Source organism: Streptomyces scabichelini (assembly GCF_011045015.1).
Classification (GTDB): Bacteria; Actinomycetota; Actinomycetes; order Streptomycetales; family Streptomycetaceae; genus Streptomyces; species Streptomyces scabichelini.
In genome coordinates this window covers 1-113199 of record NZ_JAAKZY010000006.1, presented here as the reverse complement: position 1 = coordinate 113199, position 113199 = coordinate 1, and the positions used below count along the sequence as shown (strand labels likewise).

Here is a 113199-nt window from a genome sequence, read left to right as displayed (position 1 = left end):
GCGCGGCCTCCACGAGCTGGATCGCCGAGATCACCACCGGTGGCAGGCCCCGCAGCCCGACCGCGTTGCCCACCGACGCCACCCCCACCGACACCAGGCCCGCACCCAGCCGGACGGCCGCCCCGACGGCGGCGCCCGAAGCGCTGGGAAACCCGATCGGGCTCCGTGCCCGCTGGCCCTCCCCCGCCCGCCGGGCATCCTCACCCCTCGCCTCGTCGGCGGCGGTGTCCGCCGCGGCGACGAGGCCGGTGACGCGCTCCAGGTCGGTCTCGGGCCCGCAGCCGACGTACACGCAGCCCAGCGTGCCGTTCACCTCGGCACGGCTCACCCCCGGCACCCGGCGCAGCGCGGCCTCCGCCTCGCGTGCCGCGCGTGCCGTCCCGGGCCGCCCCAGGCGCCGGACCTCGATCTGCACGCCTCCGTGGGTCTGCCAGAGCCGGGGCGTCGAGGGACGCAGCAGGGGCCCGACTGCCGGCAGCGCGGCCGGTACCGCGGTCAGCGCCTCCGCGGCCGAGCGGATCGTGGAGGACACCGCCGAGGGCAGTACGGCCGCGGATTGTACGGATCTGGAGAGCGCGGAGGAGAGCACTGGCAGGATCACGCGGTCTCCACATCGGCCGGCGGCGGGCGTGGGCGGCGCCCCGGAGGACGACACGGATTCCGTCAGTATGGGCACGCCCCGGTACCTCTCGCCCAGCGCAGGCCCGCCGGACGAGTGGATGGCCGGGGCGGGGAGTCAAAGGAGTGAGAGAAGTGAGAGGAATGAGAGGAGTCAGGCGGGATCATCGTCGGCGCCCGGGCCGCGCAGCCTCACCGTCGGCCTTGCGGTCCGCCTCGTACAGTGCCGTGGCCTCCAGTGCCATGGCCTTGGGCTCCGGCGTCGATGTTCGCGGGATGATGACGCGCAGGTTGGGCGCCCGACCCTAAGGCATGTCGGTCCGGGTGGATGCGGAGAGTCAGGGTGGTCCTGTCCTCGGCGACGCGATCGGTGGCGAAGGCGGCACTGAGTACGGCGGCCACGCGGTCGACGGCGTCGACGTCACCGAGGATCGTGATCGTGGCCGGGCCGGAGCCGGAGGGCGCGAGCGGTGCTGCGCCGGTGGGGAAACGCCTGCCCGCTGTTTCGACGCTGAACGACCGGTCGGCCGGAGCGGGGCCTGCCGCCTCGGCGGCGTCGGGGGTCTCGAGCGTTTCGAGCGTTTCGAATGTGCGGGTGATCGCGGTCTTCACCGTGTCCCTGGCCGGCGCACTCCCGTCGACAATGCGGACCTGGACGACGGTGGACCAGGACGACGTGCTCATCACGAGCCACTCCTCCCAGGCGGGCGGAGCAGGCCAAAGGCTCGCGCCCGCCCGCCGTACCGGCCTGCCTTCGAGGCGCGGTGTCAGCCGAGCCGCGTGCGCATCAGCTGCTTGCCCATCTCGGCGCCCTTTCGGCTGTCGGCCTGGGCCTTGCGGAACAGCTCCACGAGTTCGGTGTCGTTGTCGCGTTCCGCGTCGCGGATGTAGGTCTCCAGCCGCAGAGCGTTGTCCAGGCACGACTCGACGTACCAGATCAGGTTGTAATTCTTGTCCTTCGTACCGGTGACTCCGCCGGTCTCGACGTTGGTGGTCATGAAGTTTCCTCCTTGGTGCGGTGCCGTGTATGTACGGACAGCCGACTCGGACGACCATCTCGGAGGGCGGTAACCCACTGCCGAGTAAAGGCGTTTGGGGTTGTACCGGAATCCGAGTTCCCCAAGGACGCTCCCGTACTCCGCCGACATGCAGTTGTTCCAGAGGTGAGCGGCGGCCAGGCAGGAGGCGGGACGAGCGCGGGGTCGGGGCGTGTGCCACCGCGGTCCTGGGAGGAGGCGACACGTAATCGCGGGTGACGGTCTGTCTCTACTTCGTGTCCTTGCTCTTGCCTGTGCCGAGGAAACAGGAAGTTCTCGAATGCCTCCAGCGCGAGCATCAGCACCATCATGAACACCGGTACGAGCAGGGCTATCAAGATCACGGAGCCTCCCGAAGGAAGTGCGACCGGGCTCTTCGACTGGATGGATCCCGCTCGATGCACTCGCGGGAAGTCAGCCGCTCAGGGTGCGCGTCTGCTGGTCACCTCGCAGCTACCTCCTGCGGGACCAGCTGGTCACCCTCAGTGTGGGGCCGAACGGAGTAACGCGCATGCCGAGGCTCCGCGCGACGGGGGCAGCCGGGACGGCGTGGGCTGCGCCCGAGGATGTGCTGCCCTTGCCATGGGCGGGAAATGCCGCAGTTTCGTGCCGAGTTGGACATGTGGCGGCATCGTGTCGGGGATGGGCCGGTGGTCCCGGTGGCGGCGGCGTACGAACGGCAGGGTTTCCGGGGAGCCGGTAGCGCTGCTGCACGGGCTGGGCTGCCACCGGCAGACATGGGATCCGGTCGTGCCGCTACTGAACGGGCAGCGGGAGATCATCGCGACGGACCTGCGGTGGCCCACTCGCTGGGCGGGCTGATCGCGCCGCGCCCGGGGCAGGCGGGGCGGCGGGCCAAGCGGGGCTGGCGCGCAGCGTGACCGGCCTGGCGCCGGCCGGCTTCCGGACCGGCGCCGAGCCGCGCTGTAAACCGCCCTGGGAACAGTGAGGTTCAGGCCCCAGGGCGGCTTGTCAGACATGTCCGGCTCCGCACGACTGTCATCACGCCGGGCGGGCCATCGGCCATCGGTTTCTCGGTTTCTCGGTTTCTCGGTCACGGGGCTCAGCACCCCGGGTCGGGATTACATGGGGACGCGTTGCTCGGCTGCGGAGATGACCGACTCCCGCTGTCGGTGACGCCGCTCGTACTCCATCACCTCACGTGCCAGACTGGCCGGTTCGCTCCGCAAGCGGCCCCCGATCTGCCCGGGCTCCATGGCGTCGTAGCCGGGCCAGGGTTCGCTGCTGCGCAGGCGCTCGATGGCGTCAAGGACGCCCTTGCGGTTGGCGTGAGCGCGCTCGTAGCCCTCCATCACCGTCAGATCCGACTGGGACAGCGGGCGCAACTGCCGCTGGATCTCGTCAATGGTGAGCTGGCTGAAACGGGCGATCGGCAGGTCTTCCTCACGTGTCACGGCGCCCTGGACTTCCTCGGCGATGCGGGTCGCCCGGGGCATCTCCCGCATCGTCCCCTCTGCCGCATCCTTGGCCTGCCGTCCCCCCGTCCGGGCGACGTCCCGCAGCCGGTCGGCGGCGGTCCGCATGGTGCGGGTGGCGGTGTCGACCAGGCCGCCCTCACTCCGGTCCGGATGGAACCCGTTGCTCGCGGCCGCCACGGACCGGGCCTGTGCGGCGACGTTGTCCTCCAGCGTGGCCAGCAGCTCCTGGTCCTGACGACGCAGCGCGGCGAGGAGGTCGGCGGTGGCCTGGTCCTGGAACTGCTCGGCGAGGACCTCGCCCGCCCGGGAGGTCGCCAGCGCACGGGCCGCCGTCGCGTACTCGTCCTCGGTGTTTCTCAGCAGCCGCCGCTCATCGGCCGGTCCCGGGCCGCGCAGCATCCCCGTCACGATCCTCTGCCCGATGGTCAGCGGCAGCATGGCCACCCGGACGGTGGTGCGGGCGGCGAAACCCGCCATGCCGACCGTGCCGCCGAGAAGGCCGCGGGGCCGCCGATCGCGTACGTGACGCTCGATGCGCTGAACGCTGTCCTGTACGTCGTCGAGTTGGCGCTCCAGCATCTGCCGGTACGGGCCGGGCGGCGTGACGGCCGCATCCGCCCGGAGCCGGTCGAGGACCGCGGTATGGGCCTGGCGGGCATCCTCCAGCGCCGGTGCCAACGTCTTGGTCATCACTGCCATGGGCTTGCTCCCTGAGTGGGGGATCGGGGGCGGCAGATCGCCGCGCAGGAGAAACGGCTGCCCGCGTGCCATCCCGGTGGCCGGGCAACCGGCACCATCCTGCGGGACCCGTATCAAGATCGCCCGCTGGAAAGACACTGAACAGACACCGGAAAGACCTCGTGCACGGCCTGCCGTGATGATGTGGGACCAAGGCTCAAGCCGACCCACGCATGGCGGCAGCACACGCGGTTCCTCCGTCCGGGTGAACCCCCGGCCCTTTCCGGCCGCCCACGCCTCATCCGTCCACCCCGGCCGAACGGATGAGGCGCCGCCCCGTGCGATGGACGAGACCGCCCCCGCCGTCGTCACCGACGCACTCGGAACGTGATTCGGGGGGGCTCACGCCTTGTCGTGCAGCGTGATGGCCGCGGCCGGGCACACGGCCGCCGCCTCCCGCACGGTGACGTCCAGCTCCTCGGCGGGCTCGGTGTCGAGGAGGACGACGATGCCGTCCTCGTCCCGCTGGTCGAACACCTCGGGTGCGATCAGTACGCATTGGCCGGCGCCGCAGCACTTGTTCTGGTCCACGCTGACCTTCACGGTCGTTCCTTTCCTTTCCGGAAGCGTGGCTCACCACCGCACAGGCACGGTGCGCAGCCCGCCGACGAGCAGACCTTCGATGCGCTGGAGTTCCTCGACGGGGACGGCCAGGTGAAGGGCGGGCAGTTTGCGGAGCAGGACTTCGAGGGCGACCTGGAGTTCGGTGCGGGCGAGGGCCTGCCCCAGGCAGGAGTGCGGTCCGGCGCCGAAGGTCAGGTGCGGGTTCGGAGACCGGGTGAGCACCATCTCGTCCGCGTCGGCGAAGGCCCGCTCGTCGCGGTTGGCGGCGGCCATGCCGCACACGACGGTGGTGCCGCCCGGCAGTACCTCGTCACCGACCTCGATGGCCTCGGTGAGGTAGCGCCGCAGTCCGAAGCCGAGGTTGGCGTCGAGACGCAGGGCCTCCTCGACCGTGGTCCGCACCAGGGAAGGGTCGTCCAGCAGCCGCTCCCACCGGCTGCGGTCGGCCAGGAGCATGGCGGCCATCTTGCCGATCATGTTGGCGGTGGTCTCGTGTCCGGCGACCAGCAGCCCCATGGCAGTGCTGAGCAGCAAGGCGTCGGACATCCCCTCGTCCTCCGCCTCGCTCTCCCTGATCAGCATGCTGATCAGGTCCTCGCCAGGTTCGGCGCGCGTCGCCGCGATGTGCGCGGACATGTACTCGACGAACTCGGCCTGCGACGCCGCGCTCTGCTCACCCGAGAAGCGGCTCACGTTCAAAAACGCGTCCGACCAGTGCGAGAAGCGGTCTCGGTCGGCGGCGGGGACGCCCAGGATGTCGCAGATGACGTACACGGGCAGAGGGAAGCCGAGGGACGCCTTGAGGTCACCGGGCTGTCCCTGCGCGACCATGTCGTCGACGAGGCCTTCCGCGGTCCTCACCATGCCCGGTCGCAGCTGCGCCATCCGTTTGGCGGTGAAGTACTTGCCCACCTGGCGCCGCCAACGACGGTGCGGTTCACCGTTGTCGGGGATGGCCAGTGCGCTGTCGCCGTCGGCGGCCGGGCCGCCCGCACCCTCGGGGGCGATGCGGGCGGCGTCCTCGTCGGCCGCGGTCGGGCGGGCGAATCGGGGGTCGGCGAGGATCGCCTTGACGTCGTCGTAGCGCGACAGGAACTTCGCCTTGTCCCCGCTGGGAAGTGCGACGTCGGCCACCGGGCACCGCCGACGCAGCTGTTCCCATTCGGCGGGCGGCTCCAGGGGGTTGGCAGTGGGAAGCGGCAGTTGGAGGACCTGATCGTTGTCAGCCATCCGGCATCTCCTTGTGGGGGGAATCGACGGCGCTCTCTCCCCGGGAGTGCACGCGGCAGGGCCGAACACCGACGGTCGGCGGGCACGCGCACGACGGTTGCGGCCGTATCGCGGCCCGGTGCCACCGGAATCCGAGCCGGCAGACCGGTCTGCCCGAGCGCGGGAGCGTCACGGCTCTGCACGCTATAGGCGTCGTGCATCGTGCATCAAGAGTGCATGATGCACGAGTCCTGCATGGCGCATTCCGGCCCTAGGGTGGGCGACATCGTCGTACGGAGATGAAGGAGACCGGCGTGGACGCCCGAGACGCGGGGCAGCGCATCGAGCAGGAGTTGCTGATCCTGACGCGGCACCGGGAGATGACGGCGCCCCGTGGCGCCCGCGGCGGCGACGCCCTGGACCGCAGCGCGTACGTACTGCTCAGCAGGCTCGAGGCGCAGGGCCCGATGTCCATCCCGGACTTCGTCGAGGCGTTCGGGCTCGCCCCGTCCACGTTCACCCGGCAGACCTCCGCCCTGTTCCGGAAGGGCTTGGTGGAGCGGACGCTCGACCCGGAGGGCGGGGTGGCTCGCAAGTACCGCATCACCGAGGAGGGCTCGAAGCGCCTCAGCGAGCAGCGTGAGCACATCGTCGCCGGCGTGGCCGACGTCGTCGCCGGCTGGCCGCCCGAGCGCCTGCAGCGCTTCATCGACGACCTGAAGCAGTTCAACACCGACATCGAACGCCTCACCGGCCGCCCCTGGCCCCGCCCGTAGCCACGCAGCTCCCACGGTGCGACCGGTTCGGAGGCTCTCGGCACCTGGGTCAGAGGTCGGTCACCAACAGCCGGTAACCGACGTCGATCGTTTTGAGCGCAAGCAGCTCGGCGTGACGGGTGTGCCACCGCCCGGTCGTCAGATCGTCCGCGAGCCGGGTCAGTCCGGGCGCGATGACGTCTTCGCCGGTCTGGGCGAGCATGGAGATCCCCGCGCGCACCTGCGGGTCGAGGTAGGCGTGGGGGCGGCGCCAGTATGCGGCGCCGAATCCGTCCGTACAGTCGTGGGGAATCAGGACCGGCTCCTGGCGCGCCCCGCCAAGCAGGTCGGCCAGCCGGTCGCTGGGGAGGGCGCGGCTGTCGTCGAACGCGGCTGCCTCCGGGAGGTACTCCCGTACGAGCCAGAACCGCTCGCGGAAGATGTGCTGGTCCCACGTCAGGATGATGATGCTGCGGCGGGCGACCCGGCGCAGTTCTCCGATTCCGGCCGCCAGGTCGGCCCAGTGGTGGACGGTCAGCAGGGCCATGACGGCGTCGGCGGCGTTGTCACGCAGCGGGAGGTGTTCCGCGCCCGCTTGCACGGCGGGCGCGGATCCTGGTGGGCGCTGCGCAAGCATGACCTGACTGGGTTCGACCGCGAGGACCGTTTGCGGGGGTTCGTACGAACCGGTGCCGGCCCCGACATTGATCACGTCCGCGACGTCTCCGAGCGCGGCGTGGATCTGCGCGGCGATCCGCGGGTCGGGCTGCCGGGTCCGGGCATACGTCGCGCCCAGCGTGTCGTAGGTGGCCATGCACGTCAGTTTGCCCAGCGGGCCGGGTACATAAGAAGCCGTCTGCGGCCGACCGTCTCGCAGGGCTGCATTAGTCTCTCAGGGCTGCATCAGGCCGAGTCGCGCACAACGCCCGTGCTGTCCCCGCGCAGCACCTCATCGCCGTCCTGGTTGACGATCACGATGCCGAACTCGATCCCCGTCCCGGACCGCTTCCGCTCCAGTGCCCGCACTGTCACGCGCGCGGTGATGGTCTCCCCCTCCCAGACGGGCCTGAGGAACTCCCAGCTCATCCGACGGGCGATGTAGTCCAGTCGGCCGCCGATCTGCGTCGCCAACGAGGCTGTCAGCAGACCGTGCGCCATGACCTGCCGGTCAGCCGAGACGTGGTGGCGCCCCTCGTCGCCCACAAGAGATGCGAACGCTGCGATGTCCTCGGCCAGAATGGTGCGCTGCGCCGTGAGTACCTGCCCCACCGAGAGCGCGGACGCCTTGTTCACTCCGGCGACTTCAACGTCACCGATATCACCACTGTCACCACTGTCACCGCAGTCATCGCTGTCACCGCTCTGGGACACGTTCTCCCCTTCGCTTTCGGCCCGGGCCGGTCCTTCCATCCGTCCCGGGGCAAGCTACTCCGTCACTCGCCTTCCTGACTCAAGGGGGCAACGGACTCGGCGGACTCGGCGGACTGGGCAGGGACGCGGGGGACGGAGCCGTAGCGGCGGGTGCGTCGTGCGTACTCCTCCATGGCGTGCCACAGGTCGCGGCGGTCCACATCCGGCCAGGGAGTGTCGAGGAACAAAAGCTCGGCGTAAGTCGCCTGCCAGGGCAGGAAGTTGGAAGTGCGCTGGTCGCCGCCGGTGCGCAGGAGCAGGTCGACGTCGGGCAGTTCGGGAACGTGCAGATAGCGGGCGAAGGCGTGTTCGGAGACCGAGGTGGGTTCGGTCTTCCCGGCGGCCGCCGCCTGGGCCAGTTTCGCCGCGGCAGCGGTGATCTCGGCGCGTCCGCCGTAGTTCACGCATGCCGTCACGGTCAGGCCGGTGCAGTCACGGGTGGCCTGTTCGGCTTCGCCGAGTGCCTCGATGACATCGGCCGGCAGGCGGGAGCGTAGTCCGGCCCAGCGTACGCGGGCGTTCATCGACTGGCAGTCGTCCACGAGGCGTCGTAGCTGCCGCGGGATTTCGTACATCAGCGCGTGGAGTTCGTCGGCGGGGCGTTTCCAGTTCTCGGTGGAGAACGCGTACACAGTCAGATATTCAAGGCCGATCTCCAGGGCGCCGTGGACCACGTCGATCAGCGCGTCGGCGCCCGCCCGGTGACCGTCGGTGCGGGGCAGGCCGCGGGCGCCGGCCCAGCGGCCGTTGCCGTCCATCACGATCGCGACATGGCGCGGCGTCGCCTCGGCGGGCAACTGCGGCGGGCGGGCTCCGGACGGGTGAGGGGTCGGCTGTGCGACAGGCCGGCGCTGAGCGGCGAGCCGGCGTGCCTCCTCGACTGGACTGACGGCTCCGCCCGCACCACCGACGGACGGCTCGGGCGTGGGCAGCGGGCAGGGCCGGACGGGGAACGGGAACAGGCTCCAGGCCAGCGCGGCCCGGGCCCGGGCGGGCAGCAGCAGGCGCAGGCGGGCACGTCGCGGCAGTGCCGGGCGACGGTGCAGCAGCGCGGCGGGGGCATCGGCCGCAGCCTTGAGCCGCAGCCGGTACAGGTCGGTGTACGTGTTGAGTGCGATGCCGATGGCCGGGTGCAGCACCGGCGGCAGTGGTGTCCGGTCGAACCATGTGCCGGCCCGGTCCACCAGGCGGCGCACCAGGTCTTCGAACGCAGGGGTACTACGCCGGGCCAGCAGGTCCGTGCGCTGCACCCCGGCTTCGTCCAGGGCCTCCTGCGGCAGCGGCACATGGCCGCGGCCGAGGTCGTCGGAGAGGTCGACGAGTGCGTCGGTGAGATAGACGGCATCGACTGCGGTCTGCCAGGCGGCCGCCGCGTCGGGCACACCGGCGGCAAGGTCCTCCGGTTCTGCGGACAGGCCCGCCACCCGCAGCAGCAGCGAGCCCATGCGCAGGACGAGCGGGGTATTGATCAGACTGTTGTAGTGCCGCCACTCATGCCAGGTGGCGAACTGCCGTCCGTGGACGTCCCGGCGCAGCTCTTCGAACAGGGTGTGCAGGAACCCCGGCGGAAGGTTCCAGACCAGCATGGTGTGGATCAGCGCCTGCCGCACCGGGTCGGTGCTGCGGCCGTCTCGCAGGTCCGCGTCGAACGCCGAGATCCATGCTTCAAGGCGCCCGGCCCGCTCCGCCGCGGCCCGCTCAGGGGTTTCGGCTGCTCTGTCAGGGTTCTGGGCCGCATCAGCCAGGTCGTCCACTGCCCGTACGGCGCCGTACAGCGCCCAAGTGGCGAAGCGGAGCGGCGGCGGCAGCAGCTGTGAGACGGCGTACTCGATCTCCCCCGTGGCACGGGTGGCGTGCCGGCACACCTCGTAGCCGCGGCGCAGCACCGGATCATGGATGCCGCTGCGGCGCCAGACCGGGACTGCCGCCGACACGGCGAAGCTCTTCACCTCAGCCTTCCTTCGGGCTGCTGGGGCCGGTTGGGGGATCCACGCCAGGGCCAGGGCGCTGCCGACGGCGGTCAGCAGAAACCCGAGCAGCAGGCCGCCGAGGTTGGCGGCGACCAGACTGACCAGCGACATGACGGCGGCCAGGACGCCGGAGAAGTAGCGCAGGGCCGGGGTCCGCCACGTCGTCACCCCCGCAACGACGAACATGGCGCCCAGGGCCCAGGAGGCGGCGCCCGCGGTGCCGGCGAACCGCAGGAATCCCAGTCCTGCCCAGGAGATTCCGATCAGTTCAAGGCCGCCGAGCACCAGCAGCAGTCCCGCCGCGAACGGGCGGCTCCGACGCCACTCCCGCCAGCGGGATCTCCAGTCGGACGGCGGCGTCCCGCTCATCGGGCGTCTCCCCGCTCGCAACCGCCCGCTCCCCGGCGCAGATCGATGGCAACCCCGTGGGACGTGATCGTCCCGGCCGTGAAGGCATGCGGCTGCGTGGTGACCCCGGTGCCGCTCACCTTGTCCGCGCCGACGGTGAACAAGCCCGTGGGCCGGCTCAAAGACACTTGCGGGGTGCCGAGCTTCGCACCGGAGACCTTCACGGAGCGGGCCGTGGCCTGACCCGCCTCCACGGTCAGCCCGTTGGCGGAGGCCCGCTCAATACGCACCACGACCGTCACCGCACCGACGAGCGGCAGCTGAGCGGTGGAGGTGACGCAGGCGTCCTCCACGCTCGCCTTCTCCATCCGCGTGGCCAGGGCGGGCAGCAGGCTCCCGCGGCCCGAGGCGGCCGGTGAGGCCGACAGATCCGACCCGGACACCCGCGCGGCATGCACGGTGACGGGTACCTCTCCCGCGAAGGCCACGGAAACCGCGCCTGCCGCGCTTCCCGCCAGCAGGGCGGAGGCACCCGCAAGCAAAGGCGTCAGAGCCAGGGCGAAACGCCACCGGCTCGTGCGTCCGGCATGCGTCATCACGGGGACGTCGTTTTTGATCACGCCCGTCCCAACGACCACCTGCGGCGGAAGGATCGGACTATCCATCCATCGGCTGATGACATTGCTGACGATTGACCGGCCACGGGGAAATCCCAGGTGACATCCGCGCACTGGCGTCATTCAAGGTGCGTGCGAGTACGCGGAGACGGTGTCAACAACGGCGGTGCGCTGCATGCGCTCGTGCGCTGGGTGCGCTTCCGAGGCCGCGGACCGAGAACGCAGCGGATGCCGGGAACGAGCCTGTCGCGGAACGGGCACTGCGTGCCTGGGCGTCCTGGTGCGCGGCCCGGCATCACCACGGCAGCCCGGCTGCCGCCATCATCTGCAGCGACCGCGCAGCACCGCGACCCCGACGTCTACTGGCGTGACATCCAGCGCAGCCAGGACCGCCACGTCGGCGGTCCGGGCCGGCCGGTGCAGGGGCGCGCGGTCCCGCCACAGCTCGTGCGCCTGCGCCCACGTCCTTCGTCATCGGCGTGTCCACCAGCCCCGGAGCCCCCGCGTCGACCCGCACCTCGGGCCCGAGCACGGCCGCGAGCAGCCGGATACGTGGTTCAGTGCGGCCTTGCTCGCCGCGTACGGCACGGAAGAGGCCTTGGGACGCACCCCGGCGTGGCTGGTGACGTTCACGATGTTGCCGCCCGAGGGAGATTGGCGCATCGCCGCGACGTAGGGGCCGACCGCCGCACCACGCCATGCCGGGGCGACGCCGCTCTCGCCCTCCTCCGCGACCGGGTGCCGTGACCGGGCGGTTCCCGTCCGGTCCCCTTCCTCTGCTGGGGCTGGCACGAGCACCGAGCGCATGACCCGACCCCACAGCTGACGTCTGCAGGCCAATCGCGTCACACCGATGGAACCTAAAAGAAACACACGAGGTCCTGCCCCACCACGCGGAACAGTCTTAACATCGTCTTTTCTACGCGCATTGGTACCGGGGTGAGGGGTGAGGAGTGGGGGGCTGTGCGTTGCGGAAGCCGAGCCGTGAGGGCGGTCGTGTCCGCGCTCGGGCTCGTCATCCCTGGAGCGGACACCTGCGGCCCGGAGTCCGGCTTCGACTCGGACCGTCACCCTCACCGTCAGCTCGACCAACTACGGCGACCGCGTCCACAAGGACTCCCAGGCGAACGGGGCCCGGGTCGGCCCGCTGTTCCAGTCCGAGCATCCCGGCATCCGCCTGGAGGCCACGGCCTACCCCGCGGGCACTGTCCACGCGCAGGTCGCCGAACTGGCCGACCTGGCCGAGTGGGCCAAGGCAACCGGCATCGTTCAGACCGTCGTCGGCACTGCGGAGCAGGTCCCGACTAGGGCGCAGGAGGCGAAACGAGGTGCTGACCGCGCCGACGTCGCCACATCGCTGACCATCCGTCGCACGCCATGGCCAGAGCGACGGCCAGGGTCTCTCCAGGTCGTACTTCGCCGTACACACCGCCGGACCACGAGCGTAGGCCGGTGCGCACCGAACCCGCCGCCCAGCAGGCGGCGACTTCCTCACCACCATGATCCGCTGAGAGGCACCCGTGATCCGCAAGAGATTCCGCAGGTCTACCGTCAACGCTGCGGATGCCGCGCAAGCAGGTGTTCCCAAGCTGATCCACGTCATCTGGATCGGCAAGAAGGCCTTCCCCTACCGGGACAACTTCCACACCTGGAAGCAGCACAACCCCGACTACAAGGTCCAGCTCTGGACCGACAAGAACCTCCCCGTGCTGCACAACCAGTGGATCTACGACGCCCTCGCCGACCAGCCGCTTGCCATACGGGCCGACCTTCTCCGCCTCGAAATCCTCGCGCAGTACGGCGGCATCTACACCGACGCCGACTCCTGGTGCACGAAACCCCTCGCCCCCCTGGTCGACGACCTGACCCTGTTCGGCATGACCGGCAACAAGGGCAACGTCCAGAACGCCACCCTCGGCACCGTCCGGAACCACCCCGCCTACCGCGTGCTCGTCGAAGGCGCCGGAGCACACTACGTCCGCCTGGCCTACCAAAAGCGCAACACGACGGAGAGGTACGAGGTCTTCGACATCTTCGGCACCCGCTACGTCACCCCGATACTGCGTTCCTTCCCCGACTTCACCCAGATCGACAACGGTGCGGCCAAGGGAAGCCGCCGCCTGATATGCGTCGAGGGCCTGGAGGACATCAGCGAGGCCTACATCGTCCACGCCAACGCCACCACGTGGAAGAAAGTTGGCAGCGACAACAGGCTCACGCTCACACCGGCCCATCCCGAAATGGCATCTCCCGTGCAAGCTCACGGCGGGCCGGACATGCGCGGGCCGATCTCTTCAGGGCGGACAGCTTCTTGATCCAAAAGTAAGCATCGAGTCGCTCACATCGAGTCACTCACGATGCCGCTGGCTCGTCGAGGACGTCGACCGCCCACGCGGTTGCTTGAGGCATGAACCGGTGCTCGGCGGCGTGTGCCGCCATGCGGGCGTTGCGCAGCCGGGCCTCGGGCCCGTCCGGCAGGTGGAAGTCCTCGCCCGCCCGCGCGGAGCGGGCCTGCATGCTCGTGGCGGCCGCAAGCCGTCGGTGTACGTACCGGTCCAGCGCATCGGGTACCTCGGCCGGCGTCGCGTCCGCGAGGACGTCGCCGAGGACGGCCGCGTCCAAGATCGCCTGCGCCGCGCCCTGGGCCTGGAACGGCACCATCGCATGGGCACTGTCGCCCAGCAGGGTCACCCGCCCGATGTTCCATCGCGTCAGCGGGGCACGCGTGTAGATGCCGTAGCGGAAGACCTGCCCCGCGCGTTCGAGGACGCTGAGCACCCGGGGGTCCCAGCCGTCGAACTCGCGCAGTTGCTCTCCGGGCTCCGCCTGGGCGGTCCACGACTCCTGCGCCGCCTCCGCCCCGAACACGGCCACGACGTTGAGCAGTTCGCCACGACGCACCCAGTAGTGGACGAAGTGCCGGCCCGGTCCGAGCCAGACAGCGAGCTCCGGCAGGTCCAGATCGGCCACCTTGTCGGCTGGAAGCAGAGCCCGGTAGGCGGCGGTTTTCGAGAAGACCGCCTCATCCGCGCCGAAGAGCCACTGGCGGGCCGCGGAGCGCACCCCGTCCGCGGCGACGACCAGGTCCGCCTCCAGGCGCTCGCCGCTCGCCGTCGTCACACAGGCGGACTCGTCGTCCTGGTCGATGCCCACGACGACGGTGTCGAGGCGCACTGACTGGGGCGGCACCGCAGCGGTCAGGGCATGGTGCAGATCGGCCCGGTGGACCAGGAGGTACGGTGCCCCGAACTCGTCCTCGGCCTCGCGCCCCAGCGCATAGCGGCAGATCTCCGCCCCGTCGGACCAGGTGCGGAAGCTCACGTGGGAGGGGTGGTGTGCCCGTGCGGCGACCGTCTCGAACAGGCCCAGTCGGCGCAGCACTCGCGTGGCGTTGGGAGCGAGCTGGAGGCCGGCACCGACCTCGGCGAAGCGCGGCGTCTGCTCGACGAGCGTGACCTCATGGCCGGCGCGGCGCAGGCTCAGCGTCGCGGCCAGTCCCCCGATGCCCGCCCCCACGACGATCGCCCTCATGCCACGACCTCACTGCGACCCACTCGCGCTCCCCCGTCCTTGCCCCCACCGACCTGCCGCCACCATTCCCCCGACCGCACGCTCACGTCCCTCATCCGTATCCGCTCCCGTGCCGCCTGCTGACGCGGCCCGAGACCTCCCCCTTGCACATACCGCACAGACATAGACACGGCATACCGCCGACACAGGTCGACGTCACCCCGAAAACACCCGCAAAGGCGGTAACAGGCCAATTGGAGCGCGAAATGGCCTGTAGCACCAACCTGCCTTATCCATCCGGGAGTTGGACCAGCCGGAGGTTGAACCGACCGGGTGCCGACGCATTGACCCTCGGCGGGCTCCGCGCTTTTATCGCGTGAGTCCTCTGCGCAGGGCTGGGGACATGAGGGGCGGCTGTAGCCGTCCCGTGGCCGAAGGGGGAGCCATCCGATGAGACTGAGACCTTCCTTACGCACTTCCATGACCGCCGTCCTGGCGGCCGCCCTCACCTGTCTCGCCTGGCCCGCGGGGGCGGCGAGCAACGAGGACCAGGCCCCGCGCACCGAACGGATCAGCGTGGCCCCCGACGGCACCGGCGGCAACAGGCACTCGGGGGAACCGGTGGTCAGCGCGGACGGACGCGTCGTCGCCTTCATGTCCTCGGCGACCAACCTGGTGCCCGGCACGGACGTGAACAACAGCGTCTTCTACCGGACGGCTCCCGGCGCGCCGCTGCAGCGTGTGGTGGTGCCGGGCGAGACGACGTCGGCGCCCCAACTGTCCGAGTCGGGGCGTCACTTGACCTTCAACTCGTACTCGGCCACGACCGGGAAGTCCTCCGTGCACGTCATGGACCTGCGCACCAGGCGCATCGAACGCCTGGCACCCGCGATGGACGAGGGCTACCAGGTCTCGTACGGCACCGCCCCGATCAGCACGAGCGGACGGTACGTCGCCTTCGTCGCCCGGCCCACCGTCGACGAGAACGGCGCGTTCGCCTGCCGGGTCATGCTCCTGGACCGCCGGACGCAGCAGGTGCAGCGGGTCAGCCGGCCCTCGGACGGCTCGAAGAACTTCCACCAGTGCCAGCAGATCTCGATGAGCGCCGACGGCCGCAAGGTCGCCTATCTGGAGGGCTATTCGGGGCCGAGCGACAACGACCAGGGCGACATCCTGGTGTATGACCGGGTGACGGGACAGACCGTGCAGGCCGATGCCACCCACGACGGCGCGCCGGCCGACAAGTCGGCGATCGCTCCGGTACTGAGCGCTGACGGCTCCAAGGTCGGCTTCAACTCAGTAGCCACCAACCTGGTCCCGGGCGCCGATCCGAACGGGAACACCGGCACGGCCTGGAACGCCTTCGTCCGTGATCTGCGCACCGGCACGCTCCAGCGGTACGACGGCCACTCCCCCACCGATCTCACCCTGGTGTCGGATCTGTCGGTGAACGGCTCGAAGCTGCTCCTGAACACGGCCGACGCGGAGCGCAGGACTCTGGGGCTGATCCTGCGCGATGTGCGCAACGGTCACGAGGAACTGCTGTCACCGGGCCAGGACGGCAAGCCCGTCACCGTGGGACGAGCGGCCCTCAGCGCGGATGAATCGACGGCCGTCTTCGACTCGTACTACCCCGGCCTGGTGCCCGACGACTCGAACCTGATCGGGGATGTCTTCGTCCGCACCTTGCGCTGAGCCGCCGGCGAGGTCTTCGCAGCACGCTTCCGGTGCCGGGTCAGAGCCTGCGGGCGAACAGGTCCAGCAGGGCCGTCCAGTGACGTTCGGCGGCCTCCTCGCTGTACGAGGCGGTATCGGCCTGGGTGTAACCGTGCTGGGCGTCGGCGTAGATTTCGCCCCGGTGGCGGACGCCCGCCGCGCTGAGGGCCTTGTCGAGACGGTCGATCTGCTCGGCGGGGTTGGCGGCATCCTGGTCGGCGTGGCCGAAGTACAACTCCGCGGTGATGCGGTCGGCGAGCAGGTGCGGGCTGTCCGGCGCGTCGGTGGCGAGGCGGGCGCCGTGGAACCCGGCCGCGGCGGCGACGCGGTCCGGGTGGGCACCCGCGGTACGCAGGGCGAGCCCGGCGCCCATGCAGTAGCCGGTGAGCCCGACGGGGCCGTCGGTGGTCAGCGGGGAGGCGGCCAGCCAGTCGAGGTAGACGGCGGCGTCCCTCATCGCCCGCTCGGGCGTCAGCGTCTGCGCGGCCGGCCGCAGGCTCTGGACGATCTCCGGACGCTCGGCGAGGTCGATGTACTCGGGCAGCTCTGCCACCGGCGCCTTGCCGTAGCGGTAGAACACGTTGGGCACGAGGACGACGTATCCGGCCGCCGCGAGCCGGTCGGCCATGGACTTCAGGTGCGGTCGCAGTCCGAAGGCGTCCATGTAGAGGAGGACGGCCGGGTGCGGGCCGCCGCCGACGGGGTGGGTCAGGTAGGCGTCGGCGGTTCCGTCGGGAGTGGGGATGTCGACAGATGATCCGTGCACGGCAGTGCTCATGGCGGTCCTCAGTCCTCAGTCCTGGGTAAGGGTTGCGGCGGCGGCGCCCGCAGGAAGCCGTACGGCCTGGCCGACCAGTTCCTCGACCCGGGTGGCGGGCACCGGGACACCGGGCGTCTCGAAGAACCAGCGTCCCGCCTCTTCCTGGCTCAGTCCCTTGGGCCGCTCGGCCAGGTACGGCTGGACGTAGACGGGCGTGCCGGGCTCACTGCGCCAACTGTCGGCCAGGGTACCGATGTCCACGGCGTCGTAACCGAGGACGTCCAGCAGCCTGGCCACCTCCTCCTTGGCCGCCGGGTCGTCGCCCGCGATCGGCAGGGCGCTGCGGTCGGGGGCGCCGGCGGGGCGGGCGCTGACGGACAGGCGCCGGAAGTCGATGTTGTTGAACGCCTTCACCACCCGGGAGCCGGTCAGGTGCCGCTGCACCAGCTCGCAGGAGGTCGACCCGCCCGTGTCGAGGTCGGCGAGGCGGCCGTCGCGCTCCGGGTAGTAGTTCATCGTGTCGATCACGGTCTTGCCCGCGAGTGCCCCGGCCGGCAGCTGCGCGTAGTGCTTGAGCGGGATGGTCGCCACCACCAGGTCGCCCACCCGAGCCGCCTCCTCCGGCGTGGCGGCACGAGCGCGGTCGCCGAGCCTGGCGACGAGGTCGGCGAGGGTCCCCGGCCCGCGGGAGTTGCTGACGACGACGTCCAGCCCGGCCGCCACGCCGAGACCGGCCAGCGCGCTGCCGATCATGCCGCTGCCGATGAGTCCGAGAGTGCGAGTGGTCACGAGGTGCCTTGTCCTGAGTTCCGAAACTGAAGTCATCAATTGAAACTGAGTGTCAGGTTAGCCACCGAGCTGCATTACTGCAAGCGGGGATCTGGCGGCGCGGTACCATCGCCGGGTGGCAGCAGCAGGACGTACGAAGACGAGGGACATCGCTCGGGCCGCCGTACGGGCCGAACTGGGCCAGGTGGCTTTCGAGTTGTTCCTCCGCGAGGGCTTCGAGAAGGTGACCGTCGATGACCTCGCCAAGGCCGCGGGCGTCTCCCGCAGCACCTTCCTGCGCTACTTCGACACCAAGGAGGACGCCGTCCTCGGCGCCTTCGAGGACAAGGGCGAGCGGGTCGCCGAAGCGCTACGGGGCCGCCCTGCCGACGAGGACGACTGGACCGCGCTGCGCAATGCCCTGGACACGGCCATCGAGCGCTACCGCCAGGACCCGGACGCCTCCCTGGCCATGACCCGCCTGGTCCGCGGCACCCCCGCCCTGTGCGCACGACAGCTGGAGAAGCAGCACGGCTGGCGCCCGGCCCTGGCCCGCGCCCTCGCCGAGCGAAGCGAGAGGGGCGTGCCCCCGGGCGAAGGCCGGGGAAGCGACGGCTCGCCCGAGTCCCCGGCCATCGGTCACTGGGTCCGCGCGTCCGCTGCCTTGGACTGCCTCAACGTCGCCGTCGACCACTGGTCCGACTCCGACGGCCGCCTCGACCTCGTCACCCTCCTCGACGAAGCCTTCGCCGCGCTCGCACCGCGCTGATGTCTGTCGTGCGGAGTCGACCGGTGGGGCCCCCAACAGAGCGCTGGTGAGACTGACGTTACGGTGGATCATCTCCCGGACAGTCACTGCCCTTCACAAGGAGAGAGACGCGCTGCCTTGCCCCACGAAAAGGATCACCAGAGGGAGTTCCTCAGAAAGCAGTCCCGTGTACGGGGGATGATGCTCGGCCTGGCGCTCGGGGACACGCTGGGAGGAGCCCGGGGCAGGCTGCCCGCCGGCGGTCCGCTGCGGGCCGGTGTCAGCACCCAACTGGCCTGCTTCACCGCCGAGGGCATCATCCGCGCGCAGGTGCGCGGAAACCACAAGGGAATCTGTTATGCGCCGGGGGTGGTCCTGCACGCCTACTGCCGGTGGGCCGTCCTGCAGGGCATCGAGGTGGAGAAAATGCGGCGCCGCTGGAAGCCTTTCGGCGACGACGCGTGGCCGGACGGCTGGCTCGCGGGTGTGCCCGCGCTGGCCGAGCGGCGCGGCAGCGCACCGGCGACGGTGACGGCCCTGTCCCGGATCGACGAAGGCCAGGAGCGGATGGCCACCACGAGCCGGGGCTGTCACGCACTGACCCGGGGCCTGCCGGTCGCGGTCACCGGAATCCAAGGGATCAGCCAGGCCGGCGCGGTGGCCGCGCTCACGCATGGCGACACGGCTGCGCAAGACGCCACCGTCCATGCTGCCGTACTGACCCACCACTGCCTGACGAACTCCGCTCCGGAACAGGGCCCGTATCCGTACATCGGCAGATCTGCCCGGGAAGTGCTGCACGCGGGTGTCACCGCTCTCCCGTCCGAAGGTCAGCGCATCACCGACGACGAGCACAGCCGTCTCGTCGCGGCATTCCAGCACGCTGTCGAGGAGCCGGCGGACGCGGGACGGCTGGCACGACTCGCGCCGGATGCCACCGCCCCCTCGGCGCTGCTCGGTGGCCTCTACGCAGCGGCCTCCTTCCCCGACCGCGCCCAGTTCCGCACCGCGCTGGAGTTCGCGGCGGGCGCACCGGACGGTGACTCTGTCGCCTGTGTGACGGGCGCGCTGCTCGGAGCCGTACACGGAGTCGAGGCCCTGCCTTTGGACCTGGTCAGCCGTCACGAACTGGCGTGGGTCCTCGACACCCTGGCCCGCGACCTGCTGTTGGAACTCGACGATTCGCCCAGCGGCAGCGAGTACATCAAGGGGTGGGACCCGCACTGGTGGCACCGCTATCCCGGCTGGTGACTCTCGTATCCCGGCTGGTGACTCTCGTCGTCTCACGACTGCGGCTCCAGGGCGGGCGCGAAGCGGGACAGCAGGGAACCAACTCAACCTACTGTCAACTCCTTTGGATGTGAGTGAGGTTGTCCCGGTGCGGTTCCATGCTTCCCGGTCGTACCGGAGGCGGATGCGCCTGCCGCGCGGGCATGCGGCAGCCCACCGTCGTATCGCAGAATGAGGCGTGAGCGAACAAACCCAGCCCTTCAGACCGTGGCTCCGCACGATAACGGCGCGCGATCCCGCTGAGCCGCACCGCGCGGCCACCCCGCTCGAGCTGCTGTTCGACCTGTGCTTCGTCGTCGCTGTGGCGCAGGTCGCCGCGCAACTGCACCACGCGGTGAGCGAGGACCATGCCTCGACGGGGATCCTCAGCTATTTCGCCGTGTTCTTCGCCATCTGGTGGGCGTGAACCAACGGAACAACAGGTTACCGCGAAGCCCTGACCAGGGGCTACGGCCAGGCAGCACGAAGCCCCGCCCATGCGCCACGGGGGAGGACGCACAGACGGGGCAGTCAGGGGCCTTGCTGGTCAGCGCTGAGCGTGCACAGGGGCACTTTGGGCGCGAAGCTCAGCTAGCCGCCGCTGGTACAGGGGGCCGACAGCGTGAGCGCCCCGGGCTTCGCTGGGGGTGGATTGCTCGATCAGGTGATGGGCCACGGCCTTGAGGTGAGCGGCCCACGCCAACACATGCTGTTGAGCGGGACGCCCGCATTCCTGGGGTTCACCAGGCAAGCACAGCGGAAGTTGGGGACCCAGCTTGTTTGCTGCGTGCCGAATGTATCCAGCGATGCGCGCCCATTCTTCTTCGGTCCGCTGTATGGCGTTGCTTTCGTTCTCCCACCCCCACGGGCTGAAGTCGTCCCCGTGATCGTCCATGTGTGCGCTCCCTGGTGATCTCAGCGGGTTAAACCGGTGAGCCGATCGTAGCCCCGCTGTCTACCTCCCTGGGGTCACAGTGCCCCAGGGACGGCACGCACGGACCACACGGACCGCACATGGGCAGGAATTGAGGCGGAGTACAGGACTGTGCGCCCTCTCCGTGTACCGCCGTGATATCGGCCAGTACTTCCGTCATTCGCGCCCCGCCCCAGATTTCGCACAGCGGAGCGTCATTCACGTTCCCGATGTTGAGGAACCTGCCGAGAACGCACGGCGACACGTCGCCGGTAGGGCCGATGGCACATTTCTCATGGGCGCAGTGCCCGCACAGGTCGCTGATGGTTGGCGCAGCGCCCTTGCTTGCCCGTCCGAATGCGCGGGTCCGGTCCCCGCCTACCGTGCCCACACCGAGCGCCGTAAGGTCCCTTGCTGCCTCTTGCACGCGCTGACCTTCCCGGACCGCCACGACTCCACCACGCAGCGGGATATCCAGGCTCAGAGCCTTTTCCACGTTGGCGCGCGTGCGCTTGTGAGAACCCCGGAGCCTGGTCACTGCGTCGTGTTCCTCCGCTGTGTCGGAGTAGTACGACGTTGCGAGCCTGACACCGCAGGCCGTGAAGGTTTCCCACAGCTCATCCCGGATGTGGGTCATGTTCGAGAACACTTCGACGGACAGCCCCGCCCCGTGCGTGTGCCGAATCAGCGCCGGAAGGCTCGGGTACAGGGTCGGTTCCCCGCCGATGAACTGAACGTCGAGCGCGCTGATGTCCGCGAGTTCGTCAATGACGCGTAACCAGTCCTGAACGGTCATGGTGCCGTGCGTTCCCTTGGGCGACGAGTCCGCGTAGCAGTGATCACAGAATTCATTGCAAAAGCCCGTCACCTCAAGCCATGCGAAATTGAGCAAGTTTTGGGCAGCACTCACCACAGCACTCCTTACGGTTGTTGGTTGCGCGGGCAGGAGCGGGAATTTCTACTCGTCCCGCATCACGCGCGTAGGGGAGAGCATCACGAACGGGGCCACTGGGGGTGCCAGCTATCGCTATCCTGCCAATCGGGGGGCAGGCTATCGATTCCGGGGGGCCACCTGACTATCTCGAACTCCCATACATCCCATTCGGCCGTTAGAGGGTTGTCGTATTCGCACCACTTGGTAATGTGCGGCCACCCCTTGCCCTCTGAACGCATGCGCCAGGCTTGTTCCTGCCGCTCGTCCTTGGTCAAGCCGAATCCTCCTGCCCCCTCGTGTCCTGCGGGCCCAGGAGGCAGTCAGGGCAGTTGACTTTCCGACACCACTCGACTACCTCTCCGTGCTCCCCACACTTGGCCTCTCCGTCGCGCACCCTGTGCACGGTCAGCAGGTCGTCCCCGACCGTGCCGGGGGTCCAGGTCTGCGATTCCTTCGGGGCTGTCGTCGGCGTGCTCATGCGGACGCCTCAGAGGGGCTATCGCTGTCGCTGTCGTCCAGACGCATTCCGCGCGACTCAGCGACCCTCAGAGCGTCGCTCAGGCACTCAGCGAGCCGAATCGCCGCGTACCTCACCTCAGCGTTAGGCGAAGTGGGGTCGTCCAACAGCTTGCGGGCATGCGCGAGCACGTCATTACCCATGGCAAGCTGAACAGCTTCCAGGCCGTCAGCGAGCTGGGACAAATACCCGCCCCCGCCCTCGTCCGCGCTCAACAAGCACGGCTTGCCCTCGTGCGTCCACGGCAATAGCCGGGGTGGGTGCCCTGACGCTACGTCTGCAAGGTCCTGCCGTCGCCGCTGCTCGCTTTCCGTTCTCTGCATCGCTTCGGCCCCTCTGGCGGTTGTCGATAGAGGGAGACCGTATGAGCACACAGAGCATCAATCCACGTGCGTAGAGCGGTAGTTCAGCAGCTGAGCACGACGAACTACCACGCTCCGCAGTAGTTACCCAGCGATGCCAAGATGGACCGCCATGCTGCGCATTTCTTCCGTCAGCGTCCGCTTGCGAGTCTTGAGAATGTCGAACATCACGCGTCGGGCCATGGGCTGGTGAGTCATCCACTCGCCGGACGTATGGCGAATCTGAATCAGCTCGTCCATGGCGTCCTGGTGGGACCCGAGAACGACGTGAGCGCGGGCAACGTCCAGCCTGTGACGGCCCCAGTTGTTCGGGCTCAACTTGCCGTAGTTCTTCACGGCTTTGGAGCTGAGCGGCCCCTCATCAGAGTGACGGAGTACCCCCAGCGCATCCCCCACAAGCGACAGGTCCTCGACTGCCTTTGCCTCAGCGGTTACCGGCCCGAAGGCGCCCCAGTGTGACGGGAAGTCGATGTGTTCACCGACCATCGAGCCCCCGGCAGTACGTGCCATGCGGCGGGCTTCCTGTGCCACATCCGGCCGGTTGTTCCGCATCGAGGCAGCCGAGATCCTGAGCCACAGCTCACCCCAGACAGCGAGACGTGCGGGTGTCGCTTCGGACATGCGCGGTTCAATGTCCGCTGCCGTCAGCGTTGCAAGCTGTTCGCTCTCGTTGAATCGGTCCTGCCGCAGCAAGAGCCAGCACAGCCCCACAACCCCCGTTGTTGCCAACTGAGTTTGGCCAGTCTCGCGGGCAAGCCGGATCGCCTCAGCGAGCGCGTAATACGCCATGTCGTACTGCCGGACCTGAGTGAGGAACTTGCCCGTAAGCAGCAGCGCATGAGCACGCGCGATCATGGCGTGTTGCTGCTCTTCGCCTTCCAGGGTGGCCACAGCGGCTTCGGAGGAACGCAGCAAGCCGGGAAGCTTCCGAGCAACGGACGTGTACCGGTCCGCCTGGTAAAGCGCGTGGCCGTCCTGTACGCCCTGCCGGATTGCGGAGACTTCCCCGGCTTCACCAGGCTCCGACAGGGGCGCAGCGAGCCCGATAGGGGGCATGAGGGCACGTCGCAGCTCAGCCAGGTAGCGCCGGTTCGCCTCATCCTCCGTGCCAACAACGGACTTCGGTGTTTCGGTCGCGAACAGGTCAGAAGTTGAGACCCCCAGCCCGCGAGCTAGGGCGGCAAGGCTGTCCATGCTCACGTGCCCGCCCTGCTCTGCCTTACGAACCGTGCTCAGCGAGAGGTCAGCCGCTTCCGCCAACCCCTCTTGGCTCAGTCCGGCCGTGCGCCGGTACTTCTTGACGTTGTCTGCCAACCCTGTTGTGGACATCGGCAATCACCTCACGGACAAGGGTATGCCCGCGCGTTAGCTGCACAACGCGACTTCGTCAAGACGAATGCAAACCAAGATCGTCTGACATACCGTCAAGTACTGCTTACTGAATCGTCAGTCAGTAGGCTCCCCGGAAACGCAGACAACCCCCGACAGCCGGGCAGGCCATCGGGGGTCATGGTCACTCTCAGGGCGTAGGAAAGCCCCGGCCAGCGAGCGACCAGGGCTTCAAATAGGGGTGATTCTCTCCGCGCAAATTGCTTAACCTGCGGCACGAGAGAGTTGCCTCCCTGCCGGTCATTTCCAAGGGAGGGTGGAGGTCAACCCCCAGGGGGTAGGGCTCAGCGGAGATCAGAACGGCGGAACGTCATTGGGATTCCGCGGCTTTGGCTTCGCCTTCTCGGCTGCCCAACCACCAGGCTGGTTCTTCGCGGTCTCGCTGTCGTGGCAAGCCTTGCATAATGGCCGAAGGTGTTTAGGTGCATCAGGGTTCGGCTCATGCCTTGCCTTCAATTGCTTTCGGCTCAGTGGCCAATGGTCGGCGATAGTCGCATGCCGACCGCACAGCACACACCATGCATGGGCGTACAGATAAGCCTCGCGCTTGCGCTGCCAGCCAACGTCATAGCCACGCTCACTCGCACTGCCACGTTGTTCCTCGCGCTGCCTCTTATGCTCAGGGCATGGACCACCATTCGTCAGCTCGCTGCATCCCGGCTGACTGCATGGCGTTCTAGATTTCCTTGGCATATTCGTGCTCCCGGCAGGGTGGGCACCTACGGATTTTCGGAGGTGGGGGCTCAGTGATGGCGCTGAACAGCTGGGCATCTGTAAGCCCCCGCATTGCTTCGGCAGCGTCGATTACCTGTTGTGTGTCGTCCAGCGCATCAAGGTCATCAGCGGCAGAAAGCAACATGTTCCGAATCCCCTGCACCAGGTGCGCGGCTTTTCTGGGTCGGCAAGGGAATGCCGTAGAGACTCGGCATAATTGCGGGCGAAGTTCAGGGATTGGACCAGTGACTCAGCGTGCGAAGGTGCGCAGTCATCGGCGAGCACGGGCTTACTCCTTCACGCCAGCACACACGCCAGCGAAGTAGCTACGCAACAAAGGCGCAGGTCAGAAAATGTGTGGGTTTTGGCCGGCTCGGGGTGCCTGGTTGCGTCAGCACAGCCCGGGGCGGGGGCTCTTGACCACCAGCCAGGGAGGCCGGAAGGGTTGGCGCCATGGACGCAGGAACAGCCGCCGTACTAGGCGCACTTGCAGGTTCGGCAGCCACAATCGGGGCGGCACTGGCGACGGGTTGGGCGCAGCGGGAAGGCGCGCGAATCACTGCCCGTTCGGAACACAGAAGGCAGCGACTAGAACCAAGACACGATGTCTACAAGGAGTTCATTTCAAGGGCTTCACAGGTACGTGACCGAGTCACTCTGTATCCGAGGTTCGCGAGGTTCGACATGTTCCCGCCTCAAATGATCACTGACGAAAGCGTTCAAGAATTACTGGACGCCGCGAAGGCAGTACGGGAAGCTTGGGTTGAAGTGGCGCTTGCTGGCCCAAAGCAGGTCGCTGATCTCGCTGGCAAGATTGATCGGTTAAGCAATGGATTCCCTCTTTCGGCGAAGCTCTATCAGAGGCAAGCCAATGCATCATCGCCGGAGTTCACCATACAATTGCGAGAGCAACTACAGGGGGACTCGCTAAAACTCAGGGAATCCCTGGAAGAATTCGTCCTCATCGCACAGGCCGCGTTGGACGACGACGGCAGCCTGAGATAGGCGCCCTGTGCGGGTGGAGCACAGGGCGCTTGCCGCTACTGAGGCAGAATGACCGGAGGGGCAACAATGGCAACACCACGCTCAAGCGGGTAAGCCTTGTTTCCTTCGATCCGGAACAGCTCACCGGTAACGCCGTGGGCGTACTTTGCGGAAGGTGTCAGCGGCTCACCAGTCTCAGAGTCCCGGGGCCAGTTCGGATAGTCCCACCTCGGACCCGGCTGCAACAGAGTCTCGTCAATGGGGTGCGTACTGTCGAAGTTCATTCGGTGTGACCTTTCCATGCCCGGTAGCAAGCCAGACACATTGCCTTCCGATATCCAGGTGAATCCGGCCGGTGAACGCCCCGGGCAATGCGCTGAGCGCGTGTCAGCGGATAGAACGCCACCACATCAGCCGGGGTCTCTGGCCCATTAGCCGCCCGGGGCCACAACTCACAGAACGGGCTTTCACCTCTCACGGGCTAACCGGCGGATTGATCGGGTTGCCGTCAGCGTCGCGCGGAGTTTGATCGATGACATATCGCTGACCATTGCGCACGATGCTGGTCATTCCCCGTGGCATGCGCGCTCCCTGGTAATCCGCCGGGCAGAGATCTGACCAGGCAGGCGATCCATCCGGCAGCCGGGGAAACCAGGGATACGAACCATCGGGGCCGGGGTCTAGCGCGTCACTCGCCATTGATGTACGCCTCACGCTCAGCTTCAAGCGCGTCCATGTAGTCAGCGGCCATATTCTTAGCCAGCTGCTCACCTTCGCGCAGGATGACATCAAGGAACGGTGAATCGTGATAGCCGGGATGGATACCCGACCCTCCATCTGGCAGGCGCTCACCTGTGGCTCTGTAATGAGCGCCAGTTCCATAACTGGAGTAGTGAATGTGCTTCCAGCGTGCCGCACGGGCTTCGAGGAATGCGGCGAACCAGGGCTCTTCGGCAAGTAGCTCCGTGAAGCGTCGCATTGCGTGCCGGTGCTCAGTGTGAAGCCGCTGAGCCTCTGCCTGCCAGGTATTGGCAGTGCGCTGCTCGAATTCCTGTGCCCGCTCTTCTCGCTGCCGGGCTAGCTGCGTCTCAGCTTCGGCTAGGGCAGCCTCAGCCTGAGCAAGTGGGTTCGCCTTCTTCTCGGCCTCAGCGCGCAGCTTCTCAACCTTCGCGCGGAGCGCCTTTGCGTCAGTCATCAGAGGTAGTCCTTTCCGGAAACGTCACGGCCTAGTTCCTGAGCGGCGGCACGTGCAGCCTTGTAGTACCCAAGCTGAATCTTTTCGTCAGCGGGCATAGCGTCGAACTGGTCCGGCCGGTCCTGCTGTAGCCGCTCAACGGCTTCCATCTGCGGGTTGTACTGGAAGGTGTCGGCAATGCTGTGAGTGCGGGTATGCCGCTCTGAGGTCTCGTACATGGTTGGTTCCTTTCAGGATAGTGTGACCACTTCCGAAATTTCGGAGGTGGCTACCGGCGTAGCTGGATGTTTCGGAAATGGTGCTGATGTCGCGGGTAGCCAGCGCGCCGCATAATGCGATTAAGGGCACCCTTCGGCACAACTGGCCGGTTTCGCTGAATGAGCCAGCGGCAAACGGCTTCGCCTAGCTTGTCTCGGTGCAGGTGCGCACCCGGTTCGTCGACAGTCAGCGCGCGAATTGCGTCATAGACATGCGGGATGTACTGGCGCTCATGCTCGGGTATGCCGTCCATGTCAGCCAGATTCGGCATGGTCACCACCCAGCGCGAGGAGGCGAAGCATGGAAAGAGCGGCGAAAAGCGCGGTGCGCGTGCGTTCATCCTTCGGCACGATTGCGTGTTCTTCGAGAATTTCTATGGCATGTGATGCGCCGATAGCATCCATTGGAATTACTCCGAATTTCGTAGGTGAGGGGGTCATCAGCGGTCTCCTTCCGACCAGCGAACCCAAGAAGCCCTTATCTCCTCCGGTGAAATCCCAGAAGGTCCGTGGGCGTAGGCGCAGCTCATCAATTCCTGTGCGGCTTTCGCTGCGGCGACCTCAGCCGTGGAACGGCGCTCCTTGCGTCCAGCCAGCGTGCTTTCACGGGCACGCCAACTTGCCTCTGCCGCGGCCTCAACAATCTGCCGCCGCTCTTCGTAATGGTCCCGTGCGGTTTCACGTAGCGCCTCAGCGACAGCGGGAAGAGCAGATGCGCCATGCTTCCGGAACGCCCTGTCATAGGCCCGGTGGTCTCGTACGCAGAGCGGCATATAGTGCGCCGTGCTCTCCGACCATAGGTAGCCGTCGCGGAATATCTCTGCCGGGTCCTGGTGGTCGTAGGCGTAGTCAGTTGCGAAGTTGCCGCAGAATTCACAGGGCTTGTGGCTGGCCGGTCCCTTAGCGTCGACTACTCGCCTGTGCGCTGCTTTGTACCCAGATAGAGCGGAAGTCATGGTGTGATGCCTTTCGATGAAAAAAAACGGCCCTAGATCCGGGACTCTCCACAGCGGGGCATCACTACCACCGAGAGAATCAACCAGACCTAGGGCCGTTGGTATGAGCGCGCGTTAGCGCGGAGTGCGAACCAGTGTGATGCCGTTCGCGTAGGTGGCTTATCACCTTCCTAATATGTATCTAGTGAGTCGAATACCCCGACCGGCTTGTTTTCTTGCCATTTCAGGCTTGCGGACCAATGAATTTATGTGATGTGGATCACACGTGGAACCGTGCGGAATTCGCCAGCCCTGGCGTCTGAAAATCGCCGAAAATGCAGTTCGCCGGAGTGGTCGGCGTGGGGAGGCGTTCGGATACCCCGTCTGGCCTGCAAGAATGCAGAAGTGTAGGAACGGGGGCCGATCCCGGTATTGCTGCTATATATCGCGAGAAGTATTGGAAGTGGGGGTCATTTCTACACTTCTACATTTGTGCAGGTCAGGGGGATCGCCTGACGGTGTGTCAGAAACCTATCTACACTGAGGCTGGTTTTTTCGCCCATTCCGCGCTGACTCCTGCTGTGGGGCCAGGGAAGCCCTGAGCGCTTGCCTGAGCCGTTCCGGCGCTTGTCCTGCCCCCCAGAGTCAGCGGGTACGCCATAGGCGCTCACGGGAGCGCTGACGGCTTCTCAGGGCAACGCCGGTAGCTGGGCAGCCGGGACACCTGAAAGGGGCTCAGCGGGCAGGAGAAAGCCCCGCCGGGCAATTGCTGCCTGACGGGGCCTGGTGGTGCTACGCGCTCAGCGCTTCCGGGAAGCCCTGTAGCGCCGCCTGCAAGGCTTCCAGTCGCCGTATGCGCTGCCTGGTGTGCTCAGAGCCGTCCCCGGCCCTCATTGCGCCGTACAGGGCTTCCAGCTTCCGGCTAATCCGTCGCCACTCCAACTCGCGTTCCCACGCTGCCTCTTCGGCGTCCTGGTCCGCCTGCAACTGTGCGCGCTCTGCGCTTGTCATATCCTGGTGCCTTCCCTTGAGAGGGACACCAGTCCGGTCTATCCGCCAAGATCCGGCCGGGCTGGTGCCAATTCGTCTCGCTCAATCAGACTGCGGCTTGTGTGCGCCGCTCTTCCCACCTGTCCCATGCGGCCTCTGCCGTTGGGTTAACGCTGTCGTCACGCCAATCCGGCTCAAGCCGATCCATAATCGGCGTTCTGTCTCCCCTGAATTTCGAGGGCAGCAGAGTCACGCTCTTCAATGCGGCTTGCAGTAGCGCACGCTGTCCCTCAATTCCGGCCACCTGCCAGAGGTCAGCCAGCGCTTGAGGGTCCATCAACGGGGAGAGATCCGCCTCTTGCGAAAGCTCTGCCAATTCTGCTTTGAGTGCGGTGATCTGTGCCGTGAGTTCAGCGCGCAGAGTTTCGTATAGCGTTTCGTCCATGCCTCCGCCGATGAAGAACTCTTTCTGAAGCTTGAGTTCACGCCCTGCCGCGTTGTCCAGCGCTGCCGAGACTGCGCGCTTTCGGGTTTCCTTGGCAGGGTCCTGGTAGGTCAGCCAACGGCGAGCAATGGCCAGGATGGTTGGTGAATCCGGCGACAGGTACAGGATGTGATTGATCCACATCACTGCAATGGCTTCGTCAGCGCGTCCACGCATGGTGGCGATTCCTTCGCACACAGACGGACCCTGGTTGATCCGGGCGAGGCACCGGTAATTGCGTCCGCCGTTCCCCATGGGTCCTTTGCAGTGGGGGCAACGCAGAACACCCGTGAGAATGGTTGCCGCTTTGCGCTTCCCGCGTGTCCGGTCACCAATGGCAGTGCCAGGGCGGGAACGGGCGGCGAACTTCAAGAGAATCTGTTCCCGCTCAGAGAAGGTGATTACCCCCTGCCCGGCCTGAATCGGGTGACCGTCCGGCCCCATGAGCGGGTTGCCCCCACGGTGCCACTTGTCCAGCGGATTGCCGAACTCATCCTTAGCGCGTTCCCGGTGCGGGATGAGTCCGGCCCAACTTGGAGACTGCGCAAGGTTGATGATGGTCTGTGCCCGCCATTGCTTGCCCTTACGGGTCTTGATTCGCTCGCTGTTCAGCGTCTCGGCAATCTTCGCCGGGGTGTCACCATCTAGTAGTGCCTCAGCGATTCGACGCGCTGTCGGGTATTCCTCCGGGTCATGTTCCAGCTTTCCCGTTCCCTTTGGGCAGCGAAGGCCAAAAGGCACGACTCCCCCGGGCCAACGCCCCTCTGCCTTGTGCGCGTCACCACCTGCCTTTGTGCGAAGCGCGATATCTGCGGCTTCTTCCCGGGCGCGCTCACTCAGGAAGGCAATGACCATCCGCGCGCCACGCTGGGAGCTGTCCAGCCCCTCAGTCACGCTGACCAGTCGGGTACCGCGCTTCTCGAATTCGTCCAGCAACAGACCCACAGCGCCCATGCCCCGGCGGCTGAGTCGGTCCAGCTTCCACACGTAAAGCGTCTTGCTGAGACCTTCGACAATGGCAGCCGTCGCCTTCTCGAATTCCTCGCGCCGGACGTGCACCTTGCTCGCTGAGCGCTGTTCGAACCAGAGATGCCGGATCTTCTTGCCTTCGGTGGCAGCCGTACGGCAAACATCCCGGACATGTGCCCGGAGAGTGGCCAAGTCGTCGCGCTTCTTGCTGCGCCTGATGTACGCCTCTGCCAAGTCGGCAGGGTTACCCGTGGCTGGTTCCCAGATTCCAAGCGCCCGAAGCTCTTCGTCTTTGAAGCCCAGTGCCCGCAGGGTGGGAAGGTCATCCCGTTCCATCGCTCATCCGTCCGCCGTAGGTGGTCCGCCTCCGGACACGTGTGAGCGTGTGGAATGCCTAGATTCCACGTTTTCCCAGGTCAGAGGCGGTGATGCACCGTTGGTTCACGGGTGGGCCTGGATGGGCTTCACCTGGTTCGCGTCGGCGTACGACATCGATGACGTGCCGTACCGGCTGGCGACCTTCATCCAGATCGCCGGGGTTCTCGTCCTTGCTTCCGGCGTGCCGCGGGCCTTCACGGACCACGACTTCACGATGCCGGTCGTGGGATACAGCATCATGCGTCTGGGCCTGGTCTCGTTGTGGCTGCGGGCGGCCCGGGCCCACCCGGAAGGCCGGGCGACCGCCACGCGCTACGCCGCCGGTCTCGTCGTGATCCAGTGCGCCTGGATCGGCTGGCTCTTCCTGCCGGACGACTGGCACATGCCGCTCTTCGCCCTGCTCGCGGTGTTCGACGTCGCCGTCCCGGTCTGGGCCGAGAGGGCCGGGGCGACGGCTTGGCATCCGCATCACATCGCCGAGCGGTTCGGACTCTTCACGCTGATCGTCCTGGGCGAGTCGGTGCTTGCGGCGACCACGGCCGTGCAGGAGGCCCTGGACGCGCGGGAGGCGACCGGCGGCCTCTACGCCGTGGCGGCGGGCGGCCTGCTCATCGTCATGTCGATGTGGTGGCTGTACTTCGCCAAGCCCGCCGCCCAGTTCCTGACCTCCAACCGGGCCGCGTTTCCCTGGGGTTACGGCCACTACCTGGTCTTCGGCTCGGCGGCCGCGGTCGGAGCGGGCCTCGCAGTGAACGTCGACCATGTCACGCACCACACGGAGATCTCGGACGCCACCGCGGGCGCGGCGGTCACGGTGCCGGTGGCGGTCTTCCTCCTCGTCCTCTACCTGCTGCACATCCGCCCGCACCACGCTCTGGCCGCGCACGCGCTGTTGATCCCGGGCACCGCGGCAGTGGTCCTCGCCCTTACCTTCACCGATGTTCCGGTGCTCGGCACCGGCCTGGCGGTTGCCGCCCTGGCCGGAGTGTCCGTGACGGTCGTCCAGCGCCACGAACCCCACGACACGCCCAGCTCTCGGACAGGGCAGAACTGACAGGTCATCAGCGAGATCCTCCGCTTCTTCGAGGACAACGGTCTGAAGCTCATCGCTGCGCGGAGGTGGCCCGCAAGCCCTGATCGCGTACGCCGGGAGGTCCCGGCCGTGCTCGGTCGCCTGGCCTGGCGGTGTGGTGACCAGGGACAGGTCACCACCCAGCCGTCGCTGTCCCGCTTGGTGCAGCCGGTCGGGCCGGGCGGCAACGAGCAGGTGGTGTGCTTCCTGCGCACGGCATCGGGGCTGGAGCCGTGGCGGGTGCTGACCCCGGCGCGCTTCGTCCGGCTGCAGGGACAGTACGGCTATCCAGGACGATGCGGACCTTCCTTGAGGGACGACACGGCTTCCCCTCCCCCTGCTCTCCCCTACTCGTCGCTGACGCGTACGACCGCCAGCGTGATGTTGTCGGGCCCGCCCGCCTCGATGGCGGCCCTCCACAGCTCGAAGACCGCCCGGCCGTCGTCGTGCTCCCGCATCACGTCGTCGAGCACGTCCGTCGGCAGCGGATCGGTGACACCGTCGGTGCAGATGAGGTAGCGGTCGCCGGGCGAGAGGGACGCGGCCGTCACATGGGGCTGGATGGGACGGTAGCCGCGGCTGCCGCCCAGGCACTGGGTGACGAGAGACGTGGTGCGCTGCCCGGGTTCGAGCGGAGGGCTGTCGTCGACGCTCACCTGGCGCAGTCCCTCGCGGGAGGCCGCGAAGACCCGGCTGTCGCCCACGTTGAACACGAGCAACGAGTCGGGCTGTACGACGACGCCGGCGACCGTCGTCCCCATCGCGGCGAAGTCCCCCTCGTCGTCGCCACCGGCCGCCTCGTAGACGGCGCGGTTGCAGGCGTTCAGGGCGGCGCGGACGGTGTCCTCGCTGCTCAGCGCGGGACCGATCGACGCGATCCGACGGACGGCCAGGGCGCTGGCCACATCGCCGCCGGGATGCCCGCCGAGCCCGTCGGCGACGGCGACGACGAGGGGCGTCCCGAGCGGGAAGACCAGGGTCTGCGGATTCTCGGTCACAGTGGCGCACAAGGTCCACGGTCCGATGACGAGGCTGTCCTCGTTCCGTTCGCGCAGCAGCCCTGGATGACTCAGCGCACTCACAGCGACGTACGGCATGGAGCGCCACCGCCTTCCCGCACCGGGCACACCGCCGGGACCGGGCTTCCGCTGCCAGTCTAGGAACGGCGGCGCCTCTCCGCCTGTCCACGCAGACGAGCCAGGACGCCTCTTCAGTCGCGGCCGCTCCGGCGAGGAAGAAATCGAGCTGCCGACTGGAACCGCGGTGATCGTGCCGCGCGGGCGATGGCACCGCATCGACTCCAGGACGCGGTGATCGCCAGTGGTGGCTGTGGCGGCAGAATGGCGCCGACCGGCAGGCCGTACCGCGGCCGTGGCCCCAAGTGCCCGGCACCGTCCGGTTCTTGGGCGTACGAGAAGAGGACTACGTGAGCGAGAACCAGGCCGCCGACGAGGTCACGCGCATCGATATCGATACGGACACGGCGCACAACGCCCGCGTCTGGAACTACTGGCAGGGCGGCACGGACAACTACCCCGTCGACCAGCAGGTGGGTGATCACGTCGCCGGAATGATCCCCGTCATCCGCGACATCGCCCGCGCCGACCGGGCATTCTTGAGCCGTGCGGTGCGCTTCCTGGCCCAGGAGCACGGCGTCCGCCAGTTCCTCGACATCGGCACCGGCCTCCCGGCCCTGGAGAACACCCATGAGATCGCCCAGCGGATCGCGCCCGAGTCACGGATCGTGTACGTCGACAACGACCCCCTGGTGCTCACGCACGCCCGCGCCCGGCTGACCAGCACCCCGGAGGGCGCCACCACCTACCTGGACGCCGATGTGCACGACCCGGACGCCATCCTGCGCATCGCCGGCAGCACCCTCGACCTCACCCGGCCCGTCGCACTGCTGCTGCTCGGCATCCTCAACTTCGTCCAGGACGGTGCCGAGGCCCAGGCCATCGCGCGCCGTCTGGTGGAGCCGCTCGCCCCCGGCAGCTTCCTCGTCCTGACCCACCCCACCACGGAGCCCGCGCTCGGCGGTGAGCTCCAGCTGGAGGCGATGGAATTCTGGAACGCCAACGCCAGACCGCCGGTCACCGCGCGCAGCAGCGAGGAGATCGCCACGTACTTCGACGGACTCACGCTCGTGCAGCCGGGCCTCGTGTCCTGCTCGCTGTGGCGGCCGGAGCCCGGAACAGAGCCCCAGGCCGTCCCCCAGCTGGGAGCCGTGGCGGAAAAGGCCTGACGTCGGAGGGATTTCGCTGACGCTGACGTTGCCGTGAGACCTTCGGTCAGGGCTGCCGGAGCACGGCGATGTCGAAGTCCAGCGTCACCTTCTCGCTGACCAGGGCCCCGCCCCAACTGACGCCCCAGTCCTTGCGGTTGAGGGTCCCCTTGCCCTTGAATCCGAGCCGGAGGCCGCCCCGCGGGTCGTTCTCGGCGCCGGTCAGTCGGAAGTCCACGGTGACCGGCTTGGTCATGCCGCGGACGGTCAGGTCGCCGGTGACCTTGAAGTTGGTCCCGTCGACCTGCTCCACCCGGGTCGAGGTGAAACTGATGACCGGGTGGTTGTCCATGTCCAGGAAGTCGCCGCCGCACAGGTGGTCGTCGCGCTTCTGGTTGCGGGTCTGGATGCTCCTCACCCGGATCATGAGCCGGGCTACGGACTTCGACGGGTCGTCGCCGTCCAGGCGCGCGCTGCCCTCGAAGTCGTCGAACTGCCCGCGCACCTTGGTGACCATCGCGGCCCGGCTGACGAAACCGATCCGCGTGCGGGCGCTGTCGAGGGTGTAGTCGCCGGTCAGCTCACCGAGGTCGGTCGTGGTGGTCATGCGTGGTCGCTCCCAGCGGGGACAGTGGTGGTCAGATCCGTGTGGGTCGCCGAACCCGTCAGCGGTGTGGTGTCGTGGTATCGGACCTCGTAGACGCGCTCGGTGAACTTCCAGCCGTCGGCGGCGCGTTGGTAGCGGTCGTGGTAGATCGCGTAGTTCAGCTCCGAACGGCCGTCGCGGGCGCGCCCGAGCTCGGACATGTACGCACGGCCGGACGCGGTGTCGCCGTCGAGCCGGATCACGCCCGGGTGCGTGTTCTGTATGAGGTAGTCCACGAGATCCGGTACCCGATCGCCCCAGGCGCGGATCTCCTCCTGACCGGTCAGCTCGACCGGGATGTTGGGCATCCGCAGCGCGCCGTCCGATGTGAACAGCGACGCGAGACGGTCGTAGTCGCGCATCATGACCGCGTCGGTGAACTCACCGCGCAGCGCCTCGATCTCGACCCGGTCGGCGATGGCCTGGATGTCGTTCATCGGCTTCCTCCCTCATGCGGGATGGTGGTGGTCTCAGCTGTACGACGACACAGCCCCTCGGAATGTGAGGCGACCCCATGGGATGTGAGGCGACCCCATGGGATGTGAGGTGCCGCGCCGACCTCACATTTCGGTGCGATGTTTCGTCGGACTGGTGAAGGCAGATGTGACCAAGGGAGTCGTCGACACCATGACCACCCATTCCGAGCCGTCCCGGCCATCCGGGCCATCCGAATCAGGAGACGGCCGGCCCGATCCGAGCCTGAGCGCGATCATGAGCGAGCGGCGTCAGCTGATCAATCTGGCGTACCGGCTCCTCGGTTCCCTGGCCGACGCTGAGGATGTCGTACAAGAGACGTACGCCCGCTGGTACGCCATGTCCCCACAGCAACGGGAGGCCATCCAGTCCCCCGGCGGCTGGCTGACGAAGGTCGCCGGCCGCATCTGCCTCGACCTGCTCCGTTCGGCACGGGCGCGGCGGGAGAGCTACGTGGGCGAATGGATCCCGGAACCAGTGCCCGACAGCACGGAGTGGATCAACGGGTGGTCGGGCGGAACCACAGCGGACCCGGCCGACCGGGTCACCCTCGACGAGTCGATCAACATGGCCTTCCTCGTCGTACTCGAATCGATGACCCCGGCCGAACGCGTCGCGTTCATCCTTCACGACGTCTTCCGCTACTCCTTCGCCGAGGTGGCCGAGGTCGTCGGCCGTACGCCGGCGGCATGTCGCCAGCTGGCCTCGTCGGCCCGCCGTCGCATTCGCGCGTCGCAGGGTCCGGCGACTCCGACAGGCAGGCGCGCCGACATCGTCAGGGACTTCAAGGAGGCATGGGAGGCCAAGGACCTCGACGCCCTCATCGGCCTCCTCGACCCCGACGCCACGGCGATCGGCGACGGCGGCGGCCTCGTCAGCGCCGCGCTCCACCCGATCGAAGGCGGCGCGCAGATCGGACGCTACTTCGCCGACCTCGCCGACAGGGCACCCGACCTGACGATCCTGGAGCGTACGGTGAACGGTCAGCCCGGCCTGGTGCTTCAGCACGACGGCGTCACCGCAGCGGTGCTGGCGTTCGATGTCGCAGGCGAGCGGATCAAGACCATCTGGGCCGTACGGAACCCCGAAAAGCTCCGGCCTTGGACGACGGGCTGACGCACGTCTCCGTACCGAGGATGGCGGTTCAGCCGCTCAGCCCCTCAGCCGCTCAGCCGGTCCTGCGGGCCACGCCCCCATAGAAGCCGATCTCGTCCGACCGTGCCGGCGGCGGCGTGTCCGGGCGCCAGAACGGGACCTGGGCCAGGCCGGGCTTGACCAGTTCGAAGCCGTCGAAGAACCGCTCGACTTCGGCGCGGGACCGCAGATTCATGGTGGCGGTCGCGTTGTTGTAGACGGCCTGGGCCTCGCTGCGGTCGAAGAAGTCACCCGTGGCGTGCGAGAGCACCAGGAAGCTGCCGGCCGGCAGCGCGTCGCGCAGGGTGGCGACGACCTCCTCGGGCTTCTCCGCGTCGGTGAGGAAGTGGAGGATGGCGACAAGGAGCAGGGCGACCGGCTCGTCGAAGTCGATGACCTGGCGGACGTCGGGGTGGTCCACGATGGCCCGCGGGTCGCGCAGGTCGCCGAGCACGATACTGGTCGCGCCGGAGCGGCTGAGCAGTGCGTCGGCGTGCGCCTTCACGATCGGATCGTTGTCGATGTACGCGACGCGTACGTCCGGCGCCGCCTCGTGCGCGATCTCGTGCACGTTCGGCGAGGTGGGCAGCCCGGTGCCGACGTCGAGGATCTGGCGGACGCCGCTGCCGACGACGTACTGGACGGCGCGCCGCATGAAGGCGCGGTTGGCCTGCACGGAGATCCACACCTCGGGCGCCTTGGCGGCCAGTTCGTCGCCGGCCTGTTGGTCCACCTCGTAGTTGTCCTTGCCGCCCAGGAGGTAGTCGTAGATCCGCGCAGGGTGCGGCCTGCTGGTGTCGATCCCCTCGGCACGAAAGCCGTCCTGTGTCACACTGCGCTCCTCTCGACCACCGCCGCGGCCCCTTGCCCGCGAACGGCTGACGACAGCTTCCCACACCAACTCCTGTACGCACGGCCGCAGTTGCATCGGCAGGGCGGGCACCCGGCGCGCTCGTCACGTCGGCGGGCGCGCTCCCGGAGCCGCCGAAAGGCCCGTCAGGAAAGCGCACCACGCAGGCGTACCTGCAGAGAATCTGCGCCGGAGTGTCACACAGGCTGCACACGCCCTCTCGAATGCCCCGTTAGCGTTGCTGGCCGCGCGATCCCACGTGCGACCGTACCCAGGCCGCAGCCCGCGGGTCGACGGCACGTCAACTCAGGAAGACCGCAGATGGACTACTGCTCCTCGTGTCACCGGCATCTCAACGGCGCCCTCGTGTGTCCCGGCTGCGGCGCCTACGCCCCGGACATCGCTCCCCCCGCCGCCGAAGGGCGCACCGTGCCGACCACGACCGACACGGCGGTGACCGGAACAACCGGAACAGCGGAGTGGGAGTTCACGGCCTCCGGCACATGGCACGGCGGCGATCTCCGTGACGAGGCAGCGGTCGGAGCCGGCACGGACGAGGTTCCGCACCCCGGCCCGTCCGGCATACCGGAGGGCTCGCTGTCCGCGCCGCAAGGGCGGGCGGCGCGGCGTCGCCAGCTGGCCCGTTGGAAGAAGAACAAGCGCCGGGCCGTGGTCGCGACCGCCGTCGCCATCGTCGGCGGCGGCCTGACCGTCGCTTCGCTGGACCGGCACTCCGCCGACGGAACCCAGGCCCAGGCAACCAGGGTGCCCGACAACCCGAACAGGGACGCCGCGGAAGTACCGGAGGCGCAGCACACACGTCCGGCGTCGACACAGCCCGATACCCACCGGTCCTCACCCACCACTCCTCCCGCCCAGTCGCCCGCGACCAACCTCCCCCGTCAGCAGTCCGCCACCCCCGCGCACCGCGCAACGCCGCCCGTCGCCCGGCCGGACGCCGCGGCCGCTGCCCGTCCGACGGCGACATCGGCCCCACAGCCGCGGACCTCCTCCCCCACCTCCTCCGGAGCGAACCCCGACGGCACCGGTAGGACGGCGGAGCAGCCGTCCTCGCCTTCGCCCACGCCCACGGCGGCCGACAGCACGGACCCGGGGAGGTCCCAGGCCGGCCCCTCACCGGCCGCGACCTCCCCGTCGGAGATCTGCCTGCTCGTGGTGTGCCTGGGCTGAGCCTGCCGACCCGCGCCTCCTCTCCGTCCGGTGCCGTGGCTACCGGGCGGATTCGGCGTCGTAGTCGTGCCGGGCCCTCTCGACTTTGCCGAGGTTGGTCGGCCCATTCCGCGAGATGGGCGAACAGCGGGGCAAGACTGCGACCGAGCTCGCTGATCTCGTACTCGGCCCGAGGGGGAACCTCCGGGTGGTACGTGCGCACGATCAGGCCGTCGCTCTCAAGTTGCCGCAGCCGCTGGGTCAGCACCTTCGGCGTGATCGTGACGATCCGTCGTTGCAGCTCGACGAACCGTTGCCGGCCGAGCGCGTTGAGGGTCCGCAGGATCGGCCAACGCGCCGAGGGGATCGGCGACGCCCTCGGCGAGCCGGTCCGGTTCATCGAACAGACCCGCGCCGAAGCCCGCGCGCAGATGCTCCAGTTCATGCCCGAGCCGGTGGTCGACACCACGCTCGCGATCCTCGGCGAGCCCACCGCCGCCGAACAACGCATCAGCCCCGACGGCGAGCAGACCCTCGGCCGCCCGCCCCGTACGTTCGCCGACTGGGCCCAGCGCCACATCGCCGCTTTTCGCCGAGACGGTCACTTCACTGAGGACCGTCACTCGATCGGCACTGCGACCCATCGGGTGTGAGTCCCGCCCTCGAACGGTGGCCTGACTCGACGACGGGCCCGCGTGGGCTGGGGTCACCGGCCAACCCGCGTACCGGTCGCGCCGACAATCGAATCGATCCCCTTCCCCCGGACACCGGTCCTCCGGTGGCGGCTGCGCCGACAACCACTTAGCTTCGGGACGTCGGAAAATCCGATAAACCCGGCATAACAGTCAATGTCGGGCTCCCTCTTGTGGCATCGAATGGAGCATTCATGTCGGTGATGACCGGTACGCAACCCCAACAGCAGTTCGGCCAGCAGTACGGCCAGCAGCAGGGCGGACAGCAGCAGATCGCCCAGGTGGTCCAGCAGGCGATCCAGCAGGCCTGTCAGCAGACGGCCCACCAGGCCGCGCAGCAGGTGCAGCAGACGGTCCAGCAGATCCAGCAGGTCCAGCAGCAGCTTCAGCAGCAGGGCATGGGCCAGCAGGCGCACCCGTACCTCGCGCTCGCGCTCCACCGCTCGCTGCACGCCGGGATCCGGCATGCTGTCGAACAGTCTGTGCAGCAGGCGCTGCCCACCGCGATCGTGGCGCTGCTCCAGCAGAGCCAGCAGGGCCAGCAGGGCCAGCAGTGGGGTGGCGGGTTCGGCCAGCAGTCGTTCGGCCAGCAGCAGCCGTTCGGCCAGCAGTACCAGCAGCCTGGCTTCGGCTTCGGCCAGATGAGTCAGCCGTTCGGTATCGGCTGACCTCTGGGCGGCGCGATGCGGTGTGCCCGGGGTTCCCGGGCACACCGCATCACCTTGGCGGAGCGCGCCGCCCCGTCACCGCATCAGGAGACCAAGGGACGACTTACGACGTAGGCATGGTGAAGGTGGACGTGATGGTCAAGGAAAGGCCCGGAAACAGCCTCGAGGGCGGGGCCGAGGGTGCGGATGCGGAGGTCGCTGGGCCCGGACCCGAGGGCAGGGAAGCGGGGCCACGCAAGAAAGGCGCGCAGTCGCCGCTGCCCGTGCAGCCGCGCCGGGAGCGGTACATGGTGACACCGCTGCCGCAGCATCTGCTCCCACCAGGAGTGCCCGAACTCAGCATGGACGCGGTGTGTGACCGGCTGGACCGGATGCCCGAGGTCAAAGTGACCCGCCGAATCCGGCCGTCGGACAAGCTTCAGTCGGCCGGAGTGACCCCCTCCTGCCCGGAGATCGCGGTCGTCGAGGCAGCCGAGGCACAAGTACCGGCGATGAGGTCGCTGCACGTACACATCGAGCCGGATCTGCCGCTGTCCTGGACCGGACCCGCTGCCGGACCCTTGGCCGGGCCGATGGCCGGGGTCCTGCCGCTCCGCGATCCGGGGCTGGTCGCGCCGCTGGACGAACCCGTGGAGATCTCGCTGCGCGTCTGCGGCCCGGACAGCGAACCGCTGGCCGGCGCGGGGGTGTTCGTGATCGGGGCGTGCTGGCCGGGCCAGGCCGTCACCGGAGCCGACGGCACGTGCAGGGTCACGCTGACCACGGAGACCGTGGACTCCGTGCAGTCCCTGTACGTCCGGCCCACGAACGGCTACGCGGATCGCTGGATCAATCGCCCGGACCTCTCGGTGACCCGGGAGAACCTGGTCACCCTCACACCGCTGGCCAAGGTGTACCCGGGGCTGGAGGACAGGCAGCAGTACAGCTGGGGCCAGCAGGCCATGCGCCTTGACCGGCTGCCTCCGACGTTCCGCGCCTTCGGGGTCAAGATCGCGGTCATCGGTTCGGGTGTCGCCGCCGAGCACCCCGATCTGAAGCAGCGGGTACGCTCCGGAGCCGATCTCGTCCGTGGTACGGAAGAGGGCTGGGCCCAGGACACAGTGGGCACCGGTACCCATGCGGCGGGCGTCATCGCCGGGGCGGACACCGGCAAGGGCGTCATCGGCATCGCGGTGGACGCCGACATCGAGGTCTGTCAGGTGCTGCCGGGCGGCTGTTTCAGCGACCTGATCGCCGCTCTGGACCACTGCGTGGAACGCGAGATGGACATCGCCCACATCGCGGTGGCCACCCCGTATGCCTCGGCACTGGTGTCACGCAAACTGGCTGATGCCAGCGCGGCGGGCATCGCCTGCGTCGCCCCGGCGGGCGACACGGCCGGACCGGTCGCCTTCCCGGGCACGCTGCCGACCGTGTTCACCGTCGGTGCGCTGGGAGTCTTCGGTTCCTACCCGCCGGACACCTCCCAGGCCACCCATTCGGGTCCGCAGCTGACGCCGGAAGGACTCTTCGCCGCGCCGTTCAGCTGCTACGGCTCCGGCATCGACGCGGCCGCCCCCGGCGTGGCCGTCCTGTCGTGTTCGCCACAAGGTGGCTACACCGCCCTCGACGGCACCGGCACGGCCTCGGCCCACATCGTCGGTCTCGCCGCGCTCGTCCTCGCCCACCACGAGGACTTCCACGGTCAGTTGCTGCCTCGCGGACCCGGCCGGGTTCAGCACCTCTTCGAACTCATCGCCGCCAGCTGCCGACAACTGGCCGCCCCCGGCTCCGTGGAGGCGGCCCGCGTCGGCCGCGGCCTGCCCGACGCACTCGTCGCCCTCGGCCTGGCCCCCGGGGTACAACTCGGACCGGCCCTGTCTCCCTACGCCCCGTCCCTGGCCGGTTAGCCCCGCGCCCCTCAACAGCCCCACCGAACGGCACCCGCCTCGAGAGGAACGGGTGCCGTTCACCTTGTAAGAGATCCCGTCCCGCTCGCACCTCGCACGCGATCAGTCGGAGGTCACCTCGTCGCGCGGTCAGTCGCAGGTCACCTCGTCGCGCGGGGTGTAATGCGTGCGGAACGGCTCCCGCTTCACTTCCCGCCCGTCTTGGTAGAAGACCCGCTGCACGCTGACGTCGAAGCCTTCGAGCGGGGTCTGCGGCTCGCAGTCCTCCTTGGCCCCCGCCCTCTTCGCCGGCGGCTTCACATTGGTACGCGGCCCCTTGATCGCCCTCACCTCGTCGTACTTCTTGGTGCCGAGGAAGGAGACGGTCACCGAGGTGCCGGTGGACCGGGCCTGGATGTAGATGGCGTTGCCGGAGTCGTTGTTGAACCTGAGGTCGAGGCTTCCCCAGGCGACCGTCGCCTCACGGCCCTCCGGGTAACGCTCGATGTAGAAGGAGTGGGCGCCGTACTCCACGGGCTTCACGCCGGCGAAGAACATCGCGTTGAAGACGGTGGTCGCCACGGTGGAGACGCCGCCTCCGGCCGCCTTGGTGAACTGGTTGTCGAGAATGATGACGCCCTCGACGAAGCCGTTGGCCTCGGTGCGCTCGCCGACGGTCTCGTTCAGACTCCACGTCTCGTTCGGCTGGACGACGGAGCCGTTGATGAGTTCCACGGCCCGGCCGATGTTCTTTCTGCGGTACTCGGCCGCCGGGAAGTCGACGGTGAAGGAGGACATCTCCTCCTTCAGGCCCAGCTGCGCGACGTTCTCGCGGGTCAGCTCGGGCTGGATCTGCTCCGTGGCCAGCTCACCGGTGCGGGCGGCCGCGCCCGACTTGGTGAGCAGCGGCAGTACGGCCTTGCTCAGCGCCTTGTCCGTGACCTCCCGGCCGGGCCTGGCGTCAGAGGCCACCACGGCCCGCTCGCCTTCGAGCCGCAGCCTGGCGTTCACGGCCTTCTCGGTCACTTCGGCCAGTGGGCGGGCCACCTCGGAGTCGGCGTACAGGCCCTTGCCGTCCAACGTCGGTGTCAGTTTGCCCGCGTCGTCCGGCCGCATCTTCAGGTGCTCACCCAGGACCACCTGGCTGATCGTGAAACGCTTGCCGCCGGCGGTGAGTGTGACCGGCGCCGACATGGCGGGGGTCGCGAACTCGCGCATCGCCCTCCGCGTCTCCTCGGCGGTGACCTTCGGTCTGGTCTCACGCGTGGGCAGGACCGTGGCCGTGTCGGACTTGCCGCTGAGGAAGGAGGTACGCAAAGTGCCGACTGCCGCGTCCACGTTCAGGGCGTACCCGGTGCGCGGTGTGACTTCCTCGGGCCGCCCCTGCTGGAAGGAGACAGCGCCGTCGCGCACCTTCTGGTCATGCGTCTTCGCCAGCTTCTCGAGGACGGTCCGGGTCCTGCCCTCGTCGACCCGGACCACCGGCTCGACGTCACCGCCCGAACCGAAGAGCCCGCCGATCACGGCAAAGGGATCCGCGCCGGTACGCGCCGCCCGGTCGACGGTCCGCTGAGTATCGAAGGTGAGCCCGGCCTGCCGCGGATCGACCGTGCCATCGCGGTCGCCGATCTTCACGCTCAGCTCCTGTGAGCCGAGCGCCGACAGGTGCTTCTCCAGCTTCTGTACGGCCTCCGCACGGCTCAGACCGCCGATGTCCAGCCCCCGGACCGTCGTACCCGCCTCGATCTCGTTGCCCACGAGCAGCAGCGCCGCGAGATAGAAGCCGCCGAGGCCGACAGCCAACGCACCACCTGCCAGGGCAACGGGCGGAACGGAGGCTATTCGTATTCGGTGGCGCATGAATCATCCTGAAACGACGCGGTGGCGGCGCACCCGATGACACATCGGGCACAGGGGAAGCAATCAAGCTACCCGCAACCGGGCCGCACTCGGGCAATCAATACATATGTCCCGGCTCACACGGCCGCGCGCCCGCCCTCCGCGAGAGACCGCTGGTCACCGACTAGGACTGGTACGGCTGCTGCTGCGGTTGCCCGTACGTCTGACCGCCGTGGCCGCTCGCGCCCTGCGCCTGGAGCTGCTCCGCCTGCTCCTTGGTCACTTTCTGCTCCGCGCCGCAGAAGGTGCACTGCGTCATGTACTTCGTCGAGAACGGGAACAGTGGCACGAAGAACAGCGTGAACTTCGTGACACGCTTCTTGAGCGTGTGCGCGGAGGGATTGCCGCAGTGGCCGCACATCAGCGTCAGTATCGCGAGCTGGTACAGGTACCCCTTGGTGCCAAAGATGATCATGCTGTGGATCCTTCCCGGGTCAGTGCTTCCCGACACAGTGCCAGTGAGCGGCAAGGCGCGGTCACGGAGCACAGTCTCGTACACGTAGATGTGCTCGACGGAAGTACGGACCGAACCGGGGCAGCCGGGGCTCAGCTCTGGGCCGGGGTGAGCACCACGAAGTCCGCGTTCGACGGGTCGAGGCACACCGCCAGCCGGCCGACACCCTCCGCGTCCTCGGGTCCCATCTGCACCGTGCCGCCGTTCTCGGTGACCTTTGCGACAGCGGCGTCGCAGTCGGTGACGGCGAAGACCGGATGCCAGTACGGCCGCCCGTTCGCCAGGGCGAGGTCCTCCTTGCGGAGCTCCATGAGGCCGCCCTGCATGCGCTCTTCGGGAAGCCCGGCCGGGGTGATGAGGGTGTACGCGCCCCCGCCGCCCGGCAGCGCCATGTCACTGAACTGCCAGCCGAAGACACTGCCGTAGAACTCCCTCGCCTGTGCGGCGTCGCTCGTGTAGAGCTCGGTCCAGGACAGCGAGCCCGGCTCGTCCGCCAGCTCGAAGCCCTCGTTCTTCCCCGGCTGCCAGACGGCGAACTGGCCGCCGAGCGGATCGCTGTACTGCGCCATCCGGCCCCAGTCGCCGAGGTCCCTCGGCGCCACTCTCACCGTGCCGCCCAAGCGCTCCACGGCCTGGGTCGTGGAGTCCGCGTCGGTGACGCTGAAATAGATCATCCAGGCCGAACGCGCACCCTCCTCCGTGAGCTTGCCGAGCCCGGCGACGGTCTTGCCGTCCTTCTGGAACATCCCGCCTTCCATGTCCTCCCCTTCCACCTCCCCCATGGACTCGTAGTCCCAGCCGAGCACTGCGCCATAGAAGGCCGCGGCGGCCTGGACGTCGTGGGCACCCAGGTCGAGCCAACAGGGGGAGCCGGGGGTGACGTCGGTGGTGATCATGGTGATTCCCTTTCTCGGACTCCTTTGTGATCTCAGCGTGACACCGGGCACTGACACTCGCCCGTCGGCGGCCGGGACGCGACGATGCAGTCGCTCGGCTGCCGCGGGACTCACCCCGCGGTCCGAGTGCGGTTCACCGCGTGGCCTGCGCGCGGTGTCGGCGGACCGCGTCGCGATTGGCGCACCGCTGGGAGCAGTACCGCTGCCGCCCGGTGCGGGAGGTGTCGGCGAAGATCATGGTGCACTCGGTCACGGCGCACCTCCGCAGCCGGTGCATGCCCCGCCCCGCCAGGTGCAGTGCCGTACCCACGGCGATCAGCGTGAACAACAGGGAGCCGAGCGGCTGCCGGTCGTCGCGGTAATGCAGGTGCCAGTCGGTACCGGTGTGCTTGGTCAGCCGCGGGTAGGCGGCGGCCGCCGCCAGCATCCGGTTGAGCAGCTCGGCGCGCTCGTCCTCGTCGGCGGCGTCGACGACTTTCTCCCAGGCGTCCAGTGCGGCCCGGGTGCGATCCAGGTCCTTTGGCGTGACCGGGAGCTCCAGCACCAGACCTGCGGCGCGGCAACGGTCCGCGAGTTCCCCGGCGTCGGCCGGGCGCCGGTTGGCGAGGTCCGCGGCCAGGTTCACGACATCTTCGCCGTAAGGGTTGAGGTGCATAAGACCATTACACCAGTCTGCTCGACATGAGACAACGCACCGGAAACCACACGGATGTACGGCGAGCGGTGGAGGACGACGTCCCGGAGCTCGTACGCCTGCGGGCGTTGCTGTTCGAGAACCTCGGCGGCGACTTCTTCAGCCCCGCGTCAGAAAACAGCGACTGGCTGGACGCCCTGGCCGTGGTGCTGAAGGAGCAGGTGACGGCGGACGCCGTGCGGATCCTTGTCATGGACGGCAGCAGCGGCCTCGCAGCCTGCGGCATCGGCACTGTCGAGCAACGGCTGCCCGGCCCGCACCTGCGCAACGGCCGGATCGGCCACGTGATCGGCGTGGTCACCGACCCGGCGTACCGGCGGCGCGGTCTCAGTCGCTCGATCATGCGGGGTCTGCTCGGCTGGTTCCGGGAACGCGAGGCCGCCCGCGTGGACCTGTACGCCTCGGCAGAGGGTGAACCGCTCTACTGCGAACTCGGCTTCGTCAACCACCCCGACCCTTCGCTGTACTGGCGTCCGTGACGTCGGTGACATCCGTGGCAGACGGCGCCGCCGCGCCGGACACCGGAAAGGCCGGCCAACCGTGTTGACGCGCGACGCGTGGCGGTACCGGTGGGTCATCCTCGGCGTCGCCACCTTCACCCAGGCCGCGTCCGGCTTCTTTGTGCAGGGCATCGGGGCGCTGGGTATCCGCCTTCAACATGAACTTGACCTGAGTACAGGTCAGTTGGGTCTGCTCGTCTCGGCGGCCCAACTGGTTCCGCTGGTGGGGCTGCTGGTGGCCGGGGAGTTGCTGGACCGCTACGACGAGCGCTGGGTCGTCGGGCTGGGCGCATGTGCGGTCGCCGCGAGTCTGAGCGTGGGAAGCATCGCACCGGGTTATGTGTCCCTGCTCGTCGTTCTGCTGGTCGTCGGCGCGGGATACAGCACCGTTCAGCCCGGCGGAAGCAAATCGGTGGCGTCCTGGTTCGACACTTCCCAGCGAGGGCTCGCGATGGGCATCCGCCAGGCGGGCCTGCCGCTGGGCGCCGCACTCGCCTCGGCCGTACTCCCCTTCCTTGCCCAGGCTTTCGGCTGGCGAGCGACACTTGTGGCCGGTGGACTCGTCGCCCTGTCGGGAGCCGGCGCCTTCATGGGCTTCTACCGCCGACCGCCCACCCGAACCACCCGAGCCACCTCCCAGGACAGCGAGCCGCACACCTCGCACACCTCGCTCACATCGCAGCTCGGCGCCCGGCTGCGGATGCTCCGCGAACCGTCCATGGTGAAGATCATGCTGTCCGGGACGAGTCTGATCTCGGTGCAGTACGGCGTAGGCATCCTGACGGTGCTGCACCTGCACGAGACAGCGTCGGTCGCAGCGGGCCCTGCGGCCCTCGTCCTGGTGGTGGCCCAGGGTGCGGGCGTCGTCGGTCGTATCTGCCTGGCGGCCTGGAGCGACCGCAGCAGGTCGGGTCGCTACGGCTCTGTCGTCATCTGCATGGTCGCCGTGATCGCCGGGATGACCGTGCTGATGACACCTGTGGGGCAGTCACCCGCGGCAGCCTGCTGCGCACTTGTCTGGCTCGGTTTCTTCGGATTCGGCTGGTACGGCCCATGGGTCGCCTACGTGGCCGAATCCGCTCCGCCGGACAGGACGGGATTCGCTCTCGGCCTGGCCATGTCCGTCAACCAGGTCGCCATCGTCGTGATGCCGCCCGTGCTCGGCCTGCTCAAGGATCTCACCGACAGTTTCACACCGGCGTGGGGTCTGCTGTCCACGATGACCGCCGTCGCCCTGACAGTCTCGGCCCGCGCGGAACATCGACGTCGGCACGGTCCACCTTGAACCCACGTCCTACTATTGGCCTTCGTACAGCGGTGGAAGAGGGAGCGAACGACCATGCGGCGGCTGGGGGGAACTCGAGGCGGAGATCATGGACCGCCTGTGGCGATGGAAGCGCCCGGCGACGGTGCGGGAGATTGTCGACGACATCAACAAGCAGCCGCCGCTCGCCTACACCACCGTGACCACGATCCTCTACAACAAGGGCTGGCTGCTGCGCGCGAAGCAGGGTCGCGCCTGGGTGTACTCGCCGGTCCGCAGCCGTGAGGAGTACTCGGCCGGGCTCATGGAGGAGGCGCTCGGCGCCAGCGAGGACCGGCCCGTGGCCCTCGCCCACTTCGTCGAGCAGATGGCCCCCGATGAGGTCAGCGCGCTCCGCAAGGCACTGCGCGCCACGGGTCGGCAGGACCGTTCGTGAACGCGGCGCCTGCGCTGCTCGGTCATGCCGCCGGGGTGGGGACTCTTGCGCCACGGCTGCTGCTGCGCAGCGCCTGGCCGCATCGTGCCCCCGCTCTGGCCGTCGCCACCTGGCATGCGCTGGCCGCGTCCTTCATCGTGGCGATCACGCTGGCCGCGCACCAACTCGCCGCTCCCACCGAGCACTTGCACGTCGGCCTGACTTCGGCTGCGGCTCTTCCCCTCTCGGTGGTACGCCTCGTTCTGGGCCGCTTCGCCTTCGAGGTACTGCGCGGCCGACGCGCCCGGTCCCGCCACCGGCACGTCCTGGACGTGGTGGGTCGCCGTTCACCACGGCTGCGCGCGACCGCCCTCGAACACGACCGGCCGGCCGGCCGCATACTGCCTGCCCGGGCACAGGCCGCGCGTCATCGTCAGCGCGGGCGCCCTGCGGCTGTTGTCCGCCGGTCAGCTCGACGCCGTTCTCGCCCACGAGCGCGCGTACATCGCGGGCCGCCACCACCTGGTCCTCGCCGCCTCCGAGGCGTTCACGAGGGTCTTCGGACGGCTTCCGCCGGCCCGCCACGCCAAGGAGCAGACCGCCATGCTCCTGGAGATGATCCCCGACGACCGGGCGCTGCGCCGCCAGCCGCGCGAGGTGCTCGCCGCGGCGATGTACGACATGGCTGCCGGAACGGCGCCCGTGGGCGCGCTCGCGGTGAGCGGCCCGAGTGCCCTGATCCGTCTGCGGCGGGCGCTCGCTGCCTTACCGCCGAGCAGCGGGCACAGCCCAAGGCCAAGGAGGCCGAGGCCGACCAGGCCGCCGGCAACAGCGCGGCCACGTACAACGGCCCCGCCGGCGGACGCGCCCGCACCGCCATCGAGTTCGCCTACGCCCAGCTCGGCAAGCCGTACGAGTGGGGCTCGACCGGACCGAATTCGTACGACTGCTCCGGGCTGACCGGCTCCGCATGGCGCGCGGCCGGCGTCTCACTGCCCCGTACGGTCCAGCAGCAGTACTCGGCGGGACGGAAGGTCGCGCGGTCCGACCTGCAGCCGGGCGACATCATCTACTGGTACAACAGCGGCCGGCACAACGGCATGTATAGAGGCGACGGCAAGGCCATCCACGCTCCGCGCACCGGTAAGAACGTCGAGGTCACACCCCTCGACTCGATGCCGTTCTTCGCCGCATCCCGCCCCTGACCCAGGCCGTCGGCAGGCGCCCCCACCGAACCGACCTCGCACCACACTCCAAAAAAGCTAAGCTCCTTAGCAGATTAGCCATCAGATCAGGAGTGCTCGTGCCCTTGCCTTTGCCCTTGCAGCCGCCGACGGCGTTCCTCGCCTCCGACAACCCCGCGGACGACGACGGCTTCCTCGCCGACATCTCCACCATCAGCCTCGGCCTGGCGGCCGTGGTCTTCCTCGTCGCCGTCGTCCTCCTCGTCTGGCTGCCATGGAAGGACCGGCGGGATCAGCGCGAGCGATCCTCGACCGGCGACGACGGCCCGTGACGGATCGGACCCGGCCGGATGAGGCCGGGCCCGCGGACGTCCCGCTGAGTGACCATCGGCGCGCCGTCCATGTCGTCACGCAGCGCCGGTCCGTGCCAGTGGACGGAGGTGACGGTCTTGTCCGGGAGCTGCTTGGAGCGCTCGGCGACGAGGGTGTCCCCGGCCGAGATCCGGATCTCCTTGCCCGGGGCCTGTCCGCCGTACGCCCAGGTCCTGGCCTTGACACCGCCCAGGTCGAGCGTGACAGGCGCCGCGGTCAGGGTGACCTGCCGCTCAGTGCCGGTGCCGCGGTGCTTCTTCTCGGTACGGGCGACGGCGATGCCCGAGGGGCTCGGCAGGGCGGGGCTGCTCGACGAGCCGCCGCACGCGACGAGCGTGCCGGCGCCGAGGCCTGCGAGCAGGAGGGAACGACGGTTGATGTTGTTCACGGTGAAGGTTCCTCAGTCTCTGGCTGCGCCTCGTCGCTCGGGCGACGACGCGATGGGCTGCGGGCGGGTCCCGCCCGTACCGGGACGTCGCGGCCTATATGCGCAGGAGAGAGAGGACGGACAGGTCGGGCGGGGCGCGTTCGGCGGATCCGGCGGTCACAGGGCTGGGAGAGGCGGCCGGTCGCGACGTGGGACTCACGCGGGGCGCCTTCCCTGAGGGAAGGCCTTGACCTTTTCAATGCCTGCCGCAGCGCAGTGCTGGAGGTCGGCGCCCGGACAGTCGGTGGCGTCGCCCCCGATCGTGGGCGGGGTGTGCCCGTGAGCCGACGGACGGTCCGGAGCGAAACGCGGTGCGTGCGGGAACGAGACGGGTGAGTCGGTGGTGTGCCTCGCCGTGGCCGCCATGGATATGGGGGACATATCGTGCGGACTCGGAGTTAGGGTCGACTCATGGTGGACGAGGACGGCAAACGCGACCCAGACGGCCGCCAGCACACCAAGCGCCGCACGGCTTCGGCTCCGGGCGAGCACCGGCCCGCGGTGTCGTCACACGCACGTCCCCACCCGATCCGTCTCCCCTCGCCCGGCACTTCCAGCGAGCTGACAACACACCCCTCCGGGGTAAAGGCCGAGTCAGGCTCCGTGAACAGGCTCCCTGAAACCGGCCATACGAGCGCGACCCCCTGCGGGCCGCCGTCCCCTCCCGCCGGAGTACGCGACGACAAGGCCGTCCGGCGCCCCGCCTGACGCCACTCGGTACTCCGATCCCCGAAGGACGACTCCGATGTCACCTTCACCCCACCGCCGACGCACCGCTCCCCTCGTCCTCGCGGCAGTCACAGCCCTGTTGCTGGTGCCCGCTTGCTCGGACGGGGACGACAACTCACCCTCGACCACGTCAAGCCCGGCGTACTCCAGTCCCGCATCGCCCCCGGCGACCGCCGACGCGGTCCGCATCACGATGAAGAACTTCGCCTTCAGCCCAGCCACGTTGACGGTGAAAGCGGGCGAGAAGATCACCGTCGTCAATGAGGACTCCGCCGCGCACACCGTGACCGCTACGCAAGGCGAGGCATTCGACACCGGAACCATCGACGGCGGCAAGACCGGCACGCTCACCGCCCCCTCCCAGAGCGGCAGTTACTCCTTCGTCTGCACCCTCCATCCCGAGATGAAGGGCACCCTGACCGTACGCTGACCGAGGCATGCGGGACCCGGTTCGCGGCGGACGGCGATCCGCCGATGGTCCCGCGCACCCCTCAGCGGCGTCGGGGCAGCAGCAACACGGCCGCGAGGGTGCCGAGGAGGACGACGGCGATACCTCCGAGGAGCGCGTTGGTCATGCCGGCGTTGAACGCATCGCGCGCCGCGTCTGCCAGTTCGGCACCGGGTCGTCCGCCGAGTTGGTCGGCCGTACGGAGCGCGCCGGTCAGGGAGTCGCGAGCGGTCTCCGCGGCTTCGGTCGGCAGACCTCGCACCGCATCTCCGGTGTCGGCACGGTACGTGGTGTTGAAGACACTGCCGAGGATCGCGATGCCGAGCACGCCACCGAGTTCGCGGGTCAGGTCGTTCAGCGCGGAGGCGACTCCCTGCTTGGCGGGCGGCAGGGCGGCCACGATGGCCTCGGTGGCCGGGGTCGCGGCGAACGCGATGCCCGCGCCGAGCAGGGTGGTGGCGGTGAGGAAGGTCCAGATGCTCCCGCTGTCGACGGTGACACCCAGCACGCCGAGCCCGGCCGCGATCACCGCCATGCCCAGCGTCATGACGGCCCGCATGCCGTAGCGCTTGGCGAATCCGGGGGCGACAGGTGAGAACACCATGGCACCGGCGGCCATCGCGACGAGAGCGAGCCCGGACTGGATGGGCGAGTAGCCGAGGATTTCCTGCAGATACTGCAGGCCGAGGAAGAAGAAGCCGAGCATGGCGATCGACTCGGCCGTGATGATCAGTGAACCCGCGGACACGCCGCGCAGGCGGAACAGCCGCGGATCGAGCAGCGGGTGCTCGGCCTTCAGCTCCCAGAGCACGAACGCGACGAGGCCCGCGACCCCTACGGCGAAGCCGGCGAGCACCGTACCGTCGCTCCAGCCGAGCTCCGGCCCCTCCACGATGCCGAAGACCAACGCGCCGATACCCACGACCGACAGCAGTGCACCCAGTGCGTCGAGGGGCGTGGACTCCGCGTTCTTCGAGGTCGGCGCGAGCACGGCCGCGGTCACGAAGGCGAGGGCAGCTAGCACGGTGTTGGCCACGAACACCGAGCGCCACGAGTATGCCTCGAGCAGCCCGCCGGCCAGGAGTACGGCCAGCAGGGCTGAGCCGAAGCTGACCCCGGACCAGATGCCGACCGCCCGGCCGCGCTCCTCGGGCGGGAAGACATGAGTGATGATCGACAGGGTCATCGGCATGACCAGGGCGGCTCCCACTCCGGCCAGCCCGCGCAGGCCGATCATCAGGTTCACGTCGTCGATCCACAGGACGGCGCCCGAGGCGAACGCGAAGACGGCGAGACCGGCGAGCAGGACGCCCTTGCGTCCGTACCGGTCGCCCAATGCGCCGCCCAGGAGCAGGAGGCCGGCGAAGGTCACCCCGTACGCGTTCATGATCCATTGCAGCTCGGACTCGGTGGCCCGCAGGTCCCGCGCGATGTCGGGCACGGCCACCAGGAGCGAGGCGAGCATGCCGACCACAACGGCGAGGGCGAGGCACATCACCGTCAGCACGGCCGTCCTTCGCGCCGCGCTCACCGCGACGGGCGTGACGAGCGGACCGCTGGGTTGCTGCATGACAGGTACTCCATTCAAGCGTTCGTTTCAATCGCTTGTTTCAGTGGAGCACGTCAGCTTGCCTCAATCAAGCGCTCGTTTTAATTTGGGGCGGTGAACGACACCCGTCCCGCCTCCACCCGGGAACGCCTCCTGGACGCAGCAGAGCGGCTCTTCGCCCAACACGGCTTCGCCGCCACGTCCCTGCGCACCGTGACCGTGGCGGCCGACGCCAACGTGGCCGCCGTCAACTACCACTTCGGCTCGAAGGAGGGGCTGTTCCGTGCCGTCGTCGAGCGCGCGATGGCCTCGGTCAACTCCGAGCGGTTGCGCCTGCTCCAGGAACTGCGCGCCTCCGGCCACAAGCCCACCATTGAGGAGCTGGTACGCGCCTTCGTGGTGACGGGTGCCAGCATCCTGGAACACAGCGGCGAGCGCGGTACGACGGTCGCGCGCTTCCTCGGACGGGTCATGTGCGAGCCCGACCCGGCCATCCGCCATCTCTTCGGTTCCGAAGTCGGCCCGGCAGAGGGCCAGTACCTCGACGCCCTGCGCGCCGCACTCCCCCAACTCCCCCCGGAGGAGGTCGAGTTCCGCTACCGGGCCATGGTCGGCCTGCTGGGCCTGCACCAGTCCGGCAGCCTCGGCGACCTCCACCCCGACCGCCCCGACGGTCCCGACGACAGCGTCGCCGCACCGGAGGAGGACACTGAACGGCTGGTCACCCTGCTGACCGCAGCGTTCAAGGCACCGGCCGCTGCGGGCCGACTCCCCTCAGCGGGATGACGGTCCCACTCGTCTGCGATGCCGCTGCCACCATGGCCGCGCTGCCCACCCCCGCGGGCCTCTCGGTCTCCTGGCCACGCGGCGTCACGAAGGGCCGTCCGTCACCGGTTACCCGGTGCCGGACGGCCCTTCGCAGGTTCTTGCGTGCTGGTGACGGCGACGCCGCAGGGGCTTCTCCGCTTGCCCACTGAGCGCCGGCCCGCTACACGCCGGCCCGGTCGCCATGCGCCGCCGGAGCGACGTCGGTCTGCTGCGCGGCAGCCGCGGCCGCCGTTTCACTCCGCATCACCAGCAGGGTGACCAACCCGCCCACGGCGGCGATCCCCGCGGCCCAGACGAACGCCGCGCTGAAGCCGTCCGTCAGTGCGGGCAGATCGCCCAGCCGGCCGGCGCCCTGCGATGTGGCGACCGCGGTCAGCGCCGCGAGACCCAGCGCCGACCCCACCTGGTAGGTGGTGTTGACGATGCCGGACGCCAGACCCGCCTGCTCCTGCGGGGCCCCGGACATGGCGGCCATCATCGCCGGGATGTAGGCGAGCGACATACCGAGCGCCGCGACCAGCGAGGCGGGCAGGACGTCGACCGCGAAGGTGCCCGTGGGCTCCACGGCGGACAGCCACAGCAGTCCGGCCGCGAGGACCAGCAGACCCCCGCCGATCAGCGGCTTGGCACCGAACTTCGCCATCAGCCTCGCCGTGATCAACGTCATGAAGATCATCAGCAGGCCCGTCATCGGCAGCAGCGCGGCGCCGGACGCAAACGCCCCATAACCGAGGACCTGCTGGAGATAGAGGTTGAGGAAGTACCACATGGGGATCCACGCGGCGCCGAGCAGGGTCATCGCCAGGTTGGCCGAGCCGAGCCGCGGGACGCGCCAGATGCCGAGCGGCATCAGCGGCTCCCGCACCGTCTTCTGGATCACGAAGAAGAACATGAGCAGCGCGGCGGCACCGATGAGCTGGAGCACGGTGCCGGAAGCGGCCCAACCGACCTCCGGTGCACGGACGATGGCGAATACGGCGAGAGCGAGACCGGCGGTGACCGCGGCGGCTCCGAGTACGTCGACGGCACCGCGGCGGCTTCCGACGGCGGGAAGCAGCTTGGTGGCCGCGAGGGTGGCGACGCCGATCGGGACGTAGATGATGAAGATCCACGGCCAGCTCAGCCACTCGGTGAAGACCCCGCCGAGGAACACACCGGCCGTGCCGCCCGCAGGAGCCGCGGCACCGTAGAGCGCCATGGCCTTGCCGAGTTCCTTCGGGTCGTGCGCGAAGAGCATCATCAGCAGCGTCATGGCCGAGGGCGCGATCAGCGCACCGCCCACACCCTGCACGGCACGGCCGACGACCTCGACCCAGGCCGTCTGCGCGGCGGCCGCGACGACCGAGCCGGCGATCAGCACCACCCAACCGGCGTTGAAGACCTTGCGCGCGCCGAGCAGGTCGGAGAGGCGGCCGCCGAGCAGTAGCAGCCCGCCGAAGGCGATGACGTACGCGTTGAAGACCCACTGCAAATCGCCCTGCGAGAAACCGAGGTCCTTCTGCATCTCGGGGAGCGCCACCCCGATGATCGACGTGTCCATGATCACCATGAACTGGGCGGCGGCGAGCACGACCAGTGCCCACCAGCGCCGGGGATTGACGGTTGACATGGGTTCATCCCTTCTCTCGTATACCCCTAGGGGGTACCTTCGGCGTGCACCGTAATATACGGGAGGGGGGTATGCAAGAGCGAAATGAAGCCACCTGGCGTGTGACCGTCATCCGGCCGATGACATGCCAGAGCAGTGACCCGTCCGGCCCCTCCAGCCCGGGCGGCTCGCCCCGGCCGACGGTGGACGGGAATGACGTCATGACTGTTGAACCTGCGGAACAGGGCCTCTACCGTTACCCCGGTGACGGCGTCTGAACCGATTCACTTACCCTCTGCCGATCCGGTCCGCGCGGCCGTACCCGCAGACCGCGTACGCAGGAGTCTCGTCGCAGCCCTCCTCCTGGTCTGCGCCCTGCTGCCGGCGGGCCCCGCGACCGCTTCCACACCCCGCGACACCGGCCCGGTCGGCTGGGCTTCCGTCGACGGCGGCACCACCGGAGGCGCGGGTGCCGCCCCCGAATCCGTATGGACGGTGTCGACGCGCGCGGAGTTGAAGGAGGCGCTGGCCAACCACGGTGATCCGAACGCGCCCAAGGTGATCCGGGTCAAGGGAGACATCAGCGGCCACGAGGCCGCCGACGGCACGCTGCTCGGCGAGCAGGACTACGCCCCCGGCTACGACCTGGCGAAGTACATGTCGTGCTTCGGCGAGGACGGCGCCGAATGGTCCGACACCCGTTACGCCTACTGCAAGCAGCAGCGGACCCTGCGGCAGACCGGTTCGAACGCGGAGAAGCAGCAGATCCAGCTGACCGTGCCGAGCAACACCACACTCATCGGCACGGGAGGCGACGCGCGCCTGCTCGGCGTCTTCCTGAGCGTCAACACGGGCACCAACATCATCGTCCGCGATCTCCACCTCGAAGCACCCGTCGACCACTTCACCACCTGGTCGCCGGACGACGGGGAGCAAGGCAGCTGGAACGCCCGCTTCGACGCTCTGGCGGTGATCACCGGCAAGAACATCTGGGTCGACCACTGCACGTTCACCGACGGCCGCTTCCCGGACCGCACGGCGCCGGCCGGCTTCCACGGCGAGCGGGTCCAGCGGCACGACGGGCTGCTGGACATCGAGGACGGCTCGGACTTCATCACGGTCTCCGACAGCCGGTTCACCGACCATGACAAGGCGGTCCTCATCGGGTCCGGTGACGGCCGGGGCGACCGCGACCGCGGCCACCTGAAGGTCACCTTCGTCCGCAACCTCTTCACCGACATCGTGCAGCGCGCCCCACGCGTCCGCTTCGGACAGGTGCACGTGGTCAACAACGTCTACCGGGGCCGGGCCGGGGACACCGGGTACGCACTCGGCATCGGCGTGGAGTCCGCGATCGTCTCCGAGAAGAACGTATTCCTGTACGAGGGCCCGGGCGCCGCCCCCGCCGTGGTGGTCACGATCTACGGGGGTACGCGCTTTTGTGACACGGGTTCCTGGCTGAACGGCCGCCCGGCCCACCTCAACGCCGCGGCCACCGCCGAGGCCGCGGACGGGTTCAGCACCGACACCGGCTGGGACCCGGCCGATGTCTACCCCTATCGCCCGCTGACGTCGGCGTCCGCGGTGCGGAGCTACGTCCTGCACCACTCCGGGCCCAGGGGCTGACGGTCTGCGCCGGCCTCAGCCGCCCTCGAGCTCACGACTCACGAGCTCACGAGTTCGGATTCAATTTCCCACTCACACGGTTTCCCATTCTTCACATCTGCGAGCGGATGACGAATTCCGTCAGAGGTGGCGGACCCGCGCGGCCACGCCGTGACCGATCAGCAGATAGATCACGGCGGGCAGGCCGTAATTGAGAAGGACCCGCAGACCTTCTGTGTCCATGGTGAAAATATCCCGTGACCACCAGGCCAGCGAGTCGGCGGCGTCTTCCACGAACTCGACGAAGACGTTCGCCTGATTGGCCTCGAGCAGGTAGAGGAGGATCCACAGACCCAGGAACAGGGCGGCGACATCGGCGATGGTGTGGATGACCAGGGCTGCTCGCCTCGCCGCGGAGCCGTCTCTCGGCCCTTGGTAGCGGTGGTTGTGACCCTGGTTGCGGTCGTATCCCTGATTTCCGTGTACGGGTTCGGTGTTACTCACGGGGATTCCAATCTGGCGTGTCCACAGCCTCGAAGGCAAGGGAAGGACGGCCACGGCAGAGAGGCTCCCTCAATGGGAGAATTCCCGGCCGTGGACGCATACGGGTCGCGCTCCGCGCCCTTATGGAACCTGCGCCGCGCTCGGATGACGCGTTACACGTCACCGCGATAAGTCCGATATCGACGGTTACGACAAAGCCGCTTTCAGGCCCTGTGGTCTGTGAAGAGGCCGTTGGCGGTGAAGGCCAGCTCGGCGAAGCGTTCGCCGATGCGGCGGTGGGTGGCGGCGTCCGGGTGGAGCTGGTCGGGCAGCGGCAGCTCGGCGAAGTCCGCTTCGCCGTAGAGGTCGCGGCCGTCGAGATAGTGCAGGTGGGGGTCGTCGGCCGCGCGCTGCTTCACGATGCGGGACAGCTCCTCCCGGATGACGTTGAGCGTCAGTTTCCCGGCGGCGCGCTCGGCAGGGTCACCGGTGGCCCGGAACCGCAGCTCTCCGGCAGCGAGCGCGCTGAAGTCGAAGGCGGCGGGGCCGGGGGTGTCCTCGTGGATGGGGCAGTAGAGGGGCGAGACGACCAGCAGCGGGGTGGTGGGGTGGCCCTCGCGGATGGTGTCGAGGAAGCCATGGACGGCCGGGCCGAAGGCGCGCAGGCGCATCAGGTCGGCGTTGACGAGGTTGATGCCGATCTTGACGCTGATCAGGTCGGCGGTGGTGTCCCGCATTGCGCGGGCGGTGAAGGGGTCGAGCAGGGCGCTGCCGCCCAGGCCGAGGTTGATCAGTTCCACGCCGCCGAGGGAGGCGGCGAGCGCGGGCCAGGTCGTGGTGGGGCCGGCCGCGTCGGAGCCGTGGCTGATCGAACTGCCGTGGTGCAGCCACACCTTGCGACCCCGGTCCGGTACGGGCTCGACGGGGGCGTCGGTGCGCAGGGCGACGAGTTCGGTGGTCTCGTTGTGCGGCAGCCAGATCTCGACGTCCTTGACGCCGTCGGGCAGGTCGGTGAAGCGGAGGGTGCCGACCGGGCCGGGCTGGTGTTCGGCGCTCCCGGTGGCCAAGTCGATGGTCTGAGTGTTGCCGCCGGTCACGGTGGCCCGGCCGGCCGGGCGGCCGTCGACGAGCAGTTCGTACACTCCGTCCGGACGGGGCGGGGCACCCACGTAGAGCCGTTTGGTGGGCAGCGTGTCCAGTTCGACGGTGGTGGCCCGGGTGCGGAAGAGCAGTCGTACGCCCGAGGGCTGGGACTCCGCCATGGCGAGTTGCGCGTCTGAGTACTGGGCACGGGCCCGGGCGGGCAACCGGTGCGGCAGTACCCCGTGCGCGGTGCGCTCCAGGTCGAGGGCGCCGCGCACGAGCTCCGCGATGATGGGCGTGGTGATCAGGTTGTGGTCGTTGCCCTTAGTGCTATGGGTGTTCATGGTTCGATGCCTGTCCGGGTGGGGGCTGTGTCAGGGTGCGGGCCAGTTCCGTAGCAGGGCGTCGAGGGCGTCAAGGACCCGTGACCAGGTTGCCTGTGTGTCGGGGGCGCTGTGGCTGAAGCCTCCGCCCATCTCCAGGCTGACGTAACCGTGGAAGACGCTGCCCAGGAGCCGGACCGCGTGGGTCTGGTCCGGCTCCGTCAGGTCGTAGCCGCGCAGGATCGCCCGCGTCATCTGCGCGTGCCTGCCGCCGGCGCTGGCAGCCGCCGCCTCCGGGTCGAGCCTGAACTGGGCTGCGGCGTAGCGGCCGGGATGCTCCCGGGCGTAGTCGCGGTAGACGTTCGCGAGGGCGGTCAGGGCGTCCTTGCCGGCCCGCCCGGCCAGGGCGTCGGCGGCCCGGTCGGCGAGTTCCTCCAGGGCGAGCAGCGTGATCCTGGTCTTGAGGTCCTGGGAGTTCTTCACGTGCGAGTACAGGCTCGCGACCTTGACATCGAACCGCCTGGCGAGCGCCGAGACGGTCACCTGGTCGAAGCCGACCTCGTCGGCCAGTTCGGCTCCCGCCCGGGTCAAGCGTTCCGTGGTCAGTCCTACGCGTGCCATACCCTTCCTCTCGTTCGACGTAACCGATTATGTATTTGCCTAAGACCTTTAGGCAAATTAGCCTGGCCTTCATGAAACCACTGACTGAGCCGGAGATCCGTACCGCGTTCGTGAACTGCACCAAGGGCGAGGCGAAGCGCCTGTCCGTCCCACGCGACCTGGCCGAACGGCCCTGGGGCGATCTGGACTACCTGGGCTGGCGAGATCCGCAGGCCCCCGGCCGCGCCTACCTCGTCACCGAGCTGGACGGCCGCCTGAAGGCCATCGCGCTGCGCTGCCCCAGCCCTGCCTCCTCGCAGATACGGCGCAGCATGTGCTCGATGTGCTTGACGACCCACACCGGCGGCGTCTCCCTGATGGTTGCGCCGAAGGCGGGGAAGGCCGGGCAGCAGGGAAACTCGGTCGGCGCCTACATATGCAGCGACCTCGCCTGCTCGCTGTACGTGCGCGGCAAGAAGGACGCGGGTGTCGGCGCACGGCTCCAGGAATCGCTCACCCTGGAGGAGAAGATCCAGCGGACCGTGGCGAACGTCGCCGGGTTCATCGCCAAGGTGACCGCCTGACTCCGGACGGCTCGGCAGCCCGGTGAAGCCACCTGGCCGGACTTCGCTCGGCTCGTCGAGAGTCACAAGGGCGTAGGGGGCGGCTGCTGGTGCATGGCCTTTCACGCCGAGGGTGTGGGGCGCACGAAGACCGCGGAACAGAGCCGCACCGAGCAAGAGCGCCGCGTCAGGGAGGGCCGGGCCACGCCGCCCTCGCGTACGACGCCCCGGTCTGCGTGGGCTGGTGTCAGTTCGGCCCGACCGATGAGATGGCACGCATCAAACGCAGCGCGCCGTCGAGCGCCGCGGAGGCGACACCTCTGGGGCGGTAGCTCCGCGAAACCGCCGTAAGCACGGCGTGACCGGCCCGAGGCTCGACGCCCACAACCACCGATGCCGACCTCTTTTCCGCGCACCCCGTTTTTCTGCGCACCCGTTGCCGGCCCTTGACCCGGTCATGACTTCCCGTCACGGAGGATCGAGTCGGCGGTCCACGGCAGAGCGCCTCACCAGACGCATGCAGGGATCGCTATATGTTAATGTCGCAATGCGTTGCCCACTCCGAGCCGTTGAGCAACGCCAGGCACAAGACAAGGAGCCCCCCCCATGACCAGCGCCACCGACCACCGCACCCACGAGAACCACACGCACGCCCACGGCGCGGACTGCGGTCACGTCGCCGTCCCCCACGGCGACCACACCGACTACGCCCACGACGGCCACATCCACCGGGCGCACGGCGACCACATCGACGAGTGCGCCGGCGGAGGCCACACCGTCCACGAAGGACACGACCACCAGCACGGCGAGGGCTGCGGCCACGTCGCCGTGCCGCACGACGGCCACACCGACTATGTGCACGACGGCCATCGCCACGCCGCCCACGAGGGCCACTGGGACGACCACTGACGACCACTGACGACCACTGACGGTCACGGACGACCAACTGACGGCCGACACCGAGGTGACGCCGGGTCAGACGGACAGCGTCACAGTCGAATGGGAAATCATTGCCATATGCTAATATCTGCATATGTCTACGATGTCCCCTCCCCCGGAGAACGAGCCCGCAGAGACCCTGCAGGCCGCCAGTGAGCTGCTGCGGGCCTTGGCCTCGCCCGTGCGCCTCGGCATCGTTCGTGAGCTGTCCACCGGCGGGAAGTACGTCCACGAACTGGTCGCCACCCTGGGCGTGAGCCAGCCACTGGTCTCCCAGCACCTGAGGGTGCTGCGCACCTCCCGGATCGTCACGGCCCGGCGCCAGGCCCGCGAGACCCGATACAGCCTGACCGACGACCACGTGGCGCACATCGTGCTGGACGCCATCCGCCACGCACAGGAGTAGCGCCGACAGTCACGACCCGGCACCACCTCGAAGGCCGCCCGGCCCCCGCCGGGTGGCCTTCGCCGTTCCCAGCACACGCCCCGAGGAGCCGAGTGATATCGGCGTCGTCAGCAGATGCCCTTCTCTTCCGTGTCCGGGCAACTGCGATCGGCCAGGTGGCTGGAGAGCCGCGTACGCGAGATCCCCAACGGGTCCGCCAGGTCGGACGGTAGGACGCCGTGTCACATCAGTCCCCGGTCGCATCGTCCCCCGGTCCCGCACGCCCGCCCACCGCCCCTGCGCAAGGAGCCGCCCGGCCGGAAGCCGGTTGGTCGGCGTCCGGGCCGTCAGCCGGTCCCCTCGGTGGCGGCCCGCTGCCAGGCCGCCTCCCGCAGCAGGCGCAGTCCGTTCAGGCCGACGATGACGGTGGAGCCCTCATGGCCTGCCACTCCGAGTGGCAGCGGCAGGGTGCCGGTCAGGTCCCAGACGACGAGTCCGGCGATGAACACCCCGGCGATGACGAGGTTCTGGATCACCAGCCTCCGGGCCCGGCGGGAGAGGGCGACGGTGGTGGGGACCGCGGCGAGTTCATCGCGGACGATCACGGCGTCGGCGGTCTCCAGGGCGAGGTCGGAGCCGGCCCGGCCCATGGCGATACCGGTGTGGGCAGCGGCCAGGGCGGGCGCGTCGTTGACGCCGTCCCCGACGACCATCACCTTGCGGCCCGCACCCTCCATTTCCTTGACCGCACTCAGCTTGTCCTGCGGCAGCAGCCCGGCACGTACGTCGTCGATGCCGGCCTCGGCGGCCAAGTGGGCGGCGGCCCGGGGGTTGTCGCCGGTGAGCAGGGTCGGAGCGGTGCCCGTGAGCCTGGTGAGGGAGGCGACGGTGGCGGCGGCGTCCGGGCGCAGCCGGTCCGCGATGCCGAGCACCCCGGCGGGGGCGCCGTCGACAACCACCAGGACGGCGGTACGGCCGGACTCCTCAAGGTCCTCGGCCATCGCGACGACCGGGTGCCGGGCGTCGTCCAGCAGCCGGGCCGGGGCGCCCACCTCGACCGTACGGCCGTCGACGACGGCCTTCACTCCGACGCCGGGCGCTGACGTGAAGTCGTCCGTGACGGGCAGGTCGAGGCCGCGCTCACGGGCCGCGTCCACGACCGCTCGGGCCAGCGGGTGCTCGCTGGGGTGCTCGGCCGCTGCCGCGAGCGCCAGCAACTCGCCCTCCCCCAGGCCGGATTCAGGCAGCGGACGGACGTCGGTGACGCGTGGGCTGCCTTCGGTCAGCGTGCCGGTCTTGTCCAGCGCGACCGTGTCCACCTGACCGAGCCGCTCCATCACGACGGCCGACTTGACCAGCACGCCGTGCCGTCCGGCGTTGGCGATCGCGGAGAGCAGCGGCGGCATGGTGGCCAGTACGACCGCGCACGGCGAGGCCACGATCATGAAGGTCATGGCGCGCAGGAGCGAGTCGGCCAGTTCCGCGCCGAAGGCGAGCGGCACCAGGAAGACGGCGAGGGTGGCGGCCACCATGCCCAGCGAGTAGCGCTGTTCGACCTTCTCGATGAACAGCTGGGTGGGCGCCTTGGTCTCGGACGCCTCCTCCACCATCCGTACGATCCGGGCGATCACCGAGTCGGAGGCGTCGCGGTCGACGCGGACCCGCAGGGCTCCGGTGCCGTTCAGGGTGCCCGCGAAGACGTCGTCCCCGGGCTCCTTCGGAGCGGGGAGCGGTTCGCCGGTGATGGTCGCCTGGTCGACCTCGCTCGCCCCGTCCAGTACGCGGCCGTCGGCGCCGACGCGCTCTCCGGGCCGTACGAGGATGGTGTCGCCCACCGTCAACTCCTCGACGGGCACGGTCTGTTCACCGCTGTCCGGCGTCAGCCGGGTGGCCGTGGCCGGGGCCAGGTCGAGCAGTCCGCGGACCGAGTCGGCGGTGCGGGCCGTGGCCAGGGCCTCCAGGGCGCCGGAGGTGGCGAAGATGACGATCAGCAGGGCGCCGTCCATCACCTGCCCGATCGCGGCCGCACCGAGCGCGGCGACGATCATCAACAGGTCGACGTCGAGGGTCTTCTCCTTGAGCGCCTTCAGCCCCTCCCAGCCCGGCTCCCAGCCGCCGGTGACGTACGCGAGCGCGTACAGCGGGCCCCAGGTCCAGGCGGGGGCGCCGGTCAGCTGCAAGGGCAGCGCGAGCAGGAAGAGGGCGGTGGCCGCGGCAGCCCAGCGGGCCTCGGGGAGCGCGAGGATGCGGGTACGCCGCCGGGGCGCGCCTTCGGTGCGTGCAGACACCGCCCGGTCGACCGACGGCGGGGTGAGCGTGGAAGTCATTCAGTGGTCCTTTGTAAGGGACGCAGACGCATGAGGGCGTACGAGCGGACGGCAGCTCTCGCAGACCGCGGCTCTCGGAATCGCCCCCACCATACAGGATCACATGAAGATACATTCATGTCTCATGCCTGAAGAATGAACCCCGTGGGCTACATTTCATGCGCGATGGACAGGAGGCTGAGGTGAGCCAGACGACGGTGGCGCAGGTCATGGCTGAGTTGGCCGTGCTCGAGGACCCGAAGATTCGCCAAGTGAATGAGAAGCACGGTGACGATCACGGTGTGAACCTCGGCAAGCTACGCGCGCTCGCGAAGCAGCTCAAGACGCAGCAGGATCTCGCGCGCGAACTCTGGGAGACGGATGACACCGCGGCGAAGCTCCTGGCGATCCTCATCTGCCGTCCGAGGGCATTCGAACGCGACGAGCTGGACACCATGCTGCGCGAGACCCGCGCCCCCAAGGTGCACGACTGGCTCGTGAACTACGTGGTGAAGAAGAACCCGTACTCCGAAGAGTTGCGCCTCGCCTGGTGCAGGGATCCTGATCCAGTGGTCGCGAGCGCCGGCTGGGCGCTGACCACCGAGCGGGTGGCGAAGAACCCCGAGGGCCTCGACCTCGCGGGACTGCTCGATGTCATCGAGGCGGAGATGAAGGACGCCCCGGACCGCCTTCAGTGGGCGATGAACCACTGCCTGGCTCAGATCGGGATTCAGCACGCCGAGCACCGCGCCCGGGCGATCGACATCGGCGAGCGCCTGGAAGTGCTCAAGGATTACCCCACTCCCCCGAACTGCACGTCTCCGTTCGCGCCCGTCTGGATCGCCGAGATGGTGCACCGTCAGCACAAGAAATAGAGCGCGAGAGGCAGAGAGGCTCCGCGACGAGTTCGCGGGCTCCGGGCGGACGAGCGACTTTCGTAGCCGGAAGCCATCGTGACGCGGGGCCGGTCGGTCCGCGTGACGGGCAGCTTCCGGAGCAGCTTTTACCACACACGGGTGTCGCGCCACGTCACCCGTCATTGGGCCGTTCGACGACTGATCGTCGGACGTGCATCTCCTTCGAGCCTGATACTGGCGCGGCTCTCACCCCCTGTGGAAGGGAACGTCAATGCTCTTACGGAGTTCTGCGCGTTCGTGGCGCCGAGTCGTGCTCCTGGTCTGTGCCCTGGCCGGCTTGCTGTCGACGACGCTCGTCTCCGCCCCGTCGTCCGCTGCCTCGGATCTCGGGCCCTTCGAGGCCGTCGACCAGTTCATCGGCACCGAGATGGACACGACGCAGAACAAGAGCAACGACGCGTACGGCAACACCTACCCGGGCGCGGCGGTGCCGTTCGGGATGGTGCAGTCGAGCCCGACCACGTACAAGCCGGGCAACCCGCTCGTCGGTGAGAAGGGCGGGTACGAGTACACGGCCGGCCTCATTCGCGGTTTCGGCATGACGCGGTACTCGGGTTCCGGCTGCACAGGGCGCTACGGCGGATACGAATTCCCGGTGATCCCCTACGCCGGGCAGCTCGACAACGGCGTACTGCCCAGCAACCCTTCGACGAACATCAAGGACTACTACCTCGGCTTCGACCACGCTAACGAGGTGGCCCAACCCGGCTACTACTCGGTCGACTTGGACAACGGAGTGACCGCCGAGCTCACCGCGACCAAGCGGACCGCCGTGAGTACTTTCGACTTCCCGAAGAGCGGGGATTCCACCTTGCTCCTGGACGTGTCGGGGCCGAACAACCGCACCTTCGGCAGCGAGGTGACGATCGACCCCGAGACCCGCACCGTGAGCGGATGGATGTACGGGGCCGACGTGTGCGACAACGGCAACTACTACCGGGCGTACTTCTCGACCACCTACGACAAGGACTTCAAGTCGTACGGCGTCTGGAAGGACGGCGCGATGACCGCCGGCGCGAGGCACGCCGTCAAGAGCACGGACGACGTGAGTGCCGACTACCGGCACGACACCGGCGCCTGGATCACCTTCGCCGACGGCGCAAAGGTGACGTCCAAGACCGGTCTCAGCTATGTCGACGTCGAGAACGCCGCGGAGAACCGGGACACCGAAACCGGCAAGGCCAGCTTCGGCAAGGTGCGCACGCAGGCGAAGAACCTCTGGAAAGAGGCCCTCGGCACGATCGACGTCGACGGCGGCACCGATGAGGAGCGTACGAAGTTCTACACGGCCCTCTACCACTCGTTCCTGCACCCGAACATCCGGGACGACGTGGGCGGCGAATACCTCGGCTACGACGGCAAGGTACACACCGTCGAGAAGGGCCGGCACTTCTACAAGAACTTCGCCGGCTCCGGATGGGACATGTACCGCAGCCAAGCCCAACTCATCGCGCTCACGTTTCCGGAGGTCGCGAACGACATCAACGAGTCGATCGTGCTCCTCACCGAGCAGACGGGGTCCTGGGCACCGGGGGCGGCGCGGATGCAGGGCGACAACCTGCAGGTGATCGTGTCGACCCTCGACGACATGGGGGCCACGGACTACGACCGCGAGGCGGCGCTCGAGTCGATGGTCTCCACGCAGGTACTTCCGGCGACGAAGACGACGCGGACGGACGGCTACCAGTACTTCGCCACGGGGCTGATCGAGAACCGCAAGGGTGACTTCGCGACCTCGCGGGTCCTGGAGTACTCCATCGACGACTTCGCGATCGCTCAGCTGGCTCAGCGACTTGGCGACGAGAAGTCGTACGACTTCTTCATGGGGCGCGCGCAGAGCTGGATGAACGTCTTCGACCCGGAGACCCGGCACATCCGGCCCAGGGAGCGCACCGGCTTCGACCGGGGCTTCGACCTCCGGGTGCGCGAAGACAGCGCGGGACGCGGGCAGTTCAACCAGTCGACCGGGTACCAGTACGGCTGGCTCGTTCCGCACAATCTCGCGACGCTCATCGAGAAACGGGGTGGCATCGAGGCGTCGATGACCGCGCTCGACATCCTCATGAAGGACCTCGACGCGGGCGCGTACACCCAGACGGGCAACTACCTCTCGAACCAGGCGGCCTTCGGCACGCCTTGGGTCTACAACTGGCTGCGGGCCCCCGAGAAGACAACTGACGTGCTGTACCGCGCGGTTGAGGAGATGTACGACACCTCCCCGTCAGGACTGCCGGGCAACGACGACCAGGGTGCGCTGAGCGCGTGGTACGTGTTCGCCAACCTCGGTGTGTTCCCGACGATCTACGGCACCGGTGACCTCGTGGTCAGCGCGCCCATGTTCGGGAAGATCGTCATCGATCCCGTCGGCGGCGACCGGGACATCAGGATCAAGGCCGAGGGTGTCGAGGACGGGAAGCGGTACACCGCTGGTCTGCGCGTCGACCGTGCCCCTCAGAGCTCGTCCTGGATCGACGCCGAGTTCGTACGCTCCGGCGGCACCCTCGACTTCGCGATGTCGGCCACCCCGAAGGGCTGGGGCACCGGGGCCGACGATGTGCCGCCTTCGTACGCCGACGGTTCCGACGCGCGCAACAACGTCGGCACCACCCCCGACGGCCGGGGAAACCTGGGCTCGATGGACTTCAGCGACTGGTCCCTCTCCCGCGAGAGCCTCGCGAAGGCCGGAGCGAAGCCGGGGGCCGAGATCCCGCTCGACGGTACGGGGATCACGTTCACCTGGCCCGACACCGCGCCTGGCAAACCGGACAACTGGCTCCCGCACGGGCAGCGCGTCGACCTGGCGAACGCGCCGGCCGACAGCATCTCCTTCCTCGGTCTGGCGACGAACGGGCCCGCGGCGGGGACGGCGACGGTGGAGTACACGGACGGGTCGACCCAGCAGGTCGCCCTCGGGTTCACCGACTGGGCGGCGCCGGCGTCAGCCTCGGCCTCGACCTCGACCTCGGCAGGAAACATCGAACTGATCACCGTGACGGGTCGCAACAACGCGAACGGTTCGAGCGGTGACGGCACCTTCCGTGTGTTCGCGACGCGACCGGCGGCGCTCGATGCCGGCAAAGTCGTCGACGCGGTCGTTCTCCCGCAGGGCAGCGATCAGGGCGTGATGCATGTCTTCGACGTCGCGACGTCGAAGTAAGCAGCGGCCGACGGCTCGAACGCGCCGGACGGCGCCCAGGAGGGGGTGAGAGTGGCGCCGTCCTGCGCGCCCGTGGAACGGTGGCGCCATGACAACGAACGACTACGACCGCGTCCGCCTCGGCATTGAGGCCATGACCGCGTACACCTCCAGCAACGACCTGATGACGAAGTACATGGCGGAGCGCCGTAGGTCCGACGGAAATCTGGATCAGGTCGCCGATGGCGCCACAGCCCTTTGCGCTCTGCTGTTGCGGCAGATGTCTCGAATGACCGGCAAGTCCGAGCAGGAGATCCTCCAGGAGATCGCCCGCGGCCTCAATCGCACCGAGCAGCGGGACTAGTCGGCACTAGTCGGGACTACTGCTGTGTGAAGCCGCAGCACCGCACCTCGAAGCCCACCAGTCACACAGGTATCGGCCTCGGCGTTTCGGCCATTACCTGCTTCGGAGCGACCCGGACGGCACAAGGGTTCATGGCCTTTGCACGAGCCGTGCATCGCTCCGTCATGCGGATCGGCCCCCGTCTCAAACACGTGTGTTCGATATCGCGGCTCAGGTCGTTGATGTCGATGTCCACACGGCAGCGGCGAACGCCCTGAGACGAAGGAGCCCAGTGACCTCCGAGACGAAGGCTCAGATCACGGCCCATACGACGGTACCCGGCCGGCCGCCGCCTCCACCGCCCGCCGAGCTGCGCTACGAGGGCCGCCACGGCAAGAATCCGCTGGCGGAGGCCACGTTCGCGGCGATGTGCGGGCGGCTTCCGTCGGTGCTGGCGCAGACCGCCAGGATGGCGTGGGCCATCGACCGCCGGGCCGTGCTGCTGCTGGCGGGGTGCCAGCTGGCTGTCGGCGCGAGCGCCGCCGTCCTGCTCGCCTCCACCGCCCGCGCGATGCGTTCGGTCCTGGCCGCGGGACCGGTGGCCGACCGGCTGCACGAGGCGCTGCCAGCGCTGCTGGTCATCACGGCCGCGGCGGCGGCCGGGCGGGTCGCGACCGCGCTGGCCTCGTACGCGGACGGCCGGATCACTCCCCGGCTGACGACCGAAGCGGACAGCGCGCTGGTCGAAGCCGTCTGCAGGATGGAGGCCGCGGCCCGTGCGGAGGACGGCTGCGCGGACCGCCAGGAGGCCGCGGAGATGGGGGTGGTCCGCAGCCACTTGATGGTGCAGGACGCCACCCGGTTCACCGCCGCCGTCGTCCGTATGATCACTGCGAGCGGGGTGCTGTCCGTGCTGCATCCCTTGATGCTGCCGCTTCTGATGCTCGCCGTCGTCCCGGCCGCGGTGGGTGCCGTTCTGCATGCGAAGGTCACGTACGAGACCCACTACGCCAATGTGGGCGACCGCAACGTGCGGCACGGTATGCGTGGTTGGTCGACCACCCCGAAGTTCACGGACGAGATCCGCGCCAACGGCATGACGTCGTATCTGGTGTTCTGGTACCGGTCGATCTCCGAACGCATCGACGCGCGCACCCTCGCCGTGGCGCCCCGGATGCTGCGGATCACGCTCGCCGGTTCAGCGATCGGCGGCGTCTTCCTCGTCGGCACCTGGGCCGCGCTGGCCTGGCTGGCCGCCACCGGACGGATCGAGCCGGCGATCGCCGCCACCGCGGTCGTCGCCGTGCAGACGACGCTCGCCGCGCTCAGCCAGCTCGTCATCTATGGCGCGGCCATGTTCCACACCGCCCTCTACCTCGCCGACATGAGCAGCTTCCTCGACTTCGCCGCCGAACGGGCCCCAAAACGCGGCGAGTTGGCCCTGACCGGGCCGGTGGAGGAGATCCACCTCGACGAGGCCGTCTACCGCTACCCGGGCAAGGACACCCCGGCCGTGGCCGGGGTGTCGCTGACCCTGCGCCGCGGCGAGATCCTCGCCGTCGTCGGCGAGAACGGCTCCGGGAAGTCCACCCTCACCCGCCTGCTCGCCGGGATCTTCCTGGCCGACAAGGGCAGCATCACCTGGAACGGGCACGACGTCGCCGACCTCGACCCGGACAGCCTGTGGGAGATGTCCGGTCTCGTACCTCAGAACTTCGCACAATGGCCGCTCGCCGTCAGGGACAACACCACTCTCGGACAGCCCCGCGAGGTGGGGGACGAACGGGTGTGGCAGGTGCTGGAGGCGGTCGGCATGCGGGAGGTCGTCGAGGATCTTCCGCACGGTCTTGACACGCTACTGGCCAGGGAGCTGTGGGGCGGGACCGAGCTGTCCGGCGGGCAATGGCAGCGCCTGGCGTGCGCGCGGGCCTTGTACCGCAGGCCGGACCTGCTGATCCTGGACGAGCCGACCTCGCAGATGGACGCCCGCGGGGAGCACGCCATCCTCGAACAGATCAAGGCGATCGCCGCCGACCGCATCACGATCGTGGTGACCCACCAGCTGATCAACACCAAGATCGCCAACCGGATCGTCGTCATGGAACACGGCCGGATCTCCGAGCAGGGCACGTACGACGAACTCGCCCACGGCGGCGGCCTGTTCGCCGAACTGCTGGCCCTGTCCACCGACCGCTGAAGCCGACCGCCGACCGCTCACCGCTGGTGCCGTGCCCACGGCGGAGGCGGCACCCCGGTCCGTCCGCTCGACGGGCACGGGCGGCGGAGTGACCGCCGCGGTGGCCCGCTTCGTCTGCGGGGACACGGGCGTGGTCACGGTCGACACCGGCGGCCCTGCGTGGCCAGGCACGATGGGCAGGTGTACGCCGTCGGGACCCGCGTGAAAAGCTCACCGCACACAGGCGGCCGGACGACAGCCGGCATCGGTCGCCGCATGGGATCGGCACGAGAAGAGGCGGCGGTATGCGCATCGGACTGCTCGGTACAGGACCGTGGGCTGAGATGACCCACGCCCCCGCCTTGAGCGAGCATCGTGAACTGGACTTCGTGGGCGTGTGGGGCAGACGCACGGACGCGGCCAAGGCCCTGGCCGAACGGCACGGCACACGCGCGTACGAGGACGTCGACGCCCTGCTCGCCGAGGTGGACGCGGTTGCCATCGCCCTGCCTCCCGCCGTTCAGGCCCCACTGGCGGCGCGCGCGGCGCGGGCGCACTGCCATCTGCTTCTCGACAAGCCCCTCGCGGCGAGCGCCGAGGAGGGGCGGGCCGTGGTCGAGGCGGCCGGGCAGGCCGACGTCGCCTCGGTCGTCTTCTTCACTTCCCGTTTCCAGACGACGACCGAAGCCTGGATCGCCGAACAGGCCGCTACGGACGGCTGGTTCACCGCTCGCGCGGAGTGGCTCGGCTCGGTGTTCACCAGCGACAGCCCGTTCGCGGCCTCGCCATGGCGAGGGGAAAAGGGGGGTCTTTGGGACGTCGGCCCGCACGCCCTGTCCGTGCTGCTGCCGGTTCTCGGCGACGTCGAGCGGGTGGCGGCCGCCGCACGCGGCCCGAAGGACACCGTGCACCTGGTCCTTCAGCACATCAGCGGGGCCTCGAGCACCCTGACCCTCAGCCTCACCGCCCCGCCCGCAGCTGCCGGAGCCACCGTCGAACTGCGCGGCAAGGCGGGAACGGCCATCCTGCCCGCCTCCTCCGAAGGACCGGTCCACGCTCTCACCCGGGCCGCCGACGCTCTCCTCACCGCTGCCCGCACCGGCCGCCCGCACCCGTGCGACGCCGCTTTCGGCCTGCGGGTGACGGAGATACTCACAGCGGCCGAAGCGCAGTTGCCAGTGGCGTCCTGAAGCACGTTCGGACGCCGGCCTCCATGCCGTCGAGGCGCAACTCGGCTGCCGCAGGCGGAACTTCGCAACCATGGGGCTGGTATGGGGCTGGCCATGGGCAGCGAGGTGCCGGATCCTGTGGCCACACCGTTCACGCGCGACAGCGACGGAGGTCGGCTGGTGCTGCTCCTGGGGGATCCGGCGTGACGTACGACGGGAAGGACGGGGAGGACACCGCGCGGAAGATCGACAGGGGGCCTGATCGGCCAAGTTGTCCGGTCAGCCGCGCGGAGGACGGGACCTGGCAGGTCCACGGCTATGCAGCCGCGCGGTCGGTGCTGCGCAGCACCGGAACCGTACAGGCCGGTCTCGGCATCGAGACCGTGGAGAAGCTGCCGCAACGCATCCGCCGCCCCGTTCTGTACCGGGACGGCCCGGAGCACAGGGAACACCGTCGGCAGACCGCGCGCTTCTTCACTCCTCGCCGCGTGGACGAGCACTACCGCGATCTGATGGTGCGCATCGCGGAGGAGCAGCTCGCGGTGCTGCGTACGGCGGGTGAGGCTCAACTGGCCGAGCTCAGCTTCGGCGTGGCGATCGGAGTGGCGAGCGAGATCATCGGCCTGCGCTACAGCAGGCCCGGCATCCGCGGGAGACTGGAGCGGTTCTTCCCGGAGAAGTTCGGCGAACCGGGCCTGACCACTGCGCGCGGCGTCTACTGGTTCTTCCGGCAGAACACCAACTGGCTCCGCATCTATCTCGCCGACGTCCGCCCCGCCGTACGTGCGCATCGCAAGCGCGAGCATGACGACCTGATCTCCCATCTGATGGGCGAAGGCTGCTCGAACGCCGAGATTCTCGGCGAGTGCCTGACATTCGCCGCGGCCGGAATGGTCACCACTCGTGAGTTCATCTGTGTGGCCGCGTGGCACCTGTTCACCGATCCGGCGCTGCTCGATCACTACCGTACGGCGGACGAAGCCGGGCGCCTCGCCACGCTCCACGAGATCCTGCGGCTGGAACCCGTGGTCGCGCGTCTGCGCCGACGGACCACGGCTGAACTGCAACTTCCCACGCCCGACGGGCCGGTCTCGGTGCAACCGGGCGAGCTCCTCGACCTCTTCCTCGACGATGCCAACACCGATCCGCAGGCTGTGGGATGCCGGCCGTTGCTCGTACGCCCAGGCCGGGCGCTGGAGTCGGGTCCCGGCGCGGCCGGCCTGTCCTTCGGGGACGGTGCGCACCGGTGTCCAGGATCAGGCGTCGCGATTCTGGAGGCCGACGTCTTCCTCAGTCGTCTTTTCACTCTCGAGGGCATCCGGATGACCACGCGGCCACGTGTCTCCTTCAAGGACGACATCGGGGGCTATGAGATCCGGGACCTGACGGTGGCCATACCCAAGCCAGAGCCGGGCCATAAGACAGCCTTATGAGGTCATAGACCCAGCCCTCGTACCAAGTTAGGTTTGCCTTAGTTTAGGGTTGCCGACGAGTCGCCTGTCACCGCTCGAAGGGAACCTGATCATGCCCCGCCCCCTGCGGGTAGCCATTGTCGGAGCCGGCCCCGCCGGGATCTACGCCGCCGACGCGCTGCTGAAGTCCGAAGTGGCCGCCGAACCCGGCGTGTCCATCGACCTCTTTGAGCGGATGCCCGCCCCGTTCGGCCTGATCCGTTACGGCGTGGCCCCCGATCACCCACGAATCAAGGGCATCATCTCGGCCCTGCACCAGGTCCTCGACAAGCCGCAGATCCGTCTCTTCGGCAACGTCGACTACCCGACCGACATCAACCTGGACGACCTGCGCTCCTTCTACGACGCGGTGGTCTTCTCCACCGGGGCGACGGCCGACCGGGCACTCGACATACCCGGCATCCACCTCGACGGCTCCTACGGCGCTGCTGACTTCGTCTCCTGGTACGACGGCCACCCGGATGTCCCGCGGACCTGGCCGCTCGATGCGGAGAAGGTCGCCGTACTGGGCGTCGGCAACGTCGCGCTCGACGTGGCGCGCATCCTGGCCAAGACGGCGGAGGAACTGCTGCCGACCGAGATCCCGCCGAACGTCCATGACGGCCTCAAGGCCAACAAGGCCCGCGAGATCCATGTCTTCGGCCGCCGCGGACCGGCGCAGGCGAAGTTCAGCCCGATGGAGCTGCGGGAGCTGGACCACTCCCCCACCATCGAGGTCATCGTCGACCCCGAGGACATCGACTACGACGAGGGCTCGATCGAGACCCGGCGCGGCAACAAGCAGGCCGACATGGTCGCCAAGACGCTGGAGAACTGGGCGATCCGCGATGTCGGCAACCGACCGCACAAACTGTTCCTGCATTTCTTCGAGTCGCCGGCCGAAATCCTCGGCGAGGACGGCAGGGTCGTCGGCCTGCGCACCGAGCGCACCGCTCTCGACGGCACCGGAAACGTCAAGGGCACCGGCGAGTTCAAGGACTGGGACATCACCGCGGTCTACCGCGCCGTGGGTTACCTCTCCGACAAGCTGCCCAAGCTGCCCTGGGACGTCGAGTCGGGCACGGTGCCGGACAGCGGCGGCCGAGTGCTCGAGGACACCGGCGCGCATCTGCAGTCGACGTACGTCACGGGCTGGATCCGGCGCGGTCCGGTGGGCCTGATCGGCCACACCAAGGGCGACGCCAACGAGACGGTCGCCAACCTGCTGGACGACCACGCGAACGGCCGCCTGCACGCGCCGGCTTCGCCCGCCCCGGAAGCGGTGGACGCGTTCCTCGTCGAGCGGAACGTCCGCTTCACGACGTGGGAGGGCTGGTACCGACTGGACGCCGCGGAGAAGGCGCTGGGCGAGCCCGAGGGCCGGGAGCGCGTGAAGATCGTCGAACGTGAGGACATGCTCAGGGCGAGCGACGCGTAGCCCTCACACCTCGCGGCCGGGCTGTACCCCGTTTCTGGGGGTACGGCCCGGCCGCGCGGCGGTGTTGAGTGTTGGGTGCTCGGGGGGGGTGAGTGCGGGCATCTTCGAGTATCAGGTCGAAGCCGATCGGCTGACGACGTTGATGTTGAACGTGTGGGTTCCCAGGCCGTTGGCGATTCCCATGAACAGCAGGGCGAAGTGTTCCTGCCCACGTGCGGTGGTGATGCCGCCGATGTCCAGCTGGGATGCCGGGGGCCAGCCCAGGTCGCTGAGCAGTTGGGCGGTGGTCTGCTTGGCTTCGGCACTGTTGCCGGACAGGAAGACGGTACTCGGGCCCTCCAGGCCACCCGGGTGGATCATGGCGGAGGCGTCCATGGTGCACAGCGTCTTGACCACCAAGGTCTCGGGGAACGCCGCTTGGATCTGCTCGCTCAGACTGCTGTTGGGGTGGGAGAGCTCAGTGAAGTCGTCGGAGAGGCCGACGCCGATATCGACGAGTGTCTTCCCGGCCAGCGCCGGCGCTCCGATCGTGGCCAGTACGTCCAGTGATGCCGTCCCCGGCGTCGCGTTGACCACTACCTCCGTATGAGTGGCCGCCTCACCGAGACCGACGACGGTGAAACCCAGATCTGTGTGGTCCTTCGGCCCACGCGACCCCAGTAAGACATCGTGCCCCGCCGCAGACCAGCCCGCTGCCAGTGCCCGGCCTACATTGCCTGTGCCCAAGATTCCTATACGCATGGTGTGACGCTAACGACGCCCCTGGGCAAGCGGATCGGGCTGCGGGCCCAGACAGGACCGGTACGAAAGATGTAGGTCCGCAGCACCTGAGGTGCACTCGAGGGGAACAACCGGCTGCAACCATACGTACCATGCCTACGCCGGGGCACCCACGCAGTTACTCAGCCCCGATGCCTAGAACCGAGGAAGGTCAGCACCATGACGGAGAGCACGCCCACAACCACCGAACTGACTTCGCAGTACATGGCCCAGGTGGCCAGCGACCTCGAACGCAACTCCAAGGAGCAGGAACGCATCGGGGCGGAAATCGGCGCGCTGCAGGAGCAACTGCTCGCCCTGCAGCATGACCACACCGTGCTGGTGAACATGCAGCAGGCGCTCGGCGCGGGCGCACTCGTTCAGCCCGCTCCCGAAGACGCCACCGCACACCCCATTCCCCGGCAGAAGGCCACCACCGAGCCCGGCACCGGCAAGCAGTCCCGGGCGAAGAAGGCCACCACCGCACAGGGCGACAAGACGGCCAAGAAGTCAGCGCCCAAGAAGCCCGCGCCCACGAAGCCCGCGGCCAAGAAGCCCGCGGCGGACAAGGCCGAGGCCACAAAGGCGGCCCAGCCCACCCTCGTTGAGCTCATCCGCCGTCATCTCACCCAGCAGAGCGAACCGCGCTCCGCAGCGGAGATCGCCACGGCGCTGGACCAGGCCCACCCCGACCGCCGTATCAAGACCACCGTCGTACGCACCACGCTCGAAGGACTCGTGGCCAAGAGCCACGCCCACCGCACCAAGCAGGGCTCGTCCGTCTTCTACACCACGCCGGAGGCCAAGGAGACGACGGCACCGCCCCAGACCGAAACGCAGCCCGAACAAGCCGACCACTGACAACCCTGGGGTTCGCCCGACAACCCTGGGATCCGTTCGTCATGCGTTGGGGTCGAATGCGATGCCGGCCGGCTTGGCTGCTGCGAGGTGGGCGTTGAAGTTGCCGTCCTTGAGACCGAAGTTGGCGCTGCCGAAGTCGGCCTGGCTCAGCTTGTCGCGCAGCCCCGCCGGGTAGCCGTTCCAGCCGACCAGCGGGGGGAACTGCCAGGTGCCCTTGTGGTTCTCCGGCGGCTCGTCGTTGGACCCGGCTGGGCGGAAGGCGTGCGTGCTCGCGCCGTCCTTGTGGTACACGATCTTGGGGTGGTTGCCGTCCCAGCGGATCTGGTCGCGGCCGTAGACGCTGAAGCCTCCGTGGGCCGAAGTGGACACGTACTGGGCCTGGTTGTTCTGCACCCACAGCACGACGTGCTCCCAGTCGTGGCGGTGTCCGCCGAGACCGCTGCCTGCCACGGCCTGGTCCTTCTCGAAGTACAGGCCGTACATGATGGCGCACCAGCCGTTGTTGCACTTGTACCGGGAGTACCCGTTGGTGTTGTCGAGGTCCGAGGCGTCGCGGCACTGGCCGTTGAGGGCCCCGCTCGGGTTGAGGCCGCCGTTGACGGTCCCGTCGGGGCCGATGGCGGGCGTGGAGTAGCAGCCGTCGGTGTCGTAGTCGTACGACGGCTGGAACGTCTGCTCCAGTGCTTCCGCGTTGGCGGGCAAGAACTTGGGCGGGTCCGCGAGAGCAGTGCCCGGGAAGGCGACGACCAGCGCAACGGCGCTGCCGAGGATCAGAGTTGCTCTGCGGATCCGTGAACTCGTCTTCAACGCGTCCTCCTGATCGACCACGGTGTGGGGCACATGGCACGATTGACATGCCCAGATCAGGGTCCCCGAACCTCGTTGACGCGACGAGATCTGACAGGTGTTGAAACGATGAAGGGCCAACCAATACACGGGAGTTGGCGAAGTGCCTGGCCTGCCGGGACTCGGACCTGTCCATGGTCGAACCGGAAGCGTGCGAGTTCAACGGCCGTGAACGGGGCCGCCGTTCACCCCCTGGCGCGGGCGACGCTCAGACCGCCCTGTATCCCGCGCGTACGGCTCCGTGACGCCCCGGCCGAACGTATCGCCGCCCTTCTCCGCCCGGCGTTCAAGGCCCTGACAGAACCGCCGGAGTGACAACGGGCAGGTGGTGCGACCGTGCTGTGACCAGTTGTCATCGGGCTCAGACGGGGCGGATCAACTCCCAGGTGTCGACGGCGAAATCGAGGGGCGCAGGAGGTGGCTGCCGAGGCCGTGGCGTCGGGCCTGGTGCAGGACACCGACGTTGCTGATCCAGGCCATCGAGGGGCGGTCTTTGTGGGTGCGCAGCACCGCCGCGTCCCCCAGGCCGTCGACATGTGCGATCCATACCAGTGACCAGTCGGTGCGCTCGGCGTCAATGTCGTCCAGCCACTGTCCGTACGTACGCGGCTGGAAGTCGAAGTGGTCGGCGAAGGATTCCTGCAGCAGTGCGTGGGCGCGTCGGCGGTCCGGTTCGGTCAGGCAGGGTCGCAGGGTGACGCCGGGCCGTGGCGCCGGCAACGGGACGGTGGCGAGGGACAGGTGACGGGCCATCACGTTGTAGCGGCAGACCGGGCGCCAGCCTCGGCCGCGCAGCGCCCGCAGGTCCGTGGTGAGGGCGATGTTGAGGTGCAGGTGCACCACCGCTCGCGTCGCCCCGTTGGCGGCCGCTCGCTCCGCTGCACGGGCCTCCATCAGGTTGAACAGATGCAGGGCACCTTGCTGCCGGCCCGGCAGCGTGTAGTGGTCCATGTCGATCCGCTCGCCGCCGGACTCGTCCCACAGCAGTCCGTACCCGACCAGCCGGTCGCCGTCGAACAGCAGCCAGGAATCCCGCTCCAGGTCCGCCTCAGGGTGTTTCAAGTCGGCCTGGAGATCGGCCAGTTGGCGCGTCCTCGAGCGTCGCCGGACGCACGGTCAGGCCGGGCGGCAAGGTGCTGGACGGGCAGGATCATGGGCCCACTGTCCGGTGGTGAGGGCTCGCGCCGCAACAGACCTCGTCCCGCCGGGCGCGAGTCGCGGTAGTTCATGTCTGGCTCCGCACCGCTTCCCGCTCGTGCTGTGGCGTGTGGTCGTGGCGTGGAAGCAGGAACGGAGTTGTCAGGCTGAGGAGACCGGCGATCGCGATCGCGGTGCGGGGGCCGGTGATGCCGGCCAGCAGGCCCCACAGGGCGGTCATGGCCGCGATGGTGGCGTTGTTGGTGACCGACCACGCGGACAGGGTGCGGGCGACCCGGTCCGTCGGGGTGTGCTCGAGCCGGTAGGTGGCGTACAGCGGGTTGAACACGCCCATGCAGGTGATCAGCCCGAGTTCGACGGCGATGACGAGGACCAGCCCGCCGGTGCCTGGGCCGATGAAGGCCAACCCGGGCAGCCAGCACGCGCGCAGCACTCCGGCGGTGAACAAGACCTTGTGCCGTCCGAACCGCGCCACGAGTGGGCGGGCCAGTCGCGCCCCGATGAGGCCGCCCACGCAGGGTGCTCCGAACGCGAGGCCGTACTGCCAGGGCGCGAACCCCAGAGGGCCGAGCATGAGGACGACGAGCAGCGGGGAGGTCGCCATGATCAGGCCGGCGACCAGGATCTGGTTGAAGAACAGCGGTCGCAGCACCGGGTGAGTCAGGATGTACCGCCACCCTTCGAGCAGGTCACGGGCTCGGAGCCGTGGTGCATCGGTGCGTACGGGCCGCGGCTCCTTCCCGCCGATCGCGCGGATCCCTAGAGCCGAGAGCAGGTAGCTGACCGCATCGGCCACCAGGGTCGTCACCGGGCCGAACAGTCCGATCGCGGCCCCGCCCAGTGGTGGTCCGAGCGCCGTGGCGGTCCACATCGTGGACTCGAACCGCCCGTTCGCGACGAGCAGGTCCTCCGGCCGTACGAGCGCTTTGAGGCATGCGCCGCTCGCCGCCCTGAAGGTGATGTCGGCTGCGGCCGCGACGACCGCCACGACCAGCAGTTGGGCGAAGCTGAGCCGGCCGAGCGCGAACGCGGCGGGGACGCTCATCAACGCCGCGAACCGGGTCAGGTCCATCGCGACCATCACCGGCCGCTTGCGGCGGAACTCCACCCACGGGCCGAGCGGCACCGCCACCGCCGCCCCCACCGCGAGCCCCGCGGCCGCCAGCACGGACACCTCGGTCGGCCCGGCGTGCAGCACGAGGACCGCGATCAGGGGGAACGCGTCGAACGCCAGCCGCGTGCCGAACGTACTCGTCGCGTACGCCGCCCAGAGCCACCCGAACTGCCGCCCCAGCGACTGCCCAGCCGCCATTCCCGGCGCCCCCCTCACTGTCCCGCCCGAACAACCTCACGTCGACCAGCGAGATCAAAGCGGGCAGCAGGCCGCGGGTCAAACAACCGCCCTACGTCGTCTCAGGAACCCAGACGCCTCCACGCGCGCTGCAGCAGGGTCCTGAGCAGCGCCGTCTCCTCGTCGCCGAGGGCGGTCACGATGCTTTCCTGTTCGTGTTCGACGGCCGCCGTCCAGCGCTTCAGGGCCTCGTTGCCGCGCTCTGACGCGAAGACCAGCACGCGTCGCCGGTCCGTGTCGTCGACCCGGCGCAGGACGAGGTTGAAGGACACCATGCGGTCGACCACCTTGGTCAGGGTGGGGGCCGACAGCAGTGCGAACTCGGCGATCTCCGTCATCGCGTGACCGGCGCCGTCACCCAGGAACGACAGCACGCGCCACTCCTCGAGTGTCGCGCCCTCCGCCTTCAGCGCCTCACCGATCCTCGATACGACGCTCCGCTCCACGAGCGTGAGCGCCCGCGCGAAGTCGAGGTCGGATACGGCCGTCGCCGAGGTCGTCGTCATCGCCCTGCCAAAGGTTCGTCGGTGTCGTTGCGCTGCCATGGTGACCGTCGGCGCACGACGGCAGACCGGTTCACATGGAGTGGTTCCACGATACAGTCATTTCCTTATCGCTGCGAAATATTCTCGTAGCAACCAATCGCTAGTGTGAGCGCCTATGATCGAGAAGGCGTCTGTCCGGCTCGGCTCTCCGGCAGGCCCCCGGACCCGGGACGCGCTGAATGTCGCTCTCGTGATCCCGCTCCAGGGCCCGGCCGGGATCTTCGGCCCGTCCTGCGAGTGCTGCGCCCAGCTCGCGGCCGAGGAGGTCAACGCCGAGTCGGGAGTGCTGGGCAAGGAGCTGCGGCTCGTACTCGTCGACGGCGGTGCGCCGCGCGAGCAGGTGGCCACCGAGATCGACGCGCTGATCTCGGGCGGCGCCGTCGACGCGGTGGCCGGCTGGCACATCTCCGCCGTCCGCGAGGTCGTCGCCCCGCGCATCGACGGCCGGGTGCCGTACGTCTACACCGCGTTGTACGAGGGCGGCGAGCGCTCCCCCGGCGTGTTCCTCACCGGCGAGACCCCGAACCGCCAACTGCGGCCCGCCCTGCAGTGGTTCGCCGGCGAGCTGGGCATCCGGCGGTGGACGATCGTCGGCGACGACTACGTCTGGCCGCGCTCCTCCGCCCGCGCCGCCCACCGCTATCTGCGCGAACTCGGCGGCGAGGTCTGCGACGAGATGTATGTGCCGCTCGGCACCAAGGACTTCGGCCAGGTGCTTGCCCGGGTCGCGGCCAGCGGCTGCGAGGCCGTTCTCATGCTGCTGATCGGCGACGACGCCGTACTGTTCAACCGCGCGTTCACCGCCGCCGGGCTCGACCGCGACCACATCCGGTTCAGCTCGCTGATCGAGGAGAACGTGCTGCTGGCGACCGGGCCCGAGAACACGCGGGGCCTGATGACCTCGGCCGGCTACTTCGAGGACCTGCCGACCGCGTACGGCCTGGATTTCGCCGCCGCGTACTTCCGGCGGTTCGGGCCCCGGGCTCCGGTGCTCAACAGCCTCGGCGAATCCTGCTACGAGGGCGTCCGCATGCTCACCGAACTGCTGCGCCGCGCGGGCAGCATGGACATGGACCGCATCCAGGCGACCGCCGAGGGCCTCGAGTACGAGACTCCGCGCGGCACGGTACAGATCCAGGACCGCCATCTGAAGCAGCGCGTGTTCCTCGCCGCGGCCGACGGACTGCAGTGGGACGTGCTCCAGCAGCTGCCGTAGCCGGCCCCGGATGACGGACCCCGTGGCGGATCCCGTGGCGGACCCTTCTTTTACCCGCATCTTTTACACGCACGTAACGCACGGACCCTTGCCCAATTGCTTCGGCTGAAAATACTTTTCTCTCGAAGCTTTTGGAGGTTGATCGTCCATGGCCACGTATCAATACCGCTGCCCGGGCTGCGGCACCTTCGACGTGATCCGTCCGATCGGCCGCGCCCTCCCCGAGGAACCGTGCGAGGCCTGCGGAGACCGGGCCCGCCGGGTCTTCACCGCCCCGATGCTCACCCGCACCCCCGCTCGCCTGTCCCGCGCCCTGCACGCCCAGGAGGCCAGCGCACACGAACCGCGCGTCGTCAGCGAAGTTCCCCCGGCCCGCCGCGGTCCGGCCGCGCCCGCCGATCCCCGGCACGCCCTGCTGCCCAAACCCTGATCCCCCCTGTTCCGGAGGCAGTTCATGCCCGAAGTCGTCTTCAGCGTCGACCAAGCCCTGTCCATGCGCGACCAGAAGGTCCCCGGCCACAACCGCTGGCACCCCGACATCCCGCCCGCCGTCACCGTGAAGCCCGGCTCGGAGTTCCGGATCGAGTGCCGGGACTGGACCGACAACCAGATCGGCAACAACGACTCGGCCAACGACGTCCGCGACGTCGACCTCACCCACGCCCACATGCTCAGCGGCCCCATCGCCGTGGAAGGCGCCGAACCCGGTGACCTGCTCGTCGTGGACATCCTCGACCTGGGCCCCGTACCGCAGTCGCAAGGAGAAGGCTCCGGGCAAGGCTGGGGCTACACCGGCGTCTTCGCCAAGAACAACGGCGGCGGCTTCCTCACCGACCGCTTCCCCGACTCGTACAAGGCCGTCTGGGACTTCCACGGCCAGCAGGCCACCTCCCGGCACATCCCCGGCGTCAGCTACACCGGCATCACCCACCCCGGGCTCTTCGGCACCGCACCCTCCGCCGAACTGCTGACCCGCTGGAACGCCCGCGAACAGGCCCTCATCGACACCGATCCGCACCGGGTTCCGGCGCTCGCGCTGCCCCCGCTCGCCGACAACGCCCTGTCCGGCACGGCGGACGACGAGACCGCCTCCCGTATCGCCGCCGAAGGCGCCCGCACGGTCCCGGCCCGCGAGAACGGCGGCAACCACGACATCAAGAACTTCACCCGCGGCTCACGGGTCTTCTACCCCGTCCTCGTGCCCGGCGCCCTGCTCTCCGGCGGCGACCTGCACTTCAGTCAGGGCGACGGCGAGATCACCTTCTGCGGCGCCATCGAGATGGGCGGCTTCATCGACCTGCACGTCGACCTGATCAAGGGCGGCATGGACAAGTACGGAGTCACGACCAACCCGATCTTCATGCCCGGCAATGTCGCGCCCCAGTACAGCGAGTTCATCTCGTTCGTCGGCATCTCCGTCGACCACGAGACCGACACCAACCACTACCTCGACGCGACGATGGCGTACCGCAACGCCTGTCTCAACGCCGTCGACTACCTCATGTCCTTCGGCTACAGCGGCGAGCAGGCCTACCTTCTGCTCGGCTCGGCGCCCATCGAGGGCCGGATCAGCGGCGTCGTGGACATCCCCAACGCGTGCAGCACCCTCTACCTCCCCACGGCGATCTTCGACTTCGACATCCGTCCGTCGGCCGAGGGTCCCAGAAAAGCCGACCGCGGCCAGTGCGCGGTCACCTCCTGAACAGCGGTCCCCTGAAAGGCAGTCAGTCCCATGAGCGAACATCTCACCTTCCAGCTGGGCGACTTCACCACCCAGGGCGGCGCCACCCTGCGCGGCGCCCACCTCGCCTACACCACGTACGGCGAGCTCAACGCCGACAAGTCCAACGTGATCGTCTACCCCACCTGGTACTCCGGGCGGCACTGGGACAACGAGTGGCTCATCGGCCCGGGCATGGCGCTCGACCCGGACCAGTACTTCATCATCGTCCCGAACATGCTCGGCAACGGCCTGTCCACCTCGCCGAGCAACACCCCGCCGCCGTACGACCGCGCCCGCTTCCCGGACATCACCGTGTACGACCAGATCGCGGCCCAGCACAAGCTGGTGACCGAGGAGTTCGGCATCGAGAAGATCCAGCTCGTGACCGGCTGGTCGATGGGCGCCGGGCAGACCTTCCAGTGGGCCGTCAGCTATCCGGACATGGTCGAGCGGATCGCCCCCTTCTGCGGCTCCCCGCGCACCAGCGCCCACAACAAGGTCTTCCTGGAAGGCGTCAAGTCCGCACTGACCGCCGACGGGGTCTTCAACGGCGGCTGGTACGACGCTGACAAGTGGCCGACCACCGGACTGCGCGCGCTCGCCCGGGTGTACGCGGGATGGGGCTTCTCGCAGGCGTTCTACTGGGAGAAGGAGTACGAGAAGCTCGGCTACACCTCCCTTGAGGACTTCCTCGTCGGCTTCTGGGAGGGCTTCTTCCTCGACGGCCGCGACCCGAACAACCTGCTCACCATGCTCTGGACCTGGCAGAACGGCGACGTCGGGCTCACCCCCGGCTTCGACGGGGACACAGAGGCGGCGCTGGGCTCCATCAAGGCGATCACGCTCGACATGCCCGCCGAGAAGGACCTCTACTTCCCGCCGGAGGACGAGGCCTGGGCCGTCAGCCACATACCGGGCGCCGAACTCCGCGTGATCCCCGGCATCTGGGGCCACTTCGCCGGCGGCGGCAGCAGCCCCAAGGACACCGAGTTCATCGACACGGGTATCAAGGAACTGCTGGCCAAGCCGGGCGGATTGGCGTAGCCATGAGCATCGGACGCATCAGACTGCCGCACGAGGTCAGCGCCTCGATCGTCGCCTTCGCGACGGTCTTCCTCCTCCTGAGCCCGCTCAACATGCCGACCTGGGCGATCTTCATCACCTGGGCCGGAACGTTCATGCAAGGCGGTCCGAGCATCGCCAACGCCATCTCCATGATCACCGCCACCACGACAGGGGCGGGGTTCGCGGTGGTGGCCGTCCTGCTCAACCGGGAGACCGGCACGATGTTCGGCACCGGGGAGTTCGCCCAGACCCTGGCGCTGGGCGTGGTGATCTTCTTCGTCAACGGCACCCTGCTGGCGACCGGCCGGCTGAAGCCGTTCGCTCTCATCCCGGCGATGTTCTTCGGCTTCGCGTCGACCTTCGCCACGTACTTCGGCGGATTCGGCTATGACGCGGGGAATCTGGGGGCCTCCTTCGTCAGCGCCGCCGCGATGTGCGCCCTGGGCCCGCTCGCGGCCACCCTCGGACTGCGGCTGATGTTCGCCCCACCGGCCACGGCACCCGAGCCCGACGTGCGCGAGAGCGGGGAGGTGACTCCTGCGGCCAGCGAGGCACGCGCCTGAGCACAGGGGCCCGCCATCAGCTGCGCGGCTGACGGGCCCCGACGCCCCTCTCCTCCTCGGCCTCGGCCTCCTCGGCTCGATCCGGCTCGCCGCGACGAGACCGAGGAGGGGCGCTTCAAGCGAGGAGGGGCGCTTCAAGCCACGATCAGCGGGCGCAGCGTCCGGTGGGCGATCTCCAGGCCGGTCTTGATCTTCTCTTCGGTGCCGGACCAGAGCGGGTCCTCGTGCTCGACGGAGAGGGTGCCGGTGAATCCGTTCTCGTAGAGCGCGTCGACGACGGCGTTCCAGTCGACCTGGCCGCGGCCAGGGACGCGGTAGCGCCACCAGCCGGTGTCCCAGGGGTCGTCGCGCTGGACGGCCTTGCCGAAGACGCCGTAGCGGTCGACGGCGCCGGGCAGGATCTCGAGGTCCTTGGCCTGGGCGTGCACGATGCGGTCGGCGTACGGCGCGATGGTCTTCACCGGGTCGACGCCGATCCACGTCAGATGGGACGGGTCCCAGTTGAGGTAGACGTCGAGGCCGAACATCCACTCCCACAGCTCGGGCGAGTAGGCGAGGTTGCCCGGGTAGCCGTCCGGGTGCCAGCCCTCCATCACACAGTTCTCGATGATGATCCGTACGCCGTTCTGCCCCGCGTACTCGACGAGTTCGGGGAAGACCTTCTCGGCCTCGTCGAGATTGGCCGCCACCGGCCGGGTCCAGTCCCGGCCGATGAACGTGCCCACGTACGGGACGCCCAGGGCCGCCGCGACGTCGATAACCGCCTTGAGATGCTGGTGGATCGCGGCCCGTCGCTGGGGATCGGGATGCAGGTTGTTCTCGTAGTAGGCGAGCGCGGACAGCTCCAGGCGATGACGCGCGAACAGCTCCCTGGTCTCGTCGGCCGCGCGTGCGTCGAAGCCGGCCACCGGCAGGTGCGCGGCCTCGAAGTCCCGCCCGCCGGTGCCCGGCCAGGCCGCGACCTCCAGGGCCTCGTATCCCGCCTCGCTCGCCCAGGCGGCGATCTCGGCGAGGGACAGGCGGGGCAGGCAGGCGGTGAGCATGCCGAGTTTCATGCGGGGGCCTCCAGGGTTACGGGGGTGTCGTCGACGTCGGTCCAGGTGAGCGACGCCGACGATTTCAGTACGGCCTCGACGATCCGGGCCGAGCGGACACCGTCCGCCGCGGTGGGCAGCCCGTCCGGCGTGGCTCCCTCGATCGCCGCGTAGGCGTCGGCGACGAACGAGGTGAAGCAGTCCGCGTAGCCCTGCGTGTGCCCGGCGGGCAGCCGGGACAGCCGCCGCTGTTCGGGCGAGCCGTGGTTCGGGTCGCGGACGATCACGCGTGCTCCGTCCTCGGCGCCCAGCCAGACGGTTTCGGGGTTCTCCTGGTCGAAGACCGCGCTGCCCTCGGCGCCGTCGAGTTCGAACCAGAGCCGGTTCTTGCGGCCCGCCGACACCTGGGAGACCGTCAGCGTGGCCGGCACCCCGTCGTCGGTGCGCAGCAGGACCGTGGCGACGTCCTCGGTGCGCACCGCGACCCGCGGGCCCTCACCGTTGGTCGCGAAGCTGGCGCCGGTGCCCGCGGGGCGGGTGGCGATCGTGGTGGCGAGCCGCGCGGTCAGCTCGGAGAAGCGGATCCCGGCGACCCACTCGACGAGGTCGCACCAGTGCGATCCGATGTCCGCGAACGCCCGAGAGGGTCCGCCCTCGGCCGGGTCGACCCGCCAGGATGCGGCGTCCTCGGCCAGCATCCAGTCCTGCAGATAGCTTCCGTGGACGAGCTGCCACGCCCCGAACTCGCCGCGCAGCCGCCGGTCCCGGAGTTCTCGTACGAGCGGGTGGTAGCGGTAGACGAAGGGGACCGCGAGGAGCAGTCCGGACGCGTGCGCCACTTTCGTCAGGCGTTCGGCGTCGGCGGCCGATGTGGCCAGCGGCTTCTCGCAGATCACGTGCTTGCCGGCCCGCAGGGCCGCCTCCGCCTGCCGGACATGCAGCGCGTTCGGGGTGCAGATGTGCACGACCGAGACGGAGTCGTCGGCGAGCACCGCCTCGAAGTCCGGGTAACGGTCCGGTACGTTCCATTCCTTGGCGACCTGTGTGCTGCGCTCGGGGGTCGACGCGACCGCTCCGGCCAGTTCGCCGCCGCCGGCGGCGCGGATCGCAGCGGCATGTACGGCGCCGATCATGCCGGTTCCGACCACGACCGCCCGTAGCGAGTCACCCACGGGTGCACCTCCGTCGTCTTCCGACCGGCCTGGGGCGCCGGACGGGCTCTCGAGGAGCCTGCGATGAGCTGTGGCATGGACCAAGGTGGACGGTCCGATCAGCGGACCGGCCGACGACTGCCGTGTCCCGGCAGCCGACACGTCGAACCCGCGCAAGAAGTGTCATCCGCCCCCCGAGTCGTCGGCCAGCATCCGGGCGACGCCCTGGGCGCTGAAGACGTCCCGAGTGGCGAGGGCGATGGCGCCGTGGATCCCGGAGTCGCCGGCGAGCTGCGTCGTGGTGATGGTCAGCTTGCGGGTGGCCAGGGGCAGGGCGCGCTGGTACACCACGGCGCGGACTCCGGACAGGAGGTCGTCGCGGAGGTCGCTCAGCGGACCGCCGAGTACCAGGGTGCGCGGGTTGAACATGTAGACCAGCATGGCCACCACCTCGCCGAGCTCGGTGGCGGCCTCACGCAGGGCACGCACGGCCGGCGGGTCGTTGTTCGCGACGCGTTGCACCAGCTCGTGCGTGCCGTACAACGGGTCGTCGTCGGTCGACTCGGGGATGCCGAGGCGGCGCAGCACGGCCCGGTGCGAGGCGACAGCTCCGACACAGCCGACGTTGCCGCAGGCGCACAGGACGTCGCCGCCGCCAACGGCCCGGATGTGCCCGATGTCGCCGGCGGCTCCGTCGGCGCCGCGGTACACCTCACCATCGGCGGTGACGACCCCGGCCCCGATGCCGGTGGCGATCTTGATGCACAGCAGTGGAGTGTCCACCTGCTCCTGGCAGGCCTCGCCGAGAGCCATGAGGTTGGCGTCGTTGTCCACCACGACGGGGGCGCGGAAACGCTCGCGCAGTTGCTCCGCCACCGGATAGGCGTCCCAGCCGGGCATCCCGTTCGGCCGCACCGGGCAGCCGCGCTGGACGTCCACAGCGCCGGGCAGGCCCACCACTACTTCGCGGACCCGGTCCGGATCGCGCTCGTACCGTGCCAGCAGTCTCAACAGCCGCTGGGTCACCGCTTCCAGCACTGCCTCAGGACCGGCGTCGATCCGGACGTCCACGGTCTCCCGCGCGATCACGCGCCCCGTGAGATCGGCGATCGCGACCTGTGACACCAGGAGATCGACGTCCGCCACGGCGATGGTCCCCGCCCGCGGGCTGAGCGTCAGCACTTTCGGCGGACGCCCGCGCACCGACTCCCGGGACTCGAGCTCCTGCAGAATGTCGCGCCCGACGAGATGGTCGACCTGCTGACCGACCGTCGACCGGGCCAGACCGGTGCGCCGGGCTATCTCCGCACGGCTGGTCGCCTCACCTGCCACCACGAGATCCAGGACTTTGCGCAGACCGACGGGCACCGCCGGGAGCAGGGCCGGACTGGCGACGTACCCGTCTTCTTTATGCACGTTCTTGATCCTAATGCCGTTGTCCAGAGGTCGAAGGTGCCTCGTTATGCCGTTTTTAGTCAAACAGGAAAATTAAAAACGGCATCTTGCTCCACAGCCACGAACTAAAAGATCGTGACACGAGACGCGGCACCGCAGCCGCTGATAACGGCCCGGAAAAAGCGAGGTCATTTATCAGTGATGGCCTCCCGGAGTCAATGACGGCCGGTCACTCAATGAGACGCGCTCCCCGCCCCTGCTCCCCGTCGGCCCGCATGACGACCCCATCCGCATGCGCGCCGACGGGTTTTCGCATGCCGCCTCACCGTTCGCGCCCACCGCCGTCCGGACCGAAGAGGGATGCGAAGAACAGGCGCTGATCTGCGACTTTCTCCGCGCGAGCAACGGAGCTCCCCAGTCGCGACCGCCACGCACCCGACCGCCGTCACGAACGCGGCCACGTCACCTGACACACCATCAGCCTTGCGCATCACGATTCGATAACCAGACCGTGCGCGTTCTGCTCAGCGGACCACGGCCCTCGTCCGACGCCTCCGCACAGCCCTTGAATATCCGGCAACCGAGCGGCGAAATCTCGCGGCACTCGAAGTGACCGACCGGTTCCCCCACCCCGCGCATCGCCACACCGAGAGGAATTCTGGCCATGACCAAGCCGACGCATCGGATCGGCATCCTCGGCAGCGGCAACATCTTCGGCCGGTACGTCACCGGCCTGGCCCGCTATCCGGAGCTGGAGATCGTGCGGGTGGCCGACGTCGACGTCGCCCGCGCCAAGCAGGCCGCCGCCGACCACAACATCTCCTCGTGGGGCGACGACTCGGAGCTGTACGCCGACGAGTCCATCGACATCGTCATCAACCTGACGCCGCCGGTGCACCACGCGCGCACCATCACCACCGCTCTGGAGGCCGGCAAGCACGTCTACGTCGAGAAGCCCCTGGGGACCACGGTCGCGGAGGGCCGAGCCGTCCTGGAGGCGGCGGCCAGGAGCGGGCGGGTGCTCGGCTCGGCGCCGGACACCTTCCTCGGCAGCGCGAGCCAGACGGCGCGCAAGGCCGTCGACGCCGGGCTGATCGGCACACCGGTCGGTGCCTCCGCCTTCATCAGCCACAGCAAGGCCGAGGCCTGGCACCCGGATCCGCGCTTCCTGTTCCAGCCGGGCGGCGGACCGGTGATGGACATGGGTCCGTACTACTTCGCCATCCTCGTCAACCTCCTCGGACCGATTCGGACCGTCACCGCGGCAAGCCGGATCGGTGCCCCGGTCAGGACCGTGACCGCACCCGGCAGCACCGTCGGCTCCATCGAGGTCACGGTCCCCACCCATGCCTCCGCCGTGCTCACCTTCGCCTCGGGCGTCATCGGCACGACCCTGATGAGCTTCGACATCTGGGACACCGAGCTGCCCCGCATGGAGATCTACGGCACCGAGGGCACGCTCTCGCTGCCCAACCCCAACAACTTCGACGGCGACGTGCGGCTGCGGCGGCACGGCGACACCGACTGGACGGTCCTTGAACCGGCGGTCGGCCTCTTCGGTGCCGTCGACACCCGCGAGCAGCACCGCCGCGGCCTCGGAGTCCGCGACCTGGCGGACGCGATCGAGGGCGGCCCGCACCGCGCCAACGCATCCTTCGCCTTCCACGTACTCGAAGCGCTCTGCGCCGTCGAGGACGCCTCCCAGCAGGGCCGGCTCGTGCAGCTCCAGAGCACCTGCGAACGCCCCCAGCCCCGTTACTCCGCCTGACCCCTCCGGAAGCCCCAGGGAAGGACGTACATGACCATCAGCCCCGACAAGATCGCGATCAACCCCCTCCAGTGGATCGCCACCGACGACGGCTGGATCGACCCCGCGCTGGCACCCTCACTCACGCAGCGGCTCAAGGTCATCCGCGAAGCGGGCATCCCCGCGGTGCACGCCGAAGTGCCCGCGGACATGACGGCCGCCGAGTACGGGAAGCTGCTGTCCGACCACGGACTCGCACCCGCGCCCGGCTACATCTCCGGACCGCTGCCCATGGACGAGGAGAGCCTGCGAGGGCTGCTCGACAAGACGGACCGGATCAGCTCGCAGATGGCCGAACTCGGCCTGCCCACCGTCTTCGTGGCCACCGGCATGAACAAGCAGGCGCCCCGCGTGCACCGGCCGGCGGTCGGCGCGGAGTCGACTCCCGAGCGGCTGGAGCGAGTTCGCGACGTGTTCGCGCGGATGGGCGAGACCACCAAGGCCAACGGTGTCACCGCCGCCTTCCACCCCCACATCGGCACCTGGGCGGAGACCGAGGAAGAGACCCGGTTCATCCTCGACACCGTCCCCGCGGACGTCCTCTCCTTCGGCCCCGACATCGGCCACCTCGGCTGGGCCGGTGCCGACGTCACCGGCCTCATCCGCGACTACGGGCCCCGCGTGGCGAGCATGCATGTAAAGGACTTCCACGCCGACATCGCCGAGCGCGGCAAGGCCGAGGGCTGGACCTACCAGCAGACGGTCCTGGCCGGCCTGTGGGCCGAGCCCGGTCACGCCTCGGTCGACATCCCGGAGATCCTGGCGACGCTGCCCGACAGCTTCGACGGCTGGCTCGTCATCGAGGTCGACCGGGGCGCGCAGCCCACCCCCGAGGAAAGCGTCCGGCTCTGCGGCGAATGGGCCACCCGGCAGACACACTGACGCGACGGTCAGGACCGGCGACCCCGCACCACCGAACAGCACGCGAACACCTTCCAGCCGGAGCACCGGATGGCACACGAACCACGTCAAGACATAAAGAGGTACGACATGCGCAGAATCGCGCTGACAGGGGCAGCTCTGACCCTGGTGTCCGTGACGGCGTGCAGCGGCGGCTCCGGCAACGCGCCCGCCGCCGGCTCGAACGGGACACTCACGCTCGCGATCGGAAACGCGGCCACCCCCTGGGACCTGTCGACAGCGGTCCTGGGCGACAACATCCAGTACTACGAGCCGGTGTTCGACTCGTTGGTCCACCTGGACGCGCAGGCCAATCCGAAGCCGAACCTCGCGACCTCCTGGTCCTACGACAAGACCCGCACCGTTCTGACGATGAAGCTCAGGAGCGCGGTGAAGTTCACCGACGGCACCGCCCTCGACGCCGCCGCGGTGAAGGCCAACCTCATGCACACCAAGGAGGGTGCGAACGAGGCGGCCGGCAAGCTGAACGCGATCACCTCGGTCGACGCCGTGGACTCCACGACGGTCGCCATCCACCTGTCGGCCCCGGATCCCCAGCTCGTCGCGAGCCTCGGCGATCCGTCGGGGATGATCGCCAGCCCGAAGAACCTGGAGGCGAAGGGCGGACCGGTCGGTTCGGGCCCGTACGTCCTGGACAAGGGCGCGACGACCAACGGCAGCACGTACACCTTCACTCGGAACGCCGACTACTGGAACAAGAAGGCATACCCCTTCAACAAGATCGTCATCAGGAACATCAGCGATCCGACCGCGCGTCTGAACGCGCTGCTGGCGGGGCAGGTGGACTGGGCCCGGATCACTCCCCAGACCGCAAGTCAGGTCAAGGGCCGGGGACTTGAGGTGAAGGCACACCCGGACAGCGTCGAGGGCCTCTACATCTGGGACCGCGCCGGGAAGATCGTGCCGGCCCTGGGCAAGGTGAAGGTCCGGCAGGCCCTTAACTACGCCTTCGACCGCGAGTCGATCGTCAAGAAGGTCAACCTCGGCTACGCCACGGCGACTTCGCAGATGGCCACCGAGGGAAGCAGCTGGTACGACAAGTCGCTGGAGAAGAACTATCCGTACGACCCTGCGAAGGCGAAGAAGCTGCTCGCCGAGGCCGGATACCCGAACGGCTTCACCGTGACCATGCCCGACGTCTCGTCGGTCGCGCCCGGCCAACAGGCCGTCATGACGCAGTCGTTGCAGGACATCGGCATCAAGGTCAAGGTCGACAAGATTCCGTTCACCGAGCTGTTCTCCGCCCTCCAGTCGGGGAAGTACGCGATGTCCTGGTTCAAGCTCCAGTCGGGACAGCCCTGGGACTTCATCCAGAGCGAACTCACCAAGGACGCCGCCTGGAACCCCGCCAAGGACTTCGACCCCAGCCTCAACTCGGTGATCGGCAAGGCCCAGAAGGCGACCGGCAGTACCCAGACCGACGCGTTCCGCGAGATCAACGCGTATCTCCAGACGAACGCGTTCAACGCCCCGTGGGACGTCCTGGACGCCGTGCAGGGGAACTCGAAGAAGATCAAGGTGACGCCCCGGTCGTACGTGTCGGCCGTGCCGATCCGCAACATGGCCCCCGCGTCCTGACCAGGGAATTGCGATGCTGACCTTTCTCGTTCGCCGCGTCCTGGCCGGCCTGGTGCTCCTCTATGTGCTCGCGACGGCGGCCTTCGCGATGATGAGCCTCACCGGGGCCGACGCCGCGCGCAACATCGCGGGGCAGATGGCCACCCAGGATCAAGTGGCCGCCAAATCCCAGGAGTTGGGCTTGGACCGGCCCTGGCTCTCGCAGTACGGCGACTGGCTCGGCCATGCCGTGCGCGGTGACTTCGGAGCGTCCTGGTTCAGTGGTGAGCCGGTCTCCTCCAGCCTGGTGCTGAAGGTGCCGGTGACCCTGTCGGTCGTGGTCGCAGGACTGATCCTGGCCACGGTGCTCAGCGTCGTGCTCGGCGTCGCCGCCGCCGTCCGCCGCGGGTGGCTCGACCGGCTGGTCCAGCTGACGGCGATCACCGGGTACGCGGTGCCCGGCTTCCTGATGGCGCTGCTCCTGTCCGCGACGCTCGCGGTCGAACTGGGCTGGCTCCCGGCGACCGGATACGTACCGCTGTCGACGTCCCTGTCCGGCTGGTTCCGGTCGATCACCCTGCCGGCGATCTCGCTCTCCATCGGTGCGATCGCGGCGACGGCCCAGCAGGTGCGCGGCTCGGTGATCGACGTGCTGCGCCAGGACTTCGTACGGACGCTGCGCAGCCGGGGGCTGAGCGAGCGCCGCGTGCTGTTCCGGCATGTGCTGCGCAACGCGGCGCCGCCCGCTCTGACGGTCCTGTCGCTGCAGTTCATCGGCCTGGTCGGCGGCGCCGTCATCATCGAGAAGGTGTTCGGGCTCCCCGGGGTCGGTTCGGCCGCGGTCGAGGCGACGGTCAACGGCGACACCCCGCTGGTCATGGGGGTCGTGGTCTATCTGGTGTTCATCGTCGTGGCGGTCAACCTCCTGGTCGACTTCGCCTACGGCTGGCTCAACCCGAAGGTGCGCGTGCGATGACTGTCCCTGGTACGGAAGACATGCCCGACAAGCCGGCCACGGCCACCGACACCGCGGGCCCGCTCCCCCGACGCAGCAACCTCCTGCGCCGACTGCTGCGCAACCCCGTGGCCGTCGGGTGCCTGGTGGTCCTCGCGCTCGTCGTCCTGGCGAGCGTCTGCGCCCCGCTGCTCACGTCGAACAGTCCCACCCGGTCGTCGCTGAACGACGCGTTCGCCCCGCCGGGCGGCAGCCACCCGCTGGGCGCCGACAGCGTCGGCCGGGACATCCTCGCGCAGCTCCTCCACGGAGGCCGCGTCAGCCTTCTCGGCGGATTCATCGCGGTCGCCGTCGCCCTGCTGATCGGCGTTCCGGCCGGGCTGCTGAGCGGCTACTACCGCGGCCGGCTCGACGCCGTCCTCAGCTGGCTGGCCAACCTCGTGATGGCCGCACCGGCGATCATGGTGCTGCTGGTCGCGATCGCGGCGATCGGCCCGAACGCCAACGCGGCGATGGCGGTGCTCGGCGTCATCCTCGCGCCGGGCGTCTTCCGCCTCGTACGGGCCTCGGTGACATCGGTGCGGGAGGAGCTGTACGTGGACGCGGCCCGGGTCTCGGGCCTGAGCGACCTGCGCATCGTGCGCCGGCACATCCTGCCGGTCGTGCAGGCGCCCACGATCATCCAGTCGGCGCAGATGTTCGGCGTCGCCGTCGTCATCCAGGCGGGCATCGAGTTCCTCGGCCTCGGCTCACCGAGTCAGGCCAGCTGGGGAGCGATGCTCAACGACGCGTTCGCCAACCTCTACACCAGGCCCACTCTCCTGCTGGCGCCCGGTATCGCCATCGTCATCACCGTCGCCTCGCTCGGGCTGCTCGCCAACGCCCTGCGCGACGCGCTGCTGGAGAGCGGGAGCGCGGCGCCCGCCCGGCGAACGAAGACGCCACGAGTGACCGTGCCCACCGACGAGCCCACCTCTGAGGAGGCCGACGCCTCCGAGGGCGGCGACGACCTCCTGACCGTACGGAACCTGCGGGTGACGTATCCCGGCCCCGCGGGCGAATCCACGGTGGTCGACGGTGTGTCGCTGAGCGTGCGCCGCGGCGAGGTCGTCGGGCTGGTCGGCGAGTCCGGTTCGGGCAAGAGCCAGACGGCCTTCTCCGTGCTCGGTCTGCTGCCGCCCGAGGCCCGGCGCGAGGCCGACCGGATCTCCTTCGACGGACAGGACCTGCGACGCCTCGGCCGCAAGGGCATGAACTCGCTGCGGGGCAGCCGGATCGCGTACGTCCCCCAGGAGCCGATGTCCAACCTCGACCCGTCGTTCCGCATCGGCACACAGCTCGCCGACCCGATGCGTCTGCACCTGAAGATCTCCGCGGGCGAGGCACGGAAGCGGGCCCTCGCCCTGCTGGAGCGCGTCGGGATCGCCGAGCCGGAGCGCGTGTACGACTCGTATCCCCATCAGATCTCCGGCGGCATGGCACAGCGTGTACTGATCGCCGGTGCGGTGTCGTGCGACCCCGACCTGCTGATCGCCGACGAGCCGACCACCGCCCTTGACGTCACCGTGCAGGCCGAAGTGCTGGATCTGCTCAGGGAGTTGCAGCAGGAGCGGCGAATGGGCCTGGTCCTGGTGACCCACAACTTCGGTGTGGTCGCCGACATCTGCGACCGCGTCGTGGTCATGCAGACGGGCCGCGTCGTCGAGTCGGCTCCGGTACGGGAGCTGTTCGCCGACCCGCAACACCCGTACACCCGGATGCTGCTGGCGTCGACGCTGGAGGACGCCCCGCTGCGTACGCCCCTGCCGGACGTCCCGTCCGCCCCCGCGACCCTGGAGGAGAAGGTATGACCGCGCTACCCGCTTCCGAGTCACCTGCCGCCTCCGAAACGAGTGGGAACATGCTGGAGATCGACGGTGTGGTCGTGGACTATCCGGCCAAGGGCTGGCGCAAGCCGCCGTTCCGGGCACTGCACGGCGTCTCCCTCGGCATCAGGGCGGGCGAGACGGTCGGCCTGGTCGGCGAGTCCGGGTCTGGGAAGACGACGCTCGGGCGCGCGGTGCTGGGTCTGGCCCCTGTGACGCAGGGCGAGATCCGCTATGCGGGCCAGGTGATCTCGAACCTGGCCGGGCGCGAGCGGCGCGCGCTCAGCGACGACATCCAGGTGGTCTTCCAGGATCCGTACACCTCGCTCAATCCCGCGATGACCGTCAACGACATCCTCACCGAGCCGCTGCTGGTCGCCGGCACCGCTCGCGAGGCCGCCGACGCCCGCGTCCGCGCACTGCTCGACGACGTCCGGCTGCCGGCCGACGCCGCCGGGCGGCTGCCCCGCGAGTTCTCGGGCGGGCAGCGCCAGCGCATCGCGATCGCGCGGGCGCTGTGCCGCGATCCCCGGCTGATCGTCTGCGACGAACCGGTCAGCGCCCTCGACCTGTCCACCCAGTCCCGGGTGCTTGACCTGTTCATCGAGATCCAACAGCGCACGGGGGTCGCGTACTTGTTCATCACCCATGACCTGTCGGTCGTACGGTGTGTCAGCCACCGGGTCGCGGTGATGTACCGCGGCGAGATCGTGGAGTCCGGTGACGCCGCCACGGTGACGGCGCAGCCGCGGAACCTCTACACGAAGCGGCTGATGCTCGCGGCCCCCGTCCCCGATCCGGACCGGCAGCGGGACCGCCGTGAGCAGCGGCGGAGTCTCACATCAGCGCAGGGAGGCTGACGGTGCCCACCGCATACGGATTCACCCGGTACGGCGGCCCGGAGGTGCAGCGCTTCCTCGATCTGCCGAGGCCCGTCCCCGGACCGGGTGAGCTGCTCGTCGAGGTGTACGCGGCGGGGGTGAACCCGGTGGACTGGAAGGTCCGGGAGGGCATGCACCGCGCCTTTCTCCCTCTTGAGATGCCGGCCGTTCTCGGCCGCGAGGTCGCGGGCGTGGTCGAGCAACTCGGCGAAGGCGTCGACGAGTTCGCCGTCGGAGACCCGGTCTTCGGCACCAGCGCCAGAGGCTGCGGCGGCTATGCGCGGTTCGCGCTCCTGACCGCCGACCGGACGGCACCGAAGCCCGCCGCGCTGTCCTTCACCGACGCGGCGGCGCTGCCGGTGGCGGCCGGCACCGCGTACGACGCCCTCGGCCAACTCGGCCTGGTCGCGGGCGAGACGCTGCTTATCCTGGGCGTCGGCGGCGGTGTCGGCGTCGCGGCGGCGCAGTTCGCGCGCGAGGCCGGGGTGCCGGTCGTCGGGAGCGCCCGTGCGGCCAAACGCGAGTTCGTCGAGTCGCTCGGCGCGACGGCCATCGCGTACGACAGCGACGACTTCGACGGCCGCCTGGCGGCGGTCCTGCCGGACGGGGCCGACGCGGTCCTCGATCTCGTGGGCGGCGACGCGCTGCACGGTGTGGCCGGCGTGCTCTCCCCCGGCTGCCGGGTGCTCACGGTCGCCGATCCCGAGACGGCCGCCCGGTTCGGCGCCCGTCCGCTGTCCCGGAAGAGCTCGGCGAAGACGCTCACCGAGCTGGCGTCCCGCGTCACGGAAGGCCGCCTCGATCCTCAGGTTCGCGGGGTCTTCCCCTTCGAGGAGGCGGAGGCCGCGCTGCGTGAGGTCGAGTCCGGGCACGCGTGGGGCAAGGTGGTGCTGGACATGGGCCACGTGTGACGGCGTGGCCCGGCTCAGGAGGTCAACGGCCCGGGCGGATCAGCCCTGTCAGGTACCGCCACAGCGATGACCGCTGCCGCGCCGCCTGATCCCGTACGACGACCGTCCCGGCGGCCTCCTCGGGTTCCGCGTCGACCGGCGCCGGTTGCTCGGCCGGCGAGGTGAGTTCGTACCGTACGGGCAGCGACCTCAGGCCGCGCATGAACGGGGAGGAACGCCAGGGCAGTTGGTCGGCCGGGAGTGCCAGGTCCAGATGGGAGAACCGCTCGAACAGCCGGCTCACGCCCACCGCCGCGACGGTCGACGCCAGCTCGCGGGCCGGGGCCGGGCACTGGCGGCGGCCCGCACCCCACGACAGGTGCGCCCGGGTGCTGATCGTGGTGCTCCCGCCCACATGGTCGGCGAAGAGCGGATCGGCGTGCGCGGCGGCCGAGGAGACCCACACCGGGTCGCCCGCGCGGATCGTGTAGTTCCCGAGCGGGGTGTCCTTGGCCGCGAACCGCGGCACGAAGTTCACCAGCGGCGGCTTGCGCATGACCGCCCGGTTCATGGCCTCCCTGACCATCCCGGCGGACAGGCTGGCCCGCACCCCGCCCTCACCCGAGATGACCTCGACCACGGTGTTGGAGACGAGGATGCCGACGTGGTCGGACGTCATGCCGAGCAGCATGAACAACTCACGGGCCAGCTCGTCGAGCGAGAGATCCGGGTGCGCGGCCAGCAGGTACGAGGGGAAGTCGTCCCCCGGCTTCTCCAGCTTCGCCGCCGCCAGCTCGGCCAGCGTGTCCAGCAGCCGCTCCAGCGCGGGTTCGGCGTCAGGACCCGCGTCCAGCACACGCCACATGTCCATCAGGGCGTCGTCGCCCTGCGAGCCGGGAAAGCCCAGCAGATGGCTGGCCACCATCAGCGGCAGCGGTCGCGAGAACTGCGCGGACAGGTCCGCCACACCCGTGGCGCCGCCCTGCGCGATGAGGGTGATCAGCTCGTCGGCGTACGCCGTGACGGCCGTCCTGAGGCGCTTCGCCTGCGGATGGCGCGGGTCCTGGAACGGCTTGAGCGCCACGTCCCACGCCGACCGCAGCGTCCGGTAGCCCGAACCGCCCTGGATCAGCACATGGTTGACCTCCAGGGAGGGACCGAGCGGCCAGTCGGCCGGCACCCGGCCCTCCGACCGGGCCCGCCAGTTCTCAAGACCCTTCGGCCAGCCGTCGTCGTCCTGGAGCACCTGGAGCGACTCGCGGTACCCCAGCACCAGCCAGGCGGGCACACCCAGCAGATCGACCGGCGCGACCGGGCCGTGCCGCTGCCTCAGCCGCTCGTACACGAGCGCCGGGCGCGTCTCGTAGTCCCGGGTCAGCAGCGGTTCCGGGGTCATCGCCTCCAGCCGCGTGTCGTCCAGATCCACGGATGCGCCGTCACCGAGCTGGGATTCCATCGTGTTGCGGCCCTCCGACACTCTCCGTAACGGCGGGCAACCGTTCGGTTTTGTTACTGACCGGTGGGAGACCATACCTCAGGCCGGCCGGGGGGAGTTGTCCGGGTGCGGTATCTACGTGAGCATCAAAGGAACCTCGCCGAGGAGGACGTATGACCACCCTTGCCGATCCCGTTCCCGGCGGGCGCCCGGGCGACGTCGAGCGGGCCACCGCGCTGAGCGCGGAGCTGTCCGGGCGGGACGTACACGGTGTCGTCCTGTCCTACGTCGACACCGCGGGCATCGGCCGGGTGAAGACGATCCCGCCGGCCAGGCTCGCCTCGGCCGCCGCGTGGGGCGTCGGCATGTCACCGGTGTTCGACACCTTCCTGGCGAACGACTCCATCGTCACCACGGACGTGCTCGGCTCACCGGACGGCGACCTTCGCCTCTACCCCGACCTCGACCACCTGGTCGTCCTGTCCGGACAGCCCGGCTGGGCATGGGCCCCGGTGGACCGCATCACCCAGGAGGGCGATCGGCACCCTGGGTGCAGCCGCACCTTCCTGCGCCGGATCGTCGGCGACGCCGCCGAGCGCCACGGGATCACCTTCAAGGCGAGCATCGAGATCGAGTGGTCGTTCGGTCAGGGAGCGATCGGTCGGGGATCAGTCGGTCACGGATCGGTCGTTCAGAGGTCAGCCCTCGACGACGACTTCGTTCCCGCGGCCTCCGGCCCGGCCTACAGCGCCACCCGACAGGTCGAACTGAGCGACTGCACCGCCGAGTTGATGGCCGCACTCGCGGCCCAGGGCGTGGACGTCGACCAGCTCCACCCCGAGTACGCGGCGGGTCAGTTCGAGATCTCGGTGGGCGCGCTCGACCCGGTGGCCGCGGCCGACCGGAGCGTGCTGGTACGGCAGACCATCCGGGCGGTGTCCCAGCGCCACGGCCTCAAGGTCTCGTTCGCACCGGCCGTCTTCGCCGAGGGCGTCGGCAACGGCGGCCACGTCCATCTCTCCGCCTGGCGCGACGGGATGAACCTGCACTCCGGCGGCGACCGCCGGTACGGCATGACGGCCGAGGCCGAGTCGTTCGCCGCCGGTCTGCTCGCCCACCTGCCGGCGCTGACGGCCGTGACCGTCCCGAGTCCGGCCGGCTATCTGCGGCTCAAGCCCTCGCAGTGGGCCGGGGTGTTCACCGCCTGGGGCCGCGAGACCCGCGAATCCGCGGTACGCGTCATCACCGGCACGGCGGGCCATCGCGACCAGGCGGCGAACCTGGAGGTGAAGCCGGTCGACCTCGCCGCCAACCCGTACCTGGCGCTCGGCTGCCTCATCACCGCCGGGCTCGACGGCCTGGAGTCCGCCGCGTCCCTGCCCGACGAGATCACCGGAGATCCCGCGCGGCTCGCCCCCGAGGATGCGGCGGCCCGGGGCGTTCTCCGTCTGCCGACGTCGCTGGACGAGGCCGTCGAGGAGTTCCGCAAGGACGAACAACTCCGCGCCGCGCTGGGACCGGTCCTGGCCGACGCCGTGATCGCCGTACGCCTCGGGGAGATCGCGGCCGTGGCGGGACTGGACGACGAGCAGGTGGCGGCGGCGTACCGCTGGAAGTACTGACGTGACGTGAACGCGCGGGCTTCCCGCGTCGCCGGCCGAGCGGCGTCGCAGAGGACCAGCCCGGCCCCGAGGATTCGATTTCCCCCCACCGGCTGAAGCCGGTGGTCTCCTCGAAAGGAAACTGATGGGCGCCGGACCCGTCCAAGAGGCGCTCGCCGCGGTGCGGTTGGTGGACCACCACTGCCATGGTGTCACCGCCGCCGACCTTGACCGCGAGCGCTTCGAGTCGCTGATCACCGAGGGCGGGGTGTGGCCGGGGATCTCGCTGTTCGACAGCCCCGTGGGCGTGGCCGTCCGCCGCCACTGCGCTCCCCTGCTGGACCTCCCACGCCACGCGCCGCCCGAGGAGTACCTCGCGCGACGGGCCGAACTGGGCGGGCGCGAGGTCAACCGGCGCTTTCTCGCCGCCGCGGGCACGGACGTCTTCTGTGTGGACACCGGGTACGCCCCCGACCGCCTCACCACGCCGGGGGAGCTGGCCGAGGACGCCCGCGCGGCCGCGTACGAGGTCGTGCGGCTCGAGAGCGTCGCCGAGGCAGTGGCGGCGCAGGGAGTCGAGCCGGACGCGTACGCGGACCGTTTCCGGGCGGCCGCGCAGGACGCCGTACGGCGGCCGGGTGTCGTCGCGGTGAAGTCGGTGGCCGCCTATCGCACCGGCTTCGACCTGGACCCGGTCCGCCCCTCGGACCCGGACGTCACCGAGGCGGCCAGGGGGTGGCTCGCGCGCGGCGGCCGACTCGACGACCCGGTTCTCGTACGGCACTTGCTGTGGACCGCCGTGGACCTCGGGCTGCCGCTCCAGCTGCACACCGGCTTCGGGGACAGCGACATCCGGATGCACCGGGTGGATCCGAGCCTGCTGACCGACTGGCTGCACCTGACCTCGGGCACCATTCCCGTGCTGCTCCTGCACTGCTGGCCCTACCAGCGCCAGGCCGCCTATCTGGCGACGGTCTTCGAGCAGGTGTACCTCGATGTCGGCCCGACCCTGCACTACGTCGGTCCCGGCCGGGCGCGGGCGATCCTGGAGGAGGCGCTCGAGATCACCCCGTTCCGCAAACTGCTCTACAGCTCCGACGCCTACGGAGTCGCGGAGTTCTACCAGCTCGGCGCGCTCGCCTTCCGGCACGGCCTCGCGGCACTGCTCCAGGACCGGGTGGACGCCGACGAACTGAGCCTTCCCGACGCACTCCGGATCGCCCGGTGGACGGGGCGCGACAACGCCTGCCGCGTCTACGGACTGCCGCTATCCCACCGAGAGGTCCGAGCCCACGGTCAGGCCTGAGCCCGACGGGAGCGGGCCGTGCGGATTCCGCAGCGGGACGACGCCCACGCAGCGCCCGTCCCGGTCCAGCAGCCGCCCCATGTGCTTGACCGTGCGCAGCACCACCGAGCGGTCGCCGATGGTCAGGCGCGGCAGTCGGCGCGACAAGTGGGCTTCAAAGGCGTGCACGTCAGCCAGCGTACGCAGCCAGACATCGATCACGAGGTTGTTGGGCCCCGCCGTGATCGCGCACGACCTGACCTCTCGTACACCGGCCAGCATCCGGGTCGTCTCCTCCAGGTACTGGCCGGGTACGGACGCGAAGTACACCGCGGACAGCGGCCACCCGGACAGCGGCCGGGCCAGGTCGCAGCGCAGGCTCACCCGTGAGGCGAGCAGCGACTGGAGTCTGCGGCGCACCGTCGTCAGACCGGCGTCGGTCGCCGCCGCCAGGCCCCGCAGGGACATGCGGCCGTCCGTGCTCAGCAGTTCCATGAGGTGTGCGTCCAGGGTGTCCCAGCTCGCCGCTTCCCCCCTGGCCGGCGCCACGGGCAGGGCCGCCTCGATCCGTGCGCACTGGACGGCGTCCAGGCTGCGCAGTCTCCACCGGCTGCCCTCGGTGGGCACGCCCGTCGACACATGCGTACGTGTGGCCCCTACCCCCGGCGTTCCGTGGAAGAGCAGGGTGGTGAGGTGGGCCAGTTCGTTCAGGTCGCGGGCCTGCACCGTGGCCACCAGGTCCCGGCCGCCCGCCATGAGCTTGATGTTCGCCACCGCCGACTCCGCCGCGAGAGCCTGCGCCACATCCTCCGCGGCACCGGGTTCCGTGTCGACCTCCACGACCCCGCTCACCACGATCCGGGAGTTGGACAACCGCGGGTAGGCCGTCACCCACGCCAGACCGGCCTCCTCCAGCCGCCGCCAACGCCGGGCCGCGGTCACCGGGTTGATGCCGAGCACCTCGCCGACCAGCGTCCACGAGGCCCTGGGACGGATCTGCAGCGCGTGCACAACGGACCGGTCGAGCTCGTCCAGCGCCGGCACGGCACGATCCTGCGCCTCTCCGGGCGGCGCATTCCTGCGCGTCTCGCGGGAATCGAGGCCGAAAGCTGCACCGTCACACCGGGTTTTCTTGTGCATTCCACACTCCATTCGCCTTAACCGATCCCACATTCCCGATACCGGAGGAGTGATTCCGCCCGCCATGACGGATGCCATGCAGCAGGAACGAGAGACCGTCAGGACCGCTCTGCGGTTCCACAACGCCCGGCTCATCGACGGCACGGGGGCAACTCCCGTGGACGACGCCGTCGTTGTCGCCGACGCCGAGGGAACCATCACCTACGCCGGCCCCGCGGCCACGGCGCCCGACGACACCACACCGACGAAGACCGTCGACGCCGGCGGCCGTACCGTCCTGCCCGGCTTCTTCGACTGCCACGTCCATCTCGCGTACGCGCAGGGCTCGCCGCCCGGTCGCCGCGCCGAACTCGACCCCGTGCTGGTCACCTTGGACACCGCCGCGCGGATGCGGCAGACCCTCGACGCGGGCATCACCACCGCCCGCGATCTGGCCGGTCTGTCCGCGGGCTACCGCACCGCCGTCGAGACCGGCCGGATCGTCGGCCCCCGGCTGCACACGGCCGTACGGATCATCAGCCACACCGGCGGCCATGCCGACGTACGCCTGCCGGACGGCACCGACCTGAGCGCCGGGATGTCCGAGATCGCGGACACCGCCGACGCGGCCCGCCTCGCCGTGCGCCGGGTGCTGCGCGAGGGCGCCGACGTGGTGAAGGTCTGCGCGACGGGCGGCATGGGCAGCCCCTACGACCAGCCCGAGGACGAGGGCCTCCTCGAGGAGGAGATCCGGGCCGTGGTCGATGAGGCCAGGCGCCACGGGGGCAAGCCGGTCGCCGCGCACGCCCAGGGCAACGCCGGCATCCTCAACGCCATCCGAGGCGGTGTCACCAGCATCGAGCACGGTTACGGACTGGACGAGCGGGCCCTGGAGCTGGCGGGCGAGCGCGGCACCTTCGTCGTACCGACGCTGTCCACCGTGTACGCCGGCATCAACAAGGACACGATGCCGGACCACCACTACCAGAAGAAGATCCGCTGGTCCGGGCTGACCAAGGAGAACATCGCCCGTGCCATCGAGTACGGGGCCCGGATCGCGCTGGGCACCGACGCCGCCGTCGGCCCGCACGGCGTGAACCTGATGGAGCTCAGCTACCTGGTGGACCTGGGCATGGACCCGATGGCCGCCATCGTCGCCGGGACCCGCACCTCCGCCGAACTCCTCGGCGTCGCCGACCGGTTGGGCACGCTGGCCGCCGGCCGCACCGCCGACCTGATCGTCTGCGACGGCGATCCGCTCACGGACATCGGCGTCCTCGGCGATCCCGCCAACATCGTCTGCGTCGTCCAGGACGGCGTGATCCGCAAGGACCTCCTGCTCCCAGGGGCCACGACCGGAAGGCAGCCCTGATGTCGTCCTCATTGACCGGCCTCCCCGGCCCGGACAGCAAGTCCCCGAGGTCCCCGGACACCGAGCGGCGCGGCGCACTCGACCGGGTGCTCTCGCTGATCGAGCGGGCGGGCAACGCCCTGCCCAACCCGATCGTCCTGTTCGCCACGCTCTTCGTACTCCTGGGCCTCGTCTCCACCGCCCTCGCCCTCGCCGACATCTCCGTCGACGTCCCCGGTACCGACGACACCAAGCCGGTCACCGGACTGTTCACCGGCGAGGGACTGCGCTGGCTGGTGGAGAACCTGATCCCCAACTTCGCGACGTTCCCGCCGATCGGCGCCGTACTGGTCCTGATCATGGTCGTCGGGCTCGCGGAGAAGGTGGGCCTGCTGGAGACCGTCATGCGGGCCTCCCTGGCCCGGGTGCCGCGCGCCGTGCTCCCGTACGCGGTGGCGCTCATCGCCAGTCAGGCACACATGATGAGCGACGTCGCCGCCATCGTGCTGCCGCCGCTGGCGGCCCTGGTGTTCAAGAGCGCCGGACGTCATCCCGTCGCGGGCCTCATCGGCGGCTTCGCGTGCGTGACGGCGGGGTACGCCGCCGGCTTCACCATCGGCTCGCTCGACGCCCTGTACGTCGGCATCACCCAGCAGGCCGCCTCGGTGCTCCCGGCCGCCGACGGACTCGACATCCATCTGCTGATCAACTACTTCTTCACCGCGGCGAGCAGCATCGTGCTCGCCCTGCTCGGCGGATTCCTCATCAGCCGTGTCCTGGAGCCACGGCTGGGGACGTACGCGCCGGCCGCGGACGAGCCCGAACAGCAGGACCTCTCCCTCACGCCCGTCCAGCGCCGAGGGCTGCTCCTCACCGGCCTGGTCGTCCTCCTCTATCTGGGCGCGGTCCTCGCCCTGTGGCTGCCGCCGGGGGCGCCGCTGCGAGGCGAGGGCGGGGCCTTCGTGCCCTCGCCGGTCCTCACCGGCATCGTCCCGGTCCTCTTCGGCGCCTTCCTGCTGGCGGGACTCACGTACGGCGTCACGGTCAAGAAGCTCACCAGTACCGAGGACGCGGTGACCGCCGTGACCGACTCGGTGAAGAGCATGTCCGGCTACATCGTGATGATGTTCGTCGCCGCGCAGGTCATCGCGCTGTTCACCTGGTCCAACGTCGGCGTGCTGCTGGCGGTGAAGGCAGCCGCCCTGTTCAACTCCATGGGAGTGACCGGCTTCTGGGCGATCGTCGTGTTCGTCCTGCTGGCCTCCTGCCTCAACCTCTTCATCGTCTCCGGCTCGGCCCTGTGGTCCCTGGTGGGTCCGGTCTTCGTTCCCGCGTTCATGCTGATGGGCATGAGTCCGGCGCTCAGCCAGGCGGCCTTCCGTATCGGCGATTCGGCGACGGGCGCCATCACGCCGATGAACCCGTACGTCTTCCTCGTCCTGGCCATGCTCCGCCAGTACGAGCCGGAGGCCAGGCTCGGCACCCTGATCTCCCGGCTCGCCATCTTCGTCGTGCCGTTCCTGGCGGTGTGGCTGGTGATCCTGGGGATCTTCTACGGGTTCGATCTGCCGCTCGGGCCGGGTGCGCACATCGGCCTCAAGTGACCGGGTTACGCCGCCGCCACCCATTCCAGGACGACCTTCGAGAATTCCTCGGGGAGTTGCTCCAGGGCGGGGACATGGCCGCCGGACAGGACGCGGGTCTCGCAGCCGAGAGCGGCGGCGAACTTCTCCAGGGAGGGGAGGGAGTAATGGTCACCAGGGGCGCAGACCGCGAGGGTCCGGGCGGTGATGTGGGGCAGTCGTTCGTCCATCACGTAGCGCCGCACCGCCTCATGGCCCTCCTCCACCCGGTCGAGGACGGTCAGCGCGTCGACCATGAACCGGTTGAGCGCGGCCTCCTCCCCTTCCTGGTAGAAGCCGCGGCGCCGGTTCCACAGCTCCCGCAGGTGCGAGCCGTCGGGCTTCGGGTCGACGTGGTCGACGGGTTTGCGCGTGGCTGCCGTACGCCGTTTCTCCTCGTCGACGAAGGAGGTCGCGGACAGCAGGAGGCTCGCGACCCGGTCCTGGTGACGGGCGGCGAGTTCGACTGCGATCACCCCGCCCGTGTGGTGCCCGACGAGATGGAAGCGGTCCAGCCCCAGCGCCTCGATCAGCGCGTCGGCGGCGTCGGCGAACCGCTCGATCGTGTGCGGCCCCTCGGGTTTCGCGGAGGCGCCGAAGCCCAGGGTGTCCATGGCGATCGCCCGGTGTGCGGCGCCGACCAGGGGCAGTACGTCGAGGTACTCGGTCCAGGAGCGCGGGGTCTGGTGGAGCATCAGTACGGGCTCGCCCGTGCCGCATTCGGCATAGTGCAACTGCCCGAAGGGGCTGGGGACATAGCCCTTGTGCAGGGTGTGCGTCATCGGTGACCTGCCTTCGCCGGGGTGGGAGGGGACGCGGGAGCGGAAAGCGCCGGCAGCACCGAGGCGCCGACGGCTTCGATCAGTTCGGTGGGCGGGTCGTAGGAGCCGACGTGCTGGAGGAAGACGCCGGTGACTCCGGTGGTGTGCAGGGTGAGGAGGCGTTCGGTGATCTGCTCGACGGTGCCGAAGAGGCAGAATTCCCGGGCGAATCGGAGGACCGCCTCGTCGCTGATCCAGGCCGAGCAGATCTCGACCGCCCTGTCCCAGTCCTCGGCATGCACGAGGTCCGGGTAGATGCCTTCGATCCTCGCGGGTACGTCGGCCTCGATCCCGGCGAGGGCGAGAAAGGGCGCTCCGCCGTTCTGCGCGATCGAGGCGCAGACGGGTTTGAGCAGCCGGGCTTCGGCCTCGATGTCGTCGGTCACCGCGCAGAACGCGGAGACGGTGAGGGGAATGTCGTCGGCGTTCCGGCCCGCTGCCGCTGCCCCTTCGCGTACGCGGTCGGTGGCGCCCTTCAGCGTCCTCGGCGAGACACCGCTGAGGAGGATCACGCCGTCGGCGATCTCACCGGCGAGCCGCACATTCCTCGGACCGCTCGCGGCCAGGTGCAGGGGTACTCGGGGCTGGGGATCGCGCAGTCGGGAGCGGACCTTGCCCTCGAAGTCCCATTCGTTGCCGTTCAGCAGCGCCCGCACCATGCCGAGGCCCTCGCGCATCGCCGCCGAGGTGGTCTGGCGCAGGCCGATGGGACCGACCGAGCTGTTGCCCACCCCCAGGCCGAGGGTGAAGCGGCCGGGGGCGAGTTCGGCGACGCTGCGGGCCGCAGACGCGACGACAGCCGGATGGCGGGTCGCCAGGTTGGTGACCGCCGTGCCGAGGCCGATCTGTTCGGTGCCCAGGGCGGCGGCGGTCAGTGTGGTGAACACGTCCCGCCACAGGAGCTGGGAGTCCGGGAACCAGACGTCGTCGAAGCCGAGTTGCTCCGCTCGTCGTACGGTCTCGACGACACGGTCCGCGCGGTCGCAGGGCGGGACACGGATGCCGACCCTGAGCGGCGTCCGCGTGACGCTCACGCCCGCTCCCCCGCCGCCGCCAGGTCGAGGGCGACGTCGGTGATCATGTCTTCCTGGCCGCCGACCATGCCGCGCCGTCCGACCTCGACGAGGATGGCGCGGGTGTCCAGGCCGTAGCGGGCGGCGGCGGTCTCGGCGTGGCGCAGGAAGCTGGAGTACACCCCCGCGTAGCCGAGGCTGAGGGTTTCGCGGTCGACGCGGACGGGACGGTCCTGGAGGGGTCGTACGAGGTCGTCGGCGGCGTCCATGAGCGGGAACAGGTCGCAGCCGTGTTGCCAGCCCATGAGGTCGGCGACCGCGATGAACGCCTCCAGGGGGCAGTTGCCGGCGCCGGCGCCCTGTCCGGCCAGGGAGGCGTCGACGCGCGTGCAGCCGTTCTCGACGGCGATGACGCTGTTGGCCACGCCCAGGGCCAGGTTGTGGTGGGCGTGGATGCCCAGTTCGGTGGCGGGGTCGAGCACGTCGCGGTAGGCGCGGAAGCGGTCGCGGACGCCGTCCATGGTGAGCCGGCCGCCGGAGTCGGTGACGTACACGCAGTGTGCGCCGTAGGACTCCATCAGCTTCGCCTGGCGGGCCAGTTCGGCGGGCTCCGCCATGTGGGACATCATCAGGAACCCGGCCACGTCCATGCCCAGCTCGCGCGCCGCGTGGATGTGCTGGGCGGAGATGTCCGCCTCGGTGCAGTGGGTGGCGATGCGCACCGAGCGGATGCCCAGGGCGTGGGCCTGCTTCAGATCGTGCACGGTGCCGATGCCGGGCAGCAGCAGGGTGGTCGGGGTCGCCTGCCGGACGGCGTCGGTGACGGCTTCGATCCACTCCCAGTCGGTGTGGGCGCCTACGCCGTAGGTGATGCTGGAGCCGGACAGGCCGTCGCCGTGCGCGATCTCGATGGCGCGCACCCCGGCCGCGTCCAGGGCGGTGGCGATGGTCCTGGCCTGCTCGACGGTGTAGCGGTGCCGGATGGCGTGCATGCCGTCGCGGAGGGTCACGTCCTGTACGTACAAGGTGGTCACTTGGCCGCCTCCGTCCGGTGTGCGGCCAGGCGTTCCGCGGTGCGCAGCGCGGCCGAGGTCATGATGTCGAGGTTGCCGGCGTAGGCGGGCAGGTAGTGGGCGGCGCCCTCCACCTCCAGGAACACCGACACCCTCACGGGGGCGGGGTCGGCGGGCACGAGCATGCGCAGCGGGTCGTCGGCGGGGACCTTGTCGAACTGCACCCTTTGTTTCAGCCGGTAGCCGGGTACGTACGCCTGGACCCGTCCGACCATGGCCTCGACGGACGCGGTGACGGCCTGCTCGTCACAGTCGGAGACGAGGCAGTGCACCGTGTCCCGCATGATCAGCGGCGGTTCCGCGGGGTTGAGGACGATGATCGCCTTGCCGCGGGCCGCGCCGCCCACCTGCTCGATGGCGGAGGCGGTGGTCTCGGTGAACTCGTCGATGTTGGCCCGGGTACCGGGGCCCGCCGAGCGGGAGGCGATGGAGGCGACGATCTCCCCGTAGTGCACGGGGGTGACGGCCGAGACCGCGGCCACGATCGGGATGGTGGCCTGGCCACCGCAGGTGACCATGTTGACGTTTCCTGCGCCGAGATGGGCGTCCGCGTTGACCGGCGGCACCACGTACGGGCCGATGGCGGCCGGGGTGAGGTCGACGACCGTGCGCCCGAGACCGCGCAGCACCTCGTCATGGCGGCGGTGGGCGCCGGCCGAGGTGGCGTCGAAGACGATCCGCACGTCTGCGAACTCGTCCATGGTGACCAGCCCGTCCACGCCCTGGTGGGTGGTGGCGACCTTCAGACGGCGGGCGCGCGCCAGGCCGTCGGAGTCCGGGTCGATGCCGGCCATCGCCGCCATCTCCAGGCTCTCCGACAACCGCAGCACCTTGATCATGAGGTCGGTGCCGATGTTGCCCGAGCCGATGACGGCCACCTTGGTACGGATACTCACGACCGGTCTCCCTCCGTCGCGAACTCGGCCGCCACCCGGCCCAGTTGACTGATACGCGCCTCGAACCGGTCCCCCGGGGCGGCTACCGCCATCGGGCCCAGCGCCCCCGTCAGCACCACGTCCCCGGCCCGCAGCGGATCCCCCATCCCGGCCAGCGTCGCCGCCAGCCACACCGCCGCGTTCAGCGGACCGCCCAGGCAGTCGGCACCGGTGCCCTCGGAGACCACCTCGCCGCCCCGGGTCATCGTCATCCGCACCCCGCGCAGATCCAGACCCGCCAGCGGTACGGGGGTGCCGCCGAGCACGAACAGGCCGCTGGAGGCGTTGTCCGCGACGGTGTCCACCAGGCTGATGTCCCAGCCGGCGATCCGGCTGTCCACGATCTCCAGCGCGGGCAGCGCGAAATCCGTCGCCCGCAGCACATCGGCCACCGTGCACTCGCGATGCGGCAGATCGGCCCCGAGGACCAGGGCCACCTCCGCCTCCACCTTCGGCTGCAACAGCCGCCCGGCCGCCACCCGGCCCCCTTCCGGGACCGCCATGTCCGCGAACAGCGCCCCGAAGTCCGGCTGGTCCACACCGAGTTGGGCCTGCACGGCGGGTGACGTCAGACCGATCTTCCGGCCGACGATCCGCCGCCCGGCGGCCACGCCCCGCTCGACGTTCACCCGCTGCACCGCGTACGCGGCGTCTACGTCACCTTCGGGCAGCAGCGCGCGTACGGGCGGGCAGGCCGTACCCGTGCGCCCCGCTTCGACCAGCGTGTCCGCGACCTTGATCACCTCGGGGGCGGTCATGAGCTCACCCCCGATGCCCCGGATGCCCCGGACAACAGCGGCGACTCGGCGTCGACGGCACCCACGCCGCTCGCACCGCCCGGCGTCCCCAGCGGTTCCGTCCGGCCGGGCAGCACCACCTCGAAGAACTGCTTGTTGTCCTCGCGGTGTTCGGGTTCGGCGCGCCGGTCGACGGTGATCGCCTGCTCGGGGCAGGCGACCTCGCAGGCCCCGCAGTCGATGCACTCCGTCGGGTTGATGTAGAGCTTGCGGGCGCCTTCGTAGATGCAGTCGACGGGGCATTCCTCGACGCAGGACCGGTCCATGATGTCGACACAGGCCGACCCGATGACGTACGCCATCTCAGTTCTCCTTATCGGTGGAGTGCCCGGGGAACAGCTGGGCCTCCGGGTCGATGACGGTGGCGGCGTTGTTCACGGCGGTGGCGACCTCGCCGAAGCCGACGGCGATGAGGCGCACCTTGCCCGGGTAGTCGGTGATGTCGCCCGCGGCGAACACGCGGGGGACGTTGGTGGCCATCCGGGTGTCCACGGCGATGCGCCGGGCCTGCAGGGTCAGGCCCCAGTCCTTGAGCGGGCCGAGGTCGGCGGTGAAGCCCAGGGCGGCGACGACGGTCTGCGCCGGGAGGAGCCGGGTGGTCTTGTTGACGCGGTGCCGGATCTCCGCCTGCTCCAGGTGCGCGGAGCCGTGCAGCGCGCTCACCTCGGAGTCCACGATGATCTCGATGCCGAGTGTGCGGACCTTCTCCACAGTCGCGGCATGGGCCCGGAAGCGGCTGGTGCGGTGGACGAGTGTGACGGACCGGGCGATCGGGGCGAGCATCGCCGCCCAGTCGAAGGCGCTGTCGCCGCCGCCGACGACCACCACGTCCCGGTCGGCGTGGTCGGCCGGGCTGGGCACGAAGTAGACCTGGCCGCGGCCGAGGAAGGTGTCGCCGGCCGGGAGGGGACGCGGGGTGAACGTGCCCACTCCCCCGGTGATCACGACGGCTCCGGCGTGGACCGTGGTCCCCTGGTCGCTGCGTACGACGGGATGGCCGTCCGCGTCGTGGGAGAGCTCGACCGCGCGATGGCCGAGCAGGTAGACGGGCCCGTACGGCTCGGCCTGGGCGACCAGGTTGTCCACCAGGTCGCGGCCGCGCACCGACGGGAATCCCGCGATGTCGAAGATGGGCTTCTCCGGGTACATGGCGCTGATCTGGCCGCCGCACTGGGGCAGGACGTCCATGACCGCGACCCGCAGCCCGCGGAAGCCCGCGTAGTAGGTGCCGTAGAGGCCCGCGGGCCCGGCGCCGATGATCAGGACGTCGGTCTCGATCCGGCGCGACTCGTCCGTGCTCACCGGCACGTCGGATAGAACGCTCATGGTCTGGGAGCGTATGGACGGCCGCGATCCCGCCCAACGAGTCCGTTCCGGTGAGCAGGACGCCTTGCTTATGCGGACCCGGGCAGCGCTGGGATGGTCGGCGTCCGACGATTTCCCGCCAGCGGAGGACCCACATGCGTACGGACAGAGAACCACGGCTCGGTATCAGGCTCAGCACCATGACCGCCGCCAGCGCGGCACTGGTCCTCACCACGGCCTGTACAGCCGGTTCGACGGACTCGGCAGGGGTGTCGTCGGCAGGGAAGCCGACCGTGCGGGTCGCCCTCGGCGTCGACGCCTCGTATGCGCCGTTCTACCTGGCCATGGAACGGGGCATGTTCGAGAAGGCGGGCGTCAACGTCGAGCTCGTGAAGACCGAAGGCGGTCCCGCGGCGGCCGAGGCCGTGTCCGCGGGCACCGCGCAGATCTCGGCCAACGCCGACTCCACCGCCCTGCCGCTGATGGCGTCCAATCCCGGGCTGCGGTCCCTGGGCGTCTTCCAGTCCTCCGACCGCTACCTCAAGGTCGTCCTGCGCGATGGCATCACGTCCCCGAAGCAGATCAAGACGATGGCGTCGATCGGCGGGCTCGGTCTGTACGCGACGCACCAGTATCTGCGCCACAACGGCATCGATCCGAAGTCGGTGAAGATCCCGCAGAGTTCGCCGCCGGAGATCCCCGGCATGCTCAAGCAGGGCTCGATCGACGCATACATCCTCTTCGAGCCGTGGGCGGCGAAGGGCGACGCCGACGGCGGTCATATCGCCGGGCGCATCGGCGACTTCGGGGTGAGGTACGTGCAGTGGCTGCTCACCGACCAGAAGTGGCTCAAGGACAACGAGGAGGTCGCCGGCAAGGTCTTCAAGGTGGTGGCCGCCGCGGACAAGCTCGTCGCCGACGACCCCGCCGCCGCGGCGAAGGCCTCGAACCAGCAGGTGAAACTCCCCGCGGCGGAGACGACGAAGGTGCTGCCGGAGATCACCTTCGCCGCCCGCGGCATCAACGACACGGATGTCACCGAGTCGAAGAAGATCGTCGACTTCCTCCTCGACCAGAACCTGATCAAGAAGTCGCCGGATCTCGGGACGTCTCTGCTGAAGGGCTGGTACGAGCAGCACGCGAAGTGAGTCAGAGCTGCGTGAGTCCGACCTGCCCTGTGACGCAGGGAGCGCCGTCGTCCTTGAGGACCGAGACGTCGAGCGTCACCCGCACTCCCTCGTCGCAGGGCTCGGTCGTACGTACCGTCGCGGTCCAGGTGAGCTTCTCCCCGGCCACGGCGGTCGCCCGGTTGCGCCAGCTCACCGACTCCAGGCGGGCTCCGGGTCCGGCCCACTCCAGCGCGTACCTGCTGAGCGTCTCGCCGTGCAGCGTGGACTGCACGACGACGTCCGGGAAGCCCTCCGAGGCGGCGAACTCGGCGTCGTAGTGGATGCGGTGGGAGTTCCACGACACGGCGCTGAACCGGAACAGCTGCAGCCTGCTGTGGGAGTACAGGCGCGGCGGGCAGACCTGCCCTTCGGCGGCAGCCGACGTCATGCGGCGACCCCGCCGTCCAGGACGACGATCGTCTCGTCCACGGCCATCAGTTCCTCTCCGTCCTCCGCGGTGAAGCGGGTGGTGACCCCGAGCAGCACGAACTCGCCCGACTGGCCGCGCCGGTGATCGGCCGAGGTGACCGCGCGGGAGGCGGTGACGCGGGCGCCCGCGACCGGGGGGCGGCCCACCCGGACCGACTCGCCGCCGTGCACCTGGCGTACCGGCAGGCCCTGCGTGCAGGGCGATTCGCGCAGTGCGAGCCCGTCCGGGCGCAGTTCGCCCTCGACCGGGCCGTCCTCCCAGCTCAGCGTTCCGGCGAGGAACAGGGCGGGGGCGGCGACCGGTTCCCCGGCCGCCTCCTGGGCACGGGCCCGGCGGATGTAGTCCGTGTCATTGAGTGCGGCGGCGTACCGGCAGAAGTCCTTCACGCCGAGCACGCCGCAGTCCTCGCTCTCCCACTGCCCGACCAGCTTCCGGGCGCGGGAGAGCACCTCGTCCAGTACCGCGGTCATGTTGTGCCGGCTCACCGCAGCGACCGGCTGATTCCCAGGGCGGCGGTGCGCAGTGCCGTGGCGTGCCCGGAGGGGTCCATGCGGTAGGTGGGCGCGGTGATGGACAGCGCGCCGACGAGCGTGGACTGGCTGCCGAAGACCGGCACGGCCATACTCGTGTAACCCAAGCGGATCTCCTCGGCCTCTGTCGCGATGCCCTCCGCCCGGATCCGCTCCAGTTGGGCGCGCAGCCGGCCCGGTGAGGTGACCGTGTGCCGGGTGAACGGCTTCAGCCCGCTCCTGACCACCTCGGCGAACAGCGAGCCGGGAGAGTAGGCCAGGATCGCCTTGCCGGTGGCCGTGCAGTACAGCGGCAGCCGGCCCGCCACCCGGGACTCCTCGTTCAGGCCGCGGTGCGGGAAGATCTTCTCCAGATACACCACGTCGAGGCTGTCGTGGATGGCGAAGTGGATGGTCTCCTGGGTGGCCAGCAGGAGGTCCTCCATATACGGCTGGGCCACCTCGCGCAGGATGCGCTGCCGGTGCACGCGCTGGCCTATCTCGAACAGCCGCAGCCCGAGCCGGTAGTCGCAGCCCGTCCGCTCCAGCAGGCCCCACACCACCAGCTCCTGGGCGAGCCGGTGCACGGTGGCCTTGGCCACGCCCGTGCGGCGCACCAGTTCGGCGAGCGAGAGGGCGTTGTCCTCGACGGTGAACGCCTCCAGGATCGGTCTGACCTTGCCAAGGACGGAGTTCATCGGGTCGGGGCAGGAGGCGGGGCTGTCTCTTAGA

At 69.1% G+C, this 113199-nt stretch carries 105 protein-coding genes and 4 pseudogenes (1 of these 109 only partly in view); 53 read left to right on the top strand and 56 right to left on the bottom strand.

Features of this window, described 5'->3' with window-relative positions; all coding sequences use genetic code 11:
• The 3 genes from G5C60_RS03580 to G5C60_RS03570 form a co-directional block, all read right to left on the bottom strand.
• Positions 1–601, bottom strand: partial view of an HAD-IC family P-type ATPase gene (locus G5C60_RS03580; RefSeq protein ID WP_165254681.1) — the 5' end (the start) only. It extends 4154 nt beyond the left edge of the window; the window shows 601 of its 4755 coding nt (coding positions 1–601); the start codon lies at positions 599–601; its stop codon lies beyond the left edge, outside the window.
• Between the two features lie 209 nt (positions 602–810).
• The gene (locus G5C60_RS03575; protein WP_165254680.1) at positions 811–1302 is read right to left on the bottom strand and encodes a hypothetical protein; all 492 of its coding nucleotides are present in this window, start codon (positions 1300–1302) and stop codon (positions 811–813) included.
• 83 nt (positions 1303–1385) lie between these two features.
• The gene (locus G5C60_RS03570; RefSeq protein WP_165254679.1) at positions 1386–1616 is read right to left on the bottom strand and encodes a hypothetical protein; all 231 of its coding nucleotides are present in this window, start codon (positions 1614–1616) and stop codon (positions 1386–1388) included.
• Positions 1617–2297: 681 nt separating this feature from the next.
• Here G5C60_RS03570 and G5C60_RS03565 point away from each other — a divergent pair.
• The gene (locus tag G5C60_RS03565) at positions 2298–2477 is read left to right on the top strand and encodes an alpha/beta fold hydrolase (protein WP_165254678.1); all 180 of its coding nucleotides are present in this window, start codon (positions 2298–2300) and stop codon (positions 2475–2477) included.
• 260 nt (positions 2478–2737) lie between these two features.
• On the opposite strand, the gene G5C60_RS03560 is transcribed toward G5C60_RS03565, so the two are convergent.
• From G5C60_RS03560 to G5C60_RS03550, 3 genes are all read right to left on the bottom strand, one after another.
• On the bottom strand, positions 2738–3793 hold the full coding sequence (locus G5C60_RS03560; protein WP_165254677.1) for a hypothetical protein: 1056 nt from the start codon (positions 3791–3793) through the stop codon (positions 2738–2740).
• Between the two features lie 381 nt (positions 3794–4174).
• Positions 4175–4375, bottom strand: a complete 201-nt coding sequence (locus tag G5C60_RS03555) for a 4Fe-4S domain-containing protein (protein WP_165254676.1) — start codon at positions 4373–4375, stop codon at positions 4175–4177.
• A gap of 30 nt (positions 4376–4405) precedes the next feature.
• Complete coding sequence (locus G5C60_RS03550; protein WP_165254675.1) at positions 4406–5626, bottom strand: cytochrome P450; 1221 nt, start codon at positions 5624–5626, stop codon at positions 4406–4408.
• Positions 5627–5919: 293 nt separating this feature from the next.
• On the opposite strand from G5C60_RS03550, the gene G5C60_RS03545 reads away from it, so the two are divergent.
• Positions 5920–6381, top strand: coding sequence for a MarR family transcriptional regulator (locus G5C60_RS03545; RefSeq protein ID WP_165254674.1), 462 nt, complete (start codon positions 5920–5922; stop codon positions 6379–6381).
• Positions 6382–6430: 49 nt separating this feature from the next.
• On the opposite strand, the gene G5C60_RS03540 is transcribed toward G5C60_RS03545, so the two are convergent.
• The 5 genes from G5C60_RS03540 to G5C60_RS53960 form a co-directional block, all read right to left on the bottom strand.
• Positions 6431–7174: a class I SAM-dependent methyltransferase gene (locus G5C60_RS03540; RefSeq protein WP_165254673.1), complete on the bottom strand. Its 744-nt coding sequence runs from the start codon at positions 7172–7174 to the stop codon at positions 6431–6433.
• A gap of 89 nt (positions 7175–7263) precedes the next feature.
• The gene (locus tag G5C60_RS03535) at positions 7264–7731 is read right to left on the bottom strand and encodes a hotdog family protein (RefSeq protein ID WP_165254672.1); all 468 of its coding nucleotides are present in this window, start codon (positions 7729–7731) and stop codon (positions 7264–7266) included.
• Positions 7732–7793: 62 nt separating this feature from the next.
• Positions 7794–10109 (bottom strand): polyprenyl diphosphate synthase, encoded by a 2316-nt coding sequence (gene uppS / locus G5C60_RS03530; protein WP_165254671.1) that lies wholly within the window; start codon positions 10107–10109, stop codon positions 7794–7796.
• The gene (locus tag G5C60_RS03525) at positions 10106–10684 is read right to left on the bottom strand and encodes a DUF6230 family protein (RefSeq protein WP_165254670.1); all 579 of its coding nucleotides are present in this window, start codon (positions 10682–10684) and stop codon (positions 10106–10108) included. The genes uppS and G5C60_RS03525 overlap by 4 nt, the downstream gene beginning before the upstream one ends.
• Positions 10685–11176: 492 nt before the next feature.
• Positions 11177–11368 carry an SDR family NAD(P)-dependent oxidoreductase gene (locus tag G5C60_RS53960; RefSeq protein ID WP_420907338.1) on the bottom strand — a complete coding sequence of 64 codons (192 nt, stop codon included), beginning with the start codon at positions 11366–11368 and terminating at the stop codon, positions 11177–11179.
• Positions 11369–12225: 857 nt separating this feature from the next.
• On the opposite strand from G5C60_RS53960, the gene G5C60_RS03515 reads away from it, so the two are divergent.
• Complete coding sequence (locus G5C60_RS03515; RefSeq protein WP_165254669.1) at positions 12226–13020, top strand: glycosyltransferase; 795 nt, start codon at positions 12226–12228, stop codon at positions 13018–13020.
• A gap of 37 nt (positions 13021–13057) precedes the next feature.
• On the opposite strand, the gene G5C60_RS03510 is transcribed toward G5C60_RS03515, so the two are convergent.
• Complete coding sequence (locus G5C60_RS03510; protein WP_165254668.1) at positions 13058–14236, bottom strand: FAD-dependent monooxygenase; 1179 nt, start codon at positions 14234–14236, stop codon at positions 13058–13060.
• Positions 14237–14695: 459 nt separating this feature from the next.
• Between G5C60_RS03510 and G5C60_RS03505 the strand changes: the two genes are divergently transcribed.
• Positions 14696–15910 carry a TolB family protein gene (locus tag G5C60_RS03505; protein WP_165254667.1) on the top strand — a complete coding sequence of 405 codons (1215 nt, stop codon included), beginning with the start codon at positions 14696–14698 and terminating at the stop codon, positions 15908–15910.
• A gap of 40 nt (positions 15911–15950) precedes the next feature.
• Here the strand turns inward: G5C60_RS03505 and G5C60_RS03500 are convergent, their stop codons facing one another.
• Complete coding sequence (locus G5C60_RS03500) at positions 15951–16709, bottom strand: dienelactone hydrolase family protein (protein ID WP_165254666.1); 759 nt, start codon at positions 16707–16709, stop codon at positions 15951–15953.
• 15 nt (positions 16710–16724) lie between these two features.
• Positions 16725–17516, bottom strand: a complete 792-nt coding sequence (locus G5C60_RS03495) for an NADPH-dependent F420 reductase (RefSeq protein WP_165254665.1) — start codon at positions 17514–17516, stop codon at positions 16725–16727.
• A 79-nt stretch (positions 17517–17595) separates the two neighbouring features.
• Between G5C60_RS03495 and G5C60_RS03490 the strand changes: the two genes are divergently transcribed.
• From G5C60_RS03490 to G5C60_RS50930, 3 genes are all read left to right on the top strand, one after another.
• On the top strand, positions 17596–18228 hold the full coding sequence (locus tag G5C60_RS03490; RefSeq protein ID WP_338145674.1) for a TetR/AcrR family transcriptional regulator: 633 nt from the start codon (positions 17596–17598) through the stop codon (positions 18226–18228).
• Positions 18229–18345: 117 nt separating this feature from the next.
• Complete coding sequence (locus G5C60_RS03485; RefSeq protein ID WP_206439049.1) at positions 18346–19458, top strand: ADP-ribosylglycohydrolase family protein; 1113 nt, start codon at positions 18346–18348, stop codon at positions 19456–19458.
• A gap of 217 nt (positions 19459–19675) precedes the next feature.
• Positions 19676–19903: a low temperature requirement protein A gene (locus G5C60_RS50930; RefSeq protein WP_165254664.1), complete on the top strand. Its 228-nt coding sequence runs from the start codon at positions 19676–19678 to the stop codon at positions 19901–19903.
• Positions 19904–20399: 496 nt separating this feature from the next.
• Here G5C60_RS50930 and G5C60_RS03470 read toward each other — a convergent pair whose 3' ends face one another.
• Together G5C60_RS03470 and G5C60_RS03460 are read right to left on the bottom strand one after the other, a co-directional pair.
• On the bottom strand, positions 20400–21299 hold the full coding sequence (locus G5C60_RS03470) for a radical SAM/SPASM domain-containing protein (RefSeq protein ID WP_338145673.1): 900 nt from the start codon (positions 21297–21299) through the stop codon (positions 20400–20402).
• Between the two features lie 987 nt (positions 21300–22286).
• On the bottom strand, positions 22287–23531 hold the full coding sequence (locus G5C60_RS03460; RefSeq protein ID WP_165254662.1) for a helix-turn-helix domain-containing protein: 1245 nt from the start codon (positions 23529–23531) through the stop codon (positions 22287–22289).
• Between the two features lie 1473 nt (positions 23532–25004).
• On the opposite strand from G5C60_RS03460, the gene G5C60_RS03455 reads away from it, so the two are divergent.
• Entirely contained in the window at positions 25005–25310 is a 306-nt protein-coding gene (locus tag G5C60_RS03455) for a hypothetical protein (protein WP_165254661.1), read from the top strand.
• A 667-nt stretch (positions 25311–25977) separates the two neighbouring features.
• Here the strand turns inward: G5C60_RS03455 and G5C60_RS03450 are convergent.
• From G5C60_RS03450 to G5C60_RS03435, 4 genes are all read right to left on the bottom strand, one after another.
• Complete coding sequence (locus G5C60_RS03450) at positions 25978–26484, bottom strand: hypothetical protein (protein ID WP_165254660.1); 507 nt, start codon at positions 26482–26484, stop codon at positions 25978–25980.
• Complete coding sequence (locus G5C60_RS03445) at positions 26484–26702, bottom strand: hypothetical protein (protein ID WP_165254659.1); 219 nt, start codon at positions 26700–26702, stop codon at positions 26484–26486. Before G5C60_RS03445 ends, G5C60_RS03450 begins: the two co-directional genes overlap by 1 nt.
• Positions 26703–26996: 294 nt before the next feature.
• The gene (locus G5C60_RS03440) at positions 26997–27182 is read right to left on the bottom strand and encodes a hypothetical protein (RefSeq protein ID WP_165254658.1); all 186 of its coding nucleotides are present in this window, start codon (positions 27180–27182) and stop codon (positions 26997–26999) included.
• 1590 nt (positions 27183–28772) lie between these two features.
• Positions 28773–30455, bottom strand: coding sequence for a recombinase family protein (locus G5C60_RS03435; protein ID WP_241266467.1), 1683 nt, complete (start codon positions 30453–30455; stop codon positions 28773–28775).
• A 121-nt stretch (positions 30456–30576) separates the two neighbouring features.
• Between G5C60_RS03435 and G5C60_RS03430 the strand changes: the two genes are divergently transcribed.
• Positions 30577–31551, top strand: coding sequence for a low temperature requirement protein A (locus tag G5C60_RS03430; RefSeq protein ID WP_241266466.1), 975 nt, complete (start codon positions 30577–30579; stop codon positions 31549–31551).
• 365 nt (positions 31552–31916) lie between these two features.
• Here G5C60_RS03430 and G5C60_RS03420 read toward each other — a convergent pair whose 3' ends face one another.
• On the bottom strand, positions 31917–32666 hold the full coding sequence (locus tag G5C60_RS03420; RefSeq protein ID WP_165254655.1) for a PP2C family protein-serine/threonine phosphatase: 750 nt from the start codon (positions 32664–32666) through the stop codon (positions 31917–31919).
• Positions 32667–33031: 365 nt separating this feature from the next.
• Here G5C60_RS03420 and G5C60_RS03415 point away from each other — a divergent pair, with 365 nt between their 5' ends.
• Entirely contained in the window at positions 33032–33814 is a 783-nt protein-coding gene (locus G5C60_RS03415; RefSeq protein ID WP_420907337.1) for an SAM-dependent methyltransferase, read from the top strand.
• Between the two features lie 46 nt (positions 33815–33860).
• On the opposite strand, the gene G5C60_RS03410 is transcribed toward G5C60_RS03415, so the two are convergent.
• Together G5C60_RS03410 and G5C60_RS03405 are read right to left on the bottom strand one after the other, a co-directional pair.
• Positions 33861–34400 carry a YceI family protein gene (locus G5C60_RS03410; RefSeq protein ID WP_165254654.1) on the bottom strand — a complete coding sequence of 180 codons (540 nt, stop codon included), beginning with the start codon at positions 34398–34400 and terminating at the stop codon, positions 33861–33863.
• Positions 34397–34876: a nuclear transport factor 2 family protein gene (locus G5C60_RS03405; protein WP_165254653.1), complete on the bottom strand. Its 480-nt coding sequence runs from the start codon at positions 34874–34876 to the stop codon at positions 34397–34399. Before G5C60_RS03405 ends, G5C60_RS03410 begins: the two co-directional genes overlap by 4 nt.
• A 190-nt stretch (positions 34877–35066) precedes the next feature.
• Between G5C60_RS03405 and sigJ the strand changes: the two genes are divergently transcribed.
• On the top strand, positions 35067–36029 hold the full coding sequence (sigJ, locus tag G5C60_RS03400; RefSeq protein WP_165254652.1) for an RNA polymerase sigma factor SigJ: 963 nt from the start codon (positions 35067–35069) through the stop codon (positions 36027–36029).
• Between the two features lie 52 nt (positions 36030–36081).
• On the opposite strand, the gene G5C60_RS03395 is transcribed toward sigJ, so the two are convergent.
• Positions 36082–36879, bottom strand: coding sequence for an SAM-dependent methyltransferase (locus G5C60_RS03395; protein ID WP_165254651.1), 798 nt, complete (start codon positions 36877–36879; stop codon positions 36082–36084).
• 339 nt (positions 36880–37218) lie between these two features.
• Here G5C60_RS03395 and G5C60_RS03390 point away from each other — a divergent pair, with 339 nt between their 5' ends.
• Complete coding sequence (locus tag G5C60_RS03390) at positions 37219–38088, top strand: SCO2400 family protein (RefSeq protein WP_165254650.1); 870 nt, start codon at positions 37219–37221, stop codon at positions 38086–38088.
• 39 nt (positions 38089–38127) lie between these two features.
• On the opposite strand, the pseudogene G5C60_RS03385 reads toward G5C60_RS03390, so the two are convergent.
• A pseudogene (locus tag G5C60_RS03385) lies at positions 38128–38467 on the bottom strand (winged helix-turn-helix transcriptional regulator).
• Here G5C60_RS03385 and G5C60_RS03380 point away from each other — a divergent pair.
• The 3 genes and pseudogenes from G5C60_RS03380 to G5C60_RS03370 all read left to right on the top strand — a co-directional run.
• Positions 38418–38660, top strand: a pseudogene (locus G5C60_RS03380) (NmrA family transcriptional regulator); the annotation flags it as partial. The pseudogenes G5C60_RS03385 and G5C60_RS03380 overlap by 50 nt on opposite strands.
• A 293-nt stretch (positions 38661–38953) precedes the next feature.
• Positions 38954–39427: a hypothetical protein gene (locus G5C60_RS03375; protein WP_165254649.1), complete on the top strand. Its 474-nt coding sequence runs from the start codon at positions 38954–38956 to the stop codon at positions 39425–39427.
• Between the two features lie 116 nt (positions 39428–39543).
• Positions 39544–41316: a S8 family serine peptidase gene (locus G5C60_RS03370; RefSeq protein WP_165254648.1), complete on the top strand. Its 1773-nt coding sequence runs from the start codon at positions 39544–39546 to the stop codon at positions 41314–41316.
• A gap of 129 nt (positions 41317–41445) precedes the next feature.
• Here the strand turns inward: G5C60_RS03370 and G5C60_RS03365 are convergent, their stop codons facing one another.
• From G5C60_RS03365 to G5C60_RS03350, 4 genes are all read right to left on the bottom strand, one after another.
• Positions 41446–43155: a VanW family protein gene (locus tag G5C60_RS03365; protein WP_165254647.1), complete on the bottom strand. Its 1710-nt coding sequence runs from the start codon at positions 43153–43155 to the stop codon at positions 41446–41448.
• A 163-nt stretch (positions 43156–43318) separates the two neighbouring features.
• Positions 43319–43609 carry a zinc-ribbon domain-containing protein gene (locus tag G5C60_RS03360; RefSeq protein WP_165254646.1) on the bottom strand — a complete coding sequence of 97 codons (291 nt, stop codon included), beginning with the start codon at positions 43607–43609 and terminating at the stop codon, positions 43319–43321.
• Between the two features lie 131 nt (positions 43610–43740).
• Entirely contained in the window at positions 43741–44544 is an 804-nt protein-coding gene (locus G5C60_RS03355) for a VOC family protein (protein ID WP_165254645.1), read from the bottom strand.
• 133 nt (positions 44545–44677) lie between these two features.
• A complete protein-coding gene (locus G5C60_RS03350; RefSeq protein ID WP_165254644.1) occupies positions 44678–45199 on the bottom strand; it encodes a CGNR zinc finger domain-containing protein in 522 nt (173 codons plus the stop codon).
• 26 nt (positions 45200–45225) lie between these two features.
• Here G5C60_RS03350 and G5C60_RS03345 point away from each other — a divergent pair, with 26 nt between their 5' ends.
• From G5C60_RS03345 to G5C60_RS03320, 6 genes and pseudogenes are all read left to right on the top strand, one after another.
• Positions 45226–45717, top strand: a complete 492-nt coding sequence (locus G5C60_RS03345) for a GNAT family N-acetyltransferase (protein ID WP_165254643.1) — start codon at positions 45226–45228, stop codon at positions 45715–45717.
• Positions 45718–45778: 61 nt separating this feature from the next.
• Positions 45779–47023, top strand: a complete 1245-nt coding sequence (locus tag G5C60_RS03340; RefSeq protein ID WP_165254642.1) for an MFS transporter — start codon at positions 45779–45781, stop codon at positions 47021–47023.
• Between the two features lie 54 nt (positions 47024–47077).
• Positions 47078–47438: pseudogene (locus G5C60_RS03335) on the top strand (BlaI/MecI/CopY family transcriptional regulator).
• A 207-nt stretch (positions 47439–47645) separates the two neighbouring features.
• Positions 47646–48377 carry a M56 family metallopeptidase gene (locus G5C60_RS51505; RefSeq protein WP_338145676.1) on the top strand — a complete coding sequence of 244 codons (732 nt, stop codon included), beginning with the start codon at positions 47646–47648 and terminating at the stop codon, positions 48375–48377.
• Entirely contained in the window at positions 48296–48622 is a 327-nt protein-coding gene (locus G5C60_RS51500) for a C40 family peptidase (RefSeq protein ID WP_338145675.1), read from the top strand. Before G5C60_RS51505 ends, G5C60_RS51500 begins: the two co-directional genes overlap by 82 nt.
• Before the next feature lie 98 nt (positions 48623–48720).
• A complete protein-coding gene (locus tag G5C60_RS03320; RefSeq protein WP_165254640.1) occupies positions 48721–48933 on the top strand; it encodes a hypothetical protein in 213 nt (70 codons plus the stop codon).
• Here the strand turns inward: G5C60_RS03320 and G5C60_RS03315 are convergent.
• Entirely contained in the window at positions 48894–49361 is a 468-nt protein-coding gene (locus G5C60_RS03315; protein ID WP_165254639.1) for a multicopper oxidase domain-containing protein, read from the bottom strand. The two genes, G5C60_RS03320 and G5C60_RS03315, sit on opposite strands and share 40 nt — an antisense overlap.
• A gap of 784 nt (positions 49362–50145) precedes the next feature.
• Between G5C60_RS03315 and G5C60_RS03310 the strand changes: the two genes are divergently transcribed.
• The gene (locus tag G5C60_RS03310; RefSeq protein ID WP_165254638.1) at positions 50146–50559 is read left to right on the top strand and encodes a cupredoxin domain-containing protein; all 414 of its coding nucleotides are present in this window, start codon (positions 50146–50148) and stop codon (positions 50557–50559) included.
• A gap of 61 nt (positions 50560–50620) precedes the next feature.
• On the opposite strand, the gene G5C60_RS03305 is transcribed toward G5C60_RS03310, so the two are convergent.
• Positions 50621–52147 (bottom strand): DHA2 family efflux MFS transporter permease subunit, encoded by a 1527-nt coding sequence (locus tag G5C60_RS03305; protein ID WP_165254637.1) that lies wholly within the window; start codon positions 52145–52147, stop codon positions 50621–50623.
• A 93-nt stretch (positions 52148–52240) separates the two neighbouring features.
• Here G5C60_RS03305 and G5C60_RS03300 point away from each other — a divergent pair, with 93 nt between their 5' ends.
• Positions 52241–52912 carry a TetR family transcriptional regulator gene (locus G5C60_RS03300; protein ID WP_165254636.1) on the top strand — a complete coding sequence of 224 codons (672 nt, stop codon included), beginning with the start codon at positions 52241–52243 and terminating at the stop codon, positions 52910–52912.
• A 202-nt stretch (positions 52913–53114) separates the two neighbouring features.
• Here the strand turns inward: G5C60_RS03300 and G5C60_RS03295 are convergent, their stop codons facing one another.
• Complete coding sequence (locus tag G5C60_RS03295; protein ID WP_165254635.1) at positions 53115–54563, bottom strand: MFS transporter; 1449 nt, start codon at positions 54561–54563, stop codon at positions 53115–53117.
• 243 nt (positions 54564–54806) lie between these two features.
• Here G5C60_RS03295 and G5C60_RS03290 point away from each other — a divergent pair, with 243 nt between their 5' ends.
• Positions 54807–56168: a pectate lyase family protein gene (locus tag G5C60_RS03290; RefSeq protein WP_338145672.1), complete on the top strand. Its 1362-nt coding sequence runs from the start codon at positions 54807–54809 to the stop codon at positions 56166–56168.
• A gap of 120 nt (positions 56169–56288) precedes the next feature.
• On the opposite strand, the gene G5C60_RS03285 is transcribed toward G5C60_RS03290, so the two are convergent.
• The 3 genes from G5C60_RS03285 to G5C60_RS03275 all read right to left on the bottom strand — a co-directional run bounded on the left by G5C60_RS03285 (position 56289) and on the right by G5C60_RS03275 (position 58657).
• Complete coding sequence (locus G5C60_RS03285; protein ID WP_165254634.1) at positions 56289–56651, bottom strand: hypothetical protein; 363 nt, start codon at positions 56649–56651, stop codon at positions 56289–56291.
• 203 nt (positions 56652–56854) lie between these two features.
• Positions 56855–58057 (bottom strand): GDSL-type esterase/lipase family protein, encoded by a 1203-nt coding sequence (locus tag G5C60_RS03280; RefSeq protein ID WP_165254633.1) that lies wholly within the window; start codon positions 58055–58057, stop codon positions 56855–56857.
• 30 nt (positions 58058–58087) lie between these two features.
• Positions 58088–58657 (bottom strand): TetR/AcrR family transcriptional regulator, encoded by a 570-nt coding sequence (locus G5C60_RS03275; RefSeq protein ID WP_165254632.1) that lies wholly within the window; start codon positions 58655–58657, stop codon positions 58088–58090.
• 71 nt (positions 58658–58728) lie between these two features.
• Between G5C60_RS03275 and G5C60_RS03270 the strand changes: the two genes are divergently transcribed.
• From G5C60_RS03270 to G5C60_RS03260, 3 genes are all read left to right on the top strand, one after another.
• On the top strand, positions 58729–59220 hold the full coding sequence (locus G5C60_RS03270) for an FBP domain-containing protein (RefSeq protein WP_165254631.1): 492 nt from the start codon (positions 58729–58731) through the stop codon (positions 59218–59220).
• A 585-nt stretch (positions 59221–59805) separates the two neighbouring features.
• Positions 59806–60108 carry a hypothetical protein gene (locus G5C60_RS03265; protein ID WP_165254630.1) on the top strand — a complete coding sequence of 101 codons (303 nt, stop codon included), beginning with the start codon at positions 59806–59808 and terminating at the stop codon, positions 60106–60108.
• A 124-nt stretch (positions 60109–60232) separates the two neighbouring features.
• The gene (locus G5C60_RS03260; protein ID WP_165254629.1) at positions 60233–60544 is read left to right on the top strand and encodes an ArsR/SmtB family transcription factor; all 312 of its coding nucleotides are present in this window, start codon (positions 60233–60235) and stop codon (positions 60542–60544) included.
• A 326-nt stretch (positions 60545–60870) separates the two neighbouring features.
• On the opposite strand, the gene G5C60_RS03255 is transcribed toward G5C60_RS03260, so the two are convergent.
• Positions 60871–62850 (bottom strand): heavy metal translocating P-type ATPase, encoded by a 1980-nt coding sequence (locus G5C60_RS03255; RefSeq protein WP_165254628.1) that lies wholly within the window; start codon positions 62848–62850, stop codon positions 60871–60873.
• A 158-nt stretch (positions 62851–63008) separates the two neighbouring features.
• Here G5C60_RS03255 and G5C60_RS03250 point away from each other — a divergent pair, with 158 nt between their 5' ends.
• From G5C60_RS03250 to G5C60_RS03220, 8 genes are all read left to right on the top strand, one after another.
• Complete coding sequence (locus G5C60_RS03250; RefSeq protein ID WP_165254627.1) at positions 63009–63704, top strand: DNA alkylation repair protein; 696 nt, start codon at positions 63009–63011, stop codon at positions 63702–63704.
• A 253-nt stretch (positions 63705–63957) separates the two neighbouring features.
• Positions 63958–66903: a GH92 family glycosyl hydrolase gene (locus tag G5C60_RS03245; protein WP_165254626.1), complete on the top strand. Its 2946-nt coding sequence runs from the start codon at positions 63958–63960 to the stop codon at positions 66901–66903.
• Positions 66904–66991: 88 nt separating this feature from the next.
• Entirely contained in the window at positions 66992–67246 is a 255-nt protein-coding gene (locus G5C60_RS03240; RefSeq protein ID WP_165254625.1) for a hypothetical protein, read from the top strand.
• Between the two features lie 271 nt (positions 67247–67517).
• Complete coding sequence (locus G5C60_RS03235) at positions 67518–69422, top strand: ATP-binding cassette domain-containing protein (RefSeq protein ID WP_338145671.1); 1905 nt, start codon at positions 67518–67520, stop codon at positions 69420–69422.
• Positions 69423–69453: 31 nt separating this feature from the next.
• Positions 69454–69627 carry a hypothetical protein gene (locus G5C60_RS50925; protein WP_206439047.1) on the top strand — a complete coding sequence of 58 codons (174 nt, stop codon included), beginning with the start codon at positions 69454–69456 and terminating at the stop codon, positions 69625–69627.
• Between the two features lie 79 nt (positions 69628–69706).
• Positions 69707–70591 (top strand): Gfo/Idh/MocA family protein, encoded by an 885-nt coding sequence (locus tag G5C60_RS03230; protein ID WP_165254624.1) that lies wholly within the window; start codon positions 69707–69709, stop codon positions 70589–70591.
• Positions 70592–70773: 182 nt separating this feature from the next.
• Positions 70774–72003, top strand: a complete 1230-nt coding sequence (locus tag G5C60_RS03225) for a cytochrome P450 (protein ID WP_338145670.1) — start codon at positions 70774–70776, stop codon at positions 72001–72003.
• 91 nt (positions 72004–72094) lie between these two features.
• A complete protein-coding gene (locus tag G5C60_RS03220) occupies positions 72095–73459 on the top strand; it encodes an FAD-dependent oxidoreductase (protein ID WP_165254622.1) in 1365 nt (454 codons plus the stop codon).
• 111 nt (positions 73460–73570) lie between these two features.
• On the opposite strand, the gene G5C60_RS03215 is transcribed toward G5C60_RS03220, so the two are convergent.
• Positions 73571–74200, bottom strand: a complete 630-nt coding sequence (locus tag G5C60_RS03215; protein WP_165254621.1) for an NADPH-dependent F420 reductase — start codon at positions 74198–74200, stop codon at positions 73571–73573.
• A 198-nt stretch (positions 74201–74398) separates the two neighbouring features.
• On the opposite strand from G5C60_RS03215, the gene G5C60_RS03210 reads away from it, so the two are divergent.
• Positions 74399–75079: a hypothetical protein gene (locus tag G5C60_RS03210; protein ID WP_165254620.1), complete on the top strand. Its 681-nt coding sequence runs from the start codon at positions 74399–74401 to the stop codon at positions 75077–75079.
• Positions 75080–75118: 39 nt separating this feature from the next.
• Here the strand turns inward: G5C60_RS03210 and G5C60_RS03205 are convergent, their stop codons facing one another.
• From G5C60_RS03205 to G5C60_RS03190, 4 genes and pseudogenes are all read right to left on the bottom strand, one after another.
• Positions 75119–75886 carry an NPP1 family protein gene (locus G5C60_RS03205; RefSeq protein ID WP_165254619.1) on the bottom strand — a complete coding sequence of 256 codons (768 nt, stop codon included), beginning with the start codon at positions 75884–75886 and terminating at the stop codon, positions 75119–75121.
• A 400-nt stretch (positions 75887–76286) separates the two neighbouring features.
• Positions 76287–77057: pseudogene (locus G5C60_RS03200) on the bottom strand (GNAT family N-acetyltransferase).
• Positions 77058–77150: 93 nt separating this feature from the next.
• Positions 77151–78395 carry an MFS transporter gene (locus G5C60_RS03195; protein ID WP_165254618.1) on the bottom strand — a complete coding sequence of 415 codons (1245 nt, stop codon included), beginning with the start codon at positions 78393–78395 and terminating at the stop codon, positions 77151–77153.
• Between the two features lie 101 nt (positions 78396–78496).
• The gene (locus G5C60_RS03190; RefSeq protein WP_165254617.1) at positions 78497–78940 is read right to left on the bottom strand and encodes a MarR family winged helix-turn-helix transcriptional regulator; all 444 of its coding nucleotides are present in this window, start codon (positions 78938–78940) and stop codon (positions 78497–78499) included.
• Positions 78941–79094: 154 nt separating this feature from the next.
• On the opposite strand from G5C60_RS03190, the gene G5C60_RS03185 reads away from it, so the two are divergent.
• The 5 genes from G5C60_RS03185 to G5C60_RS03165 all read left to right on the top strand — a co-directional run bounded on the left by G5C60_RS03185 (position 79095) and on the right by G5C60_RS03165 (position 83546).
• Positions 79095–80195, top strand: a complete 1101-nt coding sequence (locus G5C60_RS03185) for a substrate-binding domain-containing protein (protein ID WP_206439046.1) — start codon at positions 79095–79097, stop codon at positions 80193–80195.
• 148 nt (positions 80196–80343) lie between these two features.
• On the top strand, positions 80344–80625 hold the full coding sequence (locus G5C60_RS03180) for an FmdB family zinc ribbon protein (protein ID WP_165254616.1): 282 nt from the start codon (positions 80344–80346) through the stop codon (positions 80623–80625).
• Between the two features lie 24 nt (positions 80626–80649).
• Positions 80650–81897: a formamidase gene (gene fmdA, locus G5C60_RS03175; RefSeq protein WP_165254615.1), complete on the top strand. Its 1248-nt coding sequence runs from the start codon at positions 80650–80652 to the stop codon at positions 81895–81897.
• A gap of 30 nt (positions 81898–81927) precedes the next feature.
• Positions 81928–82962: an alpha/beta fold hydrolase gene (locus G5C60_RS03170; protein WP_165254614.1), complete on the top strand. Its 1035-nt coding sequence runs from the start codon at positions 81928–81930 to the stop codon at positions 82960–82962.
• Between the two features lie 2 nt (positions 82963–82964).
• On the top strand, positions 82965–83546 hold the full coding sequence (locus G5C60_RS03165; RefSeq protein ID WP_165254613.1) for a DUF1097 domain-containing protein: 582 nt from the start codon (positions 82965–82967) through the stop codon (positions 83544–83546).
• A gap of 134 nt (positions 83547–83680) precedes the next feature.
• Here the strand turns inward: G5C60_RS03165 and G5C60_RS03160 are convergent, their stop codons facing one another.
• The 3 genes from G5C60_RS03160 to G5C60_RS03150 all read right to left on the bottom strand — a co-directional run bounded on the left by G5C60_RS03160 (position 83681) and on the right by G5C60_RS03150 (position 87147).
• On the bottom strand, positions 83681–84601 hold the full coding sequence (locus G5C60_RS03160) for a sugar phosphate isomerase/epimerase family protein (protein WP_165254612.1): 921 nt from the start codon (positions 84599–84601) through the stop codon (positions 83681–83683).
• Complete coding sequence (locus G5C60_RS03155; RefSeq protein ID WP_165254611.1) at positions 84598–85752, bottom strand: Gfo/Idh/MocA family oxidoreductase; 1155 nt, start codon at positions 85750–85752, stop codon at positions 84598–84600. Before G5C60_RS03155 ends, G5C60_RS03160 begins: the two co-directional genes overlap by 4 nt.
• A 162-nt stretch (positions 85753–85914) precedes the next feature.
• Complete coding sequence (locus G5C60_RS03150; protein WP_165254610.1) at positions 85915–87147, bottom strand: ROK family protein; 1233 nt, start codon at positions 87145–87147, stop codon at positions 85915–85917.
• Positions 87148–87790: 643 nt separating this feature from the next.
• Here G5C60_RS03150 and G5C60_RS03145 point away from each other — a divergent pair.
• The 7 genes from G5C60_RS03145 to G5C60_RS03115 all read left to right on the top strand — a co-directional run bounded on the left by G5C60_RS03145 (position 87791) and on the right by G5C60_RS03115 (position 96023).
• The gene (locus G5C60_RS03145; RefSeq protein WP_165254609.1) at positions 87791–88894 is read left to right on the top strand and encodes a Gfo/Idh/MocA family protein; all 1104 of its coding nucleotides are present in this window, start codon (positions 87791–87793) and stop codon (positions 88892–88894) included.
• 30 nt (positions 88895–88924) lie between these two features.
• Positions 88925–89815 (top strand): sugar phosphate isomerase/epimerase family protein, encoded by an 891-nt coding sequence (locus G5C60_RS03140; protein ID WP_165254608.1) that lies wholly within the window; start codon positions 88925–88927, stop codon positions 89813–89815.
• A 108-nt stretch (positions 89816–89923) separates the two neighbouring features.
• Positions 89924–91432: an ABC transporter substrate-binding protein gene (locus G5C60_RS03135; RefSeq protein WP_165254607.1), complete on the top strand. Its 1509-nt coding sequence runs from the start codon at positions 89924–89926 to the stop codon at positions 91430–91432.
• Positions 91433–91445: 13 nt separating this feature from the next.
• Positions 91446–92387, top strand: a complete 942-nt coding sequence (locus G5C60_RS03130) for an ABC transporter permease (protein WP_165254606.1) — start codon at positions 91446–91448, stop codon at positions 92385–92387.
• Positions 92384–94216: a dipeptide/oligopeptide/nickel ABC transporter permease/ATP-binding protein gene (locus G5C60_RS03125; protein WP_420907336.1), complete on the top strand. Its 1833-nt coding sequence runs from the start codon at positions 92384–92386 to the stop codon at positions 94214–94216. The genes G5C60_RS03130 and G5C60_RS03125 overlap by 4 nt, the downstream gene beginning before the upstream one ends.
• A complete protein-coding gene (locus tag G5C60_RS03120) occupies positions 94213–95091 on the top strand; it encodes an ABC transporter ATP-binding protein (protein ID WP_165254605.1) in 879 nt (292 codons plus the stop codon). Before G5C60_RS03125 ends, G5C60_RS03120 begins: the two co-directional genes overlap by 4 nt.
• A gap of 2 nt (positions 95092–95093) precedes the next feature.
• The gene (locus G5C60_RS03115) at positions 95094–96023 is read left to right on the top strand and encodes a zinc-binding dehydrogenase (RefSeq protein WP_165254604.1); all 930 of its coding nucleotides are present in this window, start codon (positions 95094–95096) and stop codon (positions 96021–96023) included.
• A gap of 22 nt (positions 96024–96045) precedes the next feature.
• On the opposite strand, the gene G5C60_RS03110 is transcribed toward G5C60_RS03115, so the two are convergent.
• Positions 96046–97458: a cytochrome P450 gene (locus G5C60_RS03110; protein WP_165254603.1), complete on the bottom strand. Its 1413-nt coding sequence runs from the start codon at positions 97456–97458 to the stop codon at positions 96046–96048.
• A 152-nt stretch (positions 97459–97610) separates the two neighbouring features.
• On the opposite strand from G5C60_RS03110, the gene G5C60_RS03105 reads away from it, so the two are divergent.
• Both G5C60_RS03105 and G5C60_RS03100 read left to right on the top strand, forming a co-directional pair.
• Positions 97611–99059 (top strand): glutamine synthetase family protein, encoded by a 1449-nt coding sequence (locus G5C60_RS03105; protein WP_165254602.1) that lies wholly within the window; start codon positions 97611–97613, stop codon positions 99057–99059.
• A gap of 124 nt (positions 99060–99183) precedes the next feature.
• Positions 99184–100344: an amidohydrolase family protein gene (locus G5C60_RS03100; protein ID WP_165254601.1), complete on the top strand. Its 1161-nt coding sequence runs from the start codon at positions 99184–99186 to the stop codon at positions 100342–100344.
• On the opposite strand, the gene G5C60_RS03095 is transcribed toward G5C60_RS03100, so the two are convergent.
• On the bottom strand, positions 100306–101475 hold the full coding sequence (locus tag G5C60_RS03095; protein WP_165254600.1) for an Lrp/AsnC family transcriptional regulator: 1170 nt from the start codon (positions 101473–101475) through the stop codon (positions 100306–100308). The two genes, G5C60_RS03100 and G5C60_RS03095, sit on opposite strands and share 39 nt — an antisense overlap.
• Before the next feature lie 52 nt (positions 101476–101527).
• Between G5C60_RS03095 and G5C60_RS03090 the strand changes: the two genes are divergently transcribed.
• Together G5C60_RS03090 and G5C60_RS03085 are read left to right on the top strand one after the other, a co-directional pair.
• The gene (locus G5C60_RS03090; RefSeq protein WP_165254599.1) at positions 101528–102814 is read left to right on the top strand and encodes a metal-dependent hydrolase family protein; all 1287 of its coding nucleotides are present in this window, start codon (positions 101528–101530) and stop codon (positions 102812–102814) included.
• A complete protein-coding gene (locus tag G5C60_RS03085) occupies positions 102814–104397 on the top strand; it encodes an AbgT family transporter (protein ID WP_165254598.1) in 1584 nt (527 codons plus the stop codon). The genes G5C60_RS03090 and G5C60_RS03085 overlap by 1 nt, the downstream gene beginning before the upstream one ends.
• 5 nt (positions 104398–104402) lie before the next feature.
• On the opposite strand, the gene G5C60_RS03080 is transcribed toward G5C60_RS03085, so the two are convergent.
• Genes G5C60_RS03080 through G5C60_RS03050 form a run of 7 tightly spaced genes read right to left on the bottom strand, consistent with a single transcriptional unit; the run spans position 104403 to position 110380 of the window.
• Entirely contained in the window at positions 104403–105197 is a 795-nt protein-coding gene (locus G5C60_RS03080; protein ID WP_165254597.1) for an alpha/beta fold hydrolase, read from the bottom strand.
• Positions 105194–106270 carry an LLM class flavin-dependent oxidoreductase gene (locus G5C60_RS03075; protein ID WP_165254596.1) on the bottom strand — a complete coding sequence of 359 codons (1077 nt, stop codon included), beginning with the start codon at positions 106268–106270 and terminating at the stop codon, positions 105194–105196. Before G5C60_RS03075 ends, G5C60_RS03080 begins: the two co-directional genes overlap by 4 nt.
• Entirely contained in the window at positions 106267–107283 is a 1017-nt protein-coding gene (gene dmpG / locus G5C60_RS03070) for a 4-hydroxy-2-oxovalerate aldolase (RefSeq protein WP_165254595.1), read from the bottom strand. Before dmpG ends, G5C60_RS03075 begins: the two co-directional genes overlap by 4 nt.
• Positions 107280–108212 (bottom strand): acetaldehyde dehydrogenase (acetylating), encoded by a 933-nt coding sequence (locus G5C60_RS03065; protein WP_165254687.1) that lies wholly within the window; start codon positions 108210–108212, stop codon positions 107280–107282. The genes dmpG and G5C60_RS03065 overlap by 4 nt, the downstream gene beginning before the upstream one ends.
• A 2-nt stretch (positions 108213–108214) precedes the next feature.
• Complete coding sequence (gene mhpD, locus G5C60_RS03060) at positions 108215–109015, bottom strand: 2-keto-4-pentenoate hydratase (RefSeq protein WP_165254594.1); 801 nt, start codon at positions 109013–109015, stop codon at positions 108215–108217.
• A complete protein-coding gene (gene fdxA / locus G5C60_RS03055) occupies positions 109012–109356 on the bottom strand; it encodes a ferredoxin (protein ID WP_165254593.1) in 345 nt (114 codons plus the stop codon). Before fdxA ends, mhpD begins: the two co-directional genes overlap by 4 nt.
• Before the next feature lies 1 nt (position 109357).
• Positions 109358–110380, bottom strand: a complete 1023-nt coding sequence (locus G5C60_RS03050) for an NAD(P)/FAD-dependent oxidoreductase (protein WP_165254592.1) — start codon at positions 110378–110380, stop codon at positions 109358–109360.
• Positions 110381–110559: 179 nt separating this feature from the next.
• Here G5C60_RS03050 and G5C60_RS03045 point away from each other — a divergent pair, with 179 nt between their 5' ends.
• Positions 110560–111507, top strand: coding sequence for an ABC transporter substrate-binding protein (locus G5C60_RS03045; protein WP_241266462.1), 948 nt, complete (start codon positions 110560–110562; stop codon positions 111505–111507).
• Position 111508: 1 nt separating this feature from the next.
• Here the strand turns inward: G5C60_RS03045 and G5C60_RS03040 are convergent, their stop codons facing one another.
• The 3 genes from G5C60_RS03040 to G5C60_RS03030 all read right to left on the bottom strand — a co-directional run.
• A complete protein-coding gene (locus tag G5C60_RS03040) occupies positions 111509–111916 on the bottom strand; it encodes a hotdog family protein (protein WP_165254590.1) in 408 nt (135 codons plus the stop codon).
• Positions 111913–112428, bottom strand: coding sequence for an FAS1-like dehydratase domain-containing protein (locus tag G5C60_RS03035; protein ID WP_165254589.1), 516 nt, complete (start codon positions 112426–112428; stop codon positions 111913–111915). Before G5C60_RS03035 ends, G5C60_RS03040 begins: the two co-directional genes overlap by 4 nt.
• 11 nt (positions 112429–112439) lie before the next feature.
• Positions 112440–113199 (bottom strand): IclR family transcriptional regulator (locus tag G5C60_RS03030; protein ID WP_206439045.1); only part of this gene is annotated, 760 nt, incomplete at its 5' end.

What these genes read in the sequence shown, in the direction of transcription:
- G5C60_RS03575 (WP_165254680.1), bottom strand. Translation starts at nt 1,302, where the DNA reads ATGAGCACGTCGTCCTGGTCCACCGTCGTCCAGGTCCGCATTGTCGAC.
- G5C60_RS03570 (WP_165254679.1), bottom strand. Translation starts at nt 1,616, where the DNA reads ATGACCACCAACGTCGAGACCGGCGGAGTCACCGGTACGAAGGACAAG.
- G5C60_RS03565 (WP_165254678.1), top strand. Translation starts at nt 2,298, where the DNA reads ATGGGCCGGTGGTCCCGGTGGCGGCGGCGTACGAACGGCAGGGTTTCC.
- G5C60_RS03560 (WP_165254677.1), bottom strand. Translation starts at nt 3,793, where the DNA reads ATGGCAGTGATGACCAAGACGTTGGCACCGGCGCTGGAGGATGCCCGC.
- G5C60_RS03550 (WP_165254675.1), bottom strand. Translation starts at nt 5,626, where the DNA reads ATGGCTGACAACGATCAGGTCCTCCAACTGCCGCTTCCCACTGCCAAC.
- G5C60_RS03540 (WP_165254673.1), bottom strand. Translation starts at nt 7,174, where the DNA reads ATGGCCACCTACGACACGCTGGGCGCGACGTATGCCCGGACCCGGCAG.
- uppS (WP_165254671.1), bottom strand. Translation starts at nt 10,109, where the DNA reads ATGAGCGGGACGCCGCCGTCCGACTGGAGATCCCGCTGGCGGGAGTGG.
- G5C60_RS03525 (WP_165254670.1), bottom strand. Translation starts at nt 10,684, where the DNA reads ATGACGCATGCCGGACGCACGAGCCGGTGGCGTTTCGCCCTGGCTCTG.
- G5C60_RS53960 (WP_420907338.1), bottom strand. Translation starts at nt 11,368, where the DNA reads ATGCGCCAATCTCCCTCGGGCGGCAACATCGTGAACGTCACCAGCCAC.
- G5C60_RS03510 (WP_165254668.1), bottom strand. Translation starts at nt 14,236, where the DNA reads ATGAGGGCGATCGTCGTGGGGGCGGGCATCGGGGGACTGGCCGCGACG.
- G5C60_RS03505 (WP_165254667.1), top strand. Translation starts at nt 14,696, where the DNA reads ATGACCGCCGTCCTGGCGGCCGCCCTCACCTGTCTCGCCTGGCCCGCG.
- G5C60_RS03500 (WP_165254666.1), bottom strand. Translation starts at nt 16,709, where the DNA reads ATGAGCACTGCCGTGCACGGATCATCTGTCGACATCCCCACTCCCGAC.
- G5C60_RS03495 (WP_165254665.1), bottom strand. Translation starts at nt 17,516, where the DNA reads ATGACTTCAGTTTCGGAACTCAGGACAAGGCACCTCGTGACCACTCGC.
- G5C60_RS03460 (WP_165254662.1), bottom strand. Translation starts at nt 23,531, where the DNA reads ATGTCCACAACAGGGTTGGCAGACAACGTCAAGAAGTACCGGCGCACG.
- G5C60_RS03455 (WP_165254661.1), top strand. Translation starts at nt 25,005, where the DNA reads ATGATCACTGACGAAAGCGTTCAAGAATTACTGGACGCCGCGAAGGCA.
- G5C60_RS03450 (WP_165254660.1), bottom strand. Translation starts at nt 26,484, where the DNA reads ATGACTGACGCAAAGGCGCTCCGCGCGAAGGTTGAGAAGCTGCGCGCT.
- G5C60_RS03445 (WP_165254659.1), bottom strand. Translation starts at nt 26,702, where the DNA reads ATGTACGAGACCTCAGAGCGGCATACCCGCACTCACAGCATTGCCGAC.
- G5C60_RS03440 (WP_165254658.1), bottom strand. Translation starts at nt 27,182, where the DNA reads ATGACCCCCTCACCTACGAAATTCGGAGTAATTCCAATGGATGCTATC.
- G5C60_RS03435 (WP_241266467.1), bottom strand. Translation starts at nt 30,455, where the DNA reads ATGGAACGGGATGACCTTCCCACCCTGCGGGCACTGGGCTTCAAAGAC.
- G5C60_RS03430 (WP_241266466.1), top strand. Translation starts at nt 30,577, where the DNA reads ATGGGCTTCACCTGGTTCGCGTCGGCGTACGACATCGATGACGTGCCG.
- G5C60_RS03420 (WP_165254655.1), bottom strand. Translation starts at nt 32,666, where the DNA reads ATGCCGTACGTCGCTGTGAGTGCGCTGAGTCATCCAGGGCTGCTGCGC.
- G5C60_RS03410 (WP_165254654.1), bottom strand. Translation starts at nt 34,400, where the DNA reads ATGACCACCACGACCGACCTCGGTGAGCTGACCGGCGACTACACCCTC.
- G5C60_RS03405 (WP_165254653.1), bottom strand. Translation starts at nt 34,876, where the DNA reads ATGAACGACATCCAGGCCATCGCCGACCGGGTCGAGATCGAGGCGCTG.
- sigJ (WP_165254652.1), top strand. Translation starts at nt 35,067, where the DNA reads ATGACCACCCATTCCGAGCCGTCCCGGCCATCCGGGCCATCCGAATCA.
- G5C60_RS03390 (WP_165254650.1), top strand. Translation starts at nt 37,219, where the DNA reads ATGGACTACTGCTCCTCGTGTCACCGGCATCTCAACGGCGCCCTCGTG.
- G5C60_RS03375 (WP_165254649.1), top strand. Translation starts at nt 38,954, where the DNA reads ATGTCGGTGATGACCGGTACGCAACCCCAACAGCAGTTCGGCCAGCAG.
- G5C60_RS03370 (WP_165254648.1), top strand. Translation starts at nt 39,544, where the DNA reads ATGGTGAAGGTGGACGTGATGGTCAAGGAAAGGCCCGGAAACAGCCTC.
- G5C60_RS03365 (WP_165254647.1), bottom strand. Translation starts at nt 43,155, where the DNA reads ATGCGCCACCGAATACGAATAGCCTCCGTTCCGCCCGTTGCCCTGGCA.
- G5C60_RS03360 (WP_165254646.1), bottom strand. Translation starts at nt 43,609, where the DNA reads ATGATCATCTTTGGCACCAAGGGGTACCTGTACCAGCTCGCGATACTG.
- G5C60_RS03355 (WP_165254645.1), bottom strand. Translation starts at nt 44,544, where the DNA reads ATGATCACCACCGACGTCACCCCCGGCTCCCCCTGTTGGCTCGACCTG.
- G5C60_RS03350 (WP_165254644.1), bottom strand. Translation starts at nt 45,199, where the DNA reads ATGCACCTCAACCCTTACGGCGAAGATGTCGTGAACCTGGCCGCGGAC.
- G5C60_RS03345 (WP_165254643.1), top strand. Translation starts at nt 45,226, where the DNA reads ATGAGACAACGCACCGGAAACCACACGGATGTACGGCGAGCGGTGGAG.
- G5C60_RS03310 (WP_165254638.1), top strand. Translation starts at nt 50,146, where the DNA reads ATGTCACCTTCACCCCACCGCCGACGCACCGCTCCCCTCGTCCTCGCG.
- G5C60_RS03305 (WP_165254637.1), bottom strand. Translation starts at nt 52,147, where the DNA reads ATGCAGCAACCCAGCGGTCCGCTCGTCACGCCCGTCGCGGTGAGCGCG.
- G5C60_RS03295 (WP_165254635.1), bottom strand. Translation starts at nt 54,563, where the DNA reads ATGTCAACCGTCAATCCCCGGCGCTGGTGGGCACTGGTCGTGCTCGCC.
- G5C60_RS03280 (WP_165254633.1), bottom strand. Translation starts at nt 58,057, where the DNA reads ATGAACACCCATAGCACTAAGGGCAACGACCACAACCTGATCACCACG.
- G5C60_RS03275 (WP_165254632.1), bottom strand. Translation starts at nt 58,657, where the DNA reads ATGGCACGCGTAGGACTGACCACGGAACGCTTGACCCGGGCGGGAGCC.
- G5C60_RS03270 (WP_165254631.1), top strand. Translation starts at nt 58,729, where the DNA reads ATGAAACCACTGACTGAGCCGGAGATCCGTACCGCGTTCGTGAACTGC.
- G5C60_RS03265 (WP_165254630.1), top strand. Translation starts at nt 59,806, where the DNA reads ATGACCAGCGCCACCGACCACCGCACCCACGAGAACCACACGCACGCC.
- G5C60_RS03260 (WP_165254629.1), top strand. Translation starts at nt 60,233, where the DNA reads ATGTCTACGATGTCCCCTCCCCCGGAGAACGAGCCCGCAGAGACCCTG.
- G5C60_RS03255 (WP_165254628.1), bottom strand. Translation starts at nt 62,850, where the DNA reads ATGACTTCCACGCTCACCCCGCCGTCGGTCGACCGGGCGGTGTCTGCA.
- G5C60_RS03250 (WP_165254627.1), top strand. Translation starts at nt 63,009, where the DNA reads ATGCGCGATGGACAGGAGGCTGAGGTGAGCCAGACGACGGTGGCGCAG.
- G5C60_RS03245 (WP_165254626.1), top strand. Translation starts at nt 63,958, where the DNA reads ATGCTCTTACGGAGTTCTGCGCGTTCGTGGCGCCGAGTCGTGCTCCTG.
- G5C60_RS03240 (WP_165254625.1), top strand. Translation starts at nt 66,992, where the DNA reads ATGACAACGAACGACTACGACCGCGTCCGCCTCGGCATTGAGGCCATG.
- G5C60_RS03230 (WP_165254624.1), top strand. Translation starts at nt 69,707, where the DNA reads ATGCGCATCGGACTGCTCGGTACAGGACCGTGGGCTGAGATGACCCAC.
- G5C60_RS03220 (WP_165254622.1), top strand. Translation starts at nt 72,095, where the DNA reads ATGCCCCGCCCCCTGCGGGTAGCCATTGTCGGAGCCGGCCCCGCCGGG.
- G5C60_RS03215 (WP_165254621.1), bottom strand. Translation starts at nt 74,200, where the DNA reads ATGCGTATAGGAATCTTGGGCACAGGCAATGTAGGCCGGGCACTGGCA.
- G5C60_RS03210 (WP_165254620.1), top strand. Translation starts at nt 74,399, where the DNA reads ATGACGGAGAGCACGCCCACAACCACCGAACTGACTTCGCAGTACATG.
- G5C60_RS03195 (WP_165254618.1), bottom strand. Translation starts at nt 78,395, where the DNA reads ATGGCGGCTGGGCAGTCGCTGGGGCGGCAGTTCGGGTGGCTCTGGGCG.
- G5C60_RS03190 (WP_165254617.1), bottom strand. Translation starts at nt 78,940, where the DNA reads ATGACGACGACCTCGGCGACGGCCGTATCCGACCTCGACTTCGCGCGG.
- G5C60_RS03185 (WP_206439046.1), top strand. Translation starts at nt 79,095, where the DNA reads ATGATCGAGAAGGCGTCTGTCCGGCTCGGCTCTCCGGCAGGCCCCCGG.
- G5C60_RS03180 (WP_165254616.1), top strand. Translation starts at nt 80,344, where the DNA reads ATGGCCACGTATCAATACCGCTGCCCGGGCTGCGGCACCTTCGACGTG.
- fmdA (WP_165254615.1), top strand. Translation starts at nt 80,650, where the DNA reads ATGCCCGAAGTCGTCTTCAGCGTCGACCAAGCCCTGTCCATGCGCGAC.
- G5C60_RS03170 (WP_165254614.1), top strand. Translation starts at nt 81,928, where the DNA reads ATGAGCGAACATCTCACCTTCCAGCTGGGCGACTTCACCACCCAGGGC.
- G5C60_RS03165 (WP_165254613.1), top strand. Translation starts at nt 82,965, where the DNA reads ATGAGCATCGGACGCATCAGACTGCCGCACGAGGTCAGCGCCTCGATC.
- G5C60_RS03160 (WP_165254612.1), bottom strand. Translation starts at nt 84,601, where the DNA reads ATGAAACTCGGCATGCTCACCGCCTGCCTGCCCCGCCTGTCCCTCGCC.
- G5C60_RS03145 (WP_165254609.1), top strand. Translation starts at nt 87,791, where the DNA reads ATGACCAAGCCGACGCATCGGATCGGCATCCTCGGCAGCGGCAACATC.
- G5C60_RS03140 (WP_165254608.1), top strand. Translation starts at nt 88,925, where the DNA reads ATGACCATCAGCCCCGACAAGATCGCGATCAACCCCCTCCAGTGGATC.
- G5C60_RS03135 (WP_165254607.1), top strand. Translation starts at nt 89,924, where the DNA reads ATGCGCAGAATCGCGCTGACAGGGGCAGCTCTGACCCTGGTGTCCGTG.
- G5C60_RS03130 (WP_165254606.1), top strand. Translation starts at nt 91,446, where the DNA reads ATGCTGACCTTTCTCGTTCGCCGCGTCCTGGCCGGCCTGGTGCTCCTC.
- G5C60_RS03125 (WP_420907336.1), top strand. Translation starts at nt 92,384, where the DNA reads ATGACTGTCCCTGGTACGGAAGACATGCCCGACAAGCCGGCCACGGCC.
- G5C60_RS03120 (WP_165254605.1), top strand. Translation starts at nt 94,213, where the DNA reads ATGACCGCGCTACCCGCTTCCGAGTCACCTGCCGCCTCCGAAACGAGT.
- G5C60_RS03110 (WP_165254603.1), bottom strand. Translation starts at nt 97,458, where the DNA reads ATGGAATCCCAGCTCGGTGACGGCGCATCCGTGGATCTGGACGACACG.
- G5C60_RS03105 (WP_165254602.1), top strand. Translation starts at nt 97,611, where the DNA reads ATGACCACCCTTGCCGATCCCGTTCCCGGCGGGCGCCCGGGCGACGTC.
- G5C60_RS03100 (WP_165254601.1), top strand. Translation starts at nt 99,184, where the DNA reads ATGGGCGCCGGACCCGTCCAAGAGGCGCTCGCCGCGGTGCGGTTGGTG.
- G5C60_RS03095 (WP_165254600.1), bottom strand. Translation starts at nt 101,475, where the DNA reads ATGGAGTGTGGAATGCACAAGAAAACCCGGTGTGACGGTGCAGCTTTC.
- G5C60_RS03090 (WP_165254599.1), top strand. Translation starts at nt 101,528, where the DNA reads ATGACGGATGCCATGCAGCAGGAACGAGAGACCGTCAGGACCGCTCTG.
- G5C60_RS03085 (WP_165254598.1), top strand. Translation starts at nt 102,814, where the DNA reads ATGTCGTCCTCATTGACCGGCCTCCCCGGCCCGGACAGCAAGTCCCCG.
- G5C60_RS03080 (WP_165254597.1), bottom strand. Translation starts at nt 105,197, where the DNA reads ATGACGCACACCCTGCACAAGGGCTATGTCCCCAGCCCCTTCGGGCAG.
- mhpD (WP_165254594.1), bottom strand. Translation starts at nt 109,015, where the DNA reads ATGACCGCCCCCGAGGTGATCAAGGTCGCGGACACGCTGGTCGAAGCG.
- fdxA (WP_165254593.1), bottom strand. Translation starts at nt 109,356, where the DNA reads ATGGCGTACGTCATCGGGTCGGCCTGTGTCGACATCATGGACCGGTCC.
- G5C60_RS03050 (WP_165254592.1), bottom strand. Translation starts at nt 110,380, where the DNA reads ATGAGCGTTCTATCCGACGTGCCGGTGAGCACGGACGAGTCGCGCCGG.
- G5C60_RS03045 (WP_241266462.1), top strand. Translation starts at nt 110,560, where the DNA reads ATGACCGCCGCCAGCGCGGCACTGGTCCTCACCACGGCCTGTACAGCC.
- G5C60_RS03040 (WP_165254590.1), bottom strand. Translation starts at nt 111,916, where the DNA reads ATGACGTCGGCTGCCGCCGAAGGGCAGGTCTGCCCGCCGCGCCTGTAC.
- G5C60_RS03035 (WP_165254589.1), bottom strand. Translation starts at nt 112,428, where the DNA reads ATGACCGCGGTACTGGACGAGGTGCTCTCCCGCGCCCGGAAGCTGGTC.